Consider the following 108795-nt stretch of genomic DNA (forward strand, 5'->3'; position numbering starts at 1 on the left):
CAGCCGGGCCCGGCTCGTCGCCAGCACCGCGACCCGGGGGCACGCCGCGAGGAGCCGCTCCAGGAACGGCGCCACGCCGTCCCGCACCTGCTCGCAGTTGTCGAGGACGAGCAGGACGTGCCGGTCGGCCAGCGCCGCGACCACCGACTCGGTCATGCCGCGGCCCGGCTGCTCGCCGAGCCCGAGCGCGCCCGCGACGGCGTCCGCGACCATCCCCGGGTCGGTGACCGGCACCAGGTCGACGAACCACACGCCGTCCGCGAACGCGGCGGTCGCGTCCGCGGCCACCGCCAGCGCCAGCCGGGTCTTGCCGACGCCGCCGGGACCGACCGCGGTCACCTGCCGGTGCGCCCGGACGGCCTCGCCCAGCTCGGCGCGCTCGCGCGCCCGCCCGACGAACGACGTCAGCGGGGCGGGCAGGACGGGCGCCGCCGGCGACGCCTCGGCGGCGGGACGGCTCGCGGCGGCCCGCCCCGCGAGCGCCCGCCGGTCCGGGACGTCCAGCTTCCGCAGCAGTGCGGAGACATGGCTCTCGACGGTGCGGACGGAGATGAACAGCCGCGCGGCGATCTCCGCGTTGGTGAGGTGGTCCCCGACCAGCTCCAGCACCTCGGCTTCGCGGGGCGAGATATCCACTGTCACGGGCACCGTCCCATTCTGCCGCAGCCGCTCCGCGGGGTCCGTGCGCGTGGTCCGTGGCCGGACTCCGTAGGCGGCTCCGTGGTCGCCACGGATGTGGCGGAGGGGGCCCCGAAGCGAAGCTGGGAGCAGTTGAACGACGGGGTCGACGCGGCCCACGACCAGCAGGAGCGACCATGAGCGACTCGCCCGTCCGGGGGATCAAGACGGTGCTGCACCCCGTGACCGACCTGGCGAAGGCCAAGGCGGTCTACACCGCCCTGCTCGGCGCGGCGCCGCAGACCGACTCGTCCTACTACGTCGGGTTCGAGGTCGGCGGCCAGCAGATCGGGCTGGTGCCCGGCGGCGGGCCGCAGGGCATGACCTCCCCGGTCGTGTACTGGCACGTGCCGGACATCGAGGCGAAGGTCGCCGAGCTGACCGCCGCCGGAGCCGCCGTCCAGGACGCCCCGCACGACGTCGGCGGCGGGCGCACGGTCGCCACCGTCACCGACCCGGACGGCAACGTCCTCGGGCTCCTCCAGGACCGCTGAGCCACCGCACACCCCCACCTCACCGGAAAGAAGCACGCCATGACCTCGTTCGAGTCCATCACCCTGGAAGTCGCCGACACCGCCGCCGCCGAGACCTTCTACGACGCGTTCGGCCTCGCCCCCTACGTGAACGTCCGCGCCTCCGCCGAGCCGACGACCGGTTTCCGCGGGTTCGCGCTGTCGCTCGTCGCGTCCCAGCCCGGCAACGTCGACGCCCTCATCGCCGCCGCCGTCGACGCCGGCGCCACCGTCCTCAAGCCCGCCGCGAAGTCGTTCTGGGGCTACGGCGGCGTGATCCAGGCCCCGGACGGGACGATCGTCAAGGTCGCGTCCTCGAAGAAGAAGGACTCGGCGCCCGCCGCCCCCGAGTTCGACCAGATCGCCCTCCTGCTGGGCGTCGCGGACGTCAAGGCCAGCAAGCGCTTCTACGTCGAGCGCGGCCTGGCCGTCGGGAAGAGCTTCGGCGGCAAGTACGCCGAGTTCGACACCCCCTCCTCGTCCGTCACGCTGGCGCTCTACCCGCGCCGCGCCCTCGCCAAGGACACCGGCGTCGCCCAGGAGGGCACCGGTTCGCACCGGCTCGTCCTCGCCGGCGGCGGCGAGCCCTTCACCGACCCGGACGGCTTCGCCTGGGAGGCCGCGCCCGCCCGAGCCCGCGCCTGAACGAGCACGCACGAACCGACAGGAAGGACGTACACCATGAGCGACTACCAGGGGTTCACGGCCGAAGAGCGCGCCGCGATGAAGGAGCACGCGAAGGAGCAGAAGAAGGCCGCGCGCCGCGCCTCGCGCGAGGAGAAGGCGGCCGAGGCCGTCCGGGACGTCCTCGCGAAGATCGCCGAGATGCGGGAACCGGACCGGGCGCTGGCCGAGCGCGTCCACGCGATCGTCACCGAGAACGCGCCCGTCCTCGCGCCGAAGCTCTGGTACGGGATGCCGTCCTACGCCCTGGACGGCAAGGTCGTCTGCTTCTTCCAGAGCGCGGACAAGTTCAAGGCCCGCTACGCGACCTTCGGGTTCAACGACGCGGCGAAGCTCGACGACGGCCCGATGTGGGCGACGTCCTTCGCCCTGACCGAGGTGACGCCCGAGGTCGAGCGGCGGATCGCCGACCTGGTGAAGCGGGCGGTGAGCTGACCCGCCCCGCCGGACGAACGGTGCCGGACGAGCGCACGCCGCTCGCCCGGCACCGTCGTGCGCGCCTTTATCCTAGTACTAGGATATGGCGCATGGCCGAGGAACTGACGCCCGCGGAGCTGACGCTGCTCGGGCTGCTCGTGGAGAAACCGAGGCACGGTTACGAGCTGGAGGAGGTCATCGAGGCGCGCGGCGTCCGCGAATGGACCGAGATCGGATTCAGCTCGATCTACTACCTGCTGTCCCGCCTTCGCGAGCGGGGCCTGATCGCCGAGGTCGAGCGGGCCCGGCCGGCGCGGGGGAAGGCACGGCGGGTGTACGGGCCCACGGACGAGGGGCGGCGGGCGTGCGCGCGGGCCGCGGAGGCGGCGGTGGCCGAGCTGCGGCCGGTGTTCCCGCCCGTCCTCGTCGGCCTGGCCAACCAGCCGGTCATCGAGCCCGGACGGCTCCGGGACGCCCTCGACCGGCGGGCCGCGGCACTGGCGGAGCGGATCGCCGCGATCGGCACGGCCCGCGACGCGCAGCCCGGGGCGCCCGCGTTCGTCCGCGCCGTCTTCGACTACTCGCTGGGCCAACTGGAGGCCGAACAGCGATGGCTGGCCGCCTACCGGGCGGGACTCGACGGCTCCCCCACCAGGAAGGAAGACGGGCGATGACCCGCTACGACGTCAAACGGGAACTCAAGCGGTACTACGCGCCGAAGAACACCGCCTGGGAGCTGGTCGACGTGCCCCCACAGCAGTTCCTCGCCGTCGACGGGCACGGCGACCCCAACACGAGCGCCGACTACGCGCGGGCCGTCCAGGCGCTCTACGCCGTCGCGTACACGATCAAGTTCGCCAGCAAGCGGGAGCTCGACCGCGACTTCGTCGTCGGGCCGCTCGAAGGGCTGTGGTGGTCCGACCGCCCGGAGGTGTTCGTCGCGCGGATCAAGGACGACTGGAACTGGCGCATGCTCATCAGCCAGCCCGACTGGATCACCGAGGACCTCATCGACGACGCCAAGGCGGCCGCGCTCGCGAAGAAGGGGCTCCCGGCGATCGCGGACGTCCGCCGCGAGACCCTGCACGAGGGGACGAGCGCCCAGCTACTGCACGTCGGCCCCTACGACGACGAGGGGCCCGTACTCGCCGAACTCCACGACGTGTACCTCGCCGCGAACGGCCTCCGGATGACCGGCCACCACCACGAGATCTACCTCGGCGACCACCGCCGCACCGACCCCGCCCGGTACAGGACCGTCCTCCGCCAGCCCGTCCGCCCAGCGGCCTGAACCCCGGCGCCGCTCGCGGTGGTGGTCACCCGGAACGACCTCGGGCCGCTCGTATGGGGTCGCGGCGCCGTGAACGCCGTCACGGGCCTTGACCTCGACCTTTGTTGAGGTTGTTGGGTTCTTCTAGGCGGCGATCACGCCGCCGTCATCGGAAGGGGCACGGACATGACGAACGACGTTCTCGTGGTGGGCGACATCTCGGACGAGACGCGGGCCGCGGTGACGGGTGTGGTGAAGGCGCTCGAGGAGGCGTTCAACACCAAGGACGCCGCGGCGCTCGCGGGGCAGTTCGCCGAGCGGACGTCCTGGTCGAACGCGATGGGCAAGCGGCTGGACGGCCGTGCGGAGATCGAGGAGTTCAGCGGTCCCGCGATGAAGAACTTCCTGCGCGACTCGTTCGCGCGGTACGAGGTCGTGAAGATGCTGGAGCTCGCGCCCGAGGTGATCGCGGTGAACGTGGTGCAGGAGCCGACCGACGCCGCGGGCGCACCGGTCGCGGGCGCGCACGGTGCGACCCTCTACGTGATCGCGCGGCGGCCGGACGGGTGGAAGATCGTGGCCGGCCAGAACACCGCCGTCGAGGCCCCGGCCTCCTGATCCGCCGGCCGGTCGCGCGGGCGTTGCCACGCCTCCACGCCGAATACACGGAACTCGTCGCCCTCCCAGCTTTGATCTCGGCGAGGGCGACAACTCCGTCCCCGGCCTCCCCCTTCGTCCGCATCGATTACAAAAGACCCTTATGCGTCAACTACCATAATATGGTTGTTCGATAGAACCTCTTAATATGTTCGGACGGGAGTCGACTTGCAGAAATAGCAGGTATTCTCGCTCACATGAGCACCGTCACTGCCTCCCAGCTCCTCCCTCAGAAGGCCATCACCAACGAAGGATCGCCACCTGACGGCCTTCCGCAGGACGCTCCCCGTGTCCTGCTCTCCATCCGCCTGTCGGTCCTGACGGACGAGACAACGTCACCGGAGCGTCAGGAGTCCGAGATGCGATCCTATGCCGCAGCACGCGGCTGGAAAATTGTGGGAGTGGCATCAGATCTGAACGTGAGCGCCACCAAAGTAGCTCCGTGGAACCGAAAACACCTCGGAGAGTGGATCAGGGATCGGGCTCCTGAGTTCGACATCATCCTCTCCTTCAAGCTCGACCGTCTCGTCCGGCAGAACATCGACCTGCACCAGATGATCGAGTGGTGCAAGAAGTTCCAGAAGAACCTGGCGGCTGTTCATGACCCTATCGACCTCAGCAGCCCTCATGGGGAAGCCTTGGCCTCCCTGATCGCGTCCATGGCCCGTATCGAGGCCGCAAACATGGGAATACGGCTCACCTCGCTCTGGGACCACTCCCGCGGCGTAGCTGATCGATGGCTTGTCGGTCGACCACCGTACGGGTACACCACCGTCGAAGGTGACGTAGGAAAAATTCTCGTCATCGACCACGAGAAGGCCAGGGTACTCCGCTGGATTTACCACAAGCTCAAACAGGGCAAATCTTACTACTACATGAAGCAAATTCTGGAGCGCGCTGGGGTTCCCAACCCCACCGGCGGCAAGAAGTGGCATCCTTCGACTATTGCTCGCCTCCTCAAGAACCCGTCACTTCGCGGCATCAAGACACACGGGAACAACAAGCGCGGAGCGCAACCGCCGACGCCCATCCTGAACGAGAACGGCCAGACCGTCCGGATCGCCGACCCCACCTTCACAGACGAAGAGCATGAGGAAATTCTGCGTCTATGCTCACGCCGGGAGGGGATCGGCAAGAACAAGCGCGAGTCCCGCAGCAAGTTCCAGGGCATCATCAAGTGTCCAGGATGCAGCAGAGACCTGATCTACCGCCACAACAAGCGAAAACTCGCCGACGGGACCTACAAAGAACACAACTATCTTCGCTGCAACCGTTATCTCGGGGACCCGTGCGATGCACCGGGCTTGCCGAATGCGGATGGGGTCTACGAGTCCCTGGTGGCCACAGCGACCGAAAAAATCGGCGACCTCAAGGTCGCATATCGGCGCTACGCCCGAGGGGCTACAAAAAACCTCCCGCCTCTCTCTTGCGAACAGGCGTCGATCACTTCTGAATCAGCAAGAGACCACTGAGAATACGTGGAACTCAATCAAACTTACCGCGAACGGTGGCGAGCAGGGGGCCTGCCGGTGATGGAGGAAGACCTCCGCAGGGGAGGAATCACATTCATTCCATACGGGGACCATGCCGAACTGGTAATCCCTGGGGGGTTGAAAGAGAGGCTGGCGTTGAAGGAAGACATGTTCAACCGAAAGTGATCACCTGTCGGACGGCCTCGCCGGTGTGCAGGCGGTCGAACCCGGCGTTGACGTCGTCGAGGGTGAGGCGGTCGGACAGCAGCGCGTCCACCGGCAGGTTCCCGCTGCGGTACATCCCGATGAAGCGCGGGACGTCCCGGCGCGGGACGCACGAGCCGAGGTAGCTGCCCTTCAGCGTGCGCTCCTCCGCGACGAGGCTGAGCGCGGGCAGCGTGACGGGCTTGCCGGGGTCGGGGAGCCCGACGGTGACGGTCGTCCCGCCCGGGCGCGTCGCGGCGTACGCCTGCTCGAGGACGGGCACGACGCCGGTGGTGTCGATGACCTTCTCGGCGCCCCCGCCGGTGGCGTCCCGGATTGCCTCGACCGCGTCGGGGCCGCCCGCCACGGTGTGGGTGGCGCCGAGGCGGGACGCGAGGTCGCGCTTGTGCTCGACGACGTCCACGGCGACGACGGTCGCGGCGCCCGCGGCCTTCGCGGCGAGCAGCGCGGCGAGCCCCACGCCGCCGAGGCCGAGGACGGCGACGCTGTCGCCCGGCTTCACGTCCGCGCTGTACAGGGCGGCGCCCGCGCCGGTGAGGACGGCGCAGCCGAACAGCGCGGCGATGTCGAACGGCAGGTCGGCGTCGACCTTCACCGCCGAACGCGCCGACACGACCGTGTACTCGGAGAACGCGGACACGCCGAGGTGGTGGTTGGGGCGGGTGCCGTCGGGCGCGACGAACCGGTGCGCGCCGCCGAGCAGGGTGCCCGCGCCGTTCGCGCGCGCGCCGGGGCCGCACAGCGCGGGACGTCCGGCGACGCAGCGCTCGCAGTGCCCGCACGCCGGGACGAACGCGAGCACGACGTGGTCGCCCGGGGCGAACTCCGCGCCCTCGCCGGCCTCGACGACCTCGCCCGCGGCCTCGTGGCCGAGCGCCATCGGCAGCGGGCGGAGCCGGGAGCCGTTGATCACCGACAGGTCGGAGTGGCAGAGCCCGGCGGCGCGGACCCGCACCAGCAGCTCGCCGGGACCGGGCGGGTCGAGCCGCAGGTCGGTGATCTCCAGCGGGCGCGATTCGGTGTAGGGGGCGGGGCGTCCGGACTCGACGAGGACGGCGGCGCGCGTCGCGGTCATGCGGGTTCTCCGTTCACGGTTGGGGTTCGGGGCCGTCTCAGACGGTGAGCTTCTCCATCTCGGTGCGGACGGCGCCGGCGATCGGGACGGGGCGGCGGGTCGTCCGGTCGACGAACACGTGCACGAAGTGGCCCTGCGCGACGAGGGCGTCGTCGGACGCGCGCAGCATCCCGATCTCCCAGCGGACGCTGGAGTTGCCGAGCCTCCCGATGCGCATCCCGATCCTGATCGTGTCGGGGAAGGACACCTCGGCCTTGTACTCGCAGTGCGACTCGACGCAGAGGGCAATGGAGGGGGACGTGACGGGGTCGAACCCGGCGGTCCGGATCATCCACTCGTTGATGGCGGTGTCCATCAGCGAGTAGTGGACGACGTTGTTGACGTGCCCGTAGACGTCGTTGTCCTTCCACCGCGTGGGGACGTTCTCCCAGAAAAGGTACTCGCCGGTCATGGGGCAAACCCTATGGTCGGCGCGGGTGCGCCGTGGCATCGGGCCCGCGGGACGGTGACCGTGCAAGGTGCCGGACGGGTGCGGGTTGTGCTTCCGCCCAACCGCGGAAAGGGGGAAGCGGCGCTCACCCGGCCGCGAGGAAAGGTTCTGAGCACGATCCCGGCCGGGTGAACGCCGCCTCCGGGCGGGCCCGCGTCCGGGCGCCGCCGTCTATGGGGTCAGGACGAGGCGCGCGCGGCGTCGAACCGCGCGGTGACGTCCGTCCAGTTCACCAACGACCAGAGCTTCTCCACGTAATCCGGGCGGACGTTGCGGTACTGCAGGTAGTACGCGTGCTCCCAGGCGTCGAAGACCAGCAGCGGCGTCGTGTTCATGCCGACGTTGCCGTGGTGGTCGTACACCTGCTCGACGACCAGCCGCTTGCCGAGCGGCTCCCAGGCGAGCACGCCCCAGCCGGAGCCCTGCACGGTGGACGTCGCCGTGGTGAGCTGCTTGCGGAACGCGTCGAACGTCCCGAAGTGCTCGTCGATCGCGGCGGCCAGCTCGCCGTCCGGGCGGTCGCCGCCGTCGGGCGACAGGTTGTCCCAGAAGATCGAGTGCAGGACGTGGCCGGAGAGGTTGAACGCGAACGTCTTCTCCAGGCCGACCAGCCCGCCGAACTGCTCCTTCTCGCGCGCCTCGGCGAGCTTCTCGAGCGTGTCGTTGGCGCCCTTCACGTAGGCGGCGTGGTGCTTGGAGTGGTGCAGCTCCAGGATCTCGCCGGTGATGGCGGGTTCGAGGGCGGCGTAGTCGTAGGGGAGGTCGGGAAGTGTGTAGTCGGCCATGGCGCCACTATTGCAAACCTCTTGCAGTTACGTCCATCAAGCAACGCCAATAAGATCGCAAGAGCGGAGGCCCGCCCCCGGTCGTCCGGGAGCGGGCCTCCGCTCGTCTCGTTCGGTCCTCGCCGCGCGGCGCGCCTCTCAGTGCCCCCGTGGACCACCGGCCCCGCCGGTACCGCGCCCGCCACCGCGGAACTTCGCCAGCAGACGCTGGATCTTCGCCTTGTTGCGCGGGTCGCGCGCGGCGCGCTGCACTTGCGCGCGCGCCTTCTGGCCCTGCGGACTGCGCAGGAACCTCATGATGCGGTCGGTGAGAGGCATCGATTTCCTCCTCGGCCTAGCCGTCGATGCTTCAACGAGTGCCCGCTCCATAAAGTTCGGAACGCTTCGTCAAGGGTGAGACTGGCCTCTACACCGTTTTGGTAAGCCGAAACCCGGCGCACGAAGAGGGGCCCCTCTTGCGACGCCCCCGCCGGGGGCGGCGGGGGCGAACCAGCACGGGACTCGAACCCTACATCTAGTTCGACCTTGATGCACAACCCCAAGATGTTGGGCGTGTCGAGGAAGGCGGGGGTGGGTTCACGATCGCCCCCCGAGGTGAGACGATGGGTCCCGTCATGCTCCCGCGCCCTCCGCACCCGCTGTTCCGCGCCGCCCGCGCGGTCGTCTTCGCGACCGTGTGCGTGACGCTGGCGACGGCCGGGCACGCGCTGGCCGCCGGGGACGCGGTCCCCGGCTGGGCCGTCGTCACCGGGTTCGGCGGCGTCCTCGCCGTCACCCTGCTGCTGGCCGGGCACGAGCGCTCCCTCCCGACGATCACGGGCGGGCTGCTCGGCGGCCAGTTCGCGCTGCACGCGCTGTTCACGAAGGCGTCCGTCGCGGCGTCCACGACCTGGACGGCGGGCGCGGCGGCCGCCGAGCACACCGGGCACGCCGGGCACGCCGTGCAGACCGCGCCGGATTCCGTCTTCTCCGGCGGCTGCGGCATGACGCTCGCACACGCGGCCGCCGCGCTGCTGGCGGGCTGCTGGCTGCGGCGCGGCGAGCGGGCCGCGTGGTCGCTGGCCCGCCGGGTCGCCGCCGCCGCCGATCGTCCGATCCGGACGCTCCTCGCACTGCTCGCCGCCGAACCGGCCGCGCCCGCGCCGCGCGCCCCCGTGGCCGCACCGTGCGCCGTCCCGGCCGTCGGGCGGGCGCTCCGGCACCAGGTCGTCCGGCGGGGACCGCCGGTCCGTTCGAGGGCGCTCGCCCCCCGCTGAGGCGGGACGGGACGGGCGCCGGACGCCCCGGACGCCGCCCGGCGATCCGGACCCGACGCTTCTCTCACCTCCTCGAACGGAGCCCCCGACATGTCCTTCAATCCGTACGCCCGGCGCGCGGCGGCCGTCGCCGCCCTGGGCGCGGCCGGGCTCGTGGGCCTGGCCACGGCCGCGTCCGCGCACGTCACCGTGAATCCCGACGCGGCCGAGCAGGGCTCGTGGGCGAAGGTGTCGTTCCGCGTCCCGAACGAGCGCGACGACGCCGCGACCACCAGGCTGCAGATCGACCTGCCGGCCGAGCACCCGCTCCGGTCGGTTTCCGTCCGTCCCGTCCCGGGCTGGGACGTCGAGACGGAGAAGACGAAGCTGCCCGAACCGGTGAAGACCGAAAGCGGCACGATCACCGAGGCCGTCACCCGCATCACCTGGACGGGCGGGAAGATCGAGCCCGGCCGGTTCCAGGAGTTCGACGTCTCGTTCGGCCCGCTGCCCGCGGACGCCGACCGGATGATGTTCAAGGCGGCGCAGACGTACGAGGGCGGCGAGGTCGTCGACTGGGACGAGCCGACGCCCGAGGGCGGCGCCGAGCCCGAGCACCCGGCGCCCGTCCTCGCGCTGACGCCCGCCGGGTCCGGTTCCGGGCACGGGCGGGACGCGGACGCGAAGCTCACCGCGACCGGCGGGACGTCCGGCGGTGCGGCGGAGGCGAGCGACGGCACCGCCCGGCTGCTCGGCGGCGTCGGCATCGGCGCCGGGGTCGTCGGCATCGCGGTCGGCGGCGTCGGCCTCGCGCGGGCGCGGAGCCGGGCATGAGGCGCGCACTCGGAGCCGCGCTCGCGGCCGTCCTCACGCTCGCGGCGGCGCTCGCGTTCGCCGCGCCCGCCACCGCGCACACCGCCCTGACGGGCTCGAACCCGAAGGAGGGCTCGACCGTCGCGCCGCCGTCCGAGATCGTCCTGACCTTCGCGAAGCCGGTGTCGCTGCCGCAGGTCGTCGTGACGGACGAGTCGGACGCGCGGCACGAGCTGGGCAAGCCGCAGTCGGTCGACAACGACGTCACGCAGGCGCTGAAGGCGCCGCTGCCGAACGGCGTCTACACGGTGGGCTGGCGCGCGGTGTCCCCGGACGGGCACCCGATCTCGGGCACGTTCGAGTTCACCGTCGAGGGCGCCGCGCCGTCCTCGCCCGCCGCGGACCCGGCCCCGTCCGCGGCCGGGTCCGCCCCGGCCTCGTCGCCGGCCTCGTCGCCGGCCTCGTCGCCGGCGGCGTCGTCCGAGCCGGAGGGGACGTCCGCGTCCTGGCTGTGGGTCGGGCTCGGCGCGCTCGTCGTCGCCCTCGGCGTCGGCGGCGTCGCGTGGCTGCGCCGCTCGAAGGGCGCCCGCCCGCAGGACTGACCGTCCCGGCCGCCGGCCCCGCTCGCCCGTCCGGACGGGCGAGCGGGGCCGGGCCTCACCCGGCCCGGACCGAGAACTCGATCCCCTCCCCCAGCTCGAGCGGCTGCGAGACGTAGCCGTCGCCGCGCACGTGCTCCAGGAACTCCGGCGGGAGCATCGGGAGGTTGTCGGACACCACGCAGGCGCCGGGCCGCAGCGCGGGCTCCAGCACCCGCAGCACCGGGAGGTACAGCTCCTTCCAGCCGTCGAGCAGGAGGACCCCCACGGGCTCCGGCAGGTCGGCCAGTTCCTCCGCGGCGTCCCCCACCCGGATCTCGACCAGGTCGGCGAGTCCGGCCTCCGCCAGGTGCGCGGCCGCCCGGGCGGCCTTGCCCGGATGCAGCTCCGACCCGACGACCCGGCCCGTCCCGTTGTCGCGCAGCGCCGCCGCCAGGTAGATCGTCGAGATGCCGAACGAGGTCCCGAACTCCACGACGAGGGCGGGCCGCACGGTCCGGACGAGCTGGTACAGGAACCGTCCGACGCCGGGATGGACGGGCAGCGCCGCGTCCGCGCACAGCTCCGCGGCCTCCCGCGGGCCGGGCGGCGCGGGCCGCCCGGCGGCGGCCGCGTACGCGCGCTCCATCACCGCGGGGTCGCGCCGCCCCGCGTCGTCCTCCAGCCGCCGCAGCAGGGCCGCGACCCGGCCGCCGAGCGCGGTCACGGCCGCCCGGCCCCGGCCGGGTGCAGCGCCGGGTCGAGGTAGCTCTGCGCGTTGTAGATCGTCCGGTCGGCGTCCAGGATCTCGCGGCGCCCGTGCATGACGCGGGTGTTGTCGATCAGCGCGACGTCGCCGTCCCGCCAGTCCAGGTCCTCGGTCAGCTCGTCGGTGAGCGCGCGCAGGGACGCGACGAGCCCGGCGGGGAGTTCCGCGCCGTCCGCGAACGTGATCCTGGGCTTCTCGTAGTTGTAGGACGGCCCGAAGATGCTGTTCGCCCACGCCGGGCGGCCGCCGAACAGCGTCGCCGGGGCGGCCGCGGGCGTCCGGTACGCGTAGAACACCGACCCGTCGTCGTCCAGCCGGAGCGTCGTGCCGGGGTCCCCGCCCGCCAGCGCGACCATGTCGGCGAACTCGATGTCGGCCAGGGGCTTGCGGCCCTCCAGGTTGTGGAAGACGAACGCCTTCCACTTGGCCTCGTCGACCCGGCGGCTGTAGACGATGTCCTGGCCGAACAGCGCGCGCGCCGCGTCGTCCAGCGCGTCCCACACGCGGTACCCGTCGCACACCGTCGTCTGGGAGCCGCGCGCGGCGGCCTTCTCGCACAGGAACCAGGTGAGGTCGGGCCGGAACGGGCTGTTGCCGTTCTCCAGATGCAGCCCCACGGCCGCGGTGCCGGCGTCGACCTTCTGGGCGACCTCGCCGCCGTGGAAGGACCGGGCCGGGTCCAGGGTGATCCGGCTGGAGTGCGCCTTGACGAACACCGAGAACCGGGCGAGGTCCGCGCCGAAGCCGCGGAACAGCAGGAACCCGGCGCGGGCGAGCGTCCGGATCGTCCAGGCGGGGTCCACGCCGTCCAGCCCCGCGCGCTCCGCCCCCGGGCCGGGCGTCACGAGCAGGCCGGTGCCGCGGCCGTACGGGCGGGTGTCAGGCGCCGCTGCCATCTGGGTCTCCTTCGTCATCGGCGTCTCCTTCGAGGTGCGGGGCGGTTCCCCCCGCGACGGCGGTCCGCACGGCCGCCCGCATCGGACGGCCCGTGACGGTGAAGTACGTGCGGTAGACGGCCTCGTCGGCCGCGAGGACGAGCGGGTCGGCGACGCGCTCGACCTGCGAGAGGTGCTCCTCCCCGAACGCGACGATCGCGCGGCGGGCGGCCGCCGGGTCGGTGCCCTCGCGGACCAGGAACAGCCCGCGCAGCTCCGCCATCCCGTCCCCGACGACCGCCGCGGCCCGGACGAACGGCAGGCGCGCGTACTGCGCCTCCACCCATTCGGGGGCGACGTTGCGGCCCGCGGCGGTGATGATGACGTTCTTCTTCCGGCCGGTGATGCGGATGAAGCCGTCGGCGTCGATCTCGGCGAGGTCCCCGGTGCGCAGCCGTCCCGCCGCGTCCACGGCCAGGCTGGACGGGTCGTCGCGGGTGTACCCGGCGAACAGCGAGGTGCTCTCGACCAGCAACTCGCCGTCCGGGGCGGTCGTGACGGTCACGTGCGGCAGCGGCCTGCCGACCGTGCCGATGCGGCGCGCGCCGGGCGTGTTCCAGCTCACCACCGAGCTGTTCTCCGACAGCCCGTACCCCTCGTGGACCGGCAGCCCCGCCCGCTCCAGCCGGTGCAGCACGTCCGGGTGGACCGGTGCGCCGCCGCAGCAGATCAGCGGGGCGTCCGGGGTGCCGAACAGCGCCGCGGGGACGGACCGTCCGGCGGCCCGCGCGGCCTCGGCCGCCGCCGCGAACTCGTCGACCAGCGCGGGCGTCGCCACCAGCGCGGTCGGCCGGGCGGCGGCCAGGTACGGCAGCATGTCCGACGCCGCGCCGGCGGCCGTCCCGACCAGGCGCGCCCCGGCGGGCGGCTGGACCAGCGTGCCGCCGTGCAGCACCACCATGTACAGGCCCGTCACCTGCTCGATCAGCAGGCTGAACGGCACCACCGAGACGTAGCGGGCGAACGCGCCGTCCGGCATCACCGCGCCGAGCGACTCCAGCAGCGCGGCCAGGCCGTGCGCCCGGATCCGGACGCCCTTGGGCCGCGACGTCGTCCCCGACGTGTGGATGATCTTGCACTCCCAGTCGGGGTCGGCCGCGTCGCCCGCCGGGAGCGCGAGCGGACGGCCGGCCGCGGCGGCCAGCTCGGCCGCCGACAACCGGACCACCGCGCACCCGGGCCGCAGCACCGCGTCCCGTCCCCACTGCGCGAGCCGCGCGGCGCCCTCGTCGTCGAGCAGGCACACGTCCGCCTCGGCCAGCAGCCCGGCCGCCTGCTCGGCGGAGAACGCGATCGGCACCGGGATCTCGACCAGCCGCGCCGCGAGCAGCGCGAGGTCGGCGATCACGAACTCGGGGGTGTTGCCGCAGACGACGCCGACCCGCGGGGGACGGTCCGGGACGGCCGCGGCACCGGCCGCGGACCCGGCGAGCCGGTCGGCGAGCGCCTGGGCGGCGCGGGTCGTCTCCCGGTACGTGAGGGTCCGCGCGACCCCGGCGTCGCCGTCCAGGACCTCGATCAGCGGCCGGTCGGTCTCCGCCAGCCGCAGCAGCGCGCGCTCAAGGATTCGCATGCCCCGCCACCCTCCGCTCGATCAGGCTGACCTGCATGTCGGAGAAGAGGTAGCGGCCCGTGGTGTCGGCGAACAGCCGGTGCAGCGCGTTCAGCGGGATCACGCCCACCTGGGGCTCCCGGTCGTAGTAGGTGCCCCAGCGCTCCCGGACCTCCGGGCCGCCGAGCCGCGCCGGGTCGGCCACCGCGAACGGGACGAACCCGATGCCGAGCCGGTCCAGCGACCGGATCAGCGGCCGGGTCGCGGTGCACAGGATGTACTGCATGCCGAGGCACCACGCGATGATCGGCGTGGCGCGGACGACCTCGCGGCCGATCAGCGGGCGGCGCGTGGCGAGCCCGCCGACCTCGACGACGCCCCGCCGGTCGGCGTCCGCGCCGAGGCGGCGGCCGATCTCCTCCTCGATCCCGCGGTCCAGGTACGCCTCGGAGAACAGCGGCCGGTCGCCGCCGAAGGTCAGCCCCGCGCAGGCGAGCACGGTGTCCGGTCCGTCCCCGCCGGGGTCGTCGGCGTCCGGGCGGGCCACGATGAACGCGTCGGGCGACGGGGACACGTCGGCGCCGTACTGCTCGGCGTACACGTCCCGGACCAGCGCGGCCGCCGCCGGCCACGCGCCCGTCATGTACTCCGCGACGGAGATCCTCATCCGCGGGCCGCTCATTTGGTGCCGACGGCCAGGGAGACCGACGACGGCAGCGGGAGGTGCTCCACCGAGTGCAGCCCGGCGCCCTCCAGCCACGACGCGATCTCCGGGAAGGAGTAGGTGCGGTCGCCCGAGCAGGCGAACATCGCGAGGCTGAACGCCGCGTTGTGCTCCTCGAGCTCCTCGCCGCGCACGTCCTCCAGGATCACCACCTTGCCGCCCGGGCGCAGCGCCTTCGCCGCCCGCGCGACCAGGTCCCGGTTCGTCTCCGGGGAGTGGTTGTGCACGATCTCGAACAGCAGGACCAGGTCGTAACCGGACCCGAGGTCGTCGGTGAGGAAGCTGCCGCGCCGCAGCTCGACGCGGTCCTGCAGCCCGGCCTCGGCGAGGGCCGCGCCGGTGCCCGCCAGCGCCTCCGGCAGGTCGAGGACGGTCGCGGTGAGGCCCGGGTGGCGGCGGCAGAACGCCATCGAGTGCAGGCCGTGCGAGCCGCCGAGGTCCAGCAGCCGCTCGGCCCCGTCGGGCACCGGCACGGCGTCGACGATCGCCGGGACCGTCAGCCGCGACTTGACCTTCATGTACTCGGAGAAGTCGCGGCCGGCGTCGGGCGCGTCGGCCCAGCGTTCCCACAGCGACCGGGTGGGGGCGCCCGCCCGCACCGCCTCGGGCAGCTCCCACAGCACGTTCGTCAGCTCGTACGCCCAGAGGAGCGCGGGCGTGAAGTCGTACTCGGCGCCGCTGTGCAGCCAGCGTTCGGCGAGCGGCCCCAGCCCGTAGCCGTCCGCGGATCGCTCCAACCAGCCGAGGACCGCCGCGACGTCGCAGACCGCGCGGGTGCCGTCCGGGTCCGCGCCGATGGCCTTCGCGAGATCGTGCAGGCTCTTCGGCCCGTCCTCCAGCGTGCGGAAGACGCCGAGCTTCGCGGCCGTCGTCAGCGCCGCGTACTTGATCGAGTTGCCGATCACCTCGTCGATCGGGTTGCCCCGCAGGTCGGTGTCGGTGGTGGTCGTGAACATGCCGGACTCCCTGTGGATGGTGGTGGACGCGCGGTGGGCGCGCGTGGACGACCCGGCCGGCGACGATGGCGGCCGAGGCGGGGATGCGGGGCGGGGGGCGGGGTGCGCGGGCGGGCGTTCCGCGGCCGGTCAGGCCCAGGGGCGCGCCGCCTCCAGCTGGGCGGCGAGGGCGAACAGCAGCGCCTCGTCGCCGAACCGTGCGGTGAACTGGACGCCGACGGGCACGCCCGCCGGGTCCCGGTGCAGCGGGACGGACATCGCCGGCTGGCCGGTCATGTTCGCCAGCGGCGTCTCGTGCGCGAACTCCAGGGCCCGCCGCAGCCGCCGCTCCGGCGGCGAACGCGCCGAGCGGCGGCGCCGGTTCGGCCGTCACCGGGCCGAGCAGCACGTCGTGGCGCGCGTGGAACGCCGCGAGCGTCCGGGCCGCGCGCTGGAGCCGTCCGACGGTCAGCAGGTAGTGGGCGGCGCTCAGCTCCCGTCCCCGCTCGTAGAGCCACCAGGTGAGCTCCTCGAACAGGTGCGGTTCGGGGCGGCGGCCCGCCGCGGCGCCGAGCGCGGTCACGGCCGAGGACACCCCGGCGGCCCAGACGTCCAGGAACGGTTCGGCGACGTCGCCGATGCCGATGCCGGGCGCGTCCTCGACCACCTCGTGGCCGAGGTCGGCGCACAGGTCGGCGGCGCGGCGGACGGCGCGGACGCACTCGGGATGCGGGTCGGTGAGGCCGCCGCGCACGGTGACGGCGACGCGCAGCCGGCCCGGACGGGCGGACGCGGCGGCGGCGCGGAACGAGCCGGGCGCGGGCGGCGCCCAGTAGGGGTCGCCCGGCGCGGGCCCGGCGACGAGGTCGAGCATCGCCGCGCTGTCGCGCACCGAGCGGCTCACGACGTGTTCGGCGGCGAGCCCGCTCATCAGGTCACCGGTGTCGGGCCCGAGCGGCGTCCGGGCGCGGGTCGGTTTGAGGCCGAACACGCCGCAGCAGGAGGCGGGGATCCGGATGGACCCGCCCGCGTCGTTGGCGTGCGCGACCGGCACCAGGCCCGCGGCCACCGCGGCGGCCGCGCCGCCGCTGGAGCCGCCCGCGCTGCGGCCGGGCGCCCACGGGTTGCGGGTCGGCCCGTGGTGCTCCGTCTCGGTCGTCGGCAGCACCCCGAACTCGGCGGTCGCGCTCTTGCCGAGGATCACCAGCCCGGCGGCGCGGAACCGCCGGACGAGCGTGGCGTCGTGCGGCGGCACGTACCCGGCGAGGAACGCCGATCCGGCCGTCGCCTCGACCCCGGCGCAGGACGGGCCGAGGTCCTTCAGCAGGAAGGGGACGCCGGCGAGCGGCGATCCCGGGTCGGGCGGCGGCCGCCGGGCGTCCTCCAGCGCCCGCTCGAAACAGGTGATCGGGACCGCGTTCAGGCGGTCGCGGGCCGCCTCGATGCGCGCGATCGCGGCCTCGGCCGCCTCCACGGCGCTCAGCCGGCCGGTGCGGATCAGTTCGGCCAGGCGGTGCCCGTCCGGTGTCTCGTCAGATGTCCCGGACGGGTCCGCGGGCGTCCCCGGCGGCCCGTCCTCGCGCGTGCCCGCGGGCACGCGCGCGTGCGTCTCCCCCTGCATGGTCCCCGTCCCCTGCGGTTCCCCCGTCGACCGGCCCGGTCGGCGGTGCGCTCAGGCCGACGCCAGTTCCCGGGCGCGGACGTCCCGGCCCCGGAGGTGGACGTGGGTGATCTCGGCGACGCGCCGGCCGAGGGCCTCGGCCGTCCGCAGGTCGCTCTCGCCCGGGGTCACGTCGGCGGGCTGGTCGTTGTTGGACTGGGACATCGCCCCGAGCCAGCTACCGAGCCGGTTGAGGTCCTCGGGGCCGCCGGTCGAGGTGTTCCAGCCGCCGTACTCGGCCAGGCCGACCCAGATCATGCCGTGCTGGGCGGCGAAGAGCGCGATGTTCACCAGCGAGTGGAGCTTGTCGCCCGCCATGTTCCCGCTGTTGGTGAACCCGGCGGCGATCTTGTCCTTCCACCGCATCCCGTCGCCCCAGACCTCGGTGGTGGCCTCGACGAACGCGCGGAACGCGGCGCTGGTGCCGCCCATGTACGTCGGGCTGCCGAAGATGATCGCGTCCGCCCCCTGGAGCGTCTCCCACAGCTCGTCGTTCAGCTCGGCGAGGGAGACGAGCGTCGCCTCCGTGTCCGGGACCTTGCCGGCGCCCGTGGCGACGGCCTCGGCCTGCTTGCCGGTGTGCCCGTACCCGCTGTGGTACGCGACGACGACTCGCGCCTGCATGCTGCCCCCTGCATCGGTTTCGTTGTCCTGAAAGCTATTTGTAAAGCTATAACGGGAGCTGAAGCTAGCCGGTTCCCGGCCGGGATCACAAGGCTCCCGCCGCAACTTCGGCTGGCCTGACTCGGCCATGCGGAACAAAAGGCCAGCTCAACGGGATCGATGCAGGTGACGGGACGCGGGCGGGCGGCGGGACGTCCGCTACGCTCGGCGTCGGCGCACGGGCTCGAACTTCGGGGGGAGTCGCTTTGCGGAAAGCAGTGCGCGCCCGGACGCGCGCGGCGCGGGCGTCAGCGGCGGAGCAGCACGCCGTCCTCCACGGACGCGAGGGCGACGCGGAGGAGTTCGCTGATCAGGCGGGCGGTCTGCTCGGGGATCCGCTCGACGAGCCGCTCGTGGGCCCGGGTGGTCAGCCGGACCGCCTCCTCGGTCACCTCGACGCCCCGCGGGGTCAGCCGCACCCAGCTGCTGCGCCCGTCCCGGTCGTCGCTCTCCCGGGCGACGTACCCGGCGGCGACCAGCCGCTTCACCGCGTTGCTGGTGCCGCCGGAGGACAGCAGCAGCGCGTTGGTCAGGTCGGTCGGCTTGAGCCGGTACGGCGCGCCGACGCGGCGCAGCGTCGCGAGGATCCCGTAGTCGGCCGGGGTCAGGCCGAGCTTGTCCAGCTCCTCGGCCGTGACCGCGTCGAACGCCGCGTTCAGCAGCGCGGTGCGCTTCGCGAGCTCGAGCGGGAGCCCGGCGACCTCGGGCAGTTCCTTGCGCCAGGCGGCGATGATCTCGTCGACGTGATCGGGTTCGTACATGCGGGGCTCCTGCTTCCTCCCGACAAAGGTACCTCGCGGCAAGATCCGCGGCGACGGGCCGTGTCCATAGCGTGATGCGAACATGCCGGTCCCGTCACGTACGGCCCCCGGCCCGGCCGCTTTCCGCCGGCCGCCCCCTTCCGAGGCGATCCCTTTTCAGATAGCTTTCGTGAAAGCAATACCGAACGGAGACCCGTGACATGACGCCCTCCATCGACCGCCGGAACCTGCTGCGCGCCGGGACGGTCACCGCGATCCCCGTCGCCGCGGCCGGGCTCGCGGGCCGTGCCGCCGCCGGCCCGGACCCCGCGGGCGGCGGCGTGCGCCCCCGGGACGTCGCGCGCTGGACCGCCGCCTACCTCGACGCCTGGCGGGCCAAGGACGCGGACGCGGCGGCCCTCCTGTTCACCGAGGACGCCCTGTACGAGGCGGTGCCGGGCGTGCCCGCGCAGACCTTCCGGGGCCGGGACGAGATCCGGCGGTACTGGACCGACATCACCGCCCCGCAGACCGACATGACCGGCCGGCACGGCGTCCCGCTGTGCTCCGGCGACCGGGCCGCCGTCGAACTCTGGGTGACGATGCGGATCCCGGCCGACGGCGGAGGCGCCCGCTGGGTCACGCTGATCGAGACGAACGTCCTGTACTTCGACCGGCGGATGCGGTGCCGCCGCAACGTCGAGTACTGGAACATGCAGGACGGACGCCTCGACCCGCCCCCGGGCTGGGGCGAACGGTGACCGCCGCGCGCACCTTGATCCGCGGCGGCCACGTCCTCACGATGGACCCGCGCCTCGGCGACCTCCCCGCGACGGACGTCCTCGTGGACGGCGACACCATCGCGGACGTGCGGCCCGGCATCGACGCCCCGGACGCCGACGTCGTCGACGCCGCCGGACGCCTCGTCCTCCCGGGGTTCGTGGACGCGCACCGGCACATGTGGCAGGCCGTCCTGCGCGGGTACGGCGCCGACCAGACCCTCGGCGAGTACTTCTCGACGGTCCTCGGCGGCCTCGGCCCCCGGCTCACCCCGGACGAGCTGTACCTCGGCGACCTGCTGAGCGCGCTCGCCGCCCTCGACGCCGGCATCACCACCGTCCAGGACATCTCGAACGTCCCCAAGCCGACCCCCGAGCACTCCGACGCGCTCGTCGCGGCGCTGCGGGACTCGGGCGTCCGCGCGGTGTTCGCCTACGGCCACGGCACCGCCGCGGACGCCGGGCGGCTGCGGGCCGGGGAGCTGTCGTCCGGCGGCCTCGTGACGATGGCGCTCAACGCGGAGGCGTCCGGCGACACCGACGTCCGGGACGGCTGGCGGCTGGCGCGCGACCTCGACGTCCCGATCGCGCTGCACGTCCGGGGCGGGGCGCCGCTGTCGCGCATCGACCGGGTGGCCGGGCTCCGTCCCGGCACCGTCTACATCCACGGGACCGGGCTCGCGCCCGGCGAGCTGCGGCTGATGGCCGACAGCGGCGGCGCCCTCGCCGTCGCGCCCGCGATCGAGCTGACGATGGGGCACGGGATGCCGCCGACCGGGGAGGCGCTCGCGGCCGGGCTGCGGCCCGCGCTGAGCACCGACGTCGAGGTGGCCGCGGCGGGCGACATGTTCACGCAGATGCGCGCCGCCTTCCAGGCGGCGCGCTTCGCCGCGCTGCACGGCCCGTCGTCCGGCGGGCCGCTGCCGACCGTCCGCGCGGTGCTGGAGTGGGCGACGGTCGACGGCGCGCGGGCGCTCGGCCTCGACGGCCGGGTGGGGGCCGTCCGCCCGGGCATGCAGGCCGACCTCATCGTGCTGGACACGTCCCGCCCGGGCGTCCGGCCGATCTACGACCCGGCCGGGACGATCGTCTCCGCGATGGACCGCGCGGACGTCGACACCGTCCTGGTGGCCGGGCGGTTCCGCAAGCGCGGCGGACGCCTCGCGCACCCCGGGATCGCCGGGCTCCTGGAGCGGGCGGACACCGTCCGCGACCGCCTTCGAGCACTCGACGGAGGGATCTCGTGACCGTCACCCGCACAATCCTGACCGGCCTGGCACTGCTGGGCGCCGTCGCCACCGGCTGCACCGCCGAACCCGCCGTGGAACCGGTGGCTCGACCGATGGAGGAGGCGCCCGTGCCGCGGACGCCGGCGCAACCGCTCCGGACCGAACGCGTCGACGCCCCCGAGTGCTTCGCCGGGCACGGCGCGTCCGCGTACCGGCTGCCCGGCACCGGCGACGCCCGGCTGGTCACCCTCGGACGCGGCCGCACCGGCGTCGTGTTCGCACCGATCTCGTGGGGGGACGCGTGCGAGTGGGCGCCGGAGGCGGTGCGGCTCGCCCGCGCCGGGCACCGCGTCGTCACGTTCGACTGGGGCCCGGACCGGCGCGAGACGGTGTCGGCCGCCACCCGCCTCCTCCGCGAGCAGGGCGCGGCGGAGACGGCGTGGGTGGGCGGCTGCATGGGCGGCAACGTCATGCTGGGGATGGCCGCGGACGCCCGGCCCGCGGGCGTCGCCGCCGCGAGCCCGCTGCCGTCGCTCGGCGGCCTCGGCGACGGGCGGGACGGCTACCGGGGCGAGATCTTCGTGCTCGGCACCACCGACGACCCGCTCGTGGCGGAGTCCGAGCTGCGCGAGGCCGCCGGCCGGTACGACGGCGCGGAGCTGACCGTCCTGCCGGGCACCGAGCACGCGGCGGAGATGTTCACCGGTCCCCGCGCCGCCGACGCCCGCCGCGCCCTCGACGCCTTCCTGGCACGGACGTTCGCTTCTTGATCGTTCCCGCCGCCGCGCGGGTGATCACGACGGACGTGCGCGGCGCGGGCTCGTCCGTCCCGGCCGTGTACGAGTGGGCGGGCGGCGCCGAGGCGTTCGAGCGGCTCACCGAGGTGTTCCGCTGCCCCGACCGGTACAGCCGGGAGCGCGGCGGCTACCGGCGCATGGTCAGGGAGCACCTCGGCGGGTCGATCACCGGGGCGCAGCGCCGCCGCTGGGCGTCGCTGCCGATGGACGCCGCCGACGAGGTCGGCCTCCCCGACGACCCCCGAGTTCTGCGCCGCGTTCGCGTCGTACATCGAACGGGGCACCCGCATCGCCCTCGCGAACTCGCGGCCCGGCGCGTCCCCGCCCCTGAAAGCCCCGATGCCGCGCTGGGGCTGGGGCGTCGCGCCGCCGTACGTCCCCGGGAAGCCCTGACGGCGGCCGCGGGACCGGCGGCGTCCGTCCGGGTGTTTCTGCGGCCGGGCGTTGACCCAAAGGTGCTAGTCAACTAACAATTGCTATTCGACTAGCACTTAGGAGGGTGTCGTGGCGGTGGTGCTGGCCCGGGTGGGGCGGTGGTGCTTTCGGCGGCGGTGGGCGGTGACGCTCGTGTGGGCGGGGCTGCTCGCGGTGTGCGGGGCGGGGGCGGCGCTGCTGTCCGCGCCGACGCAGGACGAGTTCTCGGTGCCGGGCACCGAGGCGCAGCGGGCGAACGAGCTGGTCGCGGAGCGGTTCCCGGAGGCCGCGGGCGGCGGGGCGCAGGCCCGGGTCGTCCTGGCCGGGGCACCGGACGAACGTGCACTGCGGGCGGTCGTCCGGCGGGTCGAGGGCGTGCCCGAGGTGGCGGGGGTCGCGGGACCGCTCGTCTCGCCGGACGGACGGGTCGCGGTGCTGGAGGTCGCGTTCCGGGTCCCGGCGGACGAGCTGACGGACGGCGACCGCGAGGCGCTCCGGGACGCGGCGCGGTCGCCGGGGCTGCGGGTGGAGCTGAGCGGGGACGCGGTGCCGCCGCCGGAGGAGGGCGCCGGGGAGCTGGCGGGCGTCGCGGTGGCGGCGGTCGTGCTGACGGTGACGCTCGGGTCGCTGACGGCGGCGGGGCTGCCGCTGCTGTCGGCGGTCGTCGGGATCGGCGTCGGGCTGTCGGCGATCGTGGCGGCGTCGGGGTTCCTGACGCTGAACTCCGACACCCCGGCGCTCGCGCTGATGCTCGGCCTCGCGGTCGCGATCGACTACGCGCTGTTCATCATCTCCCGGTACCGGGACGAGGTCCACGGCGGGCGGGAGCCCGAGGACGCGGCCGGGCACGCGGTGGGGACGGCCGGGACGGCGGTGGTGTTCGCGGGCCTGACGGTCGTGGTCGCGCTGGCGGGCCTCGCCGTCGTGGGCATCCCGGTGCTGACGGAACTCGGGGTCGCGGCGGCACTGACGGTGGCGGTGTCGGTGCTGGTCGCGCTGACGCTGCTGCCCGCGCTGGTCGGGTTCGCGGGGCGGCGCGTGCTGGGCCGCCGCCCCGCGCGGGCGGGGGCGGGACGGTGGGGACGGTTCGTCACCGCGCGTCCCGTCCCGGTGCTGGCGGTCGCCGTCGCGGCGCTGGCGGTCGCGGCGCTTCCGGCGCTGGACCTGCGGCTCGGGCTGCCCGACGACGGCACGGCGCCGCCGGACACGACGCAGCGGCAGGCGCACGACCTGGTCGCGGACGCGTTCGGCCCCGGGTTCAACGGCCCGCTGACGCTGGTGGTGCGGGACGCGGACGCCGCGGCGGCGGCCCGGCGGGTGGCGGCGGACGTCCGGCGGCTGGACGTCGCCGCCGCCCGGACGGTCGCGGTCGACGCGGCGGGACGGACGGCGCTCGTGGAGGTCGTGCCGGAGAGCGGGCCGACGAGCGAGGAGACCGAGGAGCTCATCGAGACGATCCGGGACGAGACGGGGCCCGGCGTCGCCGTGACCGGGCGAACGGCGATCGACGTCGACACGTCCCGGAAGCTGGCGGACGCGATGGCGCGCTACCTGATCGTCGTGGTGGGGCTGGCGTTCGTGCTGCTCATGCTCGTGTTCCGGTCGGTGGTGGTGCCGCTGAAGGCGACCGCCGGGTTCCTGCTGAGCATCGCGGCGACGTTCGGCGCGGTGGTCGCGGTGTTCCAGTGGGGCTGGCTGGAGGGCGTCGGCGTGCACGCGTCGGGGATCATCGTGAACCTGCTGCCGGTGATGATGATCGGCATGGTGTTCGGCCTGGCGATGGACTACCAGGTGTTCCTCGTCACCCGGATGCGGGAGGAGCACGTGCGGGGCGCGGAGCCGGTGCCGGCGGTCGTCGCGGGCCTCGCGCACGGTTCGCGGGTCGTGACGGCGGCGGCGCTCATCATGATCAGCGTGTTCGGCGGGTTCGTCCTGTCGGACCTGCCGATGCTCCAGTCGTTCGGGTTCGCGCTGGCCGTCGCGGTGTTCTTCGACGCGTTCGTGGTGCGGATGACGATCGTCCCGGCGGTGCTGGCGCTGCTCGGCCGGGCGGCCTGGTGGCTGCCCCGGTGGCTGGACCGGGCCCTGCCGCGGGTGGACGTCGAGGGCGGCGGCCTCGCGTCGGCCGATGGGCGCCCGGCGCGGGAGGTGAGCCGCCCGGGGGCTCGGTAGTGTCGTGCCCGCAGGCACGGACGGGAGGTGCGCGGTGGCGCCGGGGCTGCGGGAGCGGAAGAAGGCCAGGACGCGGGCGCTGATCCAGGCGACGGCGCTGCGGCTGTTCCGGGAGCACGGGTACGAGGCGACCACGGTCGAGCAGATCGCGCGGGCGGCCGAGGTCGCGCACACCACCGTGTTCCGCTATTTCCCGACGAAGGAGGACCTGGTCGTCAGCGACGACTACGACCCGGTCCTGTTCGAGGCGCTGCGGGCGCAGCCGCCGGACGTCCCGCCGCTGCGGGCGCTGCGCGCGGCGATGCGCGTGACGCTCGAGGCGCTGTCGCCCGCCGACCTGGCCGCCGCCCGGGACCGGGCCGTCCTGATCCTGGACGTCCCGGCGCTGCGGGGCGCGTCCTTCGGGAACGTGCTCGCGACGATGCGGGCGCTCGGCGACGTCCTCGCCGAGCGGACGGGCCGCGCCCCGGACGACGTCGCGGTGCGGACGCTCACGGGGGCGATCTTCGGGGTGTTCCTGGAGCTGATGGTCCGGTGGGTCGAGGACCCGTCGATGGTCCTGCCGGACGCCGTCGACGAGGCGCTCGCGGCGCTCGAGTCGGGCCCGGCGCTGTGACCGCTCAGGGGATCGGCTCGACCCGGACGTCCGGGACGCCGGTGTAGGCGTCGGGCGCGGCGGTGAGGATCGGCCAGCGGCGCCAGCGCGCGGACCAGGCGGCCTGCGCCACGTCGAGCCGCAGGTCGGGGGCGGCGGCGACGAGCCGCCCGGTCTGCTGGGCGATGATGTCGTCGAGGTCGTCGACCTGGACGACCTGCATGGCGGGCAGCCGTTCCAGGACGGTGCGGCCCCGGTCGGGGACGAGCTGCCACGCGCGGGCGAGCGCGGCGGCGGGGATCACGACCGTCGCGTGCTGCGCGATCGAGGCGCGCAGCCGGGCCCGCACGTAGATGGTCTTGCCGGTGGCCAGGTCCAGGAGGGCGGTCGCGTCGAAGACCTGACCGGTGATCACTGGGCGTGCCGGGGGTGCGGGGTTCCCTCGTCGACCAGGTGGTCGATCATGGCCTGCTCGTCGGGGGTCGGCGGTCCGAACAGCTCGTCGACGGTCGCGGCGTCCCGCAGGTAGGACAGCTTGAGGCGGGCGCCGTCGGCGAGGAACCCGGACACCGACGCGATCTTCTTGTCCTCGGCGAGCCCCTGGAGCGTGGCGGCCAGCTCATCGGGGAGCGTGATGTTGAGACGCGCCATGCCCCGAGGATACACACTCGTGACCTCCCGAGTGTGTATCCGGGGTCAGGAGGTCCCGCCTCCGGCGGAGGCGTGGCGGGCGGCGGCGACGATGGCCTCGAGTGCCGCCGCGTGCCGCGCGAACGCCTCCCGGCCCTGCGGGGTGAGGCGCACGTGGGTGCGGCGCACGCCCCCGTCGCGGCCTTTCCGGACGTCCACGTAGCCGGCGTTCGCCAGTGCGGTGAGCTGCTTGGACAGGGCCGAGTCGCTGGTGCCGACGGAGTCGCGGACGAACGCGAACTCGACCCAGTCGGCGGGCGCGAGGAGCGCGACGATCGACAGCCGCGCGGGCACGTGCAGGAACTCGTCGAACCCGGTCTCCATCAGGCGCGCCGGACGACCGACTCGAAGATCCGCCGGGACGGCCCGGCGAGCACGAGGAAGAGCAGCGCGAGGGCGGCGGCGGCCCACACCCGGGGGGCGGGCAGGCCGAACGACAGGACGCCGAGCGAGGCGACGATCGTGAAGGCGATGTACGCGACGATCACGGCGGCGGCCGCCCCGATCACGTACAGCCCCTCGGGGACGTTCGCCTTCCGCTTGACGGGCGACCGGCGGCGCTGCAGTGTCGCGCCGCCGATCAGGATGCCCTCGCCCACGAGGAAGAGCACGGTGCTCCACGGCGACGGCAGGTCGCTCGACGCGAGGGCGACGAAGAGCCCGAACGCGGTCAGCAGCATGTAGGGGCGGGCGAACTGGTGCCGGACGTACTCGTCGCGCGTCCGCTCCTGCATGCGCTGGACGTCGGCGAGCGCGGCCTGGGCGTCGTTGGTGTTCATGGACCCTCCTCGTTCACTTTCCTGAGAGGAAAGTAGCACGTACTTTCCTCTGAGGAAAGTCGCGGGCGAGGACGGGCAGCGCGGCCAGGGTCGCGACCGCGCCGAGCGCGAACGCGCCGCGCAGGCCGCCGAGCGAGTAGTCCGCCAGGGCCCACACCGTGGTGGCGAGCGCCGGGCCGAGCGAGAAGCCGAGCTGGCGGGCGAGGCTCTGCGCGGCTCCGGCGCTGCCGTGCAGCCCGGCCGGCGCGCCGGACATGACCGTCGCGAAGTTCGGCCCGGCGAACAGCCCGGTGCCGAGGCCGACGAGGGCGAGCCGCCAGCTCAGGTCCGCCGGGTGCCAACCGCCGCCCGCGAACACCAGCAGCAGGCCGCCCGTGCCCGCGATCGCGAGCCCGAGGAAGGCGGTGCGGGCCGCGCCCCAGCGGTCCCCGAGGTACCCGCCGGCCGGGCCGGCGAGCACCATCGCGACCGGCATGGCGACGATCGCGCCCGCGGTGCCGAGCGCGGACAGGCCCAGCGTCTCCTGCAGGTAGAACGGCGCGAGGAACTCGACCAGGGAGATCGCGAGGGCGTTCAGCAGGACGGCGGCGATCGGCCCGGCCGCGGGGGTCCGCGCGAGGGCCCGCACCGGCCGGCTCGCGGCCGTCCGCCACCAGGCCAGGACGAACGGGACGGCGGCCGGTGCGAGCGCGAGCCAGCCGATGCCGTGGCTCGCGGTGAACGACAGCGACACCAGCAGGGCCGTCGCGGCGCCCCCGAGCAGGACCGTCTCCCCCGCGAAGTCGCGGCCGGGGGCGCGCAGCCCGTCCGGCGGCAGCGTCGCCACCGCGATCGCGACGACCGCCACGGCGACGGGAACGTTGATGTAGAAGATCCACGGCCAGCCCCAGAACTCGACGATGAGGCCGCCGAGCGGCGGGCCGCTGACGGCGCCGAGCGGCCCCAGCGTCATGACGAGCGCGCTCGCCCGCCCGGCCGCGCCGTCCGGCACGGAACGCACCACCACCATCGGGATCACCGCGAACAGCAGCCCGGCGAACGCGCCCTGCGCCAGCCGCGCGGCGACCAGCCACTCCAGGCCCGGGGCGAGTCCCGCGGCGACGCTCGCGAGCGCGAACCCCGTGACGGCGAACAGCAGCGCGGAGCGCGGGCCCGTCCGGTCGAGCCACCGGCCCGCGGGCAGGGTGAGGGCGATCAGCGGGAGCAGGTACCCGAGGACGACCCATTCGGTCGCCGACGTCGGGACGCCGAAGTCCCGTTCGAGCCGGGGCAGCGCGACGGCGACGATGCTCGTGTCGAGCGTCGCCATGAAGATGACCAGGCCGCAGCCCACGACCGGCCACCAGTGACTCCTGTCGGACAAGACCGTCCCTCCATAACTGCACACTGTGTGCACTTCACGAAAGTACACACACTGTGTACTTTCATGCAATGGGACGATGGAGAGGTGACCAGGGCGATCGAGGAACCGCGGAACGCGCGCAGCCGCCGCTCCCGCGCGGCGCTGCTGCGGGCCGCGCGCGAGATCGTCGAGGAGAGCGGCGTCGCGGCGGCGACGATGGCGGCCGTGGCGGAACGCGCCGGGGTGTCCCGCCGCGCCGTCTACCTGCACTTCGCGTCCCGCGCCGACCTGATGAGCGAGCTGTTCGCCTACGTCAACGAGGTCGAGGACATCGAGGGCCGCTTCGCCGCCGTCGGCGACGCCCCGGACGCCGCCACGGCCCTCGACGAGTTCTCGCGCGCCCACGCGCACTTCATGGCGCGCATCCTGCCCGTCTCCCTCGCCGTCGAGCGCGAGGCCCGCACCGACCCGGACGCCGCGCGCCACTGGGAGACGGCGATGTACTGGCGGAACGCGACGAACCGCGCACTGATCCGGCGGCTCGCCGACGAGGGCGTCCTCGCCCCCGGCTGGACGGTCGACACCGCGTCCGACATGCTGCTGGCCCTCATCGCCAACGGCGTGAGCGCCACCCTCTTCGACCGTGGCTGGACGCCGGACCAGGTCGGCGAGCACATGTCACGGCTGCTGCGCTCCACCTTCGCCGCAGGTGCCGGCACCCGAACATGACCGTCCGGACGCCGGCACCCTCGCCTTCGGCCGCCCCCGCGGGGCGGCGAGCCGTCACGGACGCGGAACGGCGACGGCGGTGTAGGACGTCGACGGGGTCGGCGTCGTGGTGAAGCGGGCGTTCGGGAGGTACAGCCGGGACCCGAACGCGGCCATGGTCGAGGGCACGTCGAACAGCCGGGGGTGGCCGACCCGCCGGACCACCCGGCCCTCGGTCCCCGCCGCGTTCAGCCGCAGCACGGCCACGGTGTTCAGCCGGTTCTGCACCGCGTACAGCGTCCGCCCGCGCAGCAGCAGGCCGTCGCCCTCCGGCAGCGACTCGCCGTGCAGTTCCACCCGCCGGGTCTCGCCGGACGGCTCGACGCGGAACAGCCCGCCGGTGTTCGACTGCACGACGAGCAGCGCCCGTCCGTCCGGCGTCGGCGTGATGCCGTTGGCGTTGAAGCCGGAACCGTAGACCAGGTCGCCGGTGAGCGGGATCCGCAGCGCGCCGGCGGGCAGCCGCCCGCCGTGCAGGGGCAGTTTGTAGAGCACCGGGTCGGTGGAGTCGGTGAACCACGCCGCGTCCCGGGTGAGGACGACGTCGTTGACGAACGTGGGGCCGGTCGCCAGCCGGTACGAGGCCAGCACCCGGCCGGTGCGGACGTCGAGGACTCGCGCGTCCCCGCCCGTCCCGCCCGCCACGAACAGCCGTCCGTGCCCGTCGGTCTTCAGCCCGAGGGCCGGTGTGCCGGGCCCGCGCGCGAGGATCGCGCCGCGTCCGGTACGCAGGTCGGCGCGGTAGATGGAACCGTCGGCCATGGAGCCGATGTAGGCGACCGGGCCCGGTCCGGTCGCGATGCCCTCGGGCCGGAAACCGTCCGGCAGCCGGATCGTGGCCGGGAACACCGCCGGGCGGGACTCGGCGGCCGCGGCGGCCGGCGCCGCCGGGACGATGAGCCCGGCGGTGAGCAGCGCGGAGATCACGTGACGTCGCATGGTCATGCCTTTCGTGCGGACGGGACGAACGCGGCGGCGTGGTCGCGGACGAAGTCGGCGATGTCGCGCGGGGGACGGCCGAGGAGTTCGGCGACCGTGCCGGTGGCGAAGTCGCCCCAGCCGGACGCGTACGCCTGCGCGTACTCCTCCAGCATGTCGACGATCCACGCCGGGACGCCGTGGCCGAGCAGCGCCTTGCGCTTGGCGTCGTCGGCGACCGGCAGGTACGCGACCGGCCTGCCGAGTGCGCGGCCCATCTCCCCGGCGACCTCCTCGAACGTCACCGAGCGCGGGCCGGTGAGGGTGTAGGTCGCGCCGTGGTGCCGGCCGGGCGGGTCGAGGAGCACGCGCGCGGCGCAGGCGGCGACGTCCCGGGCGTCGATCATGCCGAGCCGCGCCGACGCCATGTTCAGCGAGAACGCGCCGCCGGCGGAGACGTCGCCCGCCTCGTTCAGCAGGTTCTGCATGAACCAGTGCGGCCGCAGGATCGTCCAGGACATGCCGCACGCCTCGGTCTCGCGGTCGGACAGCGCGTGCAGCCTGCCGCTGCGGTTCGGCGCGTCGTGCGCGGCGCCCACGACCGACAGCCGCACGATCCGCTCCGCCCCGGCCCGGCGCGCCGCCCACAGCGCGTTCATGCTGTGCTCCGGGGCGCGCGGGCCGTTGGGGACGAGCAGCCACACGTCCTGCACGCCCGCGAAGGCGGGCGGCAGCGTCCCGGGGTCGTCGAGGTCGCCGACGACGGTGTCGGCGCCCCGCCCGCGCGGGCCGCCGGCCTTGGACGCGTCCCGGACCAGCGCGCGGACGCGCACGTCCGTCCCGGCCAGCGCGTCCATCAGCGCGGTCGACACGGTCCCGGTGGCCCCGATGATCAGTACGGTGCGCGGCATTCTCATTCTCCCTTGACGGTGACGGTGACGGGGGCGGTGGCGGGGGCGGGGCTCGCGGGCCGTCCGGCCGCGCGGCGCACGGAGCGGCGCTCCAGGCCCCAGAGCAGGACGGTTCCGGCGGAGAGGGCGCCGCCGAGGACGCACACTCCCGTCCAGCCGCCCCGCGCCCAGACCACCGACGTCAGCGCGGAGCCCGCCGCGCCGCCGACGAAGAAGGCGGTCATGAAGGCCGAGTTGATCCGGTTGCGGGCCTCGGGCCGCAGCGCGTAGACGACGTTCTGGCTGCTGTTGAGCACGCCCTGATGCGCCAGGTCGAGCACGACCACGCCGGCCAGCAGCGGGATCAGCGCGTCCGCGCCGAAGGCGAGCACCGCCCAGGACGCCGCCAGCAGGATCGTCGCGGTGCCGCTCACGACCTGGACGAGCCCGCGGTCGGCGAGCCGTCCGGCCACCATGGCGGTCACCGCCCCCACGGCGCCGACCAGCCCGAACATCCCGATGGCCGACTCCGACCAGTCGTACGGCGGCCGCGCCAGCAGGAACGTCAGGGCCGTCCACAGCGCGCTGAACGACGCGAGGCTCAGCGCCGCGATCGCCGCCCGCCACCGCAGCAGCGGCTCGTACCGGAACATCGCCACCGTCGAGCGCAGCAGCGCCGGGTACGACAGCCGCCCGCGGCCTTCGCCGTCCAGGCGGGGCAGGAAGACGCGCAGCAGGACGGCCATCAGCGCCATCAGGACCGCGCTCGCCCAGTACACCGTCCGCCACCCGCCCAGCTCGGACAGCGCGCCCGACGCCGTCCGCGCCAGCAGCAGCCCCAGCATGAGCCCGGTCATCACCGTGCCGACGACCCGGCCGCGCTCCGCCGGTGCCGCCAGCGTCGCCGCGAACGGCACCACGACCTGCGCGCCCACCGACGTCAGCGCGGTCAGCGCCGTGCCGACGAGCAGCACCGTGCCGTTCGGCGCGGCCGCCGACACGAGCAGGAAACCGGCGGTCGCCGCGTACAGGATCACGGCGAGGCGCCGCCGGTCCATCAGGTCGCCGAGCGGCACCAGCAGGATCAGTCCCAGCGCGTACCCGGCCTGCGCCGCCGTCACGATCAGCGCCGCCGCCACCGTCCCGACGTCCAGTTCCCGGCCGATCAGGTCGAGGAGCGGCTGCGCGAAGTAGTTGCCCGCGACCGCGAGTCCGGTCGCCGTCGACATGAGCAGGAGCAGGCCCCGTGGCATGCCCCTCGCGTGATTCTCCATGCCTTCAGCCTCGGGCGCGGAGCATCAATGAGTCCAACACATGCTTTTCATGAGAACGATCGCGTACCACGATTGGTCCATGGACCTCCAGCAGATGCGTTACGTGCTCGCCGTCGCGGAGACGAACAACTTCACCCGCGCCGCCGAACGGTGCCGGGTCGTCCAGTCCGCGCTGAGCCACCAGATCGCGCGGCTGGAACGCGAGCTGGGCGCGAAACTGTTCGAGCGCACCAGCCGCCGCGTCCGGCTCACTCCCGCCGGGGAGGCGTTCCTGCCCGCCGCCCGGCAGGCGCTGGACGCCGCCGAGCGGGCGCGCGCCGAGGTCGCGGCCGCCGCGGGCGAGATCCGCGGCACGCTCGCCATCGGCGCGATCCCCACCGTCACCGCCGTCGACCTCCCGACCGAGCTGCGCCGGTTCCACCTGCGGCACCCGCGCGTCCGGATCACCCTCCGGTCCGGCGCGAGCGAGCTGCTGGCCGAACGGGTCCGGGACGGCGACCTCGACCTCGCGTTCCTGGGCCTGCCGCCGGACGTGCGGCCCAAGGGCGTCCGGGGACGCGAGCTGACGCGCGGGGAGCTCGTCGTGCTCGTCCCGCCCGACCATCCGCTCGCCGGCGAGGCGGAGACGGACCTGCCCCGGCTGGCGGACGAACCGTTCGTCGACTTCGCGTCCGGCTCGGCCGCCCGCGCCCAGTCCGACCAGGCGTTCGAGGCGGCCGGGGTGCGCCGCGACGTCGCCTTCGAGATCACGACCCCCCACTTCATGGCCGCGCTGATCCGGCAGGGGCTCGGCATCGGCATGCTGCCCGCCGCGTTCGTGTCCGACCTGCCGGACCTGCCCGCCGTCCGCCTCCGCGACGCCCCCGCCCGGGTGGAGCACCTCGTCTGGAGCCGCTTCCGCCCGTCCCCCGCCGCCGCGGCCTTCCTCGCCGACCTGGGCGCCGCGCGCCCGGACGCGGCGGGCGCGTGACGGCGGGAACCGCGCGGACACGGGACGGGGGCGGCGCGGCGACCACGGGTCGCCGCGCCGCCCCCCAGGTGTCCCTCGGCTCGCGCGCCTCCGACTACAGCAGAGCGGAATGCTCCATTCCTATCGTTGCGGTCAGTGGACGGTGTACGCGCGGATGATCGTCTGGTCGATCGCGCTGCCGCCCGCGTCCTGTGCGGCGACGCGCAGGGAGACGGAGCGGCCCTTCGCGGCGGACGGGAGCGGAGCGCTGAACTCGCCGCCGCCGAGGGACGTCGCCTCGGCGGGCGCCCACGTCTCGCCGTCGTCGGTGGACGTCCAGAAGCGGAGCCCGGTGACCTTCGCCTTCTCCGTGCCCGCCATGCGCGCCACCCTGAAGACGGCGGGTTCCCCGGTCGGGCGGTTCATCAGGTCGAAGTTCAGGTCGTAGTCGACGAGGAGGAGCGGCAGGCGGGCCTCCGCGTGCCCGCGCGGGGCGCGGGACCGGAACGTCCAGGACGTCGAGGTGCGGGTCGACACCGGGAGGATCGCCGACGCGTCGTTCTCGTACGTCAGCGTGAGCTCGCGGTCGTCCGGCGGGACGGCGAACTCGCCGAACGCGCCGTTCGCCGCGCCGAGCTTCTCGTCCCCGGCGAACAGCGCCATGCGGCCCTCGACCTCGTGCATCCCGCAGTCGAAGCCGTCCGGGCGGGCCTGGAGATCGACGAGCGCGACGCGCAGGTGGCCGCGCGTCCGCGCCGGCGGGTACCGGACGCAGGAGCTGGGCGAGACGCCGGTGCCGGAGTACGGTCCCGGGCGCAGCGGCTGCCGGCCCCAGTCGCGGGTGAGCCGTTCGCCCGGTTCGAGTTCGGTGAACGTGCCCTGGTCGATCCACGTCTCCTCGCCGAACCGGACGGACGCGTAGTCCATCCAGCGCCAGCCCTCCGGGACCGACACGTGATCGGTGCGGGTCGTCCCGGGCTCCGCCTCGCCGTCCGCGTCGAACGCCAGCAGGCCCTCGGGGCTCATCCCGTACCGCTTCCCGCCCATGGCGCGGCCGGTCTCGCCGTTGAACGCGGCGAACCGCTGTTCCACGTGCGCCATCGTCCGCAGCTCGGCGGGCGTGACGACGTGGGCGGGGTCGGCGGGGACGCCGTCGCCGAGCGGATGCACGACGTCGTAGACCGCGCCCGGCGCGGTCAGCCGGTGGTAGGTGGTCGCCTTGAACGTCCCGGTCTCGACGCCGTCCATCGGGACCGTGTACACCGGCGCGGCGGCGGGGTCGAAGGAGTACGCGAAGTTCGACCACAGCGCCTGGTCGGTGTACTGGACGGCGTCCGCCGACGACATCGTCGTCGCGGTCCGCACGCCCTGGACGCTCGCCGCGACCCGGGCGGCCCTGGCGCCGTCGAGCGTCACGGTCACGTCCCGGTCGACGAGCACTTCGGGATCGCCCGCGAGAGCCGAGCGCCAGTCGGCGTAGTCGTCCACGTTGCCGACGACGGAGTACCGCCCCTCCGGCACGCGGATCTTCGTGCCCTCCGCCGTCACCTCGGGATAGTCGGAGAACTCCGCGACGTCGTCCAGGTCGACGACGAGCGCGGACGCGCCGAAGTCCGCCGGGGCGGTGCCGGGCAGCGGGGTCGCCTTGATCGTGAGGGTGTGGGCCGGGGGCTCGACGTAGAAGGTCGCGAGGGTCGCGAGGGTCGCGCCGCCGCCCTTCGCCGTGACCACGGCGGTGTGCAGGCCGGGGTCGAGCTCGGACGCGTCGATCGTCAGCGGGGCCGTCGCGGTGCCCCCGGCCGGGACGTCCACGCGGGACGGGACGGACGCGGCGCCGTTCGTCCGGCGTCCGTCGCGATCGACCACCTCGACGTCCAGGCGGAGCCGGGCCGGGCGGCCCGCCGACGTCCAGCCGAGCTTCGCCGTCAGGTCGCCGTGCCCGGGGTACGCGGACGTGCCGAGGTCGACGACGCCCCGCTCCGCGAGGACGGGCGTGCGCGCGGCCTCGCCGGCGTCGATCCGCCCGGCGCCGCGCTCGTACGCGTCGCCGCCGGTCGCCGGGTCGGCGGTGCCGGCCAGGGCGGCCTTGAGGCGGGCGGGGCCCCAGCCGGGGTGCTTCGCGGCGAGCAGCGCGGCGGCGCCCGCGACGTGCGGGGCGGCCATCGAGGTGCCGGACAGCTTCGTGTAGTCCGCGTCGAGCGGGGTGCCGAGCGCGGTGCCGTCGGCGCGGGCGGCGACGATGTCGACTCCGGGGGCGACGACCTCGGGTTTGGCGGTGTTCCCGACCGGGCCGCGGCTGGAGAACTCCGCGAGGCGGTCGCGGGCGTCGACCGCGCCGACGGTCAGCGCGGCGGCGGCCGTCCCGGGCGAGCCCACCGCCTCGATGCCGCCCTCGTTGCCGGCCGCGACGACGAACAGGGTGCCGTGCTCGCGGGTGAGGTCGTCCAGCGCGAGCGACAGCGGGTCGGTGCCGTCGGTGGGGGCGCCGCCGAGGCTCATGTTGACGACGTCGGCGCGCGGCGCGGCCCACTCCATCCCGGCGATGACGGAGGAGTCGGTGCCGTACCCGTCGTCGCCGAGGACCTTCCCGATCAGCAGGCGCGCGTCCGGGGCGACGCCCTTGCGTTCGCCGGACGACGCGGCGCCCGTCCCCGCGACCGTCGCGGCGACGTGCGTCCCGTGGCCCTGGCGGTCGGTGGCGTCGGGCGACTCGGAGAAGTTCTTCGTCTCGGCGATGCGTCCCTCGAGGTCGGGATGCCCGGCGTCCACGCCGGTGTCGAGGACCGCGACCTTCGCGCCCTCGCCGGTGAGCCCGGCGCGCCACGCGGCCGGTGCGCCGACCTGCCGCAGGTTCCGGTCGAGGCGGCGGGTCTCGGGAGCGGCGGGGGCGGCGGGGGCCGAAGGCGCGTAGCTCGCCTCGACCTTGCCGTCCAGCCAGACGCGCTCGATGCCGCCGGTCGACTTCGTCGACGGCCCGTTCATGCGGGCCAGCGCGGCGCCGAGGCCGCCGGCGTCCTTCTTGGGCTGCCGGACGGCGACGGCGCCGATGCTCGGCAGGTCGCGGGACGCGCGCAGCGCGCCGCCGAGGGCCGACAGGGCGCGCGGGCCGCCGGTCCGCCGGACGATCAGCGGCAGGTCCGTGCTGCGGGCGTCGTCGTAGCCCTGCTCGATCAGGGCGGTCACGTCGAACAGTTCGGGGTCGATGACCCGGCCGACCAGGCCGGCGACGTCGATCGGGGTGACGACGACGTGCCCGTCCGGCCGGATCTCCTTGCGGAAGGAACGCTCGTCGCGTCCGGGCGCGGGCGTCACCGAGACGAGCGGCGGCCCGCCCTCGACCGTCCGGACCGTGACGACGTCGCCGGTCAGCAGCGTGACCTTCCAGGACTTGCCCGGGGCGAGGTCGCCGGCCGGGGCCGTGGCGGGGGGCGCGGGCGGGGCGGCGTGCGCGGGGGCGGGCACCGCCGCCAGCGCGCCCGCGGCGAGCAGGGAGCCGAGCAGGGCCCGGCTCCGGCGTTGGGGACTCATTGATCTCCTCTGGGGGACGCGTCTGCCCCCTTCTCTGCCGGAGGGGGCGTCCGCATTCACCCCAGAGGTCCCGTAAGCCCCAGATTTCTTACACGCCGGGGAACCGGAATACGCGGCTCATACGTCCTGTTGTAGAGGGCGTCAGCAAAGTTGAGTCGGGGCGACTCAAGTGATTTGACAACATGGAGCCGCCCGGGCAACCTTGCGAATTGGAGACCCAACCGGCCGCACCCTGCCGCTCGACGAGCGGGAAGCGACCGGGTGCGACAACACCGGACGAACGACGGAGGACGAGAAACATGGCACGTGCGGTCGGCATCGACCTCGGGACGACCAACTCGGTCGTCGCGATCCTGGAGGGCGGCGAGCCCACCGTCATCGCCAACGCGGAGGGGTCGCGGACCACCCCGTCCGTCGTCGCCTTCGCCAAGAACGGCGAGGTCCTGGTCGGCGAGGTCGCCAAGCGCCAGGCGGTGACCAACGTCGACCGGACGATCCGGTCGGTCAAGCGCGAGATGGGCACCGACTGGAAGACCAAGATCGACGACAAGGACTTCAACCCGCAGCAGATCAGCGCGTTCGTGCTGCAGAAGCTCAAGCGGGACGCCGAGGCGTACCTGGGCGAGTCCGTCACGGACGCCGTCATCACCGTCCCGGCGTACTTCTCCGACCACCAGCGGCAGGCCACCAAGGAGGCCGGCCAGATCGCGGGCCTGAACGTCCTGCGGATCATCAACGAGCCGACGTCCGCGGCGCTGGCCTACCACCTGGAGAAGGAGAACGAGGCCACCATCCTCGTGTTCGACCTCGGCGGCGGCACGTTCGACGTGTCCCTGCTGGAGGTCGGCGACGGCGTCGTCGAGGTCAAGGCCACCAGCGGTGACAACCACCTCGGCGGCGACGACTGGGACCAGGCGATCGTCGACTGGCTGGTCGAGAAGTTCAAGAACGCCAACGGCGTCGACCTGTCCAAGGACAAGATGGCGCTGCAGCGGCTCCGCGAGGCCGCGGAGAAGGCGAAGATCGAGCTGTCCGGCTCGTCCGAGACGCAGATCAACCTGCCCTACATCACCGCCTCGGCGGAGGGCCCGCTGCACCTGGACGAGAAGCTCACCCGGGCCGAGTTCCAGCGGATGACCTCCGACCTGCTCGACCGCACCAAGGCGCCGTTCAACTCGGTGCTGAAGGACGCGAACATCACGGTGAGCGACATCGACCAGGTCGTCCTGGTCGGCGGCTCCACCCGGATGCCCGCGGTGTCGGACCTGGTCAAGGAGCTGACCGGCAAGGAGCCGAACAAGGGCGTCAACCCCGACGAGGTCGTCGCGATCGGCGCCAGCCTGCAGGCGGGCGTGCTGAAGGGCGAGGTGAAGGACGTCCTGCTGCTGGACGTCACCCCGCTGAGCCTCGGCATCGAGACCAAGGGCGGCATCTTCACCAAGATCATCGAGCGGAACACGACGATCCCGACCAAGCGCTCGGAGACGTTCACGACCGCCGACGACAACCAGCCGTCCGTGGAGATCCAGGTCTACCAGGGCGAGCGCGAGATCGCCGCGTACAACAAGAAGCTCGGCACCTTCCAGCTCACCGGCCTGCCGCCGGCGCCGCGGGGCGTCCCGCAGATCGAGGTCACCTTCGACATCGACGCGAACGGCATCGTGAACGTCAGCGCGAAGGACCAGGGCACCGGCAAGGAGCAGTCGATGGTCATCACGGGCGGCAGCGCGCTGCCCAAGGACGACATCGAGCAGATGGTCCGCGACGCCGAGCAGTACGCCGAGGAGGACCGCCGGCGCAAGGAGGAGGCCGAGGTCCGCAACCAGGCCGACACCCTCGCCTACTCGACCGAGAAGTTCCTGCGGGAGAACGACGAGAAGGTCCCCGCGGAGCTGAAGACCGAGGTCGAGGAGGCCGTCGCCGAGGTCAAGAAGGCGCTCGAGGGCACCGACGTCGACGCCATCAAGGGCTCGACGGAGAAGCTCGCGCAGGTCAGCCAGAAGATGGGCGCCGCGATGTACGCGCAGAACCCCGAGGGCGCGCAGGCGGGCGCGGAGGACGCCGGCCCGACGGCCGACGCCCAGGGCGGCCAGGACGACGAGGTCGTCGACGCCGAGATCATCGACGACGACAAGCCGAAGGGTGACGCATCGTGAGCACCTCCCCCGACGAGGGCGAGGAGAAGGAGGGCCCGGTGATCCGCGACAAGCGGCGCATCGACCCCGAGACGGGGGAAGTCCGCACCCCGCCGTCCGGAGCGCGGGCGGGCGAGAAGGAAGAGCCCGCCGCCACGGCGGCGCCCGCCGCGGACGCGTCCGGCGGCGACGGGGAGGCCGCGGCGCTGAAGGAGCAGCTCGCCGAGCGGCTGGCCGACCTCCAGCGCCTCAAGGCCGAGTACGACAACTACCGCAAGCGCGTCGAGCGCGACCGGGTCGCGGTCCGCGAGCAGGCGCTCGGGCAGGTCCTGCAGGAGCTGCTGCCGGTCCTGGACGACATCGGCCGCGCCCGCGACCACGACGAGCTGACCGGCGGGTTCAAGTCCGTCGGTGAGGCCCTCGAGGCGGTCACCGGCAAGCTCGGGCTGGAGAAGTACGGGGAGAAGGGCGAGGCCTTCGACCCGACGGTGCACGAGGCGCTCATGCACTCCTACTCGGCGGACGTCACCGAGACGAGCGTCGCGGACGTCCTGCAGCCCGGGTACCGGATCGGCGAGCGGATCCTGCGCGCGGCGCGGGTCGCGGTGGCCGAGCCCGACCCGAACGCGGGCGGCGCGGCGGCCGCCGAGGACGGTGCGGCCGGCGAGGCCGCCGAGTCCGCGGACGAGCCGGACGGCTCCGGCAAGTCCGACGAGTGACGCACGGACGGCTCGTCCCGTCCCCGCGGGGGGCGGGACGAGCCGGACGCCGGGCGGCAGACTGGACGTAGGCAAGTGGGCATAGCAGAGAGCGGGGCGCCGTGAGCACCAAGGACTACCTGGAGAAGGACTACTACAAGGTCCTCGGTGTCTCGAAGACCGCGTCGCAGGAGGAGATCAAGAAGTCCTACCGGAAGCTGGCCCGCAAGTACCACCCGGACGCCAACAAGGGGGACGCCGACGCGGAGGACCGCTTCAAGGAGGTCTCCGAGGCCTACGACGTCCTCTCCGACGAGAAGCGCCGCAAGGAGTACGACTCCGTGCGGTCCATGCCGGGCGGGTTCCGCGGGCAGCAGGGCGGGGGCTTCCCCTTCGACCTGGGAGACATCTTCGGGCAGACCGGGGGCGCCGGGACGCAGACCGGCGGGGCCGGGGAGCGCATCGGCGATCTGTTCGGCGGGCTGTTCAACCGGGGCGGCGGCGGCACCCGCACGACCGGGACCCGGCGGGCCCGGCGCGGCGCCGACGTCGAGACGGACGTGACGCTGACGTTCGGCCGCGCGATGAACGGCGTGACCGTCCCGATCAAGCTGACGAGCGAGGCGGCGTGCGGGAGCTGCCGCGGCACGGGCGCGAAGGCGGGGACCGTCCCGCGGGTGTGCCCGAGCTGCGAGGGGACCGGGCACGAGACCCGCAACCTCGGCAGCTTCGGGTTCCAGGAGCCGTGCCGGGAGTGCCGGGGTCGCGGCCTCGTCGTGGACGACCCGTGCCCGACCTGCCACGGCAGCGGACGCGCCACCGGGACGCGGACGATCCAGGCGCGCGTCCCCGCGGGCGTCGCCGACGGGCAGAAGATCCGGCTGAAGGGCAAGGGGGCGCCGGGCGAGCACGGCGGCCCGAACGGCGACCTGTACGTGAACATCAAGGTGAAGCCGCACGCGGTGTTCGGCCGCAGCGGCGACAACCTGACGCTGTCGGTGCCGGTGACGTTCCCGGAGGCGGCGCTCGGCGGCGAGATCCGGGTGCCGACGTTCCAGGGGCAGCCGGTGACGCTGCGGCTGCCCGAGGGCACCCCGAACGGGCGCACGTTCCGCGTCCGGGGCCGCGGCGCGACCCGGCGGGACGGCACCAAGGGCGACCTGCTCGTCACGGTGGACGTGCAGGTCCCGGCGAAGCTGGACGATCAGACGCGTGAGGCCCTGGCCCGGCTGCGGGAGGCCGGCGGCGGCGACGAGCTGCGCGCCGACCTGCTCAAGCAGGCCAGACAGGAGTGACCATGGATCCGTTCGGTGACGACACTCCGGTCTATGTCATCTCCGTGGCGGCGCAGCTGTCCGGCCTGCACCCGCAGACGCTGCGCACCTACGACCGGATGGGGCTGGTGTCCCCGGGCCGGACGGCGGGCCGGGGCCGCCGCTACTCGATGCGCGACATCGTGCTGCTCCGGGAGATCCAGCGGCTCTCCCAGGAGGAGGGCATCAACCTGTCGGGCATCAAGCACATCCTGGAGCTGCAGCGCGACAACGCGCGGCTCCGCGAGGAGCTCGCCAAGGCGCACGCCGCCCTGGACGAGCTGGCGAACGAACTCGAATCGACGCGGGCGGTCGCGGCGCGGCTGGCGCAGCAGCGGCGGCACGGCGACCCGGGCGCGCCCGGGTCCGACCTGGTGCCGATCCGGCGCACCAGCGTCGTGGTGTGGCAGCAGCGCGACCCGGACTAGTGGCTTCGTGAGGGGACGCAGGGGGAGCGGATCATGGAAGACAAGCTGACGCAGAAGAGCCAGGAGGCCGTGTCGGTCGCGATCCGCCGGGCGGCCGCCGAGGGGAACCCCGAGGTGCAGCCGCAGCACCTGCTGGTGGCGCTGATCTCGCTGCAGGACGGCACGGCGGTGCCGCTGCTCGAGGCCGTCGGGGCCGACTGGCAGGCGATCCGGCGGCGCGCCGAGGAGCAGCTCGCCGCGCAGCCGAAGGCCGCCGGTTCGACCGTCTCGGCGCCGCGGCTGTCGGCGCAGCTTCACCGCGCGATCACGACGGCGGGCGCGCGCGCACGGCAGCTCGAGGACGAGTACGTCTCGACCGAGCACCTCCTCGTGGGGCTCGCGGCGGACGGCGGCCCGGCCGCCGGGCTGCTGAAGGAGGCGGGCGCGACGCCGGAGGCGCTGCTCGACGCGTTCGGGCAGGTGCGCGGGCACGCCCGCGTCACCAGCGAGAACCCCGAGGGCACCTACCAGTCGCTGGAGAAGTACGGCGTCGACCTGACCGCCGCCGCGCGGGACGGACGCCTCGACCCGGTGATCGGGCGGGACGCGGAGATCCGCCGGGTCGTCCAGGTCCTGTCGCGGCGCACGAAGAACAACCCGGTGCTGATCGGCGAACCGGGCGTCGGCAAGACCGCCGTCGTCGAGGGACTCGCGCAGCGGATCGTCGCCGGGGACGTCCCCGAGTCGCTGCGCGGCAAGACCCTCGTCTCCCTGGACCTCGGCGCGATGGTCGCGGGCGCGAAGTACCGCGGCGAGTTCGAGGAGCGGCTGAAGGCCGTCCTGCACGAGATCAAGGAGTCGGAGGGGCGGATCGTCACGTTCATCGACGAGCTGCACACCGTCGTCGGGGCGGGCGCCGCCGAGGGCGCGATGGACGCCGGCAACATGCTGAAGCCGATGCTGGCGCGCGGCGAGCTGCGCATGATCGGCGCGACGACGCTGGACGAGTACCGCGAGCGCATCGAGAAGGACGCGGCGCTCGAACGCCGCTTCCAGCAGGTGCTCGTCGGGGAGCCGTCCGTCGAGGACAGCGTCGCGATCCTGCGCGGGCTGAAGGGCCGGTACGAGGCGCACCACAAGGTGCAGATCAACGACTCGGCGCTCGTCGCGGCCGCGACGCTGTCGGACCGGTACATCACGTCCCGGTACCTGCCGGACAAGGCGATCGACCTCGTGGACGAGGCCGCGTCCCGGCTCCGCATGGAGATCGACTCCCGTCCCGTCGAGATCGACGAGCTCCAGCGCGCCGTCGACCGGCTGCGGATGGAGGAGCTGAACCTGTCGAAGGAGACCGACGAGGCGTCCCGGCAGCGGCTCGCCCGGCTCCGCAAGGACCTCGCCGACAAGCAGGAGCAGCTGTCCGGCCTGAACGCCCGCTGGGAGCGGGAGAAGGCCGGGCTGAACCGGGTCGGCGAGATCAAGGAGCGCATCGACCAGCTCCGCGGCGAGGCCGAGCGGGCGCAGCGCGACGGCGACCTGGAGACGTCCTCCCGGCTGACCTACGGCGAGATCCCCGAGCTGGAGAAGCAGCTCGAGGAGGCTTCCGAGGCCGCCGACAGCACCGGCGCGATGGTCAAGGAGGAGGTCGGGCCGGACGACGTCGCCGACGTCGTCGCGTCCTGGACCGGCATCCCCGCCGGGCGCCTCCTCGAGGGCGAGACCGCCAAGCTGCTCCGCATGGAGGACGAGCTGGGCCGCCGCCTGATCGGGCAGACCGCGGCCGTCCGCACCGTGTCGGACGCCGTGCGGCGCGCCCGCGCGGGCATCAGCGACCCCGACCGTCCGACCGGGTCGTTCCTGTTCCTCGGCCCGACCGGTGTCGGCAAGACCGAGCTGGCGAAGGCGCTCGCGGAGTTCCTGTTCGACGACGAGCGCGCCATCACCCGCATCGACATGAGCGAGTACGGCGAGAAGCACAGCGTCGCGCGGCTCGTCGGCGCCCCGCCCGGATACGTCGGGTACGAGGAGGGCGGGCAGCTCACCGAGGCCGTCCGCCGCCGCCCCTACTCGGCCGTCCTGCTGGACGAGGTCGAGAAGGCCCACCCGGAGGTGTTCGACGTCCTCCTGCAGGTGCTGGACGACGGGCGGCTGACGGACGGGCAGGGCCGCACGGTCGACTTCCGCAACACGATCCTGATCCTGACCTCGAACATCGGGTCGCAGTTCCTCGTCGACCCGACGCTCGAGAACGGCGCGAAGCGCGAGGCCGTCTGGAACGCCGTCCGGAACTCGTTCAAGCCCGAGTTCCTCAACCGGCTCGACGACGTCATCCTGTTCGACGCCCTCTCGACGGCCGAGCTGACCCGGATCGTGGACCTGCAGGTCGACAAGCTCGCCGAGCGGCTCGCCGAGCGGCAGCTCACGCTGACGGTGACGGACGCGGCCCGCGAGTGGCTCGCGCTGACCGGCTACGACCCGCTGTACGGGGCGCGGCCGCTGCGCCGGCTCGTCCAGACGGCGATCGGCGACCAGCTCGCCCGCGAGCTGCTGGCGGGCGACGTCCGCGACGGCGACGAGGTCGTGGTGGACCTGGACGAGGCCGCCGACCGGCTCACCGTGGAGCCCGCGCGGGGGCTGACGCTCACGAAGTAGTCGTCAGATCTCGAGGTTCTGCTCGATGTCCTTGAGCCGGTGCCGGGCCAGCGCCAGGTTGGCCCGGCTCCGGTCGAGGACCATGTACATGAACAGGCCCTTGCCCTTGCGGCCCGTCACCGGCCGGATGATGTGGTACTGCGAGGAGATGCTGATGAGGATGTCCTCGATCTCCTCCTGGATGCCGAGCTGCTCCATCGTGCGCAGCTTCGCCCGCACCACCTCGGTGTTGCCCGCCGCCGCGACCGTCAGGTCGAAGGTGTTGGAGCTGCCGAGGTGGCCGAGCGCCATCCCGCTGCCGTAGTCGACCACCGCGACGCCGAGCGCCCCGTCGATCGCCATCATGTCCTTGAGGGCCAGGTCCAGATTGGGCATGTGCTTCCCTTTCCATTCGGGTTCTCTGGGGTCGGGTTCATCTCTTGGCTGCGGCGAGGAGGGCCGCGACGGCACGCGCCACCGGACGCGCCTCCAGATGGAGCCGGCCGACATTGACGTCCCCTTCCGCGAGCACCGTCAGCGACGCGGCGGGCCCGGCCGCGTACGTCACCACGTAGCCGGCGCCGCGCACGACGACCTCCTGGAATCCGCCGCCGTGCGCCGTCTCGCCGACCCGGTTCGCCAGCCCGAGCTGCGACGCCGTCACCGCCGCCATGGACGACGGTTCGATCGACGGCGGCAGGTCGTGCGCGATCAGCAGCCCGTCCACGGACGCGACGAGGCTCCCGGTGAGCCCCGGGACCCGCCGCAGCCCGAGCAGTTCGGCCTGCACCTCCGCCTCCAGCACTCCGGCTCCCGTCACAGCTCGACCAGCGCGGCGCGGAGCCGCTCCAGCAGTTGGTGGTCGGCGGGCGCCCAGCCGTCCCGGGGCGTCCCGCCGTCGAACAGTCCCGTGAACGGCTCGCGCGGCGGCTCGCGCGGCGGCTCGGCGGCCGCGCCGGGCCGGACGGCCCGCACCAGGGACGCCGCCGCGAGTCCCCGCACGGACAGCAGGCACCCGAACACCGTTCGTCCGAGGTCGCGGGCGAGTTCCGCGGGGGTGTGCCGGCCGTCGGCGTTGAGCAGGATCTCCGCCTGCAGCCCGGTCAGGAACACCCGCTGCCTGCGCACCCGCCGGACCGGGACGACCGGTGCCGCGTCCACGTCCGCCGAGGGCCACTCGGCGTCCAGCAGGTCCCGCCTGCGGCGCAGTTCGCAGGCGAGCGTCGCCGCGGTCACCGGGTGGGCCGAGCCCCGCGAAACCGGCCCCTCCGTGAACCGCGGCGCCTCCTCGACCCCGAGCAGGTAGCACGCGGCGTCGAACAGCGCGATCGGCTCCGCCCACCGCCCCGCCGTGTACCGGCACTCGGCGTGGACGACCGCGCCCTCGGCGACCTCGAACGATCCAATGTCGCCGACGCGCAGGACGCCGGTGCGTCCGTCCCGTTCCAGCCCGCACAGGGCGCGCAGCACCTCGCCCGCTCCGCTCGGCGCCGTCACCGGACCGCCATTTCCCGCACGAGCCCCTGCATCCGCAGGCGCGCCAGGGCCAGATTCCCCTTTTCGCGGTCGATCACCAAATGGACGAACAGGTGCCCGTCGAGGTCGGGTCCGGTGAGCGCGAGGAGGTGATAGCCGCCGGCCCCGCACACGATGATCTCCTCGACGTCGTCGCCGTCCGGGGTGGCGCTGAGCGCCGCCGTGCCGAGCACCGAACGGACCACGTCGGTGGCCCCGGCGGCGTCCTCGTGCCGGTCGACGCGGTCGTCCCGGCCGGCCGAGGCCACCGCCAGCCCGCTCGCGCAGTCCACCAGGGTCACCCGCTGCGCCCCGGGGATCGCCATCATCCGCGCAAGGCAGTCATCGATGCGCAAGGCCCATTCCCCCACGAATGAGAGTTGCAGGAGACTGCACCTTACCCACAAGTCGCCGCACGGTAGGCACAAAACCTCAAATAGCGATCAAGGGCGTGAAGCAGGATATAAATACCACCCAGTATCGAAACCGTTCAGGCCCCTTGACCGCCAATTCGGCCCCTTTGACAGAGACCGAAAACCTGGCCGTATCCCGACCCACCGCGCCCGCACCGGCCCGGCCGGTCGCCGGTCAGAGCAGCGACGCGAGGCGGGCGGCCTGGCGGGTCCCGACGTCCGGGCGGTCGCGGACGCGCAGCAGCCAGTAGAGCGCGAACAGGCGGCGGCACTCGCGCAACCGCGCGGCCTCCGGCCGGGACAGGGCGACCGCGTCGAGCAGCAGGACGCCCGTCCCGTCCGCCGACACGTGCTCGACGACCTCGGCGAGTTCGTAGGCGAGGTCGCTGCGGCCCGCGTACTCGAAGTCGACGAGCCGCACGGACGCGCCGTCCCACAGGAAGTTCGCCACGTTGCCGTCGCCGGTGCCGAACACCGGGGCCGTCGGGCGGACGATCGCCGCCTCGACGTCCGGGCGCGCGATCCACGCGCACGCGGCGTCGAGGAGTGCGTCGTGCCCCGGCGGAACCGTCGCGCACCACTCGCGGACCTGCGCGAGCAGCACCGCCGGGGCGCCCGCGCGGGCGGGGAGGGCGCCGCACGGGACGGCGTGCAGCGCCGCGAGCGCGCGGGCGGCGGCCTCGACGGTGCCGGGCGTGAACGCCTCGAGGGACGTGCCGGGCAACCGGGACATCACGACCGTGGGCGGGGTGCCGTGCGGGTCGGTGCGGAGGGGGGCGGGGGCGAGGCCGGTTCCGCGCAGGAGCCGCAGGGCGCGCCATTCGCGCCGCGGCTGGTCGTGGTCGACGGCGCGGTAGCGCTTCACCACGATGTCGGAGAGCTCGACGTCGTGGGTGGCGCGCGGCATCAGCAGCGCCGCCCGTCAAGGGCGCAGTGGTCGGGGGGCGACGCCCTCCCCTGGCCCTGGAACGTCACGGTGGCGCTGCCGCCGGGCGGGAGCACGCCGACCCGCGCGACGACGGCCCCGCCGGACCACGAGTGCGGAGCGCCCCACGTGGACACGATCTCCACGCCGCGGCCGTAGCCGAACACGAGGGTCCCCGCGTCCACGGAACGGCCGCCGTGGTTGGCGACGGTGACGGCACCGATGAAGTTCGTCCCCCAGTCGCCCTGGGTGGTGAAGCGGACCCGCGGGCGCGAGTCCCCGCGGTCGTCGTCGTCCCGCCGGCCGCGATCGCCGCGCCCGCGCTCGCGGTCGCCGTCCGGCGTCGCGGACGCCCGCGCGGTCGGCGTCGTCGTGGGCGTGCGGGAGGGGGTGGGAGAGGGCACGGAGTCGGAGGCGGCCGGGGCGGGGGGCCGCTGCGACGGGCTGGACGGCTCGGGCGGCGCGGCCACGGTGCAGTGCGGCGCGCACCCGGCGGCGCGGGGCTCGGGTGCGGGCTCGTTGAGCAGCGCCCAGCCCACGAGCGAGGCGCCGGCCAGGACGAACGCGGCGACGGCGGCGGTCAGCAGGCGTCCGCGCGCCGGCGGCGGCTTCTCCGGCGAACGGTGCCGCCCGGGCGCGCGCCCCGGACCGTCCCGCCGCTCCATCATGATCTCCACCGCATGACTCGCGATCCAACCAGAAAGACCCGATTCACGCGAGAAACTCTCACTTCCGTCCCGGTACCGTGGCGGCGAACGGATCACTTGGGGGAGCGGGATGCGCATCGTCGTCGACGATCTCACCGGGCCGGAGATCGCCGAGTTCCTGGAGGGGCACGTCCGGGAAATGCGGGCGATCACGCCTCCGGACAGCAAGCACGCACTCGATATAGAAGCGCTGCGTCAACCCGGCGTCACTTTCTGGTCGGTACTGGACGCGCAGGTCATCGTGGGGTGCGGCGCGCTGGCGCGGCTGGACGACGGGCACGCGGAACTGAAGTCGATGCGAACCGCGTCCGCCCGGAAACGCAGCGGAGTCGCGTCGCTGCTGCTGTCGCACATCATCGGCGAGGCCGCACGGATGGGATTCACCCGAGTGAGTCTGGAGACGGGCTCGGCTCCCTTCTTCGCGCCCGCGAGAAAGCTTTACGAGAAGTTCGGGTTCGACTACTGCGAGCCATTCGGGAACTACCGCATCGACCCCCACAGCGTCTTCATGACGAGGACGCTCGGAGCTTGACCTTCGAGCCGGGTCGAAGGTCGGGCGTCGGCGCCATGATGCGCTTCTCGCGCCTCGCCGACGCCGAACGGCGCGCGGCGGACGCGCGCGACTTCGTCGTCCTCCTCCGGGCCGCGCTCGGCCGTTCGTCCAGGGAGTCCTCGCCGTATTGACCGCCCGCACCTGAGCGGCCCGCGCGGGAGGCGGGCGGCCAGGTACGGCCATATGGTTGATACTGACTAATTAGGAGCTGATAATCAGGATCGACTATAGGAGGGAGGCACGCCCGTGGAGAAGAAACGGAAGGTGGGCAATCCGCTGGCACTGGCGGTGCTCGCCTGGCTGATGCTGGAGCCGATGCACCCCTACGAGCTGGGCCGGCGGCTCGAGGAGAGCGAGCAGGACCGCAGCGTCAAGTACAACCGCGGTTCGCTCTACATGGTCGTGAAGCAGCTCGCGAAGGCCGGGTTCATCGTCGAGCACGAGACCGTCCGCGACACGCAGCGTCCCGAGCGGACCGTGTACGCGCTGACCGACGCCGGGCGCGCCGAACTGTACGACTGGCTCGGCGAGCTGGTGGCCCGGCCGCGGCAGGAGTACCCGCACTTCGGGGTGGCGTTGTCGCTGCTGGGCGTGCTGTCCCCGGAGCGGGCCGTGGAGCTGCTGGACGCCCGGTCGGACGCGCTGGCCGCGGAGCTCGTGGAGACCCGCGACCGCGTCCGCGTCGCGTCCGGCAAGGGCGTCGGGTGGGTGTTCCTGGTCGAGGAGCGCTACCGGATCGCCATGCTGGAGGCCGAGCACCGCTTCGTCGGCGAGCTGATGGAGGCGCTGCGGGAGCCGGAGTACGTCCGCGCCTGGCGGGAGACGTTCGGGGGCCGGTCATGACGGCGGCGCGGACGGCGCTGGTGGTCGGCGGGGGCATCGCCGGTCCGGTCACCGCGATGGCGCTGCGGAAGGCCGGGATCGAGGCCGCGGTGTACGAGGCGTACGCGAGCACGGCCGACGGCGTCGGCGTCACGCTGACCGTCGCGCCGAACGGGCTGCACGCGCTGGGCATCGTGGGCGCGGACGAGCGGGTGCGCGGCATCGGGCAGCCGCTGGTGCGCGCGGAGATGCGGGACGGGCGCGGCGGGCGGATCGGGGAGATGCCGGGGCCCGCGGGACTGCCGCCGAGCCTGGGCCTGTGGCGGGACGAGCTGTGCCGGGTGCTGCACGAGACGGCCGCCGCGCAGGGTGTGGACGTCCGGTACGGGAAGCGGCTCGTCGGGGTGGAGGAGCACCCGGACGGGGTGGTCGCGCGGTTCGCGGACGGCACGACGGCCGAGGCGGACGTGCTGGTGGGCGCGGACGGGATCCGTTCGACGGTCCGCACGCTGATCGATCCGGACGCGCCGGAGCCGGTGGCCGCGCCGCTGCTGAACTTCGGCGCGGCCGCGGACGTCGCGGTGCCGGCGCGGCGCGATTCGTCGTACTTCGTGTTCGGCGGGCGCGGGTTCTTCGGGTACTGGGTGCAGCCGGACGACCGTACGGCGTGGTTCGCGAACCTGCCGCACGACCGGCCGATGCCGGCGGCGGAGGCGCGGGCGGTGCCGCGGGCGGAGTGGCTGGCGCGGCTGCGGGAGGCGTACGCCGACGACGAGCCCGCCCGGGACGTCCTGGCCCGCACGGACGCGGAGGCGCTGGTGGTGCTGGGGTCGCTGGAGAGCATGCCGAAGGTGCCGAGGTGGCATCGGGGCCGGATGGTGCTGGTGGGCGACGCCGCGCACGCGCCGTCGTCGAGCTCGGGGCAGGGGGCGTCGCTGGCGGTGGAGAGCGCGGTGCAGCTCGCCCGCTGCCTGCGCGACCTGCCCGATCCGGCGGCGGCGTTCGCGGCCTACGAGCGGCTGCGGCGGGCGCGGGTGGAGCGGGTCATCGATCGCGGGAACCGGACGAACGGCAGCAAGACGGTCGGTCCGGTGGGGCGGACGATGATGAGGCTGCTGATGCCGGTCATGACCCGGACGTTCCTGTCCCCGGAGCGGACGCTCGGTCCGGAGCAGCGGTACACGATCGACTGGGACGCCCGCGTCGCCGTGTGACACCGGTCGCCGCCGGTTTTGTCGTCGTTCGTCGGGGCAGACCGCCGGACGAACGTCGCTCTACGCGCAGCGGCAGGAAGGGGACGACTCCATGATCGGCTTCATCGTCGCGGGACTGATCATCGGGGCGCTGGCGCGGCTGATCAAGCCCGGAAAGCAGCGCCTGGGGATCATCGCGACGCTCCTGCTGGGGCTGGTGGGGTCCGTGATCGGGGGCACCATCGCCAACATGCTGGGCACCGGCAGCATCTGGGAGCTGAACGTGCTCGGGTTCGTCGTCGCGGTGATCGCGTCCGTGCTCCTGATCGGCGTCGCCGAAGGTCTCAGCGGACGGGCGAAGGAGAAACGCTAGGCGCCCGCCGCGAAGCGGGGCCGCCGGGACGTCCCGGCGGCCCCGCTTCGTGCCGCCGAGGTCCTCCCGCCGCCGAAGTCCTCCCGCCGCGATGTCACATTCCGCGGCGGGCCCCCGTCGTTCAGGCGAATCCACACGGTAGGAGGAGCCATGACGTCACCCATCCTGGTCACCGGAGGCACGGGCGCCCTGGGCCGGCTGTTCGTCCCGCTGCTGCGCGACGCCGGACGTCCGGTGCGGGTGCTCACCCGCGGCGCCCGCGAGCCGCAGGACGGCGTCGAGTTCGTCACCGGCGACCTGGTGAAGGACGAGGGCGTGGACCGCGCGGTCGAGGGCGTGGAGGTCGTCGTCCACCTGGCGGGCGGCCGCAAGGGCGACGACGACGCGGCGCGGAACCTGGTGCGGGCCGCGAAGGCGGCCGGGGTGCGGCACCTGGTGTACATCTCGGTGACCGCCGCGGACGCGCTGCCGCTCGGGTACTTCCGGCAGAAGTACGCCGCCGAGCGGATCGTCGCGGAGTCGGGGGTCCCGTGGACGACGCTGCGCGCGGCCCAGTTCCACTCCTTCATGCTGAACGCGCTGCGGGGCATGGCGAAGTCGCCGGTGATGCCCGCGCTGCGCGGCGCGCGGTGGCAGCCGGTGGACGCGCGGGACGTCGCCGAGCGCCTCGCCGAGCTGGCGCTGGGCGAGCCCGCGGGCATGGTCGCGGACCTCGTGGGCCCGCGGGTGTACGACATGACGGCGCTGGCCCGCGACTACCTGCGGGCGACCGGCAAGCGGCGGCCGATCCTGCCGGTCCGGCTGCCCGGCAAGGCCGGGCGCGCGTACCGGGCCGGGGACAACCTGTCCCTGGACGGCGCCGACTTCGGGGGCCGGACCTGGGAGGACTTCCTCGCCGAGGAGTTCGGCGCCCGCCCCGCCCGGCGGGCGTGACGCGCGCCGCGCCCGTCCGGCCGGCACCGTCCGTTCACCGCACCGCCTCCCCCATAGGGTTGCGTCATGAAACCCACATGCGCTCCAATGGGTTTCATGACGCAACTCGCTGTGCGCAACGTCGCGCACCCGGGTCCCCTGGACGGCCTCCGCATACGTCCGTACGGGACGGCCGACGGCGCGCTGCTGCGCGCGATGTCGGCCCGCCTTTCCGCCGCCGGCCTCTACAAGCGGTTCTTCACGGGCACGCCCCGCATCCCCGACCACTACGTCACGATCATGAACGGTCTCGACCACTGGGACCGGGACGCGCTCGTCGCCCTCCTGGACGGCGAGATGGTCGGCATCGCCGAGTACGCCAGGGACACGGACCGCCCCGGGCTCGCCGACGTCTCCGTCCTGGTGGGCGACCCGTGGCGGCGGCGCGGCGTCGCCACCGCCCTGGTGCGGTTCCTGGCGCAGCTCGCCGGGCGGCGCGGCGTCCGCGCGTTCGGCGCGGACGTCCTGCCGGACAACCGGGAGGCGCTGCTGGCCCTGCACAGCGTGTGGCCGGACGCGCGTCCGGCGTACCGCGACGGGCTGGCCCGTTTCGAGCTCCCGCTTCCCGGGCGCCCGGGTTGATTCGCACAGGTAGCGGCCATTTACGATGACCCGCATGACCCAGAACCTGCTCGGCGGCCCGCCTCCGGCCGAACTCCCGGACAACACCGAGGCCCGCACTGCCCTGGAGAACGGTGTCGACCCGTTCGAGGTCGCCGCGCGCCACCCGGATCACCCGGGCGCCTGGGCCGAACTGGCCGATCGCGCCTTCGCCAAGGGCAGCGTGATCGACTCGTACGCGTTCGCCCGCACCGGCTACCACCGGGGCCTCGACCAGCTCCGCCGCGTGGGCTGGAAGGGCCACGGGCCCATCCCGTGGGAGCACGAGCCCAACCGCGGGTTCCTGCGCGCCCTGCACGCCCTCGGCCGCGCCGCCGCCGCGATCGGCGAGGACGACGAGGCCGAGCGCTGCAAGACGTTCCTGCGCGACAGCAGCGCCGCGGCCGCCGACGCCCTCAACGGGGGCTGACGAGCGCGCCCGCGGCCCGCGCCGCGAGCGCGGCGACGCCCGGGATCGACGTCGTCAGGAACGGGCCGTCGCCCGCCAGGTCGCCCGCGACCAGCACGCGCGGGTCGGGGCGGCCGCCGACGACGAGCCGCCCGGTGCCCGGATCGACGGTGAGGCCGCCGTCCGGGTGCCGGGCCGCGCCCTGCGCCAGCAGGGACGACACGAGCGGTGCGGCCGTCCCCGGAACCGCGTGGGCGGACGGGTTCACGGCGTTGATCACCGCGTCGGCGGCGCGGACCCCGGCCGCGTGCCCGACCCGGAACCGGCCCGCCGCCGCCGTGATCTCACCGGCCCCGGACAGGATCTCCAGCGTCCCGGCGTCGAGCAGATCGAGCAGGACGGCGGCGTTGCGGGGCACCATCGGGGACGCCTGGACCGTGATCGCGCGGGCGTGCGCGCGCAGCCGCCGCCGGTCGGGCTCCGCGAGCCGCCGCCACGCCACCGGCCCGGCGGTGTGCGTGGCCATGCGGACGATGCGGCGGCCCGGCAGCGGCGAGTCCATGAGGGCGAACTGCTCGCGCAGGGTCGCCGCCGGGTCCCCCGTCATCGACCGGGCGATCAGCGCGGTGACGTCCTCCCAGCTGTCGCCGGCGTCGGCCAGTTCCTTGCGGACGAGGTCCTCGAGCCCGTCGAGGGTGAGCGGGCCGGCGAGGGTGCGCAGGTGGTCGGGCGTGAGGTACCGCACGTCCGTCCGCATCGGGCGCTGCCAGACGTGCGGCAGCGTCCCGCTCCGGGACACGAGGCCGATCCTCCCGGTGTGCCCGCGCGCCGCCAGTGACACGACGACGTCCACGGCGGTGAGCCCGGCGCCGATGACGGCGACGTCCCGGTCCGGGGGGACGTCCGCGAGCGTCCGTTCCAGCGGGTACGGGTCGAGGACGAACCCGGGCGCGCCCGCGAGGCCGTACAGGTCCGGGGGCGTCCCGCCGCCCACGCACACGACCGCTGCGTCCGCCGGGCGGCGCCCGGCCGCGGTCTCGACCACGATCCGTTCGCCCGGGCCCCCGAGCGACAGGCCGGTCACGGCCTCCCGCAGCACCTCCGTCCGGGCGAACCGGGCGAGGGCCGCGGCCGCCGTGTCCTCCAGGTACCGCCCGTACACGGCGCGCGGCGGCACCGGACGGCCGAGCCAGGGGTCGTCGTACTCGCTCGTCCCGCCGAGCCACGTCCCGTAGTGCCGCGGGTCGGCGGCCCGGATCGACATGATCTCGGGCGGCACGTTGACCCGCACCGACTCCAGGTCGGGTCCGTAGGGGCGGCCGCGCCAGGGCAGCGGCGCCGGGTCGTAGACGGTGACGGCCTCCACGGCGGCGGGGTCGAGGGAGTCCAGCAGCGCGACGGCCGCCGCTCCCGCCCCGATGATCGCGATGTCCATGCCCCGAGCCTCGCCGCCGCGCCGCGCCCGTCCCATCCCCCGGCCCCGGGGACCCGGCCGGGCCGCGATCCCCCGTTCGAGGGGGTACCGCCGTCGCCGCCGCCGGGCACACTGGCCGCATGGACGAGCGACGCGCCACGCGGGACCTGCTGGACGCCGCCGGGCGCGCCCCGGACGCGGCCGCCCTGTTCGGCGGCGCGTCCGCCCGGCTCCGCCGGCTCGTCGGCTTCCAGGCCGCGGCCTGGTCGGTCACCGACCCCGGCACCGGGCTCGTCACGGCGCCCATGCTGGTGGAGAACCTCGGCCGCGGTGAGGACTGCTTCGCCTACTGGGAGACCGCGCTGCTGGAGGAGAGCGTCATCCCGTACCGGGACCTCGCCCGCGCCGCCGTCCCCGCCGCCGCGCTGCGCGCCGCCACCGGAGACCTGCCCGCCCGCAGCGTCCAGTTCCGCAAGCTCCTCGCCCGGCAGGGCGTCGGGGACGAACTGCGCGCCGTCCTCCGGGCCGGCGGGCGCCCGTGGGGCGTCGTCAGCCTCTTCCGCGAGAAGGGCCGCGCCCCGTTCGGCCCCGCCGAGGTGGCGCTCGTCGCGAACCTGTCCGCCCCGCTGGCCGACCGCCTGCGCGCCCTCGCCGCCCCCGCCCCCGGGCGCCCCGCGGCCCCGGACGAACCGGGGCCGGGAGTCGTGCTGTTCGACCCGTCCGGGGCCCCGCTCTCGATCAACGACGAGGCCCGCCACCACCTCGCGCGCGTGCCCGCCGGACCGTCCGCGCCGTCCCCGCTCGGGCCGCCGCTGCCGATCTGGCTGGTCGGGACCGCCGCGCAGGCGCGGGCCGTCGCGTCCGGGCGCGACCGGGCGGACGCGCGCGTCCGGGTCCGCACCCGCGACGGCCGGTGGCTCGTCTGCCACGCGACCTGCACCGCGGGCCCCGGCGGCGCGCCCGGCCCCACCGCCGTCGTCGTCGCGCCCGCCGCCGGAACGGACCTCGCGCCGCTGATCGCGGACGCCTACGGCCTGTCGGTGCGCGAACTGGAGATCACCGAGCTGATCGCGCGGGGACTGTCCACGGGAGACATCGCCGCCGAGCTCGTCATCTCCCCGCACACCGTCCGCGACCACGTCAAAGCGATCTTTGGGAAGACCGGGGCGTCCAGCCGCGGCGACCTGGTCGCGCGGCTGTTCGCCGACCACCACTGGCCCCGCCGCGCGTCCACCCGGGGCCGCTGACCTGCCTCTCGGCCGGCCCCGGGGTTTTCCCGGTGGCCGCATGCGGGTACGATCTGACCGCAAGAGGCCCCTTTCGCGCTTGCGATTCAGGGGCCTTTCGTCGTGGGAGAGGGTGAATCGGCATGCCGGCGATCGTTCTGGTCGGGGCTCAGTGGGGAGACGAAGGGAAGGGCAAGGCCACCGACCTGCTGGGCGGAGACGTCGACTACGTCGTCCGCTACCAGGGCGGCAACAACGCGGGCCACACCGTGGTCATCGGTGACAAGAGCTACGCACTGCACCTGCTGCCCTCGGGGGTGCTCTCCCCCGACGTCGTGCCCGTGATCGGCAACGGCGTCGTGATCGACCCCGCCGTCCTGCTGGAGGAGATCGACGGCCTGCGCGACCGCGGCGTGAGCTGCGAACGCCTGCTGATCTCCGGCAACGCGCACCTGATCATGCCCCACCACCGGGCCCTCGACAAGGTCACCGAGCGCTACCTCGGCAAGGCCCGCATCGGCACCACCGGGCGCGGCATCGGCCCCGCCTACGCCGACAAGATCAACCGGATGGGCATCCGCGTGCAGGACCTGTTCGACCCGAACATCCTCACGCAGAAGCTCGACCTCGCGCTGCGCGAGAAGAACCAGGTCCTCACGAAGGTCTACAACCGGCGCCGCATCGACACCGGCCCGATCGTCCAGGAGTACGTCGCGTACGGGGAGCGGCTCCGCCCGTTCGTCACCGACACCACGCTCGTCCTGAACAAGGCCCTGGACGACGGCAAGGTCGTGCTGCTCGAGGGCGCGCAGGGCACGCTCCTCGACATCGACCACGGCACGTACCCGTTCGTGACGTCGTCGTCCCCGACGGCGGGCGGCGCCTGCGCGGGCTCCGGCGTCGGCCCCACGAAGATCAACCGGGTGATCGGCATCCTGAAGGCCTACACCACCCGCGTCGGCTCCGGGCCGTTCCCCACCGAGCTGCTCGACGAGCAGGGCGAGTACCTCCGCAAGACCGGCGGCGAGTACGGCGTCACCACCGGGCGCGACCGCCGCTGCGGCTGGTTCGACGCCGTCATCGCCCGGTACGCCACCCGCGTCAACGGCGTCACCGACTACTTCCTCACCAAGCTGGACGTCCTGTCGGGGCTCGACCGCGTCCCCGTCTGCGTCGCCTACGACGTCGACGGCGAGCGCGTGGACGAGCTGCCCACCACGCAGACCGACTTCCACCACGCCAAGCCGATCCTGGAGTACCTGGACGGCTGGCGCGAGGACATCACCGGCGCCAAGACGTTCGAGGACCTCCCGAAGAACGCGCAGGCGTACGTCCGGGCCCTGGAGGAGATGTCGGGCGCGCAGATCTCCGCGATCGGCGTCGGCCCCGGCCGCGACCAGACGCTCCAGCTCCGCCCGCTTGTCTGACGCCCGTAACCGGCCGTTGCGGCTCGGCGGGTACGGTTGCCCTCCGTGACACGTTCCGTCGAGCTGCACGGCCACCGCGGCGCGCGCGGCCTCCTGCCGGAGAACACCCTGCCCGGCTTCGCGCACGCGCTGGACCTCGGCGTCGACGCCGTCGAACTCGACGTGGGCCTGTCGGCCGACGGCGTGGTCGTCCTCGGCCACGACCAGGTCCTGTCGCCGGTGACGCTCGCCGACACCGCCCCCGCGCACCCGGACGACCCCGCCTTCCCCTACGTGGGGAAGGCCGTCCGCGACCTCACCCTCGCGCAGCTCCGCACCCTCGACGCGGGCACCCGCCGGGCGGGCGACGCGTTCGCCGGCACGCAGCGGCCCGTCCCCGGCACGCGGATCCCGACGCTCGCCGAGGTCTGCGCGCTGCTCGCGCCGTCCGGCGTCGCACCGGCCGTGGAGCTCAAGACCGACCCGTCCTGGCCCGGCCCGCTCGTGGCCCGGTTCGTCGCGGCCGTCACGGACGTCCTGGACGCCGCCGGGCTCACCGCCCGCAGCCGCCTGCTCGCCTTCGACTGGCGCGTCCTCACCGCAACCCCCCGCGAGTTCGGGCGGGTCGCGCTCGTCGAACGCAAGACGCTCGTCCCGGACAGCCCGTGGCTCGCCGGGCTCCCCGCCCGCGACCCGGTCGCGTCCGCGGCGGCCGCCGGCGCGACCGTCCTGTCCCCCGAGCACACGATCACCACGCCGGGCCTCGTGGACGACGCCCACGACGCGGGCCTCGCCGTCGCCGTCTGGACGGTCAACGACCCGGAGGACATGACCCGGTTCGCGAAGTACGGCGCGGACGCGATCGTCACCGACTACCCGGACGTCGCCGCCCGCGTCCTCGACGAGAACGCGGGCGGCGCGGGCTAGCCGGTCACTTCGGCTTGTCGGTCACTTCGGCTTGTCGGTCACTTCGGCTTGTCGTTCGTCCATTCCGCGACCGCGAAAAGCTGGTATCCCGCCAGTTCGCCGGGCTTGTGGAAGCGGTCGGGCATGTTCGCCGCCTCGATGCTGCGCGGCTTCCCGTCGTCCCCCGGCGGAATCGCCCGGCTGCCCTTGGGCGGGGTCGCCACCAGGTCCCGGATCTCCAGCAGGGCGCCCTCGCCGGGGTCGACGATCCACTGCCGCGTGTAGGTGCCGAGCCGCTTCGGGGCGGTGTAGATGCCGAGCGGCGTGATCGTCTTCAGCGGCAGCGTCACCGCGACCCCGGTGCGGCCCATCCGGTCGGTCGCCTGCCCTCCGGCCCGGACGCCCGGCAGGGTGGCGAGCATCCGGAACGCCGCGGCCCGCACCTTCGGCGGGGTGGGGGCCGTCGACAGCAGCGTGCCCGCCACCTCGCTCAGCGCCCGGGTCTCCGCCTCGCCCTCCAGCGCCCGGATGGGCTCCTCCCCGGTCTCGTCGGACGTGTACGCGTGCCAGCGGCCCTTCAGCCCCCGCAGGGCCTCCTTCAACGCCTCCGGCTCGGTGGGCAGCGCCCGGATCTCCTCCGCCGACAGCCCGTGGTACTCGCCGTCGAGCGGCATCGACGGCCCGTTGATCGTCTCGTTCAGGTACAGGATGTTGCGGGGCCCGCCCTCGGGATCGGGCACCTCGACCTTCCCGGGCGATCCGGCCGCCTGCCACTTCTGCGCGTCCGTCATCGTCAGCGGACGGTCCGGGACGTCCACGTTCGTCGAGGTGCCCTTCCCGTCCGGGCCGACCCAGTTGACGACGCGCTGCCGCGAATCCACCTTGTAGTGGTTCTTCGCGCTCTTCCCGACCGCGAAGACGTCCCCCGTCACCGTCTCGGTGTGCCAGAACCTCGCGGTCGGGGCCTTCTCCGCGTTCTCGGCGGCGGCCAGCAGCACGTTCCCCGGCGCCGCGCGGACCTCCCCGCCGTCGCCGCCGTCCGGGACGAGCGCCACGGCCGCCACGGCCGCCGCACCGGCCGCGACCACGCTCACCAGCGGGAGCGCGAAGCGGGGGCGGCGGCGTTCGCGCTTCGGCGGCGCGCTCCGCCGGTCGTTCCGCCAGTCGATGCGCGTGGCGAGCGCCTCCGGCGGCTCCTCCTCCGCAAGCGTCGTCCTCATCCCGCGCAGGGCGTCGATCTCATCCATCGTTCTCCTCCTCCGGGAGGGCCTTGCGAAGCTTCTTGCGGGCCCGGTGAATGCGTGCCTTCACGGTGCCGAGCGGCAGGTCGAGCGCCGCGGCGATCTCCGAGTACGACATCTCGCCCCACGCCAGCAGCAGCAGGGGACCGCGTTCCTGCACGGTGAGCCCCGCGAGCGCCTTCGCCATGGACGGCCCGAGCGCGGCGGCCGTGGCGCGCTCGCTCGCCCGGTCGGCGACGCCGTCCTCCGCCGGGTCGACGCCGGTCCGGGCGTACGCCCGGTACATCCGCGTCTCCTGCCGGTGGTGCCGGGCGATCAGGTTGCTCGCGATGCCCCACAGCCAGGCGCCGAAGTCGGCGCGCCCGTCGAACCGCTCGCGCTGCCGGAACGCGATCGCGAACGTCTCCGACAGGAGGTCGTCGGCGAGGACGGGCCCGAGCCGCCGCCGGACGTACGCGTGGATCCGGGGCCCGTACCGGCGGAACAGCTCGCCGAACGCCTCGGCATCGTCGAGGGACGCCGCGACGATCCGCGCGTCGTCCCGTCCGTCCCTCGCGGGGCTCACCATGGCCATGGGCCGGGGTATCCCTTCATGGGGGTGTCCTCCACTTCGGGGGAGTGCTGACACCCTCCTCTATCCCGATCCGCCTCCGGCGGTTGCCCCTGGCGAACCGAGCGATCGCGGCGCCGCGGGCGCGGCCCGGTTGTCCCCTTCTTGCCAGCCGCGTCCGTTGCCGGGACCGATCGTCCTGTAGAGGATGATCAGTGGATCCGTACGGCGGTCCCTCGTGGGAGGCTTCGATGCTCGCCAGGCGATTCGGCTACGCGGTCTCCCCCGAACCGGCCGCGACCACCACCCCCTCCGTCCTCGCGCAGATCCGCCCGCCCATGGAGTACGCACGCAGGATGCGCCGCTTCCTGATCGTGCTCGGCGCGGTCATGACGGTGGGGATGGCGGGGTTCCTCGCTTGGGAGTTCAGGGATCCCGCCGTCGTCGCGACGAGTGCCGTCATGCCCGCGTTCTCCGTCTTCGTCTGGCTGATGGAGCGCAACCACCGGCATTCGTCCGGGGCGTTGACGGGGCCGGAGGCGAGCGAACTCGCACCGATCCTCGCCCGCGAGCCGTGGCAGGTATGGCCGTGCCGCGTGGAACAGATCGAGGCGCACGCGATGGGCGCGACGGTCCACGTATTCCTGCTGGACCCGAACGAGAACGTGGCCGCGGTGCTGAAGACCCGGCTCCAGCACCACACGTGGGCGTCCTTGACTGACGGCTACGGGGTGCTGTGGTTCGCCGGGGACCTGCGATTCGGCGGCGCGCTCGCCGACCCGTCCGATCCCGAGTCCCCGACCCATCCGACGGTGTCGTACGCCGCCCCCGTCCCGGCGAGCACCGTGCCCCCGCCAGGGGGGAACTCCGTCATCGCGGAGGAACTCCAGCGGCAGGCGATCGGCTGGGTCTTCGGCACGTTCTGAGCTCCGACTCCGGCCCGCATCGGGGACGCCGCGTGCCGGGGCATCCGCCCCGGCGGTCGCCCGCGGCGAACCGGCCGGTCCGCGGCCGCGTCCAAAACAGTCATGATCGCAAAACTCGGCGCACCCGGGCGTCTCGCGTCCCCGGCGATCTGGACGGAGGGCCTGACCCTCTTCAACGGATCGGTCATCGGCTTCACGCTCCTGGTGGGGGTCGGCATCGCCTGGCAGACGGTGCTCCAGCAGCGGCGGCGGGACCGGCTCCGCGAGCACGCGGCCGAGTACGGGTGGCGCCCGGCGGCGGTCGACGAGTCGACGCCGGGCCCGGTGGCGGAGGCGGCGCGGTCCCGGGTGGCCAGGCTCGCGATCACCACGGAGCAGCCGTACGCCCTGTGGCTGGTCTGGCATCGGTGGAGCGAGAGCTCGGCCGGGAACGACACCTCATCGGTCCGCGACCTGACCCGCTACTTCCTGCTGCTCGATCCCGGATTCCCGGACGTGGACGTCGTCCGGCGCACGAGACTCGGGGGCGCCTTCATGCCGGTGCGCGGCGCCGGCACCGGCGACGCCGCCTTCGACAAGAGGTTCCTGGTCCGCGGGCCCGGGGAGCGCGAGGTCTCGCGCCTGCTCACGGACGAGCTGCGCGAGGCGATGCTCGCCGATCGCGTCCCCGCCTGGGAGATCTCCGGCGACGTCCTGATCACGACCTACGCGGACGCGCCGACCACGGCGACGCTCCAGCCGCGCGCGGACACGATCACCGACCTGGCGCGGACCCTCGCCGGAACCGCGCCCCGACGATAGCCGAGGACCTCGCACTTCCTGACACGACGAACGGAGAACACGGTGATCGAGCGGTACGCGTCCGTCCGGGGGCTGCGGCTGGCCTGGCTGGACGGCGGCCCGGACGGGGGGACGCCGGTCCTCGCGCTGCACGGGCACTTCGGGCGCGCCCGGTGCTTCGCGCCGCTCGCCGCGCGGCTGGCGCCCCGCCACCGGGTGATCGCCCTCGAACAGCGGGGGCACGGGCACAGCGACCGCGGCCCCCTCGTCCCGGACGAGTACGTCGAGGACGCCGCCGCGTTCGTGCGGGGGCTCGGGCTCGGGCCGGTGTTCGTGCTCGGCCACTCGATGGGCGGGGTCGTCGCGTTCCGGCTCGCCGCCCGGCACCCCGGGCTCGTCCGGGCGCTGGTGGTCGAGGAGGGCGGGGCGTACAACCGGCCGCCCGAGGTGCCGCACCCCGTCCTGGACGTCCGCGGCTGGCCGCGCCGGGCCGCGACCCTCGGCGAACTGCGCCGCGCCATCGAGGCGCGGGGCGTCCCGGACGCCGGGTACTTCCTCGAGAGCGCGGTCGAGCGCCCGGACGGGTGGGGCCTGCTGTTCGACCACGACGACATGGTGGCGTCGCAGGAGGCGCTCGTCGGCGACTGGTGGGCCGACTGGCTGGGATCGTCGTGCCCCGCCCTGCTGATCCACGGCCTGGAGAGCTTCGTGCTCCCCACGGCGATGGCCCGCGCGATGGCCGAACGCCGGCCCGGGACCGTCCTGCGCGAACTCCACGGCTGCGGCCACTGGGCGCACGACGACGACCCGGCGGCCTTCGCCGATGCCGTCCGGGAGTTCCTGACCGCACTGTGACCCGGACCGGCGGGGCAGAATACGGCTCATGATCTTTACTCGGGCGGAACTCGACTACCTGGCCACGCAGCACATCGGACGGCTCGCCACCGTCTCCCCCGAAGGGCAGGTGCAGAACAACCCGACCAACTTCCGGGTCGACGCCGACACCGGCGTCGTGTCCATCCGCGGCGGCGCGCTGGAGACGTCGAAGAAGTTCCGGAACATCCAGCAGGGCAGCACGGTCGCGTTCGTCGTGGACGACCTGGAGACGATCGACCCGTGGGCGCCCCGGGGCATCGAGATCCGGGGCACCGCGGTGGCGTCGACCGACCAGGAGCCGCTCCGGCCGGGCATGTCCCGCGGAATCATCAGGATCACTCCCACCCGGATCGTCTCGTGGAACCTCGACGGACCCCGCGCGAGCCGTTCCGTGTGATGCGCCCGCCGCCGCGTGGAGCGGACCGAGGCGCACACGATGGGCGCGTCGGTCCGCGTGCTCCTGCTGGACCCGACGGGGACCCGGCCGCGGTGCGCGGCGTTCGGCGAACGGCGGCGGCGATCGCGGCTCGCCCGGGTCAGAGCCAGCCGTTGCGGCGGAAGCCGCGGTAGAGGGACAGGCAGGCGGCGCCGATGACGCCGAGGATCATGAAGTAGCCGTAGCGCCAGTTCGTCTCGGGCATGAAGTCGAAGTTCATGCCGTAGATGCCCGCGATGGCGGTGGGCACCATGAAGATCGCGCCCCAGGCGGAGATCTTGCGCATGTCCTTGTTGTCGGCGACCGTCACCTGCGTCATGTGCGCCTGCAGGATCGGGTTCAGCAGCTCGTCGTAGGACTCGACCTGCTCGCGGACGCGGGTGAGGTGGTCCTCGACGTCGCGCAGGTACTCCTTGATCTCCGCGGGGACGAACCGGCGGCCGGACAGGCTGCGCAGCGGGCCCGCGAGCGGGCCGACGGCCCGCTTGAGCTGGATGACCTCGCGCTTGAGCCGGTAGATGCGGCGCGACTCGTCCGTCCGCTCGGGGGAGAAGACGGCCTCCTCGACCTCGTCGATGTCCTCCTGGACGGCGTCGGCGACGTTCACGTACCCGTCGACGACGTGGTCGGTGACGGCGTGCAGGACGGCGGCGGGGCCGTGCACGAGGCGGGCCGGGTCGCGCTCGAGGCGGGTGCGGACGGGCGCGAGCTCGCCGTGGGTGCCGTGCCGGACGGTGACGACGAAGTCGGGCCCGCAGAAGATCATGATCTCGCCGGTCTCGACGACCTCGGAGCCGTCCTCGCCCGGGACGTAGCCGACGGTCTTCATCACGACGAAGTGGACGTCGTCGTAGCGTTCGTGCTTCGGGCGCTGGTGGGCGTGGATGGCGTCCTCGACGGCGAGCGGGTGCAGCCCGAACACCTCGGCGAGGTCGGACAGTTCGCTCGCGGACGGCTCGTGCAGCCCGACCCAGACGAATCCGGCGCTGTCGCCCTCGGGGGTGAGGCGGCCGTCGCGGATGAGGCGGACGGCGTCCCCGACGGTGTCGGTGCACACGCGGTGGCCGTCGATGTAGGCGGCCCAGTCGATGACGGCGGAGCCCCGGGGCGGGCCCTGCCGCCGCGCGTCCTGCGGACGGCGCGGCTTGAAGAGCGCGCGGGGGGGACGGACTCGCGTCATGGCCATGAGGTGCTCCTAACCCGCCGGCCACGCGCGCATCGCGCGCTCGACCTACAGGGAGCGCGCTGCGGTGGCCGGACGCCAGATGGAGGCGGACGGATGGACGGTCCTCGGACTGTGAGGGTTCTCCGGCGTACTGCAAGTATCACCAGGACTCATCCCGACCACCTCCTTCCGGACATACCGCGACCCGGGTCTGTCAAGGCCTATCGCAGCGTACCAGCCGATCGTTAGGACGACGTGGGCTTCGCGGAAGTTCACGGCCGCGGGTGTGACGGCGGACTCATCGGACGAACCGCCCCGCGGGCACGGGATCTGTAAGCTCGCGTGACGTGCGAGTACTCGTCCTTGGATCGGGTGGCCGCGAGCATGCGCTCGCCCGCGCCCTGCACCGCGACCCTGCCGTCACCGCCCTCCATTGCGCCCCGGGCAATCCCGGCACGGCGGAGATCGCGGACAATCACCAGCTCGATCCGGCCGACCCCGCGGCGGTGACCGGGCTCGCCGCGCGGCTGCGGGCCGAACTGGTGGTGATCGGACCCGAGGCGCCCCTGGTGGCGGGCGTCGGGGACGCGCTGCGCGCGGCGGGCGTCCCGTGCTTCGGCCCGGATCGGGAGGCGGCCCGCATCGAGGGGTCGAAGGCGTTCGCCAAGGAGATCATGGCGGCGGCCGGGGTGCCGACGGCGGACGCGCGCGTCTGCGCGTCCCGCGCGGAGGCGGAGGAGGCCCTCGACGCGTTCGGGCCGCCGTACGTGGTGAAGGACGACGGGCTCGCGGCGGGCAAGGGCGTCGTGGTGACCGAGGACCGCGACGCCGCCCTCGCGCACGCCGAGGCGTGCGAGCGGGTCGTGATCGAGGAGTTCCTGGACGGCCCGGAGGTGTCGCTGTTCGCGCTGTGCGACGGCCGGCACGCCGTCCCCCTGCTGCCCGCCCAGGACTTCAAGCGCGCCCTCGACGGCGACGCGGGCCCGAACACGGGGGGCATGGGCGCCTACACGCCCCTCCCGTGGGCGCCCGAGGGCCTGGTCGACGAGGTCATGTCCACGGTCGTGCAGCCCACGCTGGACGAGCTGCGCCGCCGGGAGACGCCCTACGTGGGCACCCTGTACGCGGGCCTCGCGCTGACGTCCCGGGGCGTCCGCGTGGTCGAGTTCAACGCGCGGTTCGGCGACCCCGAGACCCAGGTCGTCCTGGACCGGCTCGCCACCCCGGTCGCGACGCTCCTGCAGGCGTGCGCGATCGGCGGCCTCGACCCGGACCTGCGGCCCGAATGGCGTCCGGGCGCCGCGGTGACGGTCGTCGTGGCGGCCGAGAACTACCCGGCGTCGCCGGTGAAGGGCGACGCGATCACGGGGCTCGCGGAGGCGGACGCGGTGGACGGCGCGTACGTCCTGCACGCGGGCACGAGCCTCGACTTCGACTCCGGACGGCTCGTGGCGAGCGGCGGCCGCGTCCTCAGCGTCGTCGGGACCGGCGCGGACCTCGCGGCGGCCCGCGCGGCCGCGTACGAGGCGGTCGGGAAGATCGCGCTGCGCGGCTCGCACCACCGCACCGACATCGCCCGCACGGCGGCCGAGGGCGTGCAGTGATTACATGATTACACGGGCATGGCCCCCGAAGGGGGCTCATGACCTCCGCCCCCCACCTCGAAAGCACCTAGCTGAACCACTGCGATTGCGTCCGAAGGCAAGTTCGAGCCTGCGAGAACTTGATCGCGCAGCGAGCCCCTGGGCGAGTCGGAGCGATGCAGCAATCGCAGCAAGGCCCGTTGAAGGAAGGCCCCCTAGGGCCTGACGCCGAGGGGCTTGCAATAAGCACGTGAGCCCCTGGGCGAGTCGGAGCGATGCAGCAATCGCAGCAAGGCCCGTTGAAGGAAGGCCGCCTGGCGGCCTGACACCGAGGGCAACGCATAATAAGCAGGTGATCGAGAGGTACACGCTTCCGGAGATGGGGCGCGTCTGGTCGGACGCGCACAAGTACGAGCTGTGGTGCAAGGTGGAGGTCCTCGTCGTCGAGGCCCACGCCGCGGCCGGCACGATCCCGCCGGAGGTGGTGGAGCCGGTGCGCAAGGCGCCGCCGCCGACGCCGGAGGCCGTGCACGAGATCGAGGCGGTCACCCAGCACGACGTGATCGCGTTCCTGTCGGCGTGGGCGGACAACACCGAGCCGCGCGAGGCCGCGCGGTACGTGCACTTCGGCATGACGTCGTCCGACCTGCTGGACACGGCGCTGGCGCTGCAACTCGTCGAGGCGACCGACATCCTGCTGGCGAAGGCGGACGCGCTGGTCGCGACGCTGCGGGACCACGCGCTGGCGCACCGGGGGACGCTCCGGGTGGGCCGGACGCACGGGATCCACGGGGAGCCGGACGTCTGGGGCCACCGGGTCGCGGACTTCGCGTTCGCGATGGCGCGGTCCCGGGACCGGCTGCGCCGGGCTCGGGAGTCGGTGGGCGTGATGGCGATCTCCGGGGCGGTCGGGACGTACTCGAACATCGACCCCGCGGTCGAGGCGCACGTGGCGCGGGAGCTGGGGCTCAAGAGCGCGGACGTGTCGACGCAGGTCGTCATTCGGGACGGCATCAGCGAGTGGGTGTCGGCGCTCGCGATCATGGCGACGGTGTGCGAGGCGATCGCGCTGGAGGTGCGGCACGGGCAGCGCACCGAGGTGCGGGAGCTGTGGGAGCCGTTCGGCAAGGGCCAGAAGGGCTCGTCGGCGATGCCGCACAAGAAGAACCCGATCATCTCCGAGCGGCTCGCGGGGATGGCGCGGATCGTGCGGGCGCAGATCGTCCCGGTGCTGGAGGGCATCCCGCTGTGGCACGAGCGGGACATCTCGCACTCGTCGACCGAGCGGATCGCGCTGCCGGACGCGTCCATCGCGCTGGACTACATGCTGAACCTGACGAACCGTCTCATGTCGGGCCTGGTGGTGGACGAGGCGCGGATGACCGAGAACCTCGAGTCGACCGGCGGGCTGATCTACACGTCGACGGTCCTGCTGGAGCTGGTCGAGGCCGGGATGTCCCGCGACGACGAGGCGTACCCGCTGGTGCAGAAGGCCGCCATGGAGACCTGGGAGACCGGGGTGCCGTTCCGCGAGACGCTGCGCCGGCACGCGGCCGAGGCCGGGCTCTCCCTCGACGAGGGGCGGCTGGACGAGGTGTGCCGCCCCGAACGGTTCGTCGAGCGGCTCGGGCCCGTGTTCGACCGTCTCGCCGACCTCACCTGACCGAACCGACCGGAGGCGCCGTGCCGGCCACGCTCACCGAGATCAACGTCTACCCCGTCAAGAGCGGCGGCGGCACCGCGCTGCGCACCGCCGAGCTGCTGCCGGCGGGCCTGCGGTACGACCGCGAGTTCATGCTCGTCGGCCCGGAGGGCCGGTCGCTGACGCAGCGGGACACGGCGGCGATGGCGCTGATGCGGCCCTCGTACGACGGCGAGGTCCTCACGGTGACGGCGCCGGGCGCGGCGCCGCTCGTCCACAAGGCGCTGAGCGGCGACGGGGACGACGGCGAGCCGCGCGAGGTGCTCGTGCACCGGACGGAGTGCCGGGGGATCGACCAGGGCGACGAGGCCGCCGCGTGGTTCGCCGATCTGCTCGGGCGCGAGTGCCGGCTCGTCCGGTTCACGGGCCGGCGGGAGACGCGGCGCGGCGGCGGGGTCGTGCGGTTCGCGGACGGGTATCCGCTGCTGCTGGTCTCCGCGGAGTCGCTGGCCGACCTGAACGCGCGGATGGCCGGGCCGCTGCCGATGAACCGTTTCCGGCCGAGTCTGGTGATCGAGGGGCTCGGGGCGTTCGCCGAGGACGGCGCGCGGCTGCTGCGGATCGGCGGGACGGTGATCGAGGCGATCAAGCCGTGCACCCGCTGCGTGATCACGACGACGGATCAGGAGACGGGCGAGCGGGGCCGGGAGCCGCTGCGGACGCTCGCGTCCTACCGGGCCGGGGACGGCGGTCTGCTGTTCGGCCAGAACTGCGTTCCGCGCACCGTGGGCACGCTGGCGGTCGGCGACCCCGTGGAGATCGTCGAGAGCCGCTGACCGGACGCCGCCGCACCCGGGTCAGCCGATCACTTCGCCCGTCTCGTTGCCGTACTGGTCCTTCATCACCGTCGGGACGATCTCCACCGTGAGCCCCGGGAGGGACGGCACGGGCCTGCGGGCGGCCGTCGGCTCCAGGGTCGCGAGGACGTCGTCCAGCGCGGCGGACGGGACGTGCAGGACGAGCCGGCCCTCGCCGGGCTCCTCGATCGCGAACGCGTCGGCGGGCGCGAACGTCAGGAGCGTGTCGGGGGTCTGCAGGGTCAGTTCGCGGCCGAACGGGAGGCGGCCGCGCAGCGCGTCGGCGATCGCGGGGGCCTGCAGGGCGCCGAGCTTGATCGTGGTGCCGTCCGGGGTCCGGTCCCAGTGGGCGGTCGAGACGAGCTGCGTGCCGCTGCTGGAGCCGTCCCGCTCGACGCCCGCGCGGACGGCGCGCCGGATCGCGGGGTCGGCCAGCAGGGAGCGGCGGTCGAGGTCGGTGACGAACAGCGGCAGGTGCGGGCCGAGCACGTCCATGAACGCTTCGGCGTTCCACTGCCGGACGGCCTCGTACTCCTCGGTCGCGAGGCCGACGACCTGCAGGAACTGGAGCGACCCGTGCGGCGTGCCGATCTCGCCCAGTTCGGGGTCGAGGACGAACGCGATCGCGCGGATGTCGGAGTCGTCCCGGTCCGTGGCGATGGGACCGTTCACGTTCATGTGGTGGCCCGGCTCGAACCAGTTGCCGGAATTGAACACGTACCGGCCCAGATTTTGCAGCATGTTCGCCGCCCAGACCGGGGGTTTCTCCTCGGACGGGTGCCGCACGAGCCGGAACGTGAACTCGAACCCCCAGCCGGACTCGTCCGGGTTCGACGACGTCTTCTCGTACAGCTCGCTCATGCCGTACGACACGAAATGCCAGTGCGGGACGGGCTCGGAGCGCGGGTAGACGCTGATGCCGTCGAGCGGGTCGGGGCCGCCGAGGGCCCACTTGTGGATCGTCCCCCAGTGCAGGGGCCGGGCGTCCCCGTAAACATCGCGCAGCGCGGCGTCGATCGCATCCCATCCTGGCGATTCGTCCATATTGATCACCATAGCGGCGGTTGTGCCGCCGAGATGGGAGAGCGAACTTTTTCCGTCCGATGGGCATCTCAACGAGCGAACCGCTCCGTGGACGTCGCTCCGGGCACCGCACCCTCGGCACGGTGGTTTACTGGGGACGCGTCGCGGCAGACGCAGAGGGGACGCCGTTCGGCGCGCACGGCCCAGGCGGTCCCACACGATTCGGCAGGATTTCCGCATCCAAAGGAGTATCGCGGCATGAGCATGGGCCACGACGTTCGTTACCGTGTGCGCGGCGGCCGGCAGCTGCACGGCACCGTCTTCGTCCAGGGCGCCAAGAACGCCGTCCTGCCGATGATCGGTGCCTCGCTCATGGCCGCCAAGGGGCGGACCGTGCTGCGCAACGTGCCGATCATCGAGGACGTCCGCCGCGCCGTCGAGCTGGCCCGCGCGATCGGCGCCCGCGCCGAACTCCACGAGACCGAGCGCACCCTCGTCATCGACGCCTCGTCGCTCAGCAGCCCCGTGCTGCCCGCCGACATCGCGTCCCGCTTCCGGGGCTCTTTCCTGTTCGTGCCCGCGCTGCTGCACCGGCTCGGCGAGGCCGTCATCGAGGGCGTCGGCGGCTGCAACCTCGGGTCCCGCAACCTCGACTTCCACTACAACGGCTTCAAGCGGATGGGCGCGACCGTCACCGAGAACGTCGGCGACGACGGCGACGGCGTCATCCACATCAAGGCCGGCGACCTGCGCGGCGGCACCCTGTACTGCGACACGCCGTCGCACACCGGCACCGAGAACCTGATCATGGCGGCGGCGCTCGCGCAGGGCACCACACTGATCAAGAACGCCGCGCTGGAGCCCGAGGTCCTGGACAACATCGCGATCCTGCAGGCGATGGGCGCCAAGATCAGCGGCGGCGGCACCGGGTTCATCACCGTCGAGGGCGTCGACGAGCTGACCGCCGTCGAGCACACCGTGATGCCCGACCGCATCGACGCCGGCGTCTTCGTGATGGCCGCGGCGATCACCGGCGGCGAGCTGAACCTCGTCGGCGCCACCCTCGAGCACCTCGGCGTCGCCGCCGACAAGCTCGAGCAGATGGGCGTCGAGTTCCACCAGCAGGGCGCGGTGCTCCAGGTCCGGCGGGAGCGCACGCTGCGGCCGATCAACGTCATCACCGACGAGTACCCGGGCTTCGCGACCGACCTCCAGTCGCCGATCATGGCGCTGTCGTGCCTCGCCGACGGCCCGTCCTACATCTACGAGCGCATCTTCGACGGCCGGTTCAAGCTCGCCGACGAGCTGGGGAAGATGGGCGCCGACATCGACGTCGACGGCAACCGCGCGAAGGTCAACGGGCCGCGCGGGCTGCGCGGCGCCGAGGTCGAGGCGCACGACCTGCGCTGCGGCAGCGCGCTCGTCCTGGCGGGCCTCGCCGCCGAGGGCGAGACGACGATCACGTCGGCCTACTACCTCGACCGGGGCCACGCGCACACCGCCGAGCGGCTGTCGCAGCTCGGCGCGGACATCGTCCGCGAAGTCTCCTGACCTTCCCGGCCGGGCCGCCCGGCCCACCGCCGACCCGAGGGCCGCACAGCGGAACACCCCCGTGGTCACCGCCGCACGACCGGCGGTGAGCGCGGGGGTGTTCCGCGTTGCGGACCGGACGGACGTGCGGCGCGTGCGGCGCGTGCGGCCGAGCGCCGGTTCGGCGCACGCGGGTTCGGCGCACGCGGGTTCGGCGCTCAGCTCGATCGGGCGCCCGCGTCCCGTACCTCCGGACGGGACGCGGCGGCCCGCACGGGACTTCTCGATACGAGTGGGCGGTTTGGTGCCGCCATTCGGGTTCGTCCTGACCAACTTCGGCGTGGACTCTGACGTGAGTTGTCACGCACCGCGCCGAAAGCGATCACCTCTCGGTCACCGGGCGATCACGTGACGTTTCTCGTCACCGCGAGTTTCGGACGTCAGACACGCCCTCTCGCTGGGGAAATAGGCGCTGGAACGGTCCGGATGGGACGGACCGTAACGCGGCAAAAAATCACTGCGGGTGAGCGCCGCGCGCGCCGAGCCGGATCCGTCGTCTTTCCGGGCGGCCCGGCGTCGCGACGTCCGCATTTCGGCCAGTGCGTAAACCGATCGCCGGGCGCAGGGGTCTCCTGAGTGGGGGACCGCGTCACAGCGGGTGACCCGTCGTGTTTTCGGGTCTTGTGTTTGAACTTCGGACACCCGAAGATGCAGGATCATGGCTGGCCGAATGGTGACAAATTACTGACTAGGGGGTCGCGTAGGTTACTTTTTCGCCGCACTCTTGATTCGATTTCGCGTCTGGGCGTCACACGGCGTCGTCCCGGCCCGATCAGCCCAAGAGGGCAACGAGGGAGCGAGGAGCGAATCGCGCGGGGGTCTGCGGTGCCGAGTCTGAAGCAGGGCAAGAGGACATGAGTCGACCGTTGGGCGGAACGTGCGTGAACGCATGGCCGGGGCGGGCCCCCCGCCGAGAGGATGGACCGGAAGCGAGCGAACATCGATGACGGCCGCACGAACGGGATCGGCCACGCCCGATCTCACGATCGGCGTCGTGGGCCCCCATGACCTGGTCGAACGGGTCATGCTGATGGGCCACGGCCCCACGCCGGTGCCGAGCCGGCTGGTGGCCGCGGCATACCGAGACGAACAGGAGGCGGCCGACAAGGTCGTGCGGCTGGGGGCGGGGGTGGACGTGTGCCTGTTCGCCAGTCCCGTCCCGTACGACTTCGCCCGCAAGGCCGGCGTGCTGACGATGCCCGCGACGTACGTCCCGCTGAACGGCGCCGCCCTGCAGGGCGCGCTGCTGCGGGCGGCCCTCGACGAGCGCTTCGACCCGGCGCGGGTCAGCATCGACGTGCTGGGCCGCGCGGAGGTCGAGGAGGCGTACGCGGAGATCAGCCTCGGCACCGAGCAGGTGCACCTGCGCGAGGAGTCGGCCGGCCCGGGGACGCTCGCGGCGTTCCACGAGCGGCTGTGGCGGCGCGGCGCGACGACCGTGGCGATGACGTGCGTGCACGCGACGGCCGAGCGGATGGAGATGGCGGGCGTCCCGACGATCCGGGTGCGCCCGACGGGCGCGGCGATCCGCAGCTCCCTGCAGACGGCGGCGCTGCTCGGCGCGCACCACCGGCTCGAGGAGTCGCAGCTCGTCGTCGTCCTCGTGGACGTCCCGACGCTGCGCGAGACGCCCCGCCGCGTCACGCCCCGCTACTGGCGGGACGAGCTGAAGCTGGCGCTGCACCGCGTCCTGCTGCAGGAGGCGCACCGTATGAACGCGTCGGTGTGGCCGCTGGACGACCACAGCTACCTCGTCATCGCGACGCGCGGCTCGGTGACCTCCTCCACCGAGGGGTTCCGGACGCCGCCGTTCGTGGAGCGCGTCCGGGAGGAGCTCGGCCTCGCGATCGAGGTCGGCATCGGGATGGGGCGCACCGCGCACGAGGCGGAGAACCACGCCCGCGCGGCGCTGGCGCGCTCGCAGAGCTCGCAGCGGTCGCAGGGCTTCGCGCTGGACCGGGACGGCCGCGCGCTCGTCCCGGCGCCGCGCACCCCGCCGCGGTCGCAGCCGCAGGCGAAGCCGAAGGGCCTGGAGATCCTGGCCCGGCTCGCCGACAAGCTCGGCGACCAGGACCAGCCGCTGATCGTCGACGCGGAGAGCGCGGGCCGCATGCTCGGCGTCACCCCGCGCACCGCCCGCCGCCTGCTGCGCACCCTCGTCGAGGAGGGCCTGGCGTGGCCGCTCCCGCCCAACCGCACGCCCCAGCCGGGCCGCCCCCGCCAGCTGTACCGGCTGATCGTCGAGAAGCTGGGCCCGTCGAAGGCGTCCTGACCCGCGGCGGGCCGGCCGCGGGCGGTGGACCGCACGAACCCCGGGCGCGCGGGCGCGCGCACGTCCGGGGCCCGCGGGCGGCCGGGCGTCAGGTGCGGTGGGGGAACTCGCGGGCGACGGCGAGGAAGGCGTCGTTCTCCTCCGGGGAGCCGATCGACACGCGGGCGCCCTCCCCGGCGAACGGGCGGACGCTGACGCCCTGGGCGTCGCACGCCGCGGAGAACTCCATCGTCCGGTCGCCGAGCCGCAGCCACACGAAGTTCGCCTCGGTGTGCGGGACGGTCCAGCCGTCGGCGACGAGCGCCCCGCGGACCCGGTCGCGTTCCTTCACGGTCGTCTCGACGCGCTCCAGCAGCTCGCCGGTGGCCCGCAGCGACGCGACGCCGGCGGCCTGCGCGACGGAGTTGACGCTGAACGGCAGGAACGTCTTGCGGATCGCGGCGGCGACCTCGGGGTGCGCGACGAGGTACCCGATGCGCAGCCCCGCGAGCCCGTACGCCTTCGAGAACGTCCGCAGGATCGCCAGGTTCGGCCGGTCGCCGTACATCGTGAGGCCGTCGGGGACGTCGCCGTCGCGGATGTACTCGCGGTACGCCTCGTCGAGGACGACCAGGCAGTCGGCGGGCACCCGGTCGAGGAACGCCTCCAGTTCGGCGCGCCGGACGACGGTGCCGGTGGGGTTGTTCGGGTTGCACACGAAGACCAGCCGGGTGCGGTCGGTGATCGCGGCGGCCATCGCCTCGAGGTCGTGCGTCTCGTCCTTCAGCGGCACCTGGACGGACGTGGCGCCCGACAGCGCGACGAGCAGCGGGTACGCCTCGAACGACCGCCACGCGTAGACGACCTCGGCGCCGGGTTCGGCGACGGCCTGGAGGAGCATCTGCGAGACGCCGACGGAGCCGCAGCCCACGGCGACGTGGTCGGCGGGGACGCCGCAGAACCCGGCGATCTCCTCGGTGAGGGCGGTCGCGTTGTTGTCGGGGTACCGGTTGATGTTCCGCGCCGCGTCCGCGATGGCGTCCACGACGGACGGCAGCGGCCCCTCCGGGGACTCGTTCGACGACAGTTTGAACGAGCGCCCGTCGGGTGACGTGACGACCTTTCCGGGCTTGTAAGCCACGAAGCGGTCGAGAACGGAGCGGAAGCGAGGAGTGGTTGCCTCGGACACCGTTGTCCTCCAGGGTGCGCAGGGGTGATGCGCCCAGCTTATTCAGCCGCGGGGGCGCAGCATCGGCGGGCGGAGCTGCTCGGCGTCGCCGCGCCGGTAGAGGCGGGCGGGACGGCCGCCGTCGCGGGTGGTGGTCCGGTCGGTGGGGATGAGGAACCGGTCGGCGCCGGTGACCTTCCGGTGGAAGTTGCGGGGGTCGAGGGCGGTGCCCCAGACGATCTCGTAGACGCGCCGCAGCTCGGCGACGGTGAACTCGGGCGGGCAGAACGCCGCGGCGAGCGAGGTGTACTCGAGCTTCGCCCGCGCCCGTTCCATGCCGTCGCACAGGATGCGGCGGTGGTCGAACGCCGCCCGGTCGCGGTGCAGGAGGTCGTCCACGGCCGTCCATAGGACCTGGGCGCGGCTGGACGCGGGCAGGTCGGGGGCGAGGCCGAGGTAGGCGACGCTGACGACGCGCTGGCGCGGGTCGCGGTCGGGGTACCCGTAGGTGGCGAGCTGCTCCAGGTGGATGCGGACGTCGGCGAGCCCGGCGCGCTCGGCCATCAGCCGGGACGCGGCGACGGGCAGGTCCTCGTCGAGCTGGATGAACCCGCCGGGCAGCGACCACGCGCCGTCGTAGGGCGCCCGGTCGCGCCGCCACATCAGCGCGCAGAGCCGCTGCGCCCGCACGGTGAGCACGACGAGGTCGACGGAGACGGCGAGCCGCGGGACGGACATGCCACCGAACTTATCGGCACCGGCGCCCTCCCAGGGCCGTCCCGCGCGATCTCGCCGCCGCGCGCCCGCACGGCCCCGGCGTCCGGGCCGGCGGGGATCACCCCGGCGCCCGGTCCGTCCATCCGGCCGGGGCCGCGGACCTTGGGCGGCGCCGGGCATGCGGGGCTATCGCGCGGGACGGACGGCGTAGTCGCCGAGCGACGGTTCCAGTGCGTCGAACGCGATGCGGGCGTCCCGCTCGACGGCCGCCGCGACCGCGTCGTCGCCGTCCCCGTCGAGGGTGCGGCGCAGGATCTCCTCGAACAGCAGCCGGTGGACGGCGCCGAGCTGGGCGGCGGCGACGCGCGGCAGGATGTCGCCGGGCGCGGCGCCGGTCTCCTCGGCGAGGCGGTCGCCGAGGAGCTTCTCCCGGTCGTCGTGGAACTCGCGCAGCCGGGCGACGAGGGCCGGGCTGTCCATGATCATGCGGGCGAACGCGGGGCCGGAGAAGCCGATGACCGGGTTCCGCTCGGCGACCGCGGCGAGGAAGGCGCGGCGCAGGGCGGCGAGCGCGGACTCGCCCGGCTCGCGCTCCCGGACGATCGTCGCGAGGAGCCGCACGAACACGTCGTGCATGTCGAGGGCGAGGTCCTCCTTGCGCGGGAAGTAGTTCGTGACGGTCATCTTGGCGACCTGCGCGGCGGCCGCCACCTCCGCGATCGTCACGTTGTCGAAGCCGCGCTCCAGGAACAGCCTGGTCGCCTGGTTCGAGATGTTCTCCCTGGTCTGGCGCTTCTTGAGCTCTCTCAGCCCCATCGTCTGCTCGGTCATCCCCTCACCGTACATGGATCCGACCAAATTTTGTGCTTGACTTCTTTTTGGGTCTGTCCTAAGTTTAGGTCCGCAGGCACCGGCGAGGGAGATGGGGGGTCCGGCATGACGGACGCGGTGAAGGACTATCTGAACGGCATCGGCCGCACCCCGCTGCTCACCGGCGAGCAGGAGCGGCGGCTCGGCGAGCGGATGGCGGCCGGGAGGCTGGCCCGGCACCGCCTGGACGACCCGGACGCGCGGCCGGACGCCGCCGAGCGGCGGGCGCTCGAGGCCGCCGCCGCCGACGGCGAGCGGGCCCGCGACCACATGATCCGGGCCAACGTGCGGCTGGTCGTGTCGATCGCGAAGCGCTACGCGGCCGGCGGCGGGCTCCCGCTCGCCGACCTGATCCAGGAGGGCAACATCGGGATGATGCGGGCGGTCGACAAGTTCGACCACACGCGCGGGCTGAAGTTCTCCACCTACGCCACCTGGTGGGTCAAGCAGGCGATCGGCCGCGCGCTGGCCGACCAGGGCCGGACCGTCCGGCTCCCGGTGCACGTCGTCGACCTGCTGAACCAGGTGACGCGGACGCGGCGCGCGCTGGAGACCGACCTCGGCCGGGAGCCCACCGCCGAGGAGATCGGGGCCGCGCTGGACGTGCCCGCGCAGAAGGTCGAGCGGGTGCTGCGGGACGCCCGCGAGCCGGTGTCGCTGCACGCGCCGATCGACGCGGACGGCACCGGCGAGCTCGGCGACCTCGTCCCCGACGACGCGCCGGACCCGTCCGACACGGTGGCGTCGTCCCTGCTGCGCGGCTACCTGGACTCGGTGCTGACGACGCTGCCCGAGCGCGAGGCGGACGTCCTGTCCCTCCGGTTCGGGCTGGACGGCGCCGAGCCGCGCACCCTCGACGAGATCGGCCGGAACTACGGGGTGACGCGCGAGCGCATCCGCCAGCTCGAGAAGAAGGGCATGACGAGCCTGCGCCGCCACCCCCGGGCGCGCGACCTGGCGGAGCTGCTCGGGTGAGCGGAGGTCAGGAGGAGGGGGCCGTCACCAGGCCGGCGCGGCGCAGCGACGCCGGGCAGTGCAGGTAGACCTCGTCGACCTCGACGAGCACCGCCAGCTCGGGCACGGTCCCCTTCTCCGCCATCTCCGCGAAGAACGGCGCGTCCCGCAGGATCCGCGCGCGGCCGTTGAGGCGCAGCACCTTCGTGTCGCCCGGGGTGAGGAACAGCATCCCGACGTTCGGGTGGGCGAGGATGTTGTGCAGCGTGTCGCCGCGCCGGTTGCCCGCGCGTTCCGGCAGGACGAGCGTCCGGTCGTCCAGCACGCGGACGAACCCGGGCTCGCCGCCGCGCGGGGAGACGTCCAGCTCACCGGCGGCGTCGGACGTCGCGAGGAGCGCGAGCCGGGCGCGGGCGAGGACGTCCCGGTCGTCCGCGGTGAGCCGGTCGTGCACCTTGTCGATGACGATCGGGTGGGGTTCGCCGAGGATCTCCCGCAGGACGTCCGGCGACCGCACCTCCACGAAACCGTCGGACGGGACGTCGGCGGGGGCGGGGGCCGGGCTGGCGTTGGGCACTCGTTTCCTCCTCGAACCGGGCGCGTCGCGGTCGTCCGTCCGCCCGTCCTGGAACGTGCCATCGCGGGACGGACGGGGCAGATCGTCCGTCGCGAACGCTACCGCCCCGGCCCCTGCCCCGGCGGCACCGGCCCCCGCCCGCACCGGACGGCCCCGGCGGCGCCCCCGCGCCCGCCGGGGCCGCCCACCCGGGCCCGGCCCGTCCGGGATCGTCCGGCTCCCCGGTGCGCCCGTCACGCAGCGCCTCCACCCGCATTACGAACACACGTGTTCCTTTGAGGGACATCTTGCCACGGAGCGGCCACGCCGGGGAGCCCCCGCGAACCTCACGCGTGCCCGGGTGCGGCCCTCCCAGGAGAAGCGCGCCCTGCCCCCGCCCCCCGGGGCCGCAGCAGACTCGAGGACGTCACCGAGAACCGTCCAAGGAGCCCGCCATGCCGCGCACCGCCGCCGTCACCCTCGGCCTGCTCGCCCTCCTCGCCGCGTCCGCCTGCAAGCACTCCCGCCCCGGCCCGCAGGCCGCGCCGTCACCGCACCCCCACGTGGGCATGTGGGTCACCGCGGACGGCCGCATCCGCCAGGAGCTCCTCCCCAACGGGCGCTACGAGGAGGAACGGGACGGCCGCGAGCGCGCCTACACCGGCCGCTACACGGTCACCGGCGACCACATCGACTACTTCGACGACCTCGGCTTCACCGCCACCGGCGACGTCCGCGACGGCGTCCTCTACCACGAACACCTCGTCCTCTACCGAGAGAGATGACCCGCCCCGGCACCGGGAGTCATGGGTAGGCCGGTGGTTCGGGTGCGGGGAGGGGTTTGCGGAGGAGGTGGTCGGGGCCGGATTCGGCGTCGCGGTAGCCGAGGCGCAGGTAGAAGGCGTGGGCGGTGATGGTGGGGGCGGTCTCCATGTGGTCGTGGCCCTCGCGGGCGGCCAGCGCCTCGACGTGCCGCAGGAGGCGGCGGCCGATGCCCCGGCCGTTCGCGCCGGGGTCGACGAACAGCGAGTGGACGCGGTTGCCGTCGCGGGAGACGGTGCCGAGGACGCGGCCGTCGTCGGCGACGTAGATCCGGCGTCGCGCCGACAGGGCGACGAACCGTTCGGCCGTGAAGCGCGCGCACATCCGGTCGATGACGTCGGCCGGGTAGTCGCGCCCGTTCACCGCGTGCAGGCAGCGGCGGACGATCCCGGCGACGTGCCGGGCGTCGCCGGGATGGAAGGGGCGGACGTCGACGGCGCGCACGTCTCCAGGATTCCCGGGCGCTCCGCGGCGTATCCGGAAAGGCCGCGACGGATTCCGGGAACCCTGAGGCGGGCGCCGCTCAGGCGGGGTCGGTGCGGAGGAGGCGGAGGAACGCCTTGATCCCGGTGATGACCTCCTGGTCGTCGGTGAGCCGGGAGACCGCGTCCTCGAACCGGCGGCCGAGGGCCTCGATCCTGCGGCTCAGCTCGTCGGAGCTGCGGGACGCGGTCGTCCCGACGGCCTCCAGCCGTTGGTCCAGCGTGTGGTCGGCCTGGTGGAGCTGCTCGACGGCGAGCCGCGCCGCTTCGGCCCGCGCCTCCAGGAACGCGACCCGTTCGATCAGGGCGAGGACGTCGTCGCGGGGGTGGTGCACCTCCTGGAGCATCGTGCCGAGCCGCCCGCGGAGATGGACGAACCAGGCCTGGGCCGGCCGGAAGAGCGTGCTCAGCAGGAAGAGGCCGGAGATGTAGTACCCGAACGTCTCGCCCCAGAAGTAGGTCGTCACGGCGGTGGCGGCCGCGGTCACGACGTGCGCGCCGATCGCGGCCGTGCGCACCCGCCGGGCGATCCGGCGGGCCTCGGTCTCGTTCCCGGCGGACACCTCGATGCCCCGCTCCCGGCTGGTGCGGGCCTCCCGCACCACCCGGCGCGCCTGGAAGTAGACGTTCCACGGCACGGTGAGCAGGACGGCGAACCACACGAAGCCGAGGACGCCCACTCCGAGCATGAGCAGGGCCTCGGGCGTGATGTCCGCGAAGGCCAGCAGGGCGGCCCCGGCGGTGGCGGCCACGGCCACGAGACCGAGGACGAGCGTGCTGTTCGGCATGGACCGGGCTCCTGTCAGAGGGAACGGTGCGACTCATCGTCGGGTCCGGGCCGGGCCGGGGCATGAGCCCGGATACTCAGACGGCGGTGGGTACGCACGCTCGCTCCGCCGGGACGGGCGTCAGCGGCGGTACTCGACCAGGGCGGGGCCGGAGAGGGGGGCGACCAGCCCGACGGACCAGACCTTGCGGGTGCCGGGCACGCGCACCATGTCGTAGATCCAGGCGCCGACGCCGGGACGTCCGGGCCCGCGCTCGGTCGTCCACCGGCCGCGGCTGTAGTGCAGGTAGTTCGCGTCGTTGTCGTAGGTGTTCGCCGCGACCCACGCGCCGCCCGCGCCGTCGTCGGTGATGTTGTTGAAGTTGACCACCCTCCCGTCGACCGGGACCGGGATGGGGCGCCACTCCTCGCCGTTCCAGTGCAGCAGTGCGGGAGCGGGCTCGTACATGACGGGTGCGCGGTAGGCCCACACGCTCCGGGACGACACGGGGACGATCTCGAGCACGTAGGTGCCGTCGAGGCTCGGGAACCGGACCGTGTTCCAGCGGACGCCGTCCCAGTGCAGCATCGCCTGGGTCGGGCCCTCGCCCGGAAGCTCGCAGATGCAGGAGATCCACACGTTCCTGGACGATCGGGCCGCGACGGTCAGCGCGCTGACCATCTTCACGGGGAGGTCCTGCCGGACCCACCGGTCCCGCTGGAAGCGCAGGGCGACGGACTCGCCGGACGCCTCGTCCTGCCCGATCGACCAGGCGGGCCCGCCGGGCGCCGCCGAGACGATCTCCAGTTGCGGCGAGGGCGAGGGCAGCCGGATGTCGGGGCTGATCCCGTCCGGGTAACCGACCTCGCGCCAGGCGGTGCCGTTCCAGTGGAGCGCCACGGTCCGGGTCCCGGCCTCCTCGGTCGTGTTCGCGCCGATCATCCAGGCGTCGCGCGGGGAGGCGGCGGCGATGTCCTTGACGTAGGTGGAGCCGGGGAGCGGCAGTTCCTGGCGGCGCCATTCCCGGCCGTTCCAGGCCAGCACGAAGGCCCCGCCGCCCGTGGTGGCGTTCTCGACCCCGGTGGTCCAAGCGGCGTTCGGCCCGGCCGCCGCGACCTCGTTCGGCACGGCGAGCCCTTGGAGCGCCGGCGTGGGGACGCTCGTCCACTCGGGGCCGGGGGCGGCTTGGGCGGGGGTGATCAGCAGGCCGGTGAAGGCGGCGGCCCAGGCGGCGACGTGGAGAACTCGGCGGTGTCCTGCCATGCGGGGCTCCCGGAAGCTCGATGATCTTACCGGCACATACTGGCAAGGTTTTCCGGCCCGTGGACCGATCCGGCCGGATTCGGCCTCGGGAAAGCGGAATGAAGCGCTCTGTTCTGCTATAGTGGAACCGAACGTTCCGTTCTAACGAAGGGGTCCATCATGACGTACCTCGTCACCGGCGCCACCGGGACCGTCGGCCGCGAAGTGGTCGCCGAACTGCTCCGCCTCGGGCTTCCCGTCCGCGCGCTGACCCGCGACCCCGCCCGCGCCGACCTGCCCGAAGGCGTCGAGGTCGTCGGCGGCGACCTCGCCGACCCGGCCACGCTCGGTCCCGCGCTGGACGGCGTCACCGCCGCCCACCTGATCAACTTCGCGGGCGACGGCTACGCGCCGCTGCGGACCGGCGCCGAGATCGTCGAGCTGGCCGGACGGGCCGGGGTGCGGCGCGTCACCGTCCTCGGCGGTCGCGCCGAGGGCACGCTCGAGTCCGCCCTCGCGGCGAGCGACATCGAGTGGACCCTGCTGAACCCGGTGGAGTTCATGGCGAACACCCTGCAGTGGTGGGCGGCGCCCGTCCGGGCGGAGGGCGTGATCCGCGAGCCGTTCGGCGACCGGGTGAGCAGCCTCGTGCACGAGTCGGACATCGGCGCGGTCGCGGCGACCGTCCTGGCGAAGGGCGGGTACGCGGGCCGCACGCTCGTCCTCACCGGCCCGGAGGCGATCACCACGGCGGAGAAGGTGCGGATCCTCGGCCGGGCGATCGGACGGGACGTCCGGTTCGTCGAGCTCGACGAGGAGCAGGCGCGGGAGATGTGGCGCGGCCACGGCATGACCGACGACCTCATCGCGTTCCTGCTCGACGCGCTCGGCAACACCCCGCCGGAGGGCCGCACCGTGTCCCCCGCGGTCGAGGAGGTCACCGGCCGCCCGGCGCGTCCGTTCGCGCAGTGGGCGGCCGAGAACGCCGCGGCGTTCCGCGCCTGAGGCGCCGGCCGGGGGAGGCGGCCGTGGCCGCCGCCCCCGGCCCGCGCGTCAGAAGTTGCTCACCGCGACCGGGGCGTCGTTCGCGCGGCCCACGCCCCAGATCGTCGACGCGCCGAGCGCGGCGACGTCGTTCAGCTCCGCGCCGCCGGGGACGGCGACGGGCTGCCAGGACCCGGCCCGGTAGCGCGAGAGCCCGCCCCCGGCGGTCGCCGCCCAGAGGGTGCCCGAACCGTCCACGGCGAGGTCGCCGATGGCGCCGCCCGGCCCCTCGATCGTCGTCCAGGCGGAGCCGTCCCAGTGGCCGAGATGCCGGTTCGAGGACACCCAGACGTCGTCGGGCGCGAGCGGGACGACCTGGTCGACGCTGTTGGAGGACGGCGTGTCCGGCTCGGGAAGCCAGGTCCACGCGGTGCCGTCGAACCGCGCCACGGCGGGTCGCCGCTCGCCGTCCGCCGCGCCGGGGCGGGAGCCCGCGGCCCAGACGCCGGTCGCGGACAGCGCCCGGACGTCGTTGAGCCGGGCCCCGGGGTCGGGGAGGCCGGCGTCGGTCCAGGCGTCTCCGTCGCGCCGGAGCAGGTGCGGCTCGCCCGATCCGGCGGCGACGTCCTGGGTGATCCATGTCCCGGCGGGTCCGGTGCTGAGCACGCCGATGGTGGCGGCGGAGGGTGTCTCGACCTTCCGGAAGGACGTCCCGTCGAACACGAACAGCCGGTTGGTCCCGGCCGCGCCCTGCTCGACGCCGCCGAGCCACGTCCCGCCCGGCCCGGACGCGACCTGCAGGATGAACCCGTTGCCCGTCCACCCGCGGATCGGGTACTCCTTCCAGCCCGACCCGGTCCAGCGCCTGACGACCGGGTTGCCCAGGTTGTAGCACCACGGGTTGAGCACCACCAGGCAGTGGGCGCCCTGGCCGCCGCCGACCCACACGCCGCCCGCACCGTCCGGGGCGACCGCGTTGAGGTCGGCTCGCGGCCACAGGAACGGCAGCGGCACCGTGCGCAGGTCTTTCTCGGCGGCGTGCGCCGTCACCGGCAGGGCCAGCAACGCGGCGCCCACGAGGGCCGAACTCGCCAGGAATCTCCTCATACGAGCACGATGCAACATTCCCGCCGACCATGCCAGTGATCTCTGGCATTATTTCGGGAGATCCGGAGATCACCGCATCGCGGAAACGGTTTCGAGGGGTTCGGGGAAGAAAGATCGGTGCCGGAGGCATAGTCGCGGGGCCGCCGCGGGTCTCAGGGGGTGACACCACAGAGGAGGCCCGTTGAACCGAGAGGCCCGTGAGAGCTTCGCCGCGTTCGTCGCGGCACGGTCCGGCAGCCTCATCCGGACGGCGTACGTGCTGGCCGGGGACCAGCACGCCGCCGAGGACCTGCTGCAGAGCGCGCTCGCGAAGACGGCCGCGCGGTGGGGGCGCGTGCGGGACAACCCCGAGGGCTACGTCCGCCGCGCCATGTACAACGAGCAGGTGAACCGGTGGCGCCGGCGGCGCCGCGAGTCGGTCGTCGCACGGCCCCCGGAACTGCCGTCCACGGGCCCGGACGTCGACCTGCGCGTGACGCTGGAGCGCGCGCTGCTGGCCCTGCCGCCGCGCAAGCGGGCCGTGCTCGTCCTGCGCTACTACGAGGACCTGCCCGAACGCGAGATCGCCGAGATCATGGGCTGTTCGGTCGGCACCGTCCGCAGCCAGGCGCACCGCGCCATCGCCCGCCTCCGGGAACTGGCCCCCGACCTGGCCGCCCACCTCGAACCCGCCGGGAGCCGACCGTGACCGACCAGATGCTCAAGGACGCGCTCGCCGGGATCGCCGACCGCGCCGAACACGTCGACGGCCTCGCCGACCGCGCCCTGCGCACCGCCGCCCGCCGCCGCCGGACCCGGACGGCCGCCGGTGCGGCCGTCCTCGCCGTGGCGGCGGCCGACCCCGCCGCCGTCGTGGCGGGCGGCGACCGCGCGGAGCCCCGCGTCCTCGGCCCGTCGAGCGGGCCGCCCCCGTCCGCCGCCCGGCCGCCGGGCGGGCTGCCCGCCAACACCCCCGAGGAACGCGCCGTCGCCCGCGCCTGCCTGCGCGGCGGGCCGTCGCCGGACTTCCGGCTGCTGACGCGGCAGCGGGTGCCGGGCGGGCAGCTCGCCGAGATCGGCAGCGGGCGCGGCTACGTGCTGTGCGTGACCGACGGCGGCGGCAACACCGAACCCCCGCGGGTGCACCCGTGGCCGGGCGGGACGGACGGCGGCCTCTTCGGGTTCGACGAGCCGCTGCGCGTGGACGGCATCCAGCAGGTGCAGGCGCTCGAGTGGGACGAACTGCACGCCGTGGTCGTCGGCCGGGCCAAACCCGGCGTGACCCGGGTCGCCGTGGCCTGGGACGGCGGCCGCACCGCGCGGGCCGCCGTCCACAACGGCTTCTTCATCGCCCAGACCCCGGCCCGGTCCGTGCCCGACCGCGAGGCGACGGGCGCGATGGCGGCGGGCGCCATGACCTCGCCCACGATCCGCGTCGAGGCCGTGACCGGCTACGACGCCGCGGGGAAGGCCGTCCACACCTGGCGGCCGAAGGTCCCGACCGAGGAGGCCGGTTTCGTCCCCGAGGACTGTACGGACCCGCTGACCGACCCGCGCCCCACGCTCTGCGACTGACCCGGGGGCCAGCGATGCCGATCCTGCACCGGACGTCCGAACTCGCCCTCCGCTGGCACGCCGGGCTGCTCGCCGGCCGGGCGCTGACCGCGGCCGTCTACGGCGAGCACCGCCGCAGCCGCGACCTGACCGCCCGCGCCGTCCGCCGCGGACCGGCCGCGGTCGAGCGCCTCGTCACCGTGTGGTGCCGGACGATCCTGTCCGAGCGGCCCCCGGACGTCCGCGTCCCGCCCGACATCGACCGGGCGCCGCCCCCGGCCCGCTGGGCCGTGCGGGTGCTCGCCGCCGCCGCGGCCCGCGACCGCGTCATGGTCCCCGCCCTGGTCGGCGCCGTCCCGGCCGAGGAACTCGAACCGCACCTGACCGCCCTGTTGCACCTGGCCGTCGCGGCGGTGGTCGAGCGCGACGACGAGGTCTGGCTGTGACGGGCGCCCCCGCCCGCGCCGCGGAGGGTCAGCCGGACACGCGCGCGTAGTCGCTCTTCTCGCCCTCCGGATCGGTGAGCGTGACCGTCTTCCCGTCCGGGGACACCACCGCGGTACCGGGGAACGGCCCCGCGCCGCAGTCGACCTTGAAGCTGTACGTCCGCTCCCCGCCCTTGGGTTCGACGGTCCCGTCGCAGGTCGTGCCGTCGCTCGAGAGGCTGACCGTCCCGTCGCCGCGGAACTCGAACGTCTCGTTGTCGGCGCCACCCACGGGACCGCGCCACGTCCCGGTGATCGCCGCCTCACCGTCCCCGGCCGCCCCCTGCTCGTTCCCGGCGGGCGCGTCCTGACCGCTTCCGGCGGGCGTCTCCTGCGCGCTCCCCGAGGGCGTCTCCCGTCCGCTCACGGCGGCGCCCTCCGAGTCGTCGCCCCCCGAGCAGCCGGCGATGCTCAGCACCGCGCACATCGAACCGACAACGAACCACTTACGCACGGACGTCCTCCAGGGGGTGACGTTCCGGCCGGCACGACCGGAACCACGAGAAAGGGATGATCAAGGTAGCGGCTCCCGGCGACGACAGTGCACCGGTTCGAGTTCGCGGGCGGTTTGGGGTTTTTCGGAGCCTCCCCGGGAAGAGAGGCGATGTATGCAGCAATGTCGTCACGGAGCGTTATCGCCGGTGGAGTCGGGAGGACGAAGATGAGCATGCCGCACAGGGCCGTGCGTCGACTGGAGGAGACCGAGTCGCTCGACCGGGTGGCCGGTCCCGCGTCCAAGGCGGCCGGACGGGCGGTGCGGCCGCGGCCGGTGCGCAACCTGCTCAGCGGCACCTCCCTGGGGCACCCGCTGCACCCGGTGCTCACCGACGTCACGATCGGCGCGTGGGGCGCGTCCGCGGTGCTGGACGCCGTCGGCGGCCCCGCCACCGAGCCCGCCTCCGACCTGCTGGTGAAGATCGGGATCGGCAGCGCGGTGCCGACCGCGCTGTCGGGGGCGAACGACTGGTCCGACACGCTCGGCCCGGAGTGCCGGGTGGGGCTCGTCCACGCCATGGCCAACAGCGCCGCGCTGGGCCTGTACGTGGCCTCGATGGTCATGCGCAACCGGGGCAACCGCCGCGCCGGCCGGGCCCTGGGGTGGGCCGGGGCGGCCGTGATGGGCGTCGGCGGCTACCTGGGCGGGCACCTGTCGTACGTCCAGGGCGTCAACGTCAACCGCACCGCGTGGCAGCAGGAACCGGACGAGTGGACGCCCCTGCTGGACGACGCCGAGCTCGCCGACCGGGCGCCCCGCCGGGTCGACGCGGACGGGACGCCGATCCTGCTCTACCGCGACGGCCGCCGGGTGTACGCGCTGGCCGCCACCTGCACCCACATGGGCGGCCCGCTGGACGAGGGGGCCATCGAGGAGGGCTGCGTCACCTGCCCGTGGCACGGCAGCACCTTCCACCTCGACGACGGCGGCATCGAGCGCGGCCCGGCCAGCACGCCGCAGCCCCACTACGAGACCCGGGTCCGGGACGGCCGCATCGAGGTCCGCGTCCCCGCGCGGGACGGCCAGGGCGAACCCGTGGAACGGGCGCGGCACAAGGTCCGCGAGGGCATGGCGCGAGCGTCCACCACCTGACCGAACGCTCCCCGCCCGCGGGCGGGGAGCGCACCGCGTTGTCGTACCGGTCCCGGCCGGCCCGTTTGCGCGCCCGCGACCACCGCGTGGTCTCGCCAGGGCCGGAGCCGAGGGGCCGGTCAGGCGGCGAGGGTGCCGCCGACGAAGGTTCGTTCCGGTGCGGACGGGACGAGTTCGACCATGGTGCCCGGCCGGAGTTCGTCGCCGAGGACATCGGCGATCGCGTCCGTGAGGGCGGCGCCGAGGGCGGCGGTGATGTCGGCGGCGTCGGGACGGTCGAACAGGCCGGCGCGGACGCCCAGGACGACCGAGGCGTTCGTGTCCACGGCCTCGCCTCCCTGCGCGAAGCGGCCCGCGGGGACTCCGTCCAGCCGGATGCTCACGAGGTCGCGGGCCCAGTCGCCGTAGACGCCGACGATCGCCTCGGTCAGTGCGGTGACGAGTTCGGATTCCTTGCCCGCCAGCTTGTTCTCTGGCACGTGGACGGTCAGATGCGGCACAGTTGACCCCGTTCTCTTTGAAGACAAAGGCTTTGACATCAAAGGTACTTGGGGAGGTCGCCGGTGTCCACGGAATCGGACGGTCCGGCCGTCGGCGAGGCCGTCCGCACCCTGCTGCTGCTGATGCCGCGGCTCGTCGGCCGCGCCAAGCGGCTGCCCATCCCCCCGGCGCTCCGGGACCTGGACCTGGCTCCGCGCCACCTCGCACTGCTGGCCCACCTGGAGTACGGCGGCCCGGCCAGTGTCAACGAGCTCGCCGCCCGGCTCGAAGTGGCGCCGACGACCGTCAGCCTCATGGTGAGCGAGCTGTCCCGGCCGGGCGTCCTGGAGCGGACGGCCGACCCCGCCGACCGCCGCCGCCGCATCGTCGCCATCGCCCCCGCCTTCACCGCGCCGATCGCCGAGTGGCTCTCGGGCAGCGCCTCCGCCTGGGAACGCGTCATGCGGGACCTCGCCCCGGCCGACCGCGCGACGGTCATCGGCGCTCTGCGCGCCTACGAGGCCGCCCTCGACCAGGGCGGCGGCCGGGACGGAACCGAGCGGGCACCGTAGCGGCCCGCCACCGCCGGGCGGCGAGGCCGAATTTGAATCAATTTCACGTTTGGGTCTTCCCAAGCGGCCCACCGGCGGTGATCCTCTGGGCGTAACCCCCACCCCGGGAGGCCTCATGCCCCAGATCAGGCCATGGCTGAGGACGTGTACCGTCGCAGCCGCCGCCCTGACCCTCGGCTCGCTCTTCACCTCCGCCACGAACGCCGCCACCGCCGCCCCCACCGGCGCCGCCGCCCCGCCCGCGGCGTCGTCCACGCCGCTCCCCGCCGACCTGGAGCAGATCCGCGCGACCGAGGCGACCAAGCTGTACGGGAGCCCGGAGGAACGCCCGATGGCCGAGCGGAAGACCTCGCTCGTTTCGATCGGCGATTCGGAGATCTCCGGTGAGGGCGCGGGCTCGTACTGGCCGGACACCGCCGGCCCGACGAACTGGTGCCACCGCTCGCAGCACGCCGCGATCTACCGCACCTCCATCCCGGCGGACGTCACCACGAACATCTCCTGCTCGGGCGCGGCCACCTACCACGTCAGGATCGGCGGCGTGAAGCAGTACGCGGACCAGCTCGTCCAGAGCGACCATCTCGCGATCAAGGCCCGCAACACCCGGGTCAAGATGGTCGTCGTGGTCATCGGCGCCAACGACGACATCCAGTTCGGCCCGGTGATGACGGACTGCGTGCAGCGCTGGGTGCTCTCCAAGGGCACGTGCGAGCCGACCTACGCGCCGGGCTGGCAGGACCGCGTGGACGGCATGGTGCCGAAGGTCGCGGCCACCGTCACCGATCTGAAGAAGGTCATGCGCGACGCGGGGTACGCGGAGGGCGGCTACAAGCTCGTGCTGATGAGCTACCCGTCGCCGATCAGCCCCGACATGGCGGACAACCCGGCGTTCCCCGGGAAGCTGCCGGGCGGGTGCCTCGGCTACGACTCCGACGCGGCCTGGGGGCGTAACACAGCCGTTCCGGCCCTCGAACGCGGCATCCGCCAGGCGGCCCGGCTGTCCGGCGCCTCCTACCTGGACGCCTCCCGCCTGTTCCACGGGCACGAGGTGTGCATGGAGTCCACCTGGGCGCGCGGGTTCTTCTACGACGGCTCGTTCCCGCCGGACGAGAACTCCGCCCGGCAGTCGTACCACCCCAACGCCGCCGGGCACGGCGCGTTCGCCGCGTGCTTCAGCCAGTTCTACGAATCCGGCCTGCGCGAGGCGTCGTGCGCCGACCCCGCGTCGACCGGCGACCCGAAGCTCTACGCCGGCGCGTGGGACGACATGTTCAAGCCGCTCAAGAACGCGGCCACCGGCCAGTGCGTCGACACCGTCGGCGGCTCCTCCCGGAACTACACGGCCGTCGTGGGGTGGGACTGCCACGGGGGCCGCAACCAGAGCTGGTGGTATGACCCCGTGTACAAGTCCGTCCATGTCGGCCTGTCCCATGACCGGTGCCTGGACTCCCGCGACATCGCCGCCCCCACCGCAGCCATCCTGTGGAACTGCCACGGCGGCGCGAACCAGAAGTGGACGATGCCCGCGGACGGCACGATCCGCCCGGCGACCGAGAACGGCCTGTGCCTGACGCAGCCGGTCGCGGACAAGGCGGTGGCGCTCCGGCGCTGCGACGGCTCGGCCGCCCAGCGTTTCGCATAGCCCGCTCGACGAGGCCCCCGGCATCGAACGATCCCGGGGGCCTCTCCAACGGCGTCGCGAAGCTCGTCTACGACGTGGTGCGCTGAGGCCTGAACCGGAACTCAGCCGAGGCGGAACGCGAGCAGTACGTTGCCGTGTGCGGCGGCGAGGGTGCGGTCGTTGGCGCTGAGTCTCCACTGCTTGGTGGAGGCAGGGGTCGCCATGGGGTAATTCCAGACGAGCCGCCCAGTCTCGGCGTCCCAGGCGTAGAGACCCGAATCCGTTGAGCCCGCCACGCCGATGCAGATCAGCCCACCGGCGGCGACCATTGGAGCGGTGTCGGACACGGGGGTGTCGGCGGACCAGAGCCGCCCGCCGGTGCGGGCGTCGAGGGCGACAAGTCGTGGACCGTCCAGGATGTAGGCGTATCTCCCGTCTATCAGGAGGTTCCGTGTCCGGCCGCCGGGTGAGGACGGGGCGTAGGTCCACCGCTGCCGGCCGGTGGACGCGTCCAGGGCGTAGACGGTCGGGCCGTTCATGTAGACCAGCCCGTCGGCCACGGTCACGTTGAGGAAGAGCGCGTCCTTGTCAGGGTCTTTCGCGGCGTTGGGAAGGTCGGCGCTCCAGACCTTCCGGCCGGTCTCGGCCGACAGCGCGTCGAGGGTGGTGCGGGAAGAACTGGCGAAGACCAGGTCACCGTCGCGCGGCACGAGGAGCATCGTCTCGCGCGTGCCGGACCACCGGACCGCACCCGTCGCGATGTCGAGCGCGAAGTGCCGGCTCTCGCCCTCCCCCTCGTCCGCCCCGCCAAGGAGGGTGCGGCCCTGGATGCCGTAGAGAACGGTGTACGACGCCTGCGGCCACTCGCGGGACCAGAGCCGGCGGCCGGTGGCCGGGTCCAGGCCGGTGATCGTCCGATCCCCGCCGAGGGCCAGCAGGCCGTTGGCCGGGGCGATGAGCTCGGGGAACCGATACTTCGCCGGTGGCTCGTAGGTCCACTTGACCGCCTGGGAGTCGTCCATGGCGACGACGGTGCCGCGGGAGCCCGGCATCGTGTAGACGAGCTCCGGCCCGGTGACCACCTGGCCGGTTTCGGACCAGATCTGCCGTCCCGTGGCCAGCGAGTAGCCGCGGAGGTCGTCCTTGAAGGTCTTGCGGGCGATCGAGATGATCGATCGGGAGCGGACCACGAGGGCGATGTCGTCCTCGTCTTCGATCGCGGTCCGCCACAGCGGCTTCGGCGGGGGGAGTCCGTCCCCCTTCCCGGGCCGGGTCGCGGCCAGTGCCGCGGCGGTTCCGCCGCCGATGGCGGCGAGTCCCGCGGCGGCGGCCCCGCCGATCAGCAGCCGCCGCCGGGTGCGTTCCCTGGCGAGCGTCCGCAGGTCCAGGACGAGGGTGTCCTCCCGCTGCCGCAGCTCCTCGCCCAGGTCGCCGGGGAGCCAGCCGGGCGCGACCGGCTGGGCGGCCAGCAGCGTCGGCAGCAGCTTCGCGGCCGGACGCCTGCCGGGATCCCGGCTGAGGCAGGCGGTCACGAGCCGGACCAGCGACGCCGGTACGCCGCGCAGGTCGGGTTCTTCGTGCAGGGTCCGATGGACGATCGCGGGGACCGCGCCCGTGCCGAACGGCGGTCGGCCGGTGGCGGCGAAGGCCAGCACGGCGCCGTAGGCGAACACGTCGGCGGCCGGCGTGAGCCGCGTTCCGCGGATCTGCTCGGGGGACATGTAGCCGGGGGAGCCGATGAACCGGCCCTCCGCGGTCGGCCCGGTGGTGTCGGCGGCCTTGCTGATGCCGAAGTCGATGACCTTGGGGCCGTCCTTGGCGAGCAGGATGTTGGCCGGTTTGAGGTCGCGGTGCAGCAGGCCCGCCGCGTGGATCGCGATCAGGGCCTCGCCCAGTCCGGCGCCGAGGGTGCGCAGCAGCGGCTCGGGCATGGGCCCGTGCCGTTCGACCGTCTCCTTCAGGTCGAGGCCGTTGACGTAGGCGATCGCCAGCCACGGGACGGTGCCGTCGGGTTCGGCCTCGACGACCGGGCCGGTGAACGCGCCGCCGACCTTCTGGGCGGCCTCGACCTCGCCCCGGAACCTGGCGCGGAAATCGGGATCTCCGGCGAGTTCGGGCCGCACGACCTTGATGGCCACCGCCCGTCCCGCCGGGGACGCACCCAGGTACACCACCCCCATGCCGCCCTCACCCAGGCGCCGCAGCAGGCGGTACCGTCCGATGCGTTCGGGATCGCCGGGCTCCAACGCCGTCATCGTCCCGCCTCGAATCGGTAGAGCCGCTCATGGTCGGTCGCGAAGACGGACGAGCCGGACACCGCGACTTCCCAACCGCGCTGCGTGCCGGACGGACCGTGGTGCGCCCACCGTGCGCGGCCGTCGATCCCGGCCACGAGGAAGCCCTGGGAGGGGCCCGACGGGTCGTTGAAGGCGGCCGCGACGACGCCACCGGCCGCCGCGAGGTGTCCCCGCGAGTCGGCGAACGGTTGCGGACCGACCAGCGTCCATCTGAGCGCGCCGGTCGCCTGGTCGTGAGCGTGCAGAACCTCCCCCTTGAAGATCACGTCGGTGCCCGCGGAGATGACGGTGTCGAACTGCTCGCCCGATTGCCGCGACCACAGGGGCGTCCCGGCGGCCGCGTCGACCGCCTGGACGGTGTCGCCGAAGTCGCCGAACACCCGCCCACCGGCGACCGCGATGTCCAGGCTCGCCCCGTCCCGGGTGCTCTCGGGCCAGGCGTGGACCCAGCGCTCGCGGCCCGTGACGGGGTCGAGGGCGGCGAGGGAGGGGTCGGTGCCGAGGTAGACGGTGGTCCGGTCGACGGCTCCGGAGGCCGATCCCTCGTAGGAGAGATGCCACCGGATATCGCCGCTGGTCAGGTCCAGCGCCCAGACGTCCCCTGGCGAACGCACGACGACCGTGTCGCCGACCACACCGAAGACGGACGAGGCGCGGACGCCGCGCGGCCTGGGAAGATCCGTGACCCCGCCGGTCCGGGCGTCGACCAACATGATCGTCTGATCCTCGAAGTCGCCGACCACGCCGCCGAGGACGACGAACGCCGATCCGTGCGCGAGATCGCCCGAATACGCGGCATTGGCCTTCTCCCTGGCCCACAGTTGCCGCCCCGAGGCGGTGTCCACCCCGTACATCTCCTGTCCGCCGCCCCACAGGACGACACCGCCCGCCACCAGGACGATCGACGTCCCGCTGACGGGCCGGGGCGGCGTGAACGTCCACGCGGGCGGCGGCGCCGCGGCGAGGGCGGTCCCGCGCGGAGCGGGCCTGGCGGATCCGGGCTTCCCGCGGGTCATCGCCCAGCCCGTCGTCCCCGCGCCGATGCCGGCGACGGCGACCGCGGCGGCCAGCCCCAGGACCCGGCGCCTCCCGACCCCGCCCGCCTCCGTGTCGTCCACCCGCAGCGGCGGCGGGGGCGGCGTGACCGGCTCCGACGCCACCCTGGTCGCCTCGGCCTCCCTGGCCGCCACCTCCCGGAGCAGCGCGGGCGAGTTCAGCGCCCGCGGATCGGCGGGGGTCAGCGCGGCGAGCACGGACTCCAGCCCGGGACGTCCGTCCGGCTCCTTGGCCAGGCAGGCTGCCAGCAGTTCACGCAGTGCCGCGGGCACGCCGTCGAGGCACGGCTCTTCGTACATGACCTCGTAGAGCACCGTGGCCGGGTCCCGCTCGCCGAACGGCTTGGCGCCCGTGGCCGCGTAGGCCAGCACGCCCGCGAGCGAGAACACGTCCGCCGCGGGCCCGGCGTCCTTCCCTTCGGCGATCTGCTCGGGGGCCATGTAGGCCAGGGTGCCGATCACGGCGCCGGTGCGGGTGAACCGCGTGGCGTCGGCGTCCTTCGCGATCCCGAAGTCGATGATCTTGGGGCCGTCCTCGGCCAGCAGGACGTTGCCGGGCTTGAGGTCGCGATGCACCAGGCCGGCCTCGTGGACCGCCCGCAGCGCTTCCGCCAGTCCCGCGCCCAGCGCCCGGACGGCGGGCTCCGGCAGCGTTCCGACGCGCGCGACGGCCTCGCTCAACGTGGGCGCGGGGACGTAGGCGGCGGCGAACCAGGGCTGCGGCGCGTCGGCGTCGGCGTCCAGCACCGGTGCCGTGTAGAGCCCGCTCACCTTGCGGGCGGCGGCGACCTCGCGGCGAAACCGCGCCCGGAACCCGGCGTCGTCGGCGAACTCCCGCCGGACGACCTTCAGCGCGGCCAGCCGCGCGCCCGGCGACCGGGCGAGGTAGACGACCCCCATCCCGCCCGCGCCGAGCCGGGCGAGGATGCAGTACGGCCCGACCCACGCCGGGTCCCCTGGCTGCAACGGCCGCACGCCCACCTCCGAGTCAAATGAACAGGTATATCTATTCAATCAAGGGGACACCATGCCCCGACGCGGCTCAACCCCATGAGGCGCCCGCCCACAGCGTGGTGTCGTGGGGCGCCCGACGTCTTGTCACCCACCGCGACGAACGAGCCGGACGAACCGGGACGGCCAGGGTGCCGAGGTGCCAGCGTGCAGATTTCGCCCTCTTCGGACGAGGGGACGTAGCGGCGCGAGCGCGGCACCGGAGGATTCACGGGTGACCCAGCGCGCGGCGTCCGACTCGCGCAGGCCGCAGAAGACGCACCGCATGAAGAGCGATGCCGCCGCGACCGGTAGTCCGTAGGGAACGGTGAAGCTAGGGAAGAAGTACTTCGGTCAGGAGTGCATTTCGGCCCAGGCCCGGATGGTGCGGGCGGTTTCGGGGGTGATGTCGGAAGCGCCCAGGTCGGACGGGTGGAGCCAGCGGTGGGCGGTGTGCTCGGACGACAGGACGATCGGGCGGCCATCGGAGGCGAGGGCGAACGTGAACTGGCGGGCCTTGCGGCCGGAGCCGGAGACGTAGTCGAAGCACGCGACGAAGCCGGGGTCGAGGGTGAGCGGCCCGGCTCGTCCGATCTCCTCGGCGAGTTCCCGCCGCAGCGCGTCCAGCAGGTCCTCGCCGGGTTCGACGCCCCCGGACGGCAGTTCCTCGATCCCCGGGAGGAACGGGTCGTCGAGCGAGCGGCGAAGGACGAGCACCCGGCCCCCGGTGTGGACGACGGCCCCGACCACGAGCTTCTCGATGCCGTCACGCTCGGCGTCGCGGCGCAGCCGTTGGAGGTCGATACCTGGAGCGCTGATCACAACGCGAGCGTAGTCGGCGCGGGCGGTCCCTAGGGGACGTTGCCCCGACGCCCCAGCTTCTCCGCGCCTCGCACTTTCTGCCCGGGGGCTATCACCACGCGGAGCTTGCGATGGAGGCGGCCTCGAAGTTGCTCGCCGAGGTCACCGCCGAGTACGACGCCTCCGGCATGTGGACCGTCCTGGACGAGCGCGCGGCCCGTGGTCCCTGGAGTTCAACTGGGCCTACATGCGAGAACATGGCGTCAGGTCGTTCTACGAGATGACCGCCCGCTACGTCGCCGACCGGTGGCGTGCGGCCTTCGACGCCGAGCGCGAGAGCGGCGTCATCGACCGCATCACCACCGTCGAGGCCGACCTCGCGAGCGAGGAGGCCCCCATGCACTGCGACATCTGCAAGAAGACGATCACGGCGCTGTTGTATCTGGACGGGTAGGTCGGGTGCAGGCCCGTACGGGCGGACGAGACGGGCCGACGCGGCGGCCGGTCGCCGATGCGGCGGTCGCGAGTTCAACGCCCGGCGGCCGCGAGGCCGAGGCGTCCTCGGAGACGTCCGAAGAGGCCGCCGGACGGACGGGCGGCGGCGTGGCGGGTCGGCGGCCGGGTCCGGGTTTCCCGGCGGGCAGCCGGACGGAGTCGTGGTGCCGGGCGAGGCGGCGGCACCGGACGGGGCGGGGCCGGGGTCCGGTGCGCGGCGAGGGCCGTTCGGATCATGTCCGCGAGGACGAACGGGCTCGCGGCCTCAAGGAGGCGATCGCCGAGCATGGCCCACCACGAGCCCGTGAACTCCCCGAACCAGCACGGGACGCCGGGGAACCGGCGTGCCAGCTCTGCCTGGACGAGTTCGAGATCACGGTCGAGCCACACCGGGAAGGCACCTTCGGCCGTGCTGTACATAGGTCGAACCTCCGAGTTGTCGATCAAGGCCCCGGACGTCCCGCGCCGTCGCCACTGACGGCGTCCCCGGACACGGCTTCGCGGGGCTCGCACTGACACCGCCGGGAACCGCTCCGCGCCCCCGCCCGAAGGCACCGGACGGACGGACGGGCGGTGCGCGCGGCGTACCGCCTCGGCGGACGCTCTCGGCCGCGCCGGGCGGGGGACGACGGCGGCCCACCGGGACGGCCGTCACGCCGAGCGGACGATGCGAAGGGACGGTGCTCGATGCGCGGGGCCGTCCCCTCGCGGCGGCCTCACGGATTCAGGACCGCGAAGACAACCTTGCCGGTGTTGCCGGACAGGGGCCGCACGCCCCAGTACCGCGTGTACTGCTCGACGACGAACAGGCCGCGCCCGGACTCGCCGTCCAGGTCGGCCCGCTGCACGCGCGGCTCCTCCCAGAGGGAGTCCTGCACCTCCATCCAGAGGGTGCCGTCGTCGTTGTGCCCGATCCGGAACGTGACGTCGTCCGGCCCGGTGGTGTGCCGGATCGCGTTCGTGACCAGCTCACTCGCGACCAGGCACGGAACGAAGTCGTCCGCCCCGGACGCCGCCAGCGCGAGCCGTATGAACCCGCGCACTTCCGCGACCGACTTGAGGTGCCGCTTGACGACCATCTCCGCGTGCGTCGCCTCGATCATGACCAGGCTCCCATCACCGTGTGTGGCTTACCCCACACACTGAGTCACTGTCCGAGTTACGATGTGGCTTACCAAGACGAGCTGGTGATCAATGGGAAGTGATCAAGAAGAGTCGGTAGCTTCCATTCGAGAGGTAGCGCCATGCCCCCCAAGCGTCAACGTCCTCGTGAGGCCCCTGCGCTTGTAGCTTTCGGTCGTCAAATGCGCCGAATGCGAGAGGCCAAGGGCGTCAAGCAGGAGACCATCTCCCATCTCACGAGCATGAGCGGAGCGCAGGTCAGCCGCATCGAGAACGGCAAGAGGCGGGCCAGTCGATCTTTCGCTGAGATCGTCGATGATTACCTGGAGGCGGGCGGAGCCCTCATCGCCCTCTGGAACGACCTGAACAAGGACGGGCACCCGGTCCCCGTCTGGTTTGACTGGCCCAAGATCGAAGCGGACGCCGCCATGCTGGTCTCCTGGGAGCCCATGTTGGTCACGGGCCTTGCTCAGACCCGCGCCTACGCATCCGCCCTACTGAGGGGCAACGAAGAGGCTGTGGACGTTCGCCTGGGCCGCCAGTCCATCCTTGCTCGGGACGATGAAAGGGACGCGACGATCCTCTCCCTACTCATCGACGAGCAAGCGCTGCACCGCCTGGTCGGCGACACCGAGACGATGAAGGAGCAGTTAGAGCACCTGATCGTCCTCAGCATGTTGCCCAACGTCACGGTTCAAGTAGTGTTGGGAAACGGAGAACATGACGGCAACATGGGTGCGTTCGTCGTCGCGACCATGGACGACCGGAGCGAGGTCGCTTACGTCGAGTCGGCCGTACGGCCGATCACGACTGACGACCCCGCGGACTTGTCCGTCCTAGCGCGCACCTTGTTTGCACTTCGTTCGCGGGCCCTCACAGAAGAAATGTCTCGTGAACTAATTAGAAAGGTGGTCCAAGAGAAATGGACCTGAGCAACGCGACCTGGCGCAAGAGCACCTACACGGGATCCAACGGCGGTAACTGCGTCGAACTTGCCGCACTCCCCGGCGCGGTCGGGGTTCGGGACAGCAAGGACCCGGACGGTCCCGTGCTCCTGCTCCGTCCGGCCGCCCTCCGCGAGGCCGTCCAGGCGGCCTCGGCCGAGCGCTGAACTGCACGAGCCCGACGTGGGCGGAAGGCTCTGAGGCATGGACCTGAGCAACGCCACCTGGCGCAAGGCGAGCCGTAGCGGCGAGAACGGCGGTAACTGCGTCGAACTTGCCGCACTCCCCGGTTCGGTCGCCGTCCGCGACAGCAAAGATCCGGACGGACCGGTCCTCCTGCTCCGTCCGGCCGCTCTCCGCAAGGCCGTCCTGACGACCTCGGACGGGCGCTGACCGGCTCGGCCCGTCCAGATCGGACGGGCTGTCCGAGCGCGGCGATGTGCTCGGACGAACGCCGCGCCCCGAGGCCGCCGCGCGCCCGGGTGGCGGTCGCGGGCACTCGGCGTTCTGACATTCGTGTTCAGCGACCGTTGGGTTCGCTGTTCGGCTGACCCGTCGAGGCCAGCGGCGGCAGGGCCTCCAACCGTGCGTGGAGGTCCATCACCTGACGGCTTGGGGTACCGGGACGGCGACGCAGGTCGGCGCGCAGGGCATTGAAGCGGTCGCGGCTGGTGGCACGTAGGGCGCCGGGAGCAATGGTGTCAAGGACGGCCGTGGCGAGCGCGGCCGCGTCGTCGCCACGTCCCTGGACGGCTTCGGCGCGGGCCAGCACGATCGTGGCGGCCGCCCAGCCCGGACGTCCGTGCGGAATGTGCTGGCGCGACTCGTCGGCGTACCGGGCCGCTTGGGCGGCGTCTCCGGCCAGCAAGGCCGCTTCGGCCAGGTGCACTTCGAGTTCGGCGCGGTCGAATCCGAACCGACCGGGAACATCGCTGTCGGGCGCGCTGTCCATGGCGTCCAATGCGCGTCCAGAAATGCGTGCGACCTCGGCGCGGGAGCCGGGACCGAGCGCGGCGGTGGGACGCAGCGCCCCCCACGCAAGCATCTGAGCCTGCCACAGCGGAGAGTCGGCCAGCGAGAACGCATGCTGTGCCAGTTCGATTGCTGAGGGGTGGCGATCCGCGTAATAGGCGGTCATGGCGCGGGCCCCGATGGCCCAGGAGGTCAGCCGGCGGTCGCCGGTGTCGCCGCCGATCCGGGCGGCGGTCGCCAGATGCACGTCCGCTGCGGCCTGGTCGCCGAGGTGAAAGGCCAGGTTCCCGACGAGAGCCGACAGCCATCCGGCGATGCGGCGGAGTTCGCGCCGGTCGGCATCGGCCTGAGGATGCCGAAGCATGGCGTTGACGAGCGTCCGGCACCGGTGCACCTCCGCGGCCAGCACACCGGGCTCATACTGGGAGTATCGCAAGTCGTAATGGTGGAGCGCGGCGGTCAGGTTTTCGCGGGTCTGCGGGCCTCCGAGCGGACCTTCGACCTCCAGCGCCAACTCGATGCTCTCGCGCAGGGCCACGAGGTTCCCAACCGCCATGAGGACTCCAATTCGTGGTCGCCGTCCCGGTCGCTTCTGCCACGCACCGTACTGCGGACGTTCGTTACCGGCGCGGGGGCTCGCCCAATCGGGCAGACCTAGCTGGGCCGGGGTGGCGTCGTAGAGGCGGCACAGGGCCATGCCGTACTCCGGGCTGGGCGGAAAAGCACCGTGCTCCCACCGGCACAGCATCGCCGGGTTCACCGGTGGGACGCCCAGCCCGTCCGCTCGATAGAGCTCGGCGATACCGCGGATCGTGTCCGCGCGAGTCCAGCCGTATGCCCATCGCCACGCCTCAAGAGGCAGCACCTCCGGAAGCCGGGCCTGGATGTGCGCGGCGATCCGTTCCACCGGCCAGCGCCCACGCTGGCCGTGGGCCCGGATACCGCGAGCCTGCTCAGCGAGCTGTTTGCGCCGGGCTCTGCTGATCGTGTGCGGCAACGCCAACCTCCAGCGGGCTCGGCCCCACCCCGCTCCCGAGCGTAACCGACCGTAACGCGACGCTGTATTGCGGTGACCGGCAACGGCCGACTCATTGCCGCAGCACGCGATCGGCGGCAATGGGACGGCGGCAATAGGACGGTCGCGGCGGCGGCATTGATGCTCTCTCGAGCCGGGGCGGAAGGTGAAGGCAGCACCGGATCGGGACCGCTCGGTCCTCACGCGAAAGGAGAGGCCAATGGACTACAGCACCACCCTGCAGACCGGCGAGGCGACTCTGCTGGAGATGTTCCGGCCGCCCGCCGAGAAGAGGGCGAGTACCGAGCACCTGTTCGCGGAGGCACCGCGCCACATCGTTCAGACGCCGCTGGTACGCAACACCTACAAGAAGAAGTCGGGTTCGTCGGACGGGGCCAAGACCTACGACACGACGTCCGTGTGAACGGCCGGCCAGCCGCAATGAGGCGCCCGGCGTCTCGGTGTCATGAGGACGAGAGGGGACGGTCATGCTGACTCTTCGGATCGACCCGAACGCCTCACCGATGTGGAGGTGGGACGGAACCTCGTACGTGACAGGCGATGCCGGACGAGTGACGCCCTTCGTGCATCCGATGGTCGAGCAGCTCGCCGCCACGGACGGCATCCGCACTGCGATCATTGTCCGCGAGCGTGTGCCCGGCCGGGCGCCCGTGTCCCCGGCGCCGGTGAGGGTCGCGGCGGGCGACCTCGACGAGATCGCCGCGCAGACACGGCGGTGGCCGGTCGACCATGTGCTGGTGGAGGTCGCCCCTCGTCGGCCTGTGCGGGTCACCGTCGGTGCGGATCGGTCGACACCGTTGTTCCTCGCCCACCGGGACAGCGTCCTACACGGCTCGTGGGACATGGCCGAGCTGGCGCCGTTCGCGACCGGGATCAATCCCAGGGAAGCGACCCGCCTGCTGATCTACCAGCCCCGCTACTCTACAGAAACCGCCTTCACCGGTATTTACCGGTTGACGGAGCGGGCAACGGCCACCTTCGGCGGCGATCTGGTCATCAGCTATCCAGAGCCTGTCGTGCACGCCGAGCCACGCGAACTGGTGGACGGAGCCGACGTACTGACTGCATTCGTCGAGGCCATCGACACGGCCCTGGACGCACGTCCCTTGGAGCCCGCCGCGACCGTGTGCCACCTGACCGGTGGGCTGGATTCCGACTCGATCGGCACACGCGCGGCCAGGCGCTGGCCCGGCCAGGTCGACACCGCGACACTGATCGTCATTGGCCCGGGGCGCGAGCAGCAGATCCGGCGCCGGGCCGAAATGCGCGATCGGGTGCCGTTCGGGCCGCACGACCTGCAAGTCGATACCCGCGGCCGTCTGATGTTCGGTCCGTTCTGCGCCCGGGTACGCGGCGACCTGGTCAGCCCCTATGACGAGCCGCTCTACCAGCACTTCGATGAACTGAACGCCCTGATCGCCTCAATGGGGGCGCACAGCGTGGTGACCGGCCTAGGCGGCGACGAGATGGTCGCGATCGGGTCGGACGAGTCAGCGCAGGCCGCCGCCGACCGGACCGACGACTCATCGCTGTCTTGGCTCGGGCCCCGTGCCCGGGCCGCGATCGAGTATGTCGACGACGCCATCGCTCCTCCGGCCATGGCCGGGGGGATCACCCTCCTAGCAGCGGAGACCGTCGCGCCGCCCCTTCTGCGCGCCGGGCTGTGGCCGGTGCATCCGTTCGCTCACCGGGCGCTGATCGAACTGGGCGACCAACTCCCGTTTCACTGGCGCGAACTCAAGCAACTGCAGCGCCGACACCTCGGCACGTTCGGGCTCAGCCACGATGCCTGCAACCCCGAACGACGCGAGAGCTTCGCCGAACTGGTCGAAGAATCTCTTGGCGTCAACGGGCTTCCGCTGCTGCGCCGCATCCTGAATGAAGGATCACCGCTGATCGAAGCGGGGCTGCTGGATCCCGATGGTCTCAAGACCACCGTCGCCGCGCTGGAAACCGAGCCTTACCACGAAGAGCCACACTCCAAGCTGGTCGAGGTCATCACGCTCGACCAGGCCGTCAGAGCGTTCCTGTCCTAACCCCCAAGAACGACGACAGGTCGAGCCGCTCGGCCCGCCTCGCCATCATGTACAGCCGGACGTGCGTCCGCTGCTCCTCACGCACCAGCACGAACCCCTGCGTCCGGTTGTAGCGGACCACCCGCTCGACGTGGCAGTGGCGCCGCACCCACGGCACCCCGAGCCGAGCAGCCCGATCGACCGCCCACCACGCCATCGACGTGCCCGGCTTCCGGTCCCGCACAGCCGGATCGGTGATCGAACCCGATAGGTACAGTGCGGCCTCGTCACGTTCCTCGTCGGTCCACCCCCACGGCGGCCCCTGCTCCTGCACCAGCATTTGCCCGACGACACCACGCTCGTCGTCCGCCAAAACCCACACGTCCCCGGCCGGGTTTTCGCACTGAGCGACCAAGTCGTGCAAGGCGTCCCGCCAGCTCTGCAGTCCTCGCCGCTCCAGCCAGGCACACCGAGCCTCCACCATCCTGGCGACCTCAGGACGGTCGGCGGTCACCGCGGGACGCATCTCCATCACCGGCCCATTGTGCGTCGACCTGTGTCCACCACGCAGCCGACCTCAGCAAGTACACATCGACAAGGCCCTGCAACGGCTGGGCCGAGCTTGTCGCACTCCCGCCGCCGGTCGGCGATCACGGTCCGCTCGTCCTCGCTCAAGTACCTGCCCGAACACGACGGCGGCTCCACCGGCACGTTCGCCGGTGGAGCCGCCTTGTGCCTCCCGGACGTTCTGCGTCCGTTCCGCCGGCGCCTGCCCGTCTTCGAATTCACCCCCGACGACCCGGCACGCGGCCTCGTTGCCGTAGCCCTGCCGCATGAGTTCGAAGTATGCCGCCCGCTCGGCGGCCGGCTTCACCGGCCGCTGCGGCGACCGAACCCCACGAATCCCGAAGTCCAACACAACCCCTCGTGAACTGAGGTGTTGCATCGACCCCTAGAACCCCAGGTGTTCGTCCGGCCGGGCCTTCGTGACGGGTGCGGGTCAGTCTTCCTTCGGGGGCGTGGGGTTGGGGATTTCGACGGGGTTGTCGGGGGCGTGGCCGTTCGCGGCGGCGGGGGTGGCGTTGAGGTTGCCGAGGAGCTGGCGGGCGACGCCGAGGCCGGTGCCGCCGAGGGTGAGGGCCTTCGCGAGCATGTCCTCGACGCCCTGGGCGCCGTTCAGGACGACCATGTTGTCGACGTTGCCGAACACCTCGGCGCCCGCCTCGACGATCTCCGGCCACTTCTCCGCGAGCTGCTGCGCGATGACCGCGTCGGTGTTCTCGGCGAGGGCCTCGGCGCGGGCCTTGATGGCCGCGGCCTCCGCGAGGCCCTTCTGGCGGATGGCGTCCGCCTCGGCCTCGCCCATGACGCGGGTCGCGTCGGCCTTGCGCTCCGCCTCCTTCTTGGCGGCGTCCGCGTAGGCGATGCGCTCGTCGCGCTGCGCCTCGGCCAGCTTGACCTGCTCGTAGGCGCGGGCGTCGGCGGGCTTGCGGATCTCCGACTCCAGGCGCTTCTCGGTGCGCTCGGCCTCCAGCTCGGCGTTGCGGGTCTCGCGGAGGATGACCTCCTGGCGGGCCTGCTGCTCGGCCTGCTTGACCTGCCCGTTGTACTCGGCCTTCTTCATCTCGGTGTCCCGGATGACGGCGGCGTTCTCCCGCTCGGTCTCCTGCTCGCGGCGGGTCGCCTCCTGGTTGCGCTCCGCCTCGGCGATGCGGGCGGCGGACGCGACGCGGGCGGCGTGCGGGCGGCCGAGGTTGACGATGTAGCCGGTCTCGTCGTCGATCTCCTGTATCTGCAGGGAGTCGACGATCAGGCCGAGCTTGCTCATCTCGTCGGCGGCCGACATGCGGGTCTCGCTGGTCAGCCGCTCCCGGTTGAGGATGAGGTCCTCGACGGTGAGGTTGCCGATGATCGAGCGCAGGTGACCGGTGAACAGCTCGTGGATGGCGCCGTCCATGGACGCCTGCTGCTCCAGGAAACGGCGGGCGGCGTTCGCGATCGAGACGAGGTCGTCGCCGACCTTGTAGATGACGACGCCGCGCACGTGCACCGGGATGCCCTGCTGCGTGACGCACTGGACCTCGAGGTTGCCGGCGCGGCTGTCGAGGCGCAGCCGGCGGGACGTCTGGAAGCCGGGGAGCACCGCGGTGCCCTTACCGGTGACGATCTTGAAGCCGAGGCTGTCGAGGCCCGTCTCGCTCTTGGACCGCGCCCCGAGCCCCGAGATGATCAGCGCCTCGTTCGGTTCGGCGACCCGCCAGACGAGCTTGAACAGGATGATCAGGACGATGATACCGACGACGACGCCGCCGATGATGATGGCCATCCGGCCCCCTTCCGTGCTCGGGCGGCGGGCCCGATACGGGAGGGCACGTCCGCGCTACCGGTAGGACGCGGCGGACGCGCGAACGGTTCTGCCTTCCCGGAAGTTCCCGGCGAACGGTGGCGAGCCGGCGGCCGCACCGCCCTATAGTGACCCGGAACCGGACACGGCCTCCGGCAGCCGACATCTCGCGAGGGCCCCATGAACCGACTCTTCGCAACCGGCACGGTGACGATCGACGCCGCCCCCGACCGCGTGTTCGAAGTGATCAGCGACCCGGCCGTCATGGCGCGGCTCGGCGAGGAGATCGTCTCCGCCGAATGGGTCGGCGGCGCCGCGCGCGCCGCGCTCGGCGCACGGTTCGCGGGGCACAACCGCAAGGGGCGGCGCCGCTGGACGACCCTCTGCACGGTCGTCGAACTCGAACCCGGCCGCCGCTTCGTCTACGACGTCCACGCGCCGCCGCCGCTGGGCGTCCCGATCGCGCGGTGGGGTTACGAGATCGAACCTGCGGAGGACGGCGCCTGCACCGTCACCGAGAAGAACTGGGCGCGCGTGCCCGTGTGGTTCGTCCCGTTCGCGATGCTCATCACCGGCACGATCCACCGGCCGCGGCTCAACTCGGCCAACATCACGACGACGCTGGACCGGCTGAAGGCGCACGTCGAGGACGGCGCCGCCTGAGCCGCGCCCCCGAAGGCCGCTACCCGAAGGCGGGGGCCACGTAGACGGTGCGCGGGGGCTGGTGCTCGACGACGATGACGAGGGTGCCGACCGGGATCTCGTCTCGGGGGTCGACGGGGTGCGCGTAGAAGGCCTCGACGCCGCCGCGGATCGGGATCATCACCTCGCCGACGAGCCCCGGGCCGATCTTGCCGGTCACCCGGCCCTGCTTGCCGATCAACAGTTCTCCCGCCCGTCGTCGCACTGCCGCATTCAGGTCGCACTGCCGCTTAGAGGAAGATTATCCGTTGGGCGCGCCGGACGTCAGGGGAGGAACCGCTCCGCGTGCTCGCGGGCCTCGGCGGCGATCCGCTCGGCCTCGTCGCGGGTCGCGTTGGGCCCGACGACGGTGATCGTCGCGAGGTAGTCGCGGCCCCGGAAGACGACGTACCACGCCTTCGTGTGGGCGGCCCCGGCGATCGTCGTGACGCCGACGGTGCGGGACCCCTGGCCGATCTCGCCGCGCGGCGACTCGGCGACGCGGTGCACGGCCCACTTCGAGCCGATCCGGGTCTTGAAGGTGAGGCAGCCGGACGGGACGCGCGCGTTGACCTGCTCCTCGGCGTCGTCCGCCTGCATCGCCATGAGGGTCTGGCTCACGGTCTGCCCGTTGGCCTTGGTGAACGTGACGAGCGCGGCCGGGACGTTCGCGGGGATCTTCCCGCCGGGACCGCCGGCGCCGTTCCCGCAGCGGGGCTTGTCGAGCTCCACGCCCTCCTGGAGGCGCGCGGCGTTGCGGATGGCGCGCAGCGTCCCGTACTCGCCGAGGTCGGGGTCGCCGCCGCGCTGGTAGCCGGGCAGTTCGGTGAGCAGCGCCTGGGCGAGCTGGTCGGAGGTGTAGCCGATGCCCGCGACGGCGACGCTGCCGCCGCCGGACGTCCGGGCGGGATCGTCGCCGCCGCACGCGGACGCCGCCGCGGCGGTCAGGGCCGCCGCCAGGACGAGCGGGAGGAGCCGGTGCGCCATGCCCGCGACCTTACGGGCAGGGCGGGCGAAACCGGCCCGGCGACACGCCCGGCGCGGCGACCCGGCCGGGCGGGGCCGGGGTCACGCCTGGTGGTCGGCGCGCTCGTTGTAGCAGCCGGCGTAGTCCTGCCCGGAGAGCTTCTGGATGGTCTCGACGATCTCGTCGGTGATGGCGCGGCGGGCCTTGGCCGGGGGCAGGTCGCCGTAGTGGGAGAAGTCCATCGGGGGGCCGATGCGGACGGTGGGGCGCGGGCCGAAGAAGCGCGGCCAGGCGGCGCCGATCGGCTGGATCTTCTCGGTGCCCTCCAGCCCGATGGGCAGGACGCGCGCGCCCGACTCCAGGACGAGCCAGCCGATGCCGGTGCGGCCGCGGTAGAGGCGGCCGTCCTGGGAGCGGGTGCCCTCGGGGTAGACGGCGAACGCGCCGCTGTTGCCGAGGACGTCGGCGGCCTGCTCGAGGGCGCCCATGGCGGCGCGGCGGGCGCCGCGGCGGACGGGGACGTGCCCGAGGTTGGTGAGGAACCAGCGGACGAACCGCTTCTTCGGCCCGCGGCCCTCGAAGTAGTCGGCCTTGGCGATGTAGGTCACCGGGCGCGGCACGGCGAGCGGGATGATGAAGCTGTCGATGAACGACAGGTGGTTGCTGGCGACGATGAGGGGCCCGTAGCTCGGGACGTTCTCCCCGCCCTCCACCTTGGGCCGGAAAATCAGCCACAGGATCGGACGCACCACGCGCGTCATGAACGTGTAGAACATCCAGCCTCCCGATTTCGCCAACGCCACTGTAACGCCCGGGTCGATCCCCGCCCGTGCGGGCGCCCCGATTTTCTCACCCCGAGGTGACGGCGAAATGGTCTCCTCCCTGGTCAGGGGTGGGGCGGAATCGAGTTCCCGGAGCGCGCCGCCGGTTCTGTGAGATCCATCCCATTGGACGTGCGGTCCAATCCGAGGGGCCATTCATTACTGTAAGGTAAGTTTCTGTTGAGTAAGTTTTTGCCCGCGGCGACGCGCGGCGGCCCCCTCCGGGCGTGTTACGGTCCCGGGGACAAGCTCGGGCGACCTGGCCCTTTTACCGGCAAGCCTTGGAATGCGGGCGCCGAGTAGGTAATGCTGAGGAGTCACCTGAGAGGGTCCGGCGGGACCTCGATGACAGGGGCGTGGAGGTGACCATGGACTTCGACATCAACCTCATGCGGGACGACCGCTGCACCCTCGTCCGGGTCAAGGGCGACATCGACGTGGTGTCGCGGGAACGCTTCGAGGAGACGCTGCTCGAGGCCGTGGACGCGGGCGGCCCCGTGGTCGTCGACATGCGCGAGGTCACGTTCTGCGACTCCACCGGGCTCAACGTCGTCGTCATCGCGAACCGGCGGGCCCTGGAGGGCGACGCGCACCTGGCGCTCGTCGCGCTGCCGCCGCGCGTCCAGCGCGTCTTCAGCATCACCGGCGTCGACAAGTACGTCCCGGTCCACGACACGCTGCGCGAGGCCCTCGCCGCCATGCCGTCCGCCACCCGCGGCTGACCCGGGCGGCCCCCGGGACGGACGGGCGTCACGTGCAGCCCTCGAACTGCGGGACGCTCGTCGTCAGCTCCAGCCCCGACTCGCCGAACCACTCGCGCAGCAGCCGCTCCGCCGTCCCGTCCTGGTACATCCGGGTGATCGCGCGGTTCACGGCCGCGCACCCCGCCACGTCCCCCTTGCGGATCCCGACGCCGTACTTCTCGTCCGTGAACGGGTCGTTGATGATCCGGCCGGGCCCGTCCCCCGCGAACCCCGCGAGGATGAGGTCGTCGGTCGAGACGGCGTCGAGGTCGCCGCGCGCGAGGGCCTCCATGCACGCCCCGTACGTCGGGTACCGGACGGGCACGGCCGCGACCCCGCGCTCCTCGATGACGCGCCGCCACGAGTTCGAGCCCGTCACCGCGCAGATCTCCCGGCCCGCCAGGTCGCGGACGTCGTCGACCCCCGGCAGCCCCGGACGGACGAGCGTGTCCTGGTGGGCCACGTAGTACGGCCCGGCGAACGTGACCTTCCGCTTGCGGGCCGCGGTGATCGAGTACGTCGCGACGATCATGTCGACGCGGCCCGCGGCGAGCGCCTCCTCGCGGACGGACGAGTTCGTCGTGGTGAACTCGATCCGCTCGGGCGGCACGCCGAGCCGGCCCGCGATGTAGGTGGCGACGTCGACGTCGAACCCCGCGTACGTCCCGTCCGGGCGCTTGACGCCGAGGCCCGGCTGGTCCTCCTTCACCCCGATGACCAGCCGGTGGTTGTCGGCGATGGTGCGCCGCTGCGGGCCGCCGATCCCGCAGCCTGCGACCGCCGGCACGGCGAGGACGGCGAGGACGGCGGCGAGGGCCGCGGCGGCGGGGCGGGTCGCGCGCATGGTCGGTCCTCCTCGGTCGTGGGTACTCGGTCGTGGGTACTCGGTCGGCGGGTCAGCGGAACTCGGCGAGCCGGGGGCGGACGCCCGCGGCGGCGAGCAGCGCGATCGCGGCGACGGCGGCGGCCGGGACGGCGGACCAGCCGCGCAGCCCGCCGTCGGCGGCGGTGATCGCGTCGTCGAACGCGTCGCGGTGCACGGACGTCAGCGCGTTCAGCGCCGCGTCGTAGGCGGCGAAGTCGCGAAGGGCGCCGTCGGCGCGGTCCATCCGCAGGTCGATGGCGGCGGCCCGGTCCCCCGCGGCGGCGCGCCGCCGGATCTCCGCGTCCGCTTGCTGCACCGCCAGGTACGCCTCCAGGGTGCGTTCCAGCGCGTCGGCCTCGCGTCCCCGCTCGGCGTTGCGGGCCGCATCCCCGAGGAAGCCGAGGAACGGGACGTCCTGCCCGATGCCCGGCTCGTACGAGGTGAGCGCGCTCTCCAAAGCCGTGTAGTAGTTCTCCAGGTTCAGCGGACGGCCGCCCATGTCGGGGTAGACGACCGACAGCGACTTGTCGAGGTACACCTGGTCGTAGGTGTCGGCGCGGCCCGGGTCGAGCAGGAACCGGCTCTCGTCGGCGAACGCGTTGTGGCTGATCGCGCGGGCCCGGGACAGCGCGAGGATCGCGTCGAACCCGTCCTCCTTCGCGCGCTCGATGTGTCCGGCGTGCGCGGTCAGCAGCGCGGCGCCGACGGCGGTCAGCACGACCGTCCCGGCCGTCGCCAGGACGAGCGCGGGGTTCAGCACGCGCCGGAACGTGCGGGCCAGATAGACCTGGAGGACGAGCAGGAGGCCCAGGGACACCGCGCCCAGCAGCAGCAGCCACGCCCTCCCTCCCAGGACGTCCGCGCGTTTCGTCTCGTACGACTGCTGGACGCGCGCGCCGCTGTCGAGCGTGATGTTGTACGCCTTCGGCAGGATCTCCAGCTTCATCAGGTCGGTCGCCTGCCGGTACGCGCCGATGACGTCCGGCGGGAGCTCCCCCGGCGGGTGCCCGGACTGCTCGCTGAGCTGCAGCGCCCGGCCGACGAGCCGCTCGTAGCGGCCGAGGCCGTCCAGGACGTCCTGGACGGTCCGGCGCAGCGCGGGGTCGCCGCCGGCGAGCTGCGCGGCCTGGACCGCCGCCGCGTCCGCCTCCGCCCGGCGCTCCTCGTAGATGCGCAGGCTCTCCGCGCGCCCGATGCCGAGGTCGTGGTCGTCGCCGATGAGCAGGACGTTCGACACCTGCGCGTCCATGTCGCTGAGCGCGAAGTACAGGGTGCCGGTCGCGACGACCTCCGGGCCCTCCTCGTGCCCGATCATCCGGACGGAGTCGCGGGCGTCGTCCACCGCGACGGCGAGCACCGCGAGCAGCCCCGCCTGCGCGAGCAGGACGAGCGCGAGCTGCACGCGGATCCGCCCGGGGATCGTGCTCAGCGTCCGCCGCGCCCGGCCCGGACGGGACGGCCCGGGCGGGCCGGGCGGCTCGGGCGGTTCGGCGGGCGCGGAGGCGCGCGGGGGAGTGACGGTCATGGTCCGCCCCGCCTGGTCAGCGTGATCGTCGTCCAGGCGCCCACGTGGATGCGGTCGCCGTCGCCGACCGGCACCGGCACCATCGCCTTCAGCGGCTCGACCTCGCCGTTCATCGTGGTGCCGTTGCGCGCGCCGTGGTCGGTGATCGTCCAGGTGCCGTCCGCGCGCGCGTTGAGGACGGCGTGCAGGTGCGACACGCCGGGGTCGGCGGGCGGCTCGCCGAGGTCGATCGCCGGGGTGATGCCGCGGGACGCGCTGCGCCGCCCGATCCACACCTCGCCGTCGCGCAGCGGGATCCGGCGCTCCGGGCAGTACGGCGGGAACTCCAGGCCGGGCGCGTCGGGGCCGAGTTCGGCGATCACCGAGTTGTAGTAGGCGCGGTCGGCGTTGACCACGGCGACCCAGCCCTGCGGCGCGCTGACGGGCGGCCGGGGGCCGGGAATGCGCGGGACGCCCCGGTTCTCGGCGGACGCGCCGTGCGCGGGGTGAGGCGGATCCTCGAACCGCGTCCCGCAGTTCTCGCAGAACCGGGCGTCCGGGGTCCGCGCCGTCCCGCAGTTGCGGCAGAACCCGGCGATCGGGCTCGCGGGGATCGTCCCGTCCATCGGGCGGCCGCACACGTCGCAGTACTCGATGTCCTCGGAACGGTGACCGATCGGGCATACCGGCATGGCCTCAGCTCCCCGCCTCTCCCGGCGGCCCCGCCTGCTCGGCCCGGCGCGCCTCGTCCGATTGGCCGGATTGATCCGGTTCACCGCCATGATCTCTCGCGGGGCCGGTCCCTGTCCGCACCGTCCGCACCGTCCGCACCGAACGGGTGTCGAGCGCCATCTCGTCCGCCTTCGCGACGCCCGGCCGCAGCCGCACCGTCCCCGACTCGCCGTCCACCACCTCCACCACCCGGTCCAGCAGCCCCGCGACCTGCTCGTTCCCCACCTCCCGCGCCAGCACCACCGCCCGCCCCAGCCGCCGCGTCGCCGTCTCCTCGTCCCCCGCCCGGCGCGCCGCCAGCCCCTCCCGCACCGCCTCCGCCAGCTCCGACTGCCCCGTGTGGTGCGCGACCCGCCGGTTGATCCGCGTGGACCGCGCCTCGTCGTCCGTCCACTCGGCCAGCACGTTCCCCGACGCCAGCACCGCCCCGTCCGGCGCGACCAGCTTCACCTGCGCCGCCCGCATCCGCTGCCCGATCGCGCCCGCCGGGACCCGCACGCACAGGTGGTACTCGCGCGCCTCGCTGCCCCACGCGCCCACCGGATAGTCGCCCGTCCGCTCACCGGACGCGACACGGCGCGCCGTCAGGTCCTCGACCGCCGGGACCATCTGCTTCAGGAACCGCAGCTCCGCGGCCTGCGGCGTCCACACGCGCAGCGCCACGTCCGCGACCCGCTTGCCCATCGCGGTGCGCGCCATCGCCCGGAAGTCCGCCTCCAGGTCCGCCGGGTCCGGGACGTCCAGGAACCCGCCCAGCAGCGCCGACGTGACCTTGCGCAGCTCCGCGACCTCCCAGTCCGTGCCGACGCCGCGCGCGTCGCACACGAACCGGCCCGCGCACCCCCGCAGCACCGCGTCCAGCTCCGCCGCCGACTCGTGCTGGTTCTTGCCGTCCGTCAGCAGGATCGCGTGCCGCACCGCGCCGTCGTGCC

117 protein-coding genes and 1 pseudogene (2 of these 118 only partly in view) are annotated in these 108795 nt (G+C 73.3%); 60 read left to right on the forward strand and 58 right to left on the reverse strand.

Annotation, left to right across the window (positions count from 1 at the left end; translation table 11 throughout):
* Positions 1-648, reverse strand: the 5' end (the start) of a protein-coding gene (locus ACFQ11_RS01040) for an ATP-binding protein (RefSeq protein ID WP_378295771.1). The gene continues 2142 nt to the left of window position 1, outside the view; 648 of the gene's 2790 nt are visible here — the first part of the coding sequence; it begins with the start codon at positions 646-648; the stop codon falls past the left edge of the window.
* Positions 649-815: 167 nt separating this feature from the next.
* Between ACFQ11_RS01040 and ACFQ11_RS01045 the strand changes: the two genes are divergently transcribed.
* The 7 genes from ACFQ11_RS01045 (at position 816) to ACFQ11_RS01075 (ending at position 5690) form a co-directional block, all read left to right on the forward strand.
* Positions 816-1172: a VOC family protein gene (locus ACFQ11_RS01045; RefSeq protein WP_378295772.1), complete on the forward strand. Its 357-nt coding sequence runs from the start codon at positions 816-818 to the stop codon at positions 1170-1172.
* Between the two features lie 39 nt (positions 1173-1211).
* A complete protein-coding gene (locus ACFQ11_RS01050; RefSeq protein WP_378295773.1) occupies positions 1212-1835 on the forward strand; it encodes a VOC family protein in 624 nt (207 codons plus the stop codon).
* A 36-nt stretch (positions 1836-1871) separates the two neighbouring features.
* A complete protein-coding gene (locus ACFQ11_RS01055; protein WP_378295774.1) occupies positions 1872-2309 on the forward strand; it encodes an iron chaperone in 438 nt (145 codons plus the stop codon).
* A gap of 92 nt (positions 2310-2401) precedes the next feature.
* Positions 2402-2965 (forward strand): PadR family transcriptional regulator, encoded by a 564-nt coding sequence (locus ACFQ11_RS01060; protein ID WP_378295775.1) that lies wholly within the window; start codon positions 2402-2404, stop codon positions 2963-2965.
* Positions 2962-3582: a GyrI-like domain-containing protein gene (locus ACFQ11_RS01065; RefSeq protein WP_378295776.1), complete on the forward strand. Its 621-nt coding sequence runs from the start codon at positions 2962-2964 to the stop codon at positions 3580-3582. Before ACFQ11_RS01060 ends, ACFQ11_RS01065 begins: the two co-directional genes overlap by 4 nt.
* A gap of 165 nt (positions 3583-3747) precedes the next feature.
* Positions 3748-4179, forward strand: coding sequence for an SgcJ/EcaC family oxidoreductase (locus ACFQ11_RS01070; protein WP_378295777.1), 432 nt, complete (start codon positions 3748-3750; stop codon positions 4177-4179).
* Between the two features lie 236 nt (positions 4180-4415).
* The gene (locus ACFQ11_RS01075) at positions 4416-5690 is read left to right on the forward strand and encodes a recombinase family protein (RefSeq protein WP_378295778.1); all 1275 of its coding nucleotides are present in this window, start codon (positions 4416-4418) and stop codon (positions 5688-5690) included.
* A gap of 172 nt (positions 5691-5862) precedes the next feature.
* Here the strand turns inward: ACFQ11_RS01075 and ACFQ11_RS01080 are convergent, their stop codons facing one another.
* The 4 genes from ACFQ11_RS01080 to ACFQ11_RS01095 form a co-directional block, all read right to left on the reverse strand.
* The gene (locus ACFQ11_RS01080; protein ID WP_378295779.1) at positions 5863-6990 is read right to left on the reverse strand and encodes a zinc-binding dehydrogenase; all 1128 of its coding nucleotides are present in this window, start codon (positions 6988-6990) and stop codon (positions 5863-5865) included.
* A gap of 37 nt (positions 6991-7027) precedes the next feature.
* Positions 7028-7441 carry an acyl-CoA thioesterase gene (locus ACFQ11_RS01085; protein ID WP_378295780.1) on the reverse strand — a complete coding sequence of 138 codons (414 nt, stop codon included), beginning with the start codon at positions 7439-7441 and terminating at the stop codon, positions 7028-7030.
* Positions 7442-7659: 218 nt separating this feature from the next.
* Positions 7660-8265 (reverse strand): superoxide dismutase, encoded by a 606-nt coding sequence (locus tag ACFQ11_RS01090; RefSeq protein WP_378295781.1) that lies wholly within the window; start codon positions 8263-8265, stop codon positions 7660-7662.
* A gap of 138 nt (positions 8266-8403) precedes the next feature.
* Positions 8404-8583, reverse strand: a complete 180-nt coding sequence (locus ACFQ11_RS01095) for a hypothetical protein (RefSeq protein ID WP_378295782.1) — start codon at positions 8581-8583, stop codon at positions 8404-8406.
* A gap of 284 nt (positions 8584-8867) precedes the next feature.
* Here ACFQ11_RS01095 and ACFQ11_RS01100 point away from each other — a divergent pair, with 284 nt between their 5' ends.
* The 3 genes from ACFQ11_RS01100 (at position 8868) to ACFQ11_RS01110 (ending at position 10915) form a co-directional block, all read left to right on the forward strand.
* Positions 8868-9521 (forward strand): hypothetical protein, encoded by a 654-nt coding sequence (locus ACFQ11_RS01100; protein ID WP_378295783.1) that lies wholly within the window; start codon positions 8868-8870, stop codon positions 9519-9521.
* 90 nt (positions 9522-9611) lie between these two features.
* Entirely contained in the window at positions 9612-10334 is a 723-nt protein-coding gene (locus tag ACFQ11_RS01105) for a YcnI family copper-binding membrane protein (protein ID WP_378295784.1), read from the forward strand.
* Entirely contained in the window at positions 10331-10915 is a 585-nt protein-coding gene (locus ACFQ11_RS01110; RefSeq protein WP_378295786.1) for a copper resistance CopC family protein, read from the forward strand. Before ACFQ11_RS01105 ends, ACFQ11_RS01110 begins: the two co-directional genes overlap by 4 nt.
* Positions 10916-10970: 55 nt before the next feature.
* Here ACFQ11_RS01110 and ACFQ11_RS01115 read toward each other — a convergent pair whose 3' ends face one another.
* From ACFQ11_RS01115 to ACFQ11_RS01155, 9 genes and pseudogenes are all read right to left on the reverse strand, one after another.
* Complete coding sequence (locus tag ACFQ11_RS01115) at positions 10971-11618, reverse strand: O-methyltransferase (RefSeq protein ID WP_378295787.1); 648 nt, start codon at positions 11616-11618, stop codon at positions 10971-10973.
* The gene (locus tag ACFQ11_RS01120) at positions 11615-12556 is read right to left on the reverse strand and encodes a TauD/TfdA family dioxygenase (RefSeq protein ID WP_378295788.1); all 942 of its coding nucleotides are present in this window, start codon (positions 12554-12556) and stop codon (positions 11615-11617) included. The genes ACFQ11_RS01115 and ACFQ11_RS01120 overlap by 4 nt, the downstream gene beginning before the upstream one ends.
* The gene (locus ACFQ11_RS01125) at positions 12540-14168 is read right to left on the reverse strand and encodes an AMP-binding protein (RefSeq protein WP_378295789.1); all 1629 of its coding nucleotides are present in this window, start codon (positions 14166-14168) and stop codon (positions 12540-12542) included. The genes ACFQ11_RS01120 and ACFQ11_RS01125 overlap by 17 nt, the downstream gene beginning before the upstream one ends.
* A complete protein-coding gene (locus ACFQ11_RS01130) occupies positions 14155-14814 on the reverse strand; it encodes a thermostable hemolysin (protein ID WP_378295905.1) in 660 nt (219 codons plus the stop codon). Before ACFQ11_RS01130 ends, ACFQ11_RS01125 begins: the two co-directional genes overlap by 14 nt.
* Positions 14815-14825: 11 nt before the next feature.
* Positions 14826-15827 carry a methyltransferase gene (locus ACFQ11_RS01135; RefSeq protein WP_378295790.1) on the reverse strand — a complete coding sequence of 334 codons (1002 nt, stop codon included), beginning with the start codon at positions 15825-15827 and terminating at the stop codon, positions 14826-14828.
* A 129-nt stretch (positions 15828-15956) separates the two neighbouring features.
* Positions 15957-16148, reverse strand: coding sequence for an amidase family protein (locus tag ACFQ11_RS01140; protein ID WP_378295906.1), 192 nt, complete (start codon positions 16146-16148; stop codon positions 15957-15959).
* A gap of 73 nt (positions 16149-16221) precedes the next feature.
* Positions 16222-17427, reverse strand: a pseudogene (locus ACFQ11_RS01145) (amidase); the annotation flags it as partial.
* Between the two features lie 51 nt (positions 17428-17478).
* Positions 17479-18090 (reverse strand): flavodoxin family protein, encoded by a 612-nt coding sequence (locus ACFQ11_RS01150; protein ID WP_378295792.1) that lies wholly within the window; start codon positions 18088-18090, stop codon positions 17479-17481.
* A 287-nt stretch (positions 18091-18377) separates the two neighbouring features.
* Positions 18378-18890: a MarR family winged helix-turn-helix transcriptional regulator gene (locus tag ACFQ11_RS01155; protein ID WP_378295793.1), complete on the reverse strand. Its 513-nt coding sequence runs from the start codon at positions 18888-18890 to the stop codon at positions 18378-18380.
* Between the two features lie 200 nt (positions 18891-19090).
* Between ACFQ11_RS01155 and ACFQ11_RS01160 the strand changes: the two genes are divergently transcribed.
* The 6 genes from ACFQ11_RS01160 to ACFQ11_RS01185 are packed head-to-tail and all read left to right on the forward strand — an operon-like array spanning position 19091 to position 24876.
* The gene (locus ACFQ11_RS01160) at positions 19091-19630 is read left to right on the forward strand and encodes a nuclear transport factor 2 family protein (protein WP_378295794.1); all 540 of its coding nucleotides are present in this window, start codon (positions 19091-19093) and stop codon (positions 19628-19630) included.
* Complete coding sequence (locus ACFQ11_RS01165) at positions 19627-20895, forward strand: amidohydrolase family protein (protein WP_378295795.1); 1269 nt, start codon at positions 19627-19629, stop codon at positions 20893-20895. The genes ACFQ11_RS01160 and ACFQ11_RS01165 overlap by 4 nt, the downstream gene beginning before the upstream one ends.
* Positions 20892-21647 carry an alpha/beta fold hydrolase gene (locus ACFQ11_RS01170; RefSeq protein ID WP_378295796.1) on the forward strand — a complete coding sequence of 252 codons (756 nt, stop codon included), beginning with the start codon at positions 20892-20894 and terminating at the stop codon, positions 21645-21647. The genes ACFQ11_RS01165 and ACFQ11_RS01170 overlap by 4 nt, the downstream gene beginning before the upstream one ends.
* Positions 21644-22144 carry a globin family protein gene (locus ACFQ11_RS01175; protein WP_378295797.1) on the forward strand — a complete coding sequence of 167 codons (501 nt, stop codon included), beginning with the start codon at positions 21644-21646 and terminating at the stop codon, positions 22142-22144. The genes ACFQ11_RS01170 and ACFQ11_RS01175 overlap by 4 nt, the downstream gene beginning before the upstream one ends.
* Positions 22145-22178: 34 nt before the next feature.
* Positions 22179-24260, forward strand: a complete 2082-nt coding sequence (locus tag ACFQ11_RS01180) for an MMPL family transporter (RefSeq protein ID WP_378295799.1) — start codon at positions 22179-22181, stop codon at positions 24258-24260.
* A 4-nt stretch (positions 24261-24264) separates the two neighbouring features.
* Positions 24265-24876 carry a TetR/AcrR family transcriptional regulator gene (locus tag ACFQ11_RS01185; RefSeq protein WP_378295800.1) on the forward strand — a complete coding sequence of 204 codons (612 nt, stop codon included), beginning with the start codon at positions 24265-24267 and terminating at the stop codon, positions 24874-24876.
* 4 nt (positions 24877-24880) lie between these two features.
* Here ACFQ11_RS01185 and ACFQ11_RS01190 read toward each other — a convergent pair whose 3' ends face one another.
* Genes ACFQ11_RS01190 through ACFQ11_RS01210 form a run of 5 tightly spaced genes read right to left on the reverse strand, consistent with a single transcriptional unit; the run spans position 24881 to position 27687 of the window.
* Complete coding sequence (locus ACFQ11_RS01190; RefSeq protein ID WP_378295802.1) at positions 24881-25270, reverse strand: hypothetical protein; 390 nt, start codon at positions 25268-25270, stop codon at positions 24881-24883.
* Positions 25267-25506, reverse strand: a complete 240-nt coding sequence (locus ACFQ11_RS01195) for a ribbon-helix-helix domain-containing protein (protein ID WP_378295804.1) — start codon at positions 25504-25506, stop codon at positions 25267-25269. Before ACFQ11_RS01195 ends, ACFQ11_RS01190 begins: the two co-directional genes overlap by 4 nt.
* A gap of 45 nt (positions 25507-25551) precedes the next feature.
* Positions 25552-25869 (reverse strand): winged helix-turn-helix domain-containing protein, encoded by a 318-nt coding sequence (locus ACFQ11_RS01200; RefSeq protein ID WP_378295805.1) that lies wholly within the window; start codon positions 25867-25869, stop codon positions 25552-25554.
* Positions 25869-26324 carry a hypothetical protein gene (locus tag ACFQ11_RS01205; protein ID WP_378295806.1) on the reverse strand — a complete coding sequence of 152 codons (456 nt, stop codon included), beginning with the start codon at positions 26322-26324 and terminating at the stop codon, positions 25869-25871. Before ACFQ11_RS01205 ends, ACFQ11_RS01200 begins: the two co-directional genes overlap by 1 nt.
* 13 nt (positions 26325-26337) lie before the next feature.
* Positions 26338-27687 (reverse strand): MFS transporter, encoded by a 1350-nt coding sequence (locus ACFQ11_RS01210; protein ID WP_378295807.1) that lies wholly within the window; start codon positions 27685-27687, stop codon positions 26338-26340.
* Positions 27688-27771: 84 nt separating this feature from the next.
* Here ACFQ11_RS01210 and ACFQ11_RS01215 point away from each other — a divergent pair, with 84 nt between their 5' ends.
* Positions 27772-28395: a TetR/AcrR family transcriptional regulator gene (locus ACFQ11_RS01215; protein WP_378295808.1), complete on the forward strand. Its 624-nt coding sequence runs from the start codon at positions 27772-27774 to the stop codon at positions 28393-28395.
* Between the two features lie 54 nt (positions 28396-28449).
* On the opposite strand, the gene ACFQ11_RS01220 is transcribed toward ACFQ11_RS01215, so the two are convergent.
* The 3 genes from ACFQ11_RS01220 to ACFQ11_RS01230 are packed head-to-tail and all read right to left on the reverse strand — an operon-like array spanning position 28450 to position 31495.
* Complete coding sequence (locus ACFQ11_RS01220) at positions 28450-29373, reverse strand: SMP-30/gluconolactonase/LRE family protein (RefSeq protein WP_378295809.1); 924 nt, start codon at positions 29371-29373, stop codon at positions 28450-28452.
* Between the two features lie 2 nt (positions 29374-29375).
* A complete protein-coding gene (locus ACFQ11_RS01225) occupies positions 29376-30263 on the reverse strand; it encodes an NAD(P)H-binding protein (RefSeq protein ID WP_378295810.1) in 888 nt (295 codons plus the stop codon).
* Positions 30264-30265: 2 nt separating this feature from the next.
* Complete coding sequence (locus ACFQ11_RS01230; protein WP_378295812.1) at positions 30266-31495, reverse strand: MFS transporter; 1230 nt, start codon at positions 31493-31495, stop codon at positions 30266-30268.
* A gap of 100 nt (positions 31496-31595) precedes the next feature.
* Here ACFQ11_RS01230 and ACFQ11_RS01235 point away from each other — a divergent pair, with 100 nt between their 5' ends.
* The gene (locus ACFQ11_RS01235; protein ID WP_378295813.1) at positions 31596-32486 is read left to right on the forward strand and encodes a LysR family transcriptional regulator; all 891 of its coding nucleotides are present in this window, start codon (positions 31596-31598) and stop codon (positions 32484-32486) included.
* Between the two features lie 132 nt (positions 32487-32618).
* Here the strand turns inward: ACFQ11_RS01235 and ACFQ11_RS01240 are convergent, their stop codons facing one another.
* Entirely contained in the window at positions 32619-35993 is a 3375-nt protein-coding gene (locus ACFQ11_RS01240; RefSeq protein WP_378295814.1) for a S8 family peptidase, read from the reverse strand.
* 299 nt (positions 35994-36292) lie between these two features.
* On the opposite strand from ACFQ11_RS01240, the gene dnaK reads away from it, so the two are divergent.
* From dnaK to clpB, 5 genes are all read left to right on the forward strand, one after another.
* A complete protein-coding gene (dnaK, locus tag ACFQ11_RS01245; protein ID WP_378295815.1) occupies positions 36293-38149 on the forward strand; it encodes a molecular chaperone DnaK in 1857 nt (618 codons plus the stop codon).
* Entirely contained in the window at positions 38143-38847 is a 705-nt protein-coding gene (gene grpE / locus ACFQ11_RS01250) for a nucleotide exchange factor GrpE (protein WP_378295907.1), read from the forward strand. The genes dnaK and grpE overlap by 7 nt, the downstream gene beginning before the upstream one ends.
* A gap of 101 nt (positions 38848-38948) precedes the next feature.
* The gene (gene dnaJ, locus ACFQ11_RS01255; RefSeq protein WP_378295816.1) at positions 38949-40121 is read left to right on the forward strand and encodes a molecular chaperone DnaJ; all 1173 of its coding nucleotides are present in this window, start codon (positions 38949-38951) and stop codon (positions 40119-40121) included.
* Between the two features lie 2 nt (positions 40122-40123).
* Positions 40124-40567 carry a heat shock protein transcriptional repressor HspR gene (locus ACFQ11_RS01260; protein WP_378295817.1) on the forward strand — a complete coding sequence of 148 codons (444 nt, stop codon included), beginning with the start codon at positions 40124-40126 and terminating at the stop codon, positions 40565-40567.
* 33 nt (positions 40568-40600) lie between these two features.
* A complete protein-coding gene (clpB, locus tag ACFQ11_RS01265; protein WP_378295818.1) occupies positions 40601-43198 on the forward strand; it encodes an ATP-dependent chaperone ClpB in 2598 nt (865 codons plus the stop codon).
* A gap of 3 nt (positions 43199-43201) precedes the next feature.
* Here the strand turns inward: clpB and ACFQ11_RS01270 are convergent, their stop codons facing one another.
* From ACFQ11_RS01270 to ACFQ11_RS01295, 6 genes are all read right to left on the reverse strand, one after another.
* Positions 43202-43573 (reverse strand): hypothetical protein, encoded by a 372-nt coding sequence (locus ACFQ11_RS01270; protein WP_378295819.1) that lies wholly within the window; start codon positions 43571-43573, stop codon positions 43202-43204.
* A 37-nt stretch (positions 43574-43610) separates the two neighbouring features.
* Positions 43611-43997, reverse strand: coding sequence for a roadblock/LC7 domain-containing protein (locus ACFQ11_RS01275; protein ID WP_378295820.1), 387 nt, complete (start codon positions 43995-43997; stop codon positions 43611-43613).
* A complete protein-coding gene (locus tag ACFQ11_RS01280; RefSeq protein WP_378295821.1) occupies positions 43994-44674 on the reverse strand; it encodes a hypothetical protein in 681 nt (226 codons plus the stop codon). Before ACFQ11_RS01280 ends, ACFQ11_RS01275 begins: the two co-directional genes overlap by 4 nt.
* On the reverse strand, positions 44671-45048 hold the full coding sequence (locus tag ACFQ11_RS01285) for a roadblock/LC7 domain-containing protein (RefSeq protein WP_378295822.1): 378 nt from the start codon (positions 45046-45048) through the stop codon (positions 44671-44673). The genes ACFQ11_RS01280 and ACFQ11_RS01285 overlap by 4 nt, the downstream gene beginning before the upstream one ends.
* A 232-nt stretch (positions 45049-45280) precedes the next feature.
* Positions 45281-46012, reverse strand: a complete 732-nt coding sequence (locus ACFQ11_RS01290; RefSeq protein WP_378295823.1) for a phosphotransferase — start codon at positions 46010-46012, stop codon at positions 45281-45283.
* Complete coding sequence (locus tag ACFQ11_RS01295) at positions 46012-46698, reverse strand: cellulose binding domain-containing protein (protein WP_378295909.1); 687 nt, start codon at positions 46696-46698, stop codon at positions 46012-46014. The genes ACFQ11_RS01290 and ACFQ11_RS01295 overlap by 1 nt, the downstream gene beginning before the upstream one ends.
* A gap of 109 nt (positions 46699-46807) precedes the next feature.
* Between ACFQ11_RS01295 and ACFQ11_RS01300 the strand changes: the two genes are divergently transcribed.
* The 8 genes from ACFQ11_RS01300 to ACFQ11_RS01335 all read left to right on the forward strand — a co-directional run bounded on the left by ACFQ11_RS01300 (position 46808) and on the right by ACFQ11_RS01335 (position 51680).
* Positions 46808-47269, forward strand: a complete 462-nt coding sequence (locus ACFQ11_RS01300) for a GNAT family N-acetyltransferase (RefSeq protein WP_378295824.1) — start codon at positions 46808-46810, stop codon at positions 47267-47269.
* Positions 47266-47421, forward strand: coding sequence for a hypothetical protein (locus tag ACFQ11_RS01305; protein ID WP_378295825.1), 156 nt, complete (start codon positions 47266-47268; stop codon positions 47419-47421). The genes ACFQ11_RS01300 and ACFQ11_RS01305 overlap by 4 nt, the downstream gene beginning before the upstream one ends.
* Before the next feature lie 115 nt (positions 47422-47536).
* Positions 47537-48133, forward strand: coding sequence for a PadR family transcriptional regulator (locus tag ACFQ11_RS01310; protein WP_378295826.1), 597 nt, complete (start codon positions 47537-47539; stop codon positions 48131-48133).
* Complete coding sequence (locus tag ACFQ11_RS01315; RefSeq protein WP_378295827.1) at positions 48130-49326, forward strand: FAD-dependent monooxygenase; 1197 nt, start codon at positions 48130-48132, stop codon at positions 49324-49326. Before ACFQ11_RS01310 ends, ACFQ11_RS01315 begins: the two co-directional genes overlap by 4 nt.
* 91 nt (positions 49327-49417) lie before the next feature.
* A complete protein-coding gene (locus ACFQ11_RS01320; RefSeq protein ID WP_378295828.1) occupies positions 49418-49678 on the forward strand; it encodes a GlsB/YeaQ/YmgE family stress response membrane protein in 261 nt (86 codons plus the stop codon).
* A gap of 150 nt (positions 49679-49828) precedes the next feature.
* Positions 49829-50611, forward strand: a complete 783-nt coding sequence (locus ACFQ11_RS01325; RefSeq protein WP_378295829.1) for an SDR family oxidoreductase — start codon at positions 49829-49831, stop codon at positions 50609-50611.
* Between the two features lie 96 nt (positions 50612-50707).
* On the forward strand, positions 50708-51232 hold the full coding sequence (locus ACFQ11_RS01330; protein WP_378295830.1) for a GNAT family N-acetyltransferase: 525 nt from the start codon (positions 50708-50710) through the stop codon (positions 51230-51232).
* A 25-nt stretch (positions 51233-51257) separates the two neighbouring features.
* Positions 51258-51680, forward strand: coding sequence for a DUF3151 domain-containing protein (locus tag ACFQ11_RS01335; RefSeq protein WP_378295831.1), 423 nt, complete (start codon positions 51258-51260; stop codon positions 51678-51680).
* Here the strand turns inward: ACFQ11_RS01335 and ACFQ11_RS01340 are convergent.
* Positions 51667-53094 (reverse strand): FAD/NAD(P)-binding protein, encoded by a 1428-nt coding sequence (locus ACFQ11_RS01340; protein ID WP_378295832.1) that lies wholly within the window; start codon positions 53092-53094, stop codon positions 51667-51669. The two genes, ACFQ11_RS01335 and ACFQ11_RS01340, sit on opposite strands and share 14 nt — an antisense overlap.
* Before the next feature lie 119 nt (positions 53095-53213).
* Between ACFQ11_RS01340 and ACFQ11_RS01345 the strand changes: the two genes are divergently transcribed.
* The 3 genes from ACFQ11_RS01345 to ACFQ11_RS01355 all read left to right on the forward strand — a co-directional run bounded on the left by ACFQ11_RS01345 (position 53214) and on the right by ACFQ11_RS01355 (position 56632).
* Complete coding sequence (locus ACFQ11_RS01345) at positions 53214-54320, forward strand: LuxR C-terminal-related transcriptional regulator (protein ID WP_378295834.1); 1107 nt, start codon at positions 53214-53216, stop codon at positions 54318-54320.
* A 122-nt stretch (positions 54321-54442) separates the two neighbouring features.
* The gene (locus ACFQ11_RS01350) at positions 54443-55726 is read left to right on the forward strand and encodes an adenylosuccinate synthase (RefSeq protein WP_378295835.1); all 1284 of its coding nucleotides are present in this window, start codon (positions 54443-54445) and stop codon (positions 55724-55726) included.
* 45 nt (positions 55727-55771) lie between these two features.
* Entirely contained in the window at positions 55772-56632 is an 861-nt protein-coding gene (locus tag ACFQ11_RS01355) for a glycerophosphodiester phosphodiesterase family protein (protein ID WP_378295836.1), read from the forward strand.
* Between the two features lie 38 nt (positions 56633-56670).
* Here ACFQ11_RS01355 and ACFQ11_RS01360 read toward each other — a convergent pair whose 3' ends face one another.
* Positions 56671-57858, reverse strand: a complete 1188-nt coding sequence (locus ACFQ11_RS01360; RefSeq protein ID WP_378295837.1) for a CU044_5270 family protein — start codon at positions 57856-57858, stop codon at positions 56671-56673.
* Positions 57851-58426, reverse strand: a complete 576-nt coding sequence (locus tag ACFQ11_RS01365) for an RNA polymerase sigma factor (protein ID WP_378295838.1) — start codon at positions 58424-58426, stop codon at positions 57851-57853. The genes ACFQ11_RS01360 and ACFQ11_RS01365 overlap by 8 nt, the downstream gene beginning before the upstream one ends.
* 227 nt (positions 58427-58653) lie before the next feature.
* Between ACFQ11_RS01365 and ACFQ11_RS01370 the strand changes: the two genes are divergently transcribed.
* The 4 genes from ACFQ11_RS01370 to ACFQ11_RS01385 all read left to right on the forward strand — a co-directional run bounded on the left by ACFQ11_RS01370 (position 58654) and on the right by ACFQ11_RS01385 (position 61381).
* Positions 58654-59328 (forward strand): hypothetical protein, encoded by a 675-nt coding sequence (locus ACFQ11_RS01370; RefSeq protein WP_378295839.1) that lies wholly within the window; start codon positions 58654-58656, stop codon positions 59326-59328.
* A 102-nt stretch (positions 59329-59430) separates the two neighbouring features.
* On the forward strand, positions 59431-60129 hold the full coding sequence (locus ACFQ11_RS01375) for a hypothetical protein (protein ID WP_378295840.1): 699 nt from the start codon (positions 59431-59433) through the stop codon (positions 60127-60129).
* A 42-nt stretch (positions 60130-60171) separates the two neighbouring features.
* Positions 60172-60963 (forward strand): alpha/beta fold hydrolase, encoded by a 792-nt coding sequence (locus ACFQ11_RS01380; protein ID WP_378295841.1) that lies wholly within the window; start codon positions 60172-60174, stop codon positions 60961-60963.
* Between the two features lie 28 nt (positions 60964-60991).
* Complete coding sequence (locus ACFQ11_RS01385) at positions 60992-61381, forward strand: PPOX class F420-dependent oxidoreductase (protein WP_378295842.1); 390 nt, start codon at positions 60992-60994, stop codon at positions 61379-61381.
* 139 nt (positions 61382-61520) lie between these two features.
* Here the strand turns inward: ACFQ11_RS01385 and corA are convergent, their stop codons facing one another.
* Complete coding sequence (gene corA, locus ACFQ11_RS01390) at positions 61521-62606, reverse strand: magnesium/cobalt transporter CorA (RefSeq protein ID WP_378295843.1); 1086 nt, start codon at positions 62604-62606, stop codon at positions 61521-61523.
* Between the two features lie 326 nt (positions 62607-62932).
* Between corA and purD the strand changes: the two genes are divergently transcribed.
* From purD to ACFQ11_RS01405, 3 genes are all read left to right on the forward strand, one after another.
* Complete coding sequence (gene purD, locus ACFQ11_RS01395; RefSeq protein ID WP_378295844.1) at positions 62933-64189, forward strand: phosphoribosylamine--glycine ligase; 1257 nt, start codon at positions 62933-62935, stop codon at positions 64187-64189.
* 331 nt (positions 64190-64520) lie between these two features.
* Positions 64521-65831 (forward strand): adenylosuccinate lyase, encoded by a 1311-nt coding sequence (gene purB, locus ACFQ11_RS01400; protein ID WP_378295845.1) that lies wholly within the window; start codon positions 64521-64523, stop codon positions 65829-65831.
* A gap of 20 nt (positions 65832-65851) precedes the next feature.
* Positions 65852-66646 carry an MOSC domain-containing protein gene (locus tag ACFQ11_RS01405; protein ID WP_378295846.1) on the forward strand — a complete coding sequence of 265 codons (795 nt, stop codon included), beginning with the start codon at positions 65852-65854 and terminating at the stop codon, positions 66644-66646.
* A 21-nt stretch (positions 66647-66667) separates the two neighbouring features.
* Here ACFQ11_RS01405 and ACFQ11_RS01410 read toward each other — a convergent pair whose 3' ends face one another.
* Positions 66668-67711 carry a suppressor of fused domain protein gene (locus tag ACFQ11_RS01410; RefSeq protein WP_378295847.1) on the reverse strand — a complete coding sequence of 348 codons (1044 nt, stop codon included), beginning with the start codon at positions 67709-67711 and terminating at the stop codon, positions 66668-66670.
* 243 nt (positions 67712-67954) lie between these two features.
* Here ACFQ11_RS01410 and murA point away from each other — a divergent pair, with 243 nt between their 5' ends.
* Together murA and ACFQ11_RS01420 are read left to right on the forward strand one after the other, a co-directional pair.
* Complete coding sequence (murA, locus tag ACFQ11_RS01415) at positions 67955-69241, forward strand: UDP-N-acetylglucosamine 1-carboxyvinyltransferase (RefSeq protein ID WP_378295910.1); 1287 nt, start codon at positions 67955-67957, stop codon at positions 69239-69241.
* 1048 nt (positions 69242-70289) lie between these two features.
* On the forward strand, positions 70290-71552 hold the full coding sequence (locus ACFQ11_RS01420) for a transcriptional regulator (RefSeq protein WP_378295911.1): 1263 nt from the start codon (positions 70290-70292) through the stop codon (positions 71550-71552).
* A gap of 88 nt (positions 71553-71640) precedes the next feature.
* On the opposite strand, the gene hisC is transcribed toward ACFQ11_RS01420, so the two are convergent.
* From hisC to ACFQ11_RS01435, 3 genes are all read right to left on the reverse strand, one after another.
* Positions 71641-72720, reverse strand: a complete 1080-nt coding sequence (hisC, locus tag ACFQ11_RS01425) for a histidinol-phosphate transaminase (RefSeq protein WP_378295848.1) — start codon at positions 72718-72720, stop codon at positions 71641-71643.
* Between the two features lie 42 nt (positions 72721-72762).
* A complete protein-coding gene (locus ACFQ11_RS01430; RefSeq protein WP_378295849.1) occupies positions 72763-73437 on the reverse strand; it encodes an NUDIX hydrolase in 675 nt (224 codons plus the stop codon).
* Positions 73438-73602: 165 nt separating this feature from the next.
* On the reverse strand, positions 73603-74247 hold the full coding sequence (locus ACFQ11_RS01435; RefSeq protein ID WP_378295850.1) for a TetR/AcrR family transcriptional regulator: 645 nt from the start codon (positions 74245-74247) through the stop codon (positions 73603-73605).
* A 105-nt stretch (positions 74248-74352) separates the two neighbouring features.
* Between ACFQ11_RS01435 and ACFQ11_RS01440 the strand changes: the two genes are divergently transcribed.
* A complete protein-coding gene (locus ACFQ11_RS01440; protein ID WP_378295851.1) occupies positions 74353-75261 on the forward strand; it encodes a sigma-70 family RNA polymerase sigma factor in 909 nt (302 codons plus the stop codon).
* Positions 75262-75268: 7 nt separating this feature from the next.
* Here ACFQ11_RS01440 and ACFQ11_RS01445 read toward each other — a convergent pair whose 3' ends face one another.
* Positions 75269-75817, reverse strand: a complete 549-nt coding sequence (locus ACFQ11_RS01445; protein WP_378295852.1) for an MSMEG_1061 family FMN-dependent PPOX-type flavoprotein — start codon at positions 75815-75817, stop codon at positions 75269-75271.
* A gap of 434 nt (positions 75818-76251) precedes the next feature.
* Between ACFQ11_RS01445 and ACFQ11_RS01450 the strand changes: the two genes are divergently transcribed.
* The gene (locus tag ACFQ11_RS01450; RefSeq protein ID WP_378295853.1) at positions 76252-76581 is read left to right on the forward strand and encodes an Atu4866 domain-containing protein; all 330 of its coding nucleotides are present in this window, start codon (positions 76252-76254) and stop codon (positions 76579-76581) included.
* A gap of 19 nt (positions 76582-76600) precedes the next feature.
* Here the strand turns inward: ACFQ11_RS01450 and ACFQ11_RS01455 are convergent, their stop codons facing one another.
* The 3 genes from ACFQ11_RS01455 to ACFQ11_RS01465 all read right to left on the reverse strand — a co-directional run bounded on the left by ACFQ11_RS01455 (position 76601) and on the right by ACFQ11_RS01465 (position 79130).
* The gene (locus tag ACFQ11_RS01455; RefSeq protein WP_378295855.1) at positions 76601-77062 is read right to left on the reverse strand and encodes a GNAT family N-acetyltransferase; all 462 of its coding nucleotides are present in this window, start codon (positions 77060-77062) and stop codon (positions 76601-76603) included.
* Positions 77063-77141: 79 nt separating this feature from the next.
* The gene (locus ACFQ11_RS01460) at positions 77142-77888 is read right to left on the reverse strand and encodes a hypothetical protein (protein ID WP_378295856.1); all 747 of its coding nucleotides are present in this window, start codon (positions 77886-77888) and stop codon (positions 77142-77144) included.
* Positions 77889-78008: 120 nt separating this feature from the next.
* The gene (locus ACFQ11_RS01465; protein ID WP_378295857.1) at positions 78009-79130 is read right to left on the reverse strand and encodes a hypothetical protein; all 1122 of its coding nucleotides are present in this window, start codon (positions 79128-79130) and stop codon (positions 78009-78011) included.
* A 159-nt stretch (positions 79131-79289) separates the two neighbouring features.
* Between ACFQ11_RS01465 and ACFQ11_RS01470 the strand changes: the two genes are divergently transcribed.
* Entirely contained in the window at positions 79290-80114 is an 825-nt protein-coding gene (locus ACFQ11_RS01470) for an NmrA family NAD(P)-binding protein (protein WP_378295858.1), read from the forward strand.
* A 48-nt stretch (positions 80115-80162) separates the two neighbouring features.
* On the opposite strand, the gene ACFQ11_RS01475 is transcribed toward ACFQ11_RS01470, so the two are convergent.
* Positions 80163-81200: a hypothetical protein gene (locus ACFQ11_RS01475; protein ID WP_378295859.1), complete on the reverse strand. Its 1038-nt coding sequence runs from the start codon at positions 81198-81200 to the stop codon at positions 80163-80165.
* Positions 81201-81381: 181 nt separating this feature from the next.
* Between ACFQ11_RS01475 and ACFQ11_RS01480 the strand changes: the two genes are divergently transcribed.
* The 3 genes from ACFQ11_RS01480 to ACFQ11_RS01490 are packed head-to-tail and all read left to right on the forward strand — an operon-like array spanning position 81382 to position 83179.
* On the forward strand, positions 81382-81888 hold the full coding sequence (locus ACFQ11_RS01480; protein ID WP_378295860.1) for a SigE family RNA polymerase sigma factor: 507 nt from the start codon (positions 81382-81384) through the stop codon (positions 81886-81888).
* The gene (locus ACFQ11_RS01485) at positions 81885-82754 is read left to right on the forward strand and encodes a hypothetical protein (RefSeq protein ID WP_378295861.1); all 870 of its coding nucleotides are present in this window, start codon (positions 81885-81887) and stop codon (positions 82752-82754) included. The genes ACFQ11_RS01480 and ACFQ11_RS01485 overlap by 4 nt, the downstream gene beginning before the upstream one ends.
* 14 nt (positions 82755-82768) lie before the next feature.
* Positions 82769-83179 (forward strand): hypothetical protein, encoded by a 411-nt coding sequence (locus ACFQ11_RS01490; protein ID WP_378295862.1) that lies wholly within the window; start codon positions 82769-82771, stop codon positions 83177-83179.
* 28 nt (positions 83180-83207) lie between these two features.
* On the opposite strand, the gene ACFQ11_RS01495 is transcribed toward ACFQ11_RS01490, so the two are convergent.
* The gene (locus ACFQ11_RS01495; RefSeq protein ID WP_378295863.1) at positions 83208-83636 is read right to left on the reverse strand and encodes a hypothetical protein; all 429 of its coding nucleotides are present in this window, start codon (positions 83634-83636) and stop codon (positions 83208-83210) included.
* 249 nt (positions 83637-83885) lie between these two features.
* Here ACFQ11_RS01495 and ACFQ11_RS01500 point away from each other — a divergent pair, with 249 nt between their 5' ends.
* Complete coding sequence (locus ACFQ11_RS01500) at positions 83886-84806, forward strand: Rieske (2Fe-2S) protein (RefSeq protein WP_378295865.1); 921 nt, start codon at positions 83886-83888, stop codon at positions 84804-84806.
* 119 nt (positions 84807-84925) lie between these two features.
* Here ACFQ11_RS01500 and ACFQ11_RS01505 read toward each other — a convergent pair whose 3' ends face one another.
* Positions 84926-85285: a hypothetical protein gene (locus tag ACFQ11_RS01505; protein WP_378295866.1), complete on the reverse strand. Its 360-nt coding sequence runs from the start codon at positions 85283-85285 to the stop codon at positions 84926-84928.
* 84 nt (positions 85286-85369) lie between these two features.
* Here ACFQ11_RS01505 and ACFQ11_RS01510 point away from each other — a divergent pair, with 84 nt between their 5' ends.
* Together ACFQ11_RS01510 and ACFQ11_RS01515 are read left to right on the forward strand one after the other, a co-directional pair.
* Complete coding sequence (locus ACFQ11_RS01510; protein WP_378295867.1) at positions 85370-85858, forward strand: MarR family winged helix-turn-helix transcriptional regulator; 489 nt, start codon at positions 85370-85372, stop codon at positions 85856-85858.
* 115 nt (positions 85859-85973) lie between these two features.
* Positions 85974-87500, forward strand: coding sequence for a ricin-type beta-trefoil lectin domain protein (locus ACFQ11_RS01515; protein ID WP_378295868.1), 1527 nt, complete (start codon positions 85974-85976; stop codon positions 87498-87500).
* 101 nt (positions 87501-87601) lie between these two features.
* Here ACFQ11_RS01515 and ACFQ11_RS01520 read toward each other — a convergent pair whose 3' ends face one another.
* The 3 genes from ACFQ11_RS01520 to ACFQ11_RS01530 form a co-directional block, all read right to left on the reverse strand.
* A complete protein-coding gene (locus ACFQ11_RS01520; RefSeq protein ID WP_378295870.1) occupies positions 87602-89734 on the reverse strand; it encodes a serine/threonine-protein kinase in 2133 nt (710 codons plus the stop codon).
* The gene (locus ACFQ11_RS01525; protein WP_378295871.1) at positions 89731-91806 is read right to left on the reverse strand and encodes a protein kinase domain-containing protein; all 2076 of its coding nucleotides are present in this window, start codon (positions 91804-91806) and stop codon (positions 89731-89733) included. Before ACFQ11_RS01525 ends, ACFQ11_RS01520 begins: the two co-directional genes overlap by 4 nt.
* A gap of 369 nt (positions 91807-92175) precedes the next feature.
* Positions 92176-92643 (reverse strand): NUDIX domain-containing protein, encoded by a 468-nt coding sequence (locus ACFQ11_RS01530; protein ID WP_378295872.1) that lies wholly within the window; start codon positions 92641-92643, stop codon positions 92176-92178.
* 226 nt (positions 92644-92869) lie between these two features.
* On the opposite strand from ACFQ11_RS01530, the gene ACFQ11_RS01535 reads away from it, so the two are divergent.
* Positions 92870-93076, forward strand: coding sequence for a hypothetical protein (locus ACFQ11_RS01535; RefSeq protein WP_378295874.1), 207 nt, complete (start codon positions 92870-92872; stop codon positions 93074-93076).
* 757 nt (positions 93077-93833) lie between these two features.
* On the opposite strand, the gene ACFQ11_RS01540 is transcribed toward ACFQ11_RS01535, so the two are convergent.
* Complete coding sequence (locus tag ACFQ11_RS01540; RefSeq protein WP_378295876.1) at positions 93834-94220, reverse strand: ATP-binding protein; 387 nt, start codon at positions 94218-94220, stop codon at positions 93834-93836.
* Between the two features lie 141 nt (positions 94221-94361).
* On the opposite strand from ACFQ11_RS01540, the gene ACFQ11_RS01545 reads away from it, so the two are divergent.
* Genes ACFQ11_RS01545 through ACFQ11_RS01555 form a run of 3 tightly spaced genes read left to right on the forward strand, consistent with a single transcriptional unit; the run spans position 94362 to position 95576 of the window.
* Positions 94362-95171 carry a helix-turn-helix domain-containing protein gene (locus ACFQ11_RS01545; RefSeq protein WP_378295877.1) on the forward strand — a complete coding sequence of 270 codons (810 nt, stop codon included), beginning with the start codon at positions 94362-94364 and terminating at the stop codon, positions 95169-95171.
* Positions 95162-95350, forward strand: coding sequence for a DUF397 domain-containing protein (locus ACFQ11_RS01550; RefSeq protein WP_378295878.1), 189 nt, complete (start codon positions 95162-95164; stop codon positions 95348-95350). The genes ACFQ11_RS01545 and ACFQ11_RS01550 overlap by 10 nt, the downstream gene beginning before the upstream one ends.
* A gap of 37 nt (positions 95351-95387) precedes the next feature.
* Complete coding sequence (locus ACFQ11_RS01555) at positions 95388-95576, forward strand: DUF397 domain-containing protein (protein ID WP_378295879.1); 189 nt, start codon at positions 95388-95390, stop codon at positions 95574-95576.
* Between the two features lie 127 nt (positions 95577-95703).
* On the opposite strand, the gene ACFQ11_RS01560 is transcribed toward ACFQ11_RS01555, so the two are convergent.
* Positions 95704-97152 (reverse strand): XRE family transcriptional regulator, encoded by a 1449-nt coding sequence (locus ACFQ11_RS01560; protein ID WP_378295880.1) that lies wholly within the window; start codon positions 97150-97152, stop codon positions 95704-95706.
* Between the two features lie 238 nt (positions 97153-97390).
* Here ACFQ11_RS01560 and ACFQ11_RS01565 point away from each other — a divergent pair, with 238 nt between their 5' ends.
* Positions 97391-97594, forward strand: a complete 204-nt coding sequence (locus tag ACFQ11_RS01565) for a hypothetical protein (protein ID WP_378295881.1) — start codon at positions 97391-97393, stop codon at positions 97592-97594.
* 64 nt (positions 97595-97658) lie between these two features.
* Positions 97659-99227, forward strand: coding sequence for an asparagine synthase (locus tag ACFQ11_RS01570; RefSeq protein WP_378295882.1), 1569 nt, complete (start codon positions 97659-97661; stop codon positions 99225-99227).
* Here the strand turns inward: ACFQ11_RS01570 and ACFQ11_RS01575 are convergent.
* Together ACFQ11_RS01575 and ACFQ11_RS01580 are read right to left on the reverse strand one after the other, a co-directional pair.
* Positions 99208-99738: a GNAT family N-acetyltransferase gene (locus tag ACFQ11_RS01575; RefSeq protein ID WP_378295912.1), complete on the reverse strand. Its 531-nt coding sequence runs from the start codon at positions 99736-99738 to the stop codon at positions 99208-99210. The two genes, ACFQ11_RS01570 and ACFQ11_RS01575, sit on opposite strands and share 20 nt — an antisense overlap.
* Positions 99739-100206: 468 nt before the next feature.
* Positions 100207-101532, reverse strand: coding sequence for an SPFH domain-containing protein (locus ACFQ11_RS01580; RefSeq protein ID WP_378295883.1), 1326 nt, complete (start codon positions 101530-101532; stop codon positions 100207-100209).
* Between the two features lie 198 nt (positions 101533-101730).
* Here ACFQ11_RS01580 and ACFQ11_RS01585 point away from each other — a divergent pair, with 198 nt between their 5' ends.
* Positions 101731-102213 (forward strand): SRPBCC family protein, encoded by a 483-nt coding sequence (locus tag ACFQ11_RS01585; RefSeq protein WP_378295884.1) that lies wholly within the window; start codon positions 101731-101733, stop codon positions 102211-102213.
* 19 nt (positions 102214-102232) lie between these two features.
* Here the strand turns inward: ACFQ11_RS01585 and ACFQ11_RS01590 are convergent, their stop codons facing one another.
* From ACFQ11_RS01590 to ACFQ11_RS01600, 3 genes are all read right to left on the reverse strand, one after another.
* Positions 102233-102433 (reverse strand): hypothetical protein, encoded by a 201-nt coding sequence (locus ACFQ11_RS01590; protein ID WP_378295885.1) that lies wholly within the window; start codon positions 102431-102433, stop codon positions 102233-102235.
* An 83-nt stretch (positions 102434-102516) separates the two neighbouring features.
* Complete coding sequence (locus ACFQ11_RS01595; RefSeq protein ID WP_378295886.1) at positions 102517-103218, reverse strand: hypothetical protein; 702 nt, start codon at positions 103216-103218, stop codon at positions 102517-102519.
* Between the two features lie 81 nt (positions 103219-103299).
* Entirely contained in the window at positions 103300-103974 is a 675-nt protein-coding gene (locus tag ACFQ11_RS01600) for a lysophospholipid acyltransferase family protein (RefSeq protein WP_378295887.1), read from the reverse strand.
* Positions 103975-104387: 413 nt separating this feature from the next.
* Here ACFQ11_RS01600 and ACFQ11_RS01605 point away from each other — a divergent pair, with 413 nt between their 5' ends.
* A complete protein-coding gene (locus ACFQ11_RS01605) occupies positions 104388-104741 on the forward strand; it encodes an STAS domain-containing protein (protein WP_378295888.1) in 354 nt (117 codons plus the stop codon).
* Positions 104742-104769: 28 nt separating this feature from the next.
* On the opposite strand, the gene ACFQ11_RS01610 is transcribed toward ACFQ11_RS01605, so the two are convergent.
* The 4 genes in view from ACFQ11_RS01610 to ACFQ11_RS01625 are tightly spaced (at most 52 nt apart) and all read right to left on the reverse strand, a layout consistent with a single transcriptional unit that may run on beyond the window.
* Positions 104770-105606 (reverse strand): glutamate ABC transporter substrate-binding protein, encoded by an 837-nt coding sequence (locus ACFQ11_RS01610; protein ID WP_378295889.1) that lies wholly within the window; start codon positions 105604-105606, stop codon positions 104770-104772.
* A 52-nt stretch (positions 105607-105658) separates the two neighbouring features.
* Positions 105659-107152 (reverse strand): hypothetical protein, encoded by a 1494-nt coding sequence (locus ACFQ11_RS01615; protein ID WP_378295891.1) that lies wholly within the window; start codon positions 107150-107152, stop codon positions 105659-105661.
* Positions 107149-107823: an FHA domain-containing protein gene (locus ACFQ11_RS01620; RefSeq protein ID WP_378295892.1), complete on the reverse strand. Its 675-nt coding sequence runs from the start codon at positions 107821-107823 to the stop codon at positions 107149-107151. Before ACFQ11_RS01620 ends, ACFQ11_RS01615 begins: the two co-directional genes overlap by 4 nt.
* Positions 107824-107827: 4 nt before the next feature.
* Positions 107828-108795, reverse strand: partial view of a VWA domain-containing protein gene (locus ACFQ11_RS01625; protein WP_378295893.1) — the 3' portion only. Its footprint extends 412 nt past the window's final position; the window shows 968 of its 1380 coding nt (coding positions 413-1380); its start codon lies beyond the right edge, outside the window; its stop codon occupies positions 107828-107830.

This window comes from Actinomadura sediminis, from assembly GCF_042675525.1.
Taxonomy (GTDB): Bacteria; Actinomycetota; Actinomycetes; order Streptosporangiales; family Streptosporangiaceae; genus Spirillospora; species Spirillospora sediminis.

What these genes read in the sequence shown, in the direction of transcription:
- ACFQ11_RS01045 (WP_378295772.1), top strand. Translation starts at nt 816, where the DNA reads ATGAGCGACTCGCCCGTCCGGGGGATCAAGACGGTGCTGCACCCCGTG.
- ACFQ11_RS01050 (WP_378295773.1), top strand. Translation starts at nt 1,212, where the DNA reads ATGACCTCGTTCGAGTCCATCACCCTGGAAGTCGCCGACACCGCCGCC.
- ACFQ11_RS01055 (WP_378295774.1), top strand. Translation starts at nt 1,872, where the DNA reads ATGAGCGACTACCAGGGGTTCACGGCCGAAGAGCGCGCCGCGATGAAG.
- ACFQ11_RS01060 (WP_378295775.1), top strand. Translation starts at nt 2,402, where the DNA reads ATGGCCGAGGAACTGACGCCCGCGGAGCTGACGCTGCTCGGGCTGCTC.
- ACFQ11_RS01065 (WP_378295776.1), top strand. Translation starts at nt 2,962, where the DNA reads ATGACCCGCTACGACGTCAAACGGGAACTCAAGCGGTACTACGCGCCG.
- ACFQ11_RS01070 (WP_378295777.1), top strand. Translation starts at nt 3,748, where the DNA reads ATGACGAACGACGTTCTCGTGGTGGGCGACATCTCGGACGAGACGCGG.
- ACFQ11_RS01075 (WP_378295778.1), top strand. Translation starts at nt 4,416, where the DNA reads ATGAGCACCGTCACTGCCTCCCAGCTCCTCCCTCAGAAGGCCATCACC.
- ACFQ11_RS01080 (WP_378295779.1), bottom strand. Translation starts at nt 6,990, where the DNA reads ATGACCGCGACGCGCGCCGCCGTCCTCGTCGAGTCCGGACGCCCCGCC.
- ACFQ11_RS01085 (WP_378295780.1), bottom strand. Translation starts at nt 7,441, where the DNA reads ATGACCGGCGAGTACCTTTTCTGGGAGAACGTCCCCACGCGGTGGAAG.
- ACFQ11_RS01090 (WP_378295781.1), bottom strand. Translation starts at nt 8,265, where the DNA reads ATGGCCGACTACACACTTCCCGACCTCCCCTACGACTACGCCGCCCTC.
- ACFQ11_RS01095 (WP_378295782.1), bottom strand. Translation starts at nt 8,583, where the DNA reads ATGCCTCTCACCGACCGCATCATGAGGTTCCTGCGCAGTCCGCAGGGC.
- ACFQ11_RS01100 (WP_378295783.1), top strand. Translation starts at nt 8,868, where the DNA reads ATGGGTCCCGTCATGCTCCCGCGCCCTCCGCACCCGCTGTTCCGCGCC.
- ACFQ11_RS01105 (WP_378295784.1), top strand. Translation starts at nt 9,612, where the DNA reads ATGTCCTTCAATCCGTACGCCCGGCGCGCGGCGGCCGTCGCCGCCCTG.
- ACFQ11_RS01110 (WP_378295786.1), top strand. Translation starts at nt 10,331, where the DNA reads ATGAGGCGCGCACTCGGAGCCGCGCTCGCGGCCGTCCTCACGCTCGCG.
- ACFQ11_RS01120 (WP_378295788.1), bottom strand. Translation starts at nt 12,556, where the DNA reads ATGGCAGCGGCGCCTGACACCCGCCCGTACGGCCGCGGCACCGGCCTG.
- ACFQ11_RS01125 (WP_378295789.1), bottom strand. Translation starts at nt 14,168, where the DNA reads ATGCGAATCCTTGAGCGCGCGCTGCTGCGGCTGGCGGAGACCGACCGG.
- ACFQ11_RS01130 (WP_378295905.1), bottom strand. Translation starts at nt 14,814, where the DNA reads ATGAGGATCTCCGTCGCGGAGTACATGACGGGCGCGTGGCCGGCGGCG.
- ACFQ11_RS01135 (WP_378295790.1), bottom strand. Translation starts at nt 15,827, where the DNA reads ATGTTCACGACCACCACCGACACCGACCTGCGGGGCAACCCGATCGAC.
- ACFQ11_RS01150 (WP_378295792.1), bottom strand. Translation starts at nt 18,090, where the DNA reads ATGCAGGCGCGAGTCGTCGTCGCGTACCACAGCGGGTACGGGCACACC.
- ACFQ11_RS01155 (WP_378295793.1), bottom strand. Translation starts at nt 18,890, where the DNA reads ATGTACGAACCCGATCACGTCGACGAGATCATCGCCGCCTGGCGCAAG.
- ACFQ11_RS01160 (WP_378295794.1), top strand. Translation starts at nt 19,091, where the DNA reads ATGACGCCCTCCATCGACCGCCGGAACCTGCTGCGCGCCGGGACGGTC.
- ACFQ11_RS01195 (WP_378295804.1), bottom strand. Translation starts at nt 25,506, where the DNA reads ATGGCGCGTCTCAACATCACGCTCCCCGATGAGCTGGCCGCCACGCTC.
- ACFQ11_RS01200 (WP_378295805.1), bottom strand. Translation starts at nt 25,869, where the DNA reads ATGGAGACCGGGTTCGACGAGTTCCTGCACGTGCCCGCGCGGCTGTCG.
- ACFQ11_RS01205 (WP_378295806.1), bottom strand. Translation starts at nt 26,324, where the DNA reads ATGAACACCAACGACGCCCAGGCCGCGCTCGCCGACGTCCAGCGCATG.
- ACFQ11_RS01220 (WP_378295809.1), bottom strand. Translation starts at nt 29,373, where the DNA reads ATGCGACGTCACGTGATCTCCGCGCTGCTCACCGCCGGGCTCATCGTC.
- ACFQ11_RS01225 (WP_378295810.1), bottom strand. Translation starts at nt 30,263, where the DNA reads ATGCCGCGCACCGTACTGATCATCGGGGCCACCGGGACCGTGTCGACC.
- ACFQ11_RS01230 (WP_378295812.1), bottom strand. Translation starts at nt 31,495, where the DNA reads ATGCCACGGGGCCTGCTCCTGCTCATGTCGACGGCGACCGGACTCGCG.
- ACFQ11_RS01235 (WP_378295813.1), top strand. Translation starts at nt 31,596, where the DNA reads ATGGACCTCCAGCAGATGCGTTACGTGCTCGCCGTCGCGGAGACGAAC.
- ACFQ11_RS01240 (WP_378295814.1), bottom strand. Translation starts at nt 35,993, where the DNA reads ATGAGTCCCCAACGCCGGAGCCGGGCCCTGCTCGGCTCCCTGCTCGCC.
- dnaK (WP_378295815.1), top strand. Translation starts at nt 36,293, where the DNA reads ATGGCACGTGCGGTCGGCATCGACCTCGGGACGACCAACTCGGTCGTC.
- ACFQ11_RS01260 (WP_378295817.1), top strand. Translation starts at nt 40,124, where the DNA reads ATGGATCCGTTCGGTGACGACACTCCGGTCTATGTCATCTCCGTGGCG.
- clpB (WP_378295818.1), top strand. Translation starts at nt 40,601, where the DNA reads ATGGAAGACAAGCTGACGCAGAAGAGCCAGGAGGCCGTGTCGGTCGCG.
- ACFQ11_RS01270 (WP_378295819.1), bottom strand. Translation starts at nt 43,573, where the DNA reads ATGCCCAATCTGGACCTGGCCCTCAAGGACATGATGGCGATCGACGGG.
- ACFQ11_RS01290 (WP_378295823.1), bottom strand. Translation starts at nt 46,012, where the DNA reads ATGCCGCGCGCCACCCACGACGTCGAGCTCTCCGACATCGTGGTGAAG.
- ACFQ11_RS01295 (WP_378295909.1), bottom strand. Translation starts at nt 46,698, where the DNA reads ATGATGGAGCGGCGGGACGGTCCGGGGCGCGCGCCCGGGCGGCACCGT.
- ACFQ11_RS01300 (WP_378295824.1), top strand. Translation starts at nt 46,808, where the DNA reads ATGCGCATCGTCGTCGACGATCTCACCGGGCCGGAGATCGCCGAGTTC.
- ACFQ11_RS01315 (WP_378295827.1), top strand. Translation starts at nt 48,130, where the DNA reads ATGACGGCGGCGCGGACGGCGCTGGTGGTCGGCGGGGGCATCGCCGGT.
- ACFQ11_RS01320 (WP_378295828.1), top strand. Translation starts at nt 49,418, where the DNA reads ATGATCGGCTTCATCGTCGCGGGACTGATCATCGGGGCGCTGGCGCGG.
- ACFQ11_RS01325 (WP_378295829.1), top strand. Translation starts at nt 49,829, where the DNA reads ATGACGTCACCCATCCTGGTCACCGGAGGCACGGGCGCCCTGGGCCGG.
- ACFQ11_RS01330 (WP_378295830.1), top strand. Translation starts at nt 50,708, where the DNA reads ATGACGCAACTCGCTGTGCGCAACGTCGCGCACCCGGGTCCCCTGGAC.
- ACFQ11_RS01335 (WP_378295831.1), top strand. Translation starts at nt 51,258, where the DNA reads ATGACCCGCATGACCCAGAACCTGCTCGGCGGCCCGCCTCCGGCCGAA.
- ACFQ11_RS01340 (WP_378295832.1), bottom strand. Translation starts at nt 53,094, where the DNA reads ATGGACATCGCGATCATCGGGGCGGGAGCGGCGGCCGTCGCGCTGCTG.
- ACFQ11_RS01345 (WP_378295834.1), top strand. Translation starts at nt 53,214, where the DNA reads ATGGACGAGCGACGCGCCACGCGGGACCTGCTGGACGCCGCCGGGCGC.
- ACFQ11_RS01350 (WP_378295835.1), top strand. Translation starts at nt 54,443, where the DNA reads ATGCCGGCGATCGTTCTGGTCGGGGCTCAGTGGGGAGACGAAGGGAAG.
- ACFQ11_RS01360 (WP_378295837.1), bottom strand. Translation starts at nt 57,858, where the DNA reads ATGGATGAGATCGACGCCCTGCGCGGGATGAGGACGACGCTTGCGGAG.
- ACFQ11_RS01365 (WP_378295838.1), bottom strand. Translation starts at nt 58,426, where the DNA reads ATGGCCATGGTGAGCCCCGCGAGGGACGGACGGGACGACGCGCGGATC.
- ACFQ11_RS01370 (WP_378295839.1), top strand. Translation starts at nt 58,654, where the DNA reads ATGCTCGCCAGGCGATTCGGCTACGCGGTCTCCCCCGAACCGGCCGCG.
- ACFQ11_RS01375 (WP_378295840.1), top strand. Translation starts at nt 59,431, where the DNA reads ATGATCGCAAAACTCGGCGCACCCGGGCGTCTCGCGTCCCCGGCGATC.
- ACFQ11_RS01385 (WP_378295842.1), top strand. Translation starts at nt 60,992, where the DNA reads ATGATCTTTACTCGGGCGGAACTCGACTACCTGGCCACGCAGCACATC.
- corA (WP_378295843.1), bottom strand. Translation starts at nt 62,606, where the DNA reads ATGGCCATGACGCGAGTCCGTCCCCCCCGCGCGCTCTTCAAGCCGCGC.
- ACFQ11_RS01410 (WP_378295847.1), bottom strand. Translation starts at nt 67,711, where the DNA reads ATGGACGAATCGCCAGGATGGGATGCGATCGACGCCGCGCTGCGCGAT.
- murA (WP_378295910.1), top strand. Translation starts at nt 67,955, where the DNA reads ATGGGCCACGACGTTCGTTACCGTGTGCGCGGCGGCCGGCAGCTGCAC.
- ACFQ11_RS01430 (WP_378295849.1), bottom strand. Translation starts at nt 73,437, where the DNA reads ATGTCCGTCCCGCGGCTCGCCGTCTCCGTCGACCTCGTCGTGCTCACC.
- ACFQ11_RS01435 (WP_378295850.1), bottom strand. Translation starts at nt 74,247, where the DNA reads ATGACCGAGCAGACGATGGGGCTGAGAGAGCTCAAGAAGCGCCAGACC.
- ACFQ11_RS01440 (WP_378295851.1), top strand. Translation starts at nt 74,353, where the DNA reads ATGACGGACGCGGTGAAGGACTATCTGAACGGCATCGGCCGCACCCCG.
- ACFQ11_RS01450 (WP_378295853.1), top strand. Translation starts at nt 76,252, where the DNA reads ATGCCGCGCACCGCCGCCGTCACCCTCGGCCTGCTCGCCCTCCTCGCC.
- ACFQ11_RS01460 (WP_378295856.1), bottom strand. Translation starts at nt 77,888, where the DNA reads ATGCCGAACAGCACGCTCGTCCTCGGTCTCGTGGCCGTGGCCGCCACC.
- ACFQ11_RS01465 (WP_378295857.1), bottom strand. Translation starts at nt 79,130, where the DNA reads ATGGCAGGACACCGCCGAGTTCTCCACGTCGCCGCCTGGGCCGCCGCC.
- ACFQ11_RS01470 (WP_378295858.1), top strand. Translation starts at nt 79,290, where the DNA reads ATGACGTACCTCGTCACCGGCGCCACCGGGACCGTCGGCCGCGAAGTG.
- ACFQ11_RS01475 (WP_378295859.1), bottom strand. Translation starts at nt 81,200, where the DNA reads ATGAGGAGATTCCTGGCGAGTTCGGCCCTCGTGGGCGCCGCGTTGCTG.
- ACFQ11_RS01490 (WP_378295862.1), top strand. Translation starts at nt 82,769, where the DNA reads ATGCCGATCCTGCACCGGACGTCCGAACTCGCCCTCCGCTGGCACGCC.
- ACFQ11_RS01500 (WP_378295865.1), top strand. Translation starts at nt 83,886, where the DNA reads ATGCCGCACAGGGCCGTGCGTCGACTGGAGGAGACCGAGTCGCTCGAC.
- ACFQ11_RS01515 (WP_378295868.1), top strand. Translation starts at nt 85,974, where the DNA reads ATGCCCCAGATCAGGCCATGGCTGAGGACGTGTACCGTCGCAGCCGCC.
- ACFQ11_RS01520 (WP_378295870.1), bottom strand. Translation starts at nt 89,734, where the DNA reads ATGACGGCGTTGGAGCCCGGCGATCCCGAACGCATCGGACGGTACCGC.
- ACFQ11_RS01535 (WP_378295874.1), top strand. Translation starts at nt 92,870, where the DNA reads ATGCGAGAACATGGCGTCAGGTCGTTCTACGAGATGACCGCCCGCTAC.
- ACFQ11_RS01540 (WP_378295876.1), bottom strand. Translation starts at nt 94,220, where the DNA reads ATGATCGAGGCGACGCACGCGGAGATGGTCGTCAAGCGGCACCTCAAG.
- ACFQ11_RS01545 (WP_378295877.1), top strand. Translation starts at nt 94,362, where the DNA reads ATGCCCCCCAAGCGTCAACGTCCTCGTGAGGCCCCTGCGCTTGTAGCT.
- ACFQ11_RS01550 (WP_378295878.1), top strand. Translation starts at nt 95,162, where the DNA reads ATGGACCTGAGCAACGCGACCTGGCGCAAGAGCACCTACACGGGATCC.
- ACFQ11_RS01555 (WP_378295879.1), top strand. Translation starts at nt 95,388, where the DNA reads ATGGACCTGAGCAACGCCACCTGGCGCAAGGCGAGCCGTAGCGGCGAG.
- ACFQ11_RS01565 (WP_378295881.1), top strand. Translation starts at nt 97,391, where the DNA reads ATGGACTACAGCACCACCCTGCAGACCGGCGAGGCGACTCTGCTGGAG.
- ACFQ11_RS01570 (WP_378295882.1), top strand. Translation starts at nt 97,659, where the DNA reads ATGCTGACTCTTCGGATCGACCCGAACGCCTCACCGATGTGGAGGTGG.
- ACFQ11_RS01575 (WP_378295912.1), bottom strand. Translation starts at nt 99,738, where the DNA reads ATGGAGATGCGTCCCGCGGTGACCGCCGACCGTCCTGAGGTCGCCAGG.
- ACFQ11_RS01580 (WP_378295883.1), bottom strand. Translation starts at nt 101,532, where the DNA reads ATGGCCATCATCATCGGCGGCGTCGTCGTCGGTATCATCGTCCTGATC.
- ACFQ11_RS01585 (WP_378295884.1), top strand. Translation starts at nt 101,731, where the DNA reads ATGAACCGACTCTTCGCAACCGGCACGGTGACGATCGACGCCGCCCCC.
- ACFQ11_RS01595 (WP_378295886.1), bottom strand. Translation starts at nt 103,218, where the DNA reads ATGGCGCACCGGCTCCTCCCGCTCGTCCTGGCGGCGGCCCTGACCGCC.
- ACFQ11_RS01600 (WP_378295887.1), bottom strand. Translation starts at nt 103,974, where the DNA reads ATGTTCTACACGTTCATGACGCGCGTGGTGCGTCCGATCCTGTGGCTG.
- ACFQ11_RS01605 (WP_378295888.1), top strand. Translation starts at nt 104,388, where the DNA reads ATGGACTTCGACATCAACCTCATGCGGGACGACCGCTGCACCCTCGTC.
- ACFQ11_RS01610 (WP_378295889.1), bottom strand. Translation starts at nt 105,606, where the DNA reads ATGCGCGCGACCCGCCCCGCCGCCGCGGCCCTCGCCGCCGTCCTCGCC.
- ACFQ11_RS01615 (WP_378295891.1), bottom strand. Translation starts at nt 107,152, where the DNA reads ATGACCGTCACTCCCCCGCGCGCCTCCGCGCCCGCCGAACCGCCCGAG.
- ACFQ11_RS01620 (WP_378295892.1), bottom strand. Translation starts at nt 107,823, where the DNA reads ATGCCGGTATGCCCGATCGGTCACCGTTCCGAGGACATCGAGTACTGC.